At 72.1% G+C, this 114302-nt stretch carries 102 protein-coding genes (2 of these 102 cut by a window edge); 48 read left to right on the top strand and 54 right to left on the bottom strand.

The annotated features are described in order from the left end of the window. The 12 genes from ACWD0F_RS16690 to ACWD0F_RS16635 all read right to left on the bottom strand — a co-directional run. Positions 1–579 carry the 5' end (the start) of a DUF4915 domain-containing protein gene (locus tag ACWD0F_RS16690; protein ID WP_449876203.1) on the bottom strand. It extends 2514 nt beyond the left edge of the window, so only the first 579 of its 3093 coding nucleotides appear in the window; it begins with the start codon at positions 577–579; the stop codon falls past the left edge of the window. Further along, positions 576–2483 (bottom strand): class II aldolase/adducin family protein, encoded by a 1908-nt coding sequence (locus tag ACWD0F_RS16685; RefSeq protein ID WP_449876201.1) that lies wholly within the window; start codon positions 2481–2483, stop codon positions 576–578. Before ACWD0F_RS16685 ends, ACWD0F_RS16690 begins: the two co-directional genes overlap by 4 nt. Before the next feature lie 9 nt (positions 2484–2492). Next, positions 2493–3203, bottom strand: a complete 711-nt coding sequence (locus ACWD0F_RS16680; protein WP_449876199.1) for an HAD family hydrolase — start codon at positions 3201–3203, stop codon at positions 2493–2495. Between the two features lies 1 nt (position 3204). Continuing rightward, on the bottom strand, positions 3205–4395 hold the full coding sequence (locus tag ACWD0F_RS16675; protein ID WP_449876197.1) for a glycosyltransferase: 1191 nt from the start codon (positions 4393–4395) through the stop codon (positions 3205–3207). An 84-nt stretch (positions 4396–4479) separates the two neighbouring features. Beyond that, on the bottom strand, positions 4480–5184 hold the full coding sequence (locus tag ACWD0F_RS16670) for a transaldolase family protein (RefSeq protein WP_449876196.1): 705 nt from the start codon (positions 5182–5184) through the stop codon (positions 4480–4482). Then, positions 5184–7163, bottom strand: a complete 1980-nt coding sequence (locus ACWD0F_RS16665; protein WP_449876194.1) for a thiamine pyrophosphate-binding protein — start codon at positions 7161–7163, stop codon at positions 5184–5186. The genes ACWD0F_RS16670 and ACWD0F_RS16665 overlap by 1 nt, the downstream gene beginning before the upstream one ends. 219 nt (positions 7164–7382) lie before the next feature. Then, entirely contained in the window at positions 7383–8630 is a 1248-nt protein-coding gene (locus ACWD0F_RS16660) for an MFS transporter (protein ID WP_449876192.1), read from the bottom strand. A gap of 11 nt (positions 8631–8641) precedes the next feature. After that, on the bottom strand, positions 8642–10156 hold the full coding sequence (locus ACWD0F_RS16655; RefSeq protein ID WP_449876190.1) for a GMC family oxidoreductase: 1515 nt from the start codon (positions 10154–10156) through the stop codon (positions 8642–8644). Beyond that, positions 10156–11382, bottom strand: coding sequence for an aminotransferase class III-fold pyridoxal phosphate-dependent enzyme (locus tag ACWD0F_RS16650; protein ID WP_449876189.1), 1227 nt, complete (start codon positions 11380–11382; stop codon positions 10156–10158). The genes ACWD0F_RS16655 and ACWD0F_RS16650 overlap by 1 nt, the downstream gene beginning before the upstream one ends. Before the next feature lie 296 nt (positions 11383–11678). Continuing rightward, entirely contained in the window at positions 11679–12332 is a 654-nt protein-coding gene (locus ACWD0F_RS16645; RefSeq protein WP_449876187.1) for a response regulator, read from the bottom strand. Positions 12333–12477: 145 nt separating this feature from the next. Beyond that, entirely contained in the window at positions 12478–13062 is a 585-nt protein-coding gene (locus tag ACWD0F_RS16640; RefSeq protein WP_449876185.1) for a TetR/AcrR family transcriptional regulator, read from the bottom strand. A 103-nt stretch (positions 13063–13165) separates the two neighbouring features. Beyond that, positions 13166–16390, bottom strand: a complete 3225-nt coding sequence (locus ACWD0F_RS16635; RefSeq protein ID WP_449876183.1) for a type I polyketide synthase — start codon at positions 16388–16390, stop codon at positions 13166–13168. 134 nt (positions 16391–16524) lie between these two features. Here ACWD0F_RS16635 and ACWD0F_RS16630 point away from each other — a divergent pair, with 134 nt between their 5' ends. Together ACWD0F_RS16630 and ACWD0F_RS16625 are read left to right on the top strand one after the other, a co-directional pair. After that, positions 16525–16719, top strand: coding sequence for a hypothetical protein (locus ACWD0F_RS16630; RefSeq protein WP_449876181.1), 195 nt, complete (start codon positions 16525–16527; stop codon positions 16717–16719). A 124-nt stretch (positions 16720–16843) separates the two neighbouring features. Then, positions 16844–17344, top strand: a complete 501-nt coding sequence (locus tag ACWD0F_RS16625; protein WP_449876180.1) for a MarR family winged helix-turn-helix transcriptional regulator — start codon at positions 16844–16846, stop codon at positions 17342–17344. Between the two features lie 87 nt (positions 17345–17431). Here the strand turns inward: ACWD0F_RS16625 and ACWD0F_RS16620 are convergent, their stop codons facing one another. After that, positions 17432–19588 (bottom strand): fibronectin type III domain-containing protein, encoded by a 2157-nt coding sequence (locus tag ACWD0F_RS16620; RefSeq protein ID WP_449876179.1) that lies wholly within the window; start codon positions 19586–19588, stop codon positions 17432–17434. Positions 19589–19817: 229 nt separating this feature from the next. Further along, entirely contained in the window at positions 19818–20423 is a 606-nt protein-coding gene (locus ACWD0F_RS16615; protein ID WP_449876329.1) for a response regulator transcription factor, read from the bottom strand. 32 nt (positions 20424–20455) lie between these two features. On the opposite strand from ACWD0F_RS16615, the gene ACWD0F_RS16610 reads away from it, so the two are divergent. Further along, positions 20456–22315 carry a sensor histidine kinase gene (locus tag ACWD0F_RS16610; protein WP_449876177.1) on the top strand — a complete coding sequence of 620 codons (1860 nt, stop codon included), beginning with the start codon at positions 20456–20458 and terminating at the stop codon, positions 22313–22315. Here ACWD0F_RS16610 and ACWD0F_RS16605 read toward each other — a convergent pair. Together ACWD0F_RS16605 and ACWD0F_RS16600 are read right to left on the bottom strand one after the other, a co-directional pair. Beyond that, positions 22267–23352 (bottom strand): epoxide hydrolase family protein, encoded by a 1086-nt coding sequence (locus ACWD0F_RS16605; protein WP_449876175.1) that lies wholly within the window; start codon positions 23350–23352, stop codon positions 22267–22269. The two genes, ACWD0F_RS16610 and ACWD0F_RS16605, sit on opposite strands and share 49 nt — an antisense overlap. Positions 23353–23461: 109 nt before the next feature. After that, complete coding sequence (locus ACWD0F_RS16600) at positions 23462–23605, bottom strand: hypothetical protein (protein ID WP_449876174.1); 144 nt, start codon at positions 23603–23605, stop codon at positions 23462–23464. 158 nt (positions 23606–23763) lie between these two features. Between ACWD0F_RS16600 and ACWD0F_RS16595 the strand changes: the two genes are divergently transcribed. From ACWD0F_RS16595 to ACWD0F_RS16585, 3 genes are all read left to right on the top strand, one after another. Beyond that, the gene (locus ACWD0F_RS16595; RefSeq protein WP_449876172.1) at positions 23764–24618 is read left to right on the top strand and encodes an alpha/beta fold hydrolase; all 855 of its coding nucleotides are present in this window, start codon (positions 23764–23766) and stop codon (positions 24616–24618) included. Positions 24619–24718: 100 nt separating this feature from the next. Next, a complete protein-coding gene (locus tag ACWD0F_RS16590; RefSeq protein WP_449876170.1) occupies positions 24719–24997 on the top strand; it encodes a hypothetical protein in 279 nt (92 codons plus the stop codon). A 29-nt stretch (positions 24998–25026) separates the two neighbouring features. Further along, entirely contained in the window at positions 25027–25560 is a 534-nt protein-coding gene (locus ACWD0F_RS16585; protein WP_449876168.1) for a phosphotransferase family protein, read from the top strand. Between the two features lie 33 nt (positions 25561–25593). On the opposite strand, the gene ACWD0F_RS16580 is transcribed toward ACWD0F_RS16585, so the two are convergent. Further along, positions 25594–26400 carry a hypothetical protein gene (locus ACWD0F_RS16580; RefSeq protein WP_449876166.1) on the bottom strand — a complete coding sequence of 269 codons (807 nt, stop codon included), beginning with the start codon at positions 26398–26400 and terminating at the stop codon, positions 25594–25596. A gap of 105 nt (positions 26401–26505) precedes the next feature. On the opposite strand from ACWD0F_RS16580, the gene ACWD0F_RS16575 reads away from it, so the two are divergent. Further along, the gene (locus tag ACWD0F_RS16575) at positions 26506–27519 is read left to right on the top strand and encodes a zinc-binding dehydrogenase (protein WP_449876164.1); all 1014 of its coding nucleotides are present in this window, start codon (positions 26506–26508) and stop codon (positions 27517–27519) included. 62 nt (positions 27520–27581) lie between these two features. On the opposite strand, the gene ACWD0F_RS16570 is transcribed toward ACWD0F_RS16575, so the two are convergent. Beyond that, entirely contained in the window at positions 27582–28433 is an 852-nt protein-coding gene (locus ACWD0F_RS16570; protein ID WP_449876162.1) for a DUF72 domain-containing protein, read from the bottom strand. Positions 28434–28536: 103 nt separating this feature from the next. On the opposite strand from ACWD0F_RS16570, the gene ACWD0F_RS16565 reads away from it, so the two are divergent. After that, the gene (locus ACWD0F_RS16565; protein ID WP_449876160.1) at positions 28537–29664 is read left to right on the top strand and encodes an L-talarate/galactarate dehydratase; all 1128 of its coding nucleotides are present in this window, start codon (positions 28537–28539) and stop codon (positions 29662–29664) included. Between the two features lie 150 nt (positions 29665–29814). Next, positions 29815–30519 (top strand): FadR/GntR family transcriptional regulator, encoded by a 705-nt coding sequence (locus ACWD0F_RS16560; RefSeq protein ID WP_449876158.1) that lies wholly within the window; start codon positions 29815–29817, stop codon positions 30517–30519. Here ACWD0F_RS16560 and ACWD0F_RS16555 read toward each other — a convergent pair whose 3' ends face one another. From ACWD0F_RS16555 to ACWD0F_RS16535, 5 genes are read right to left on the bottom strand one after another with little or no spacing between them, the layout of a single operon-like run. Continuing rightward, positions 30520–31821 (bottom strand): enolase C-terminal domain-like protein, encoded by a 1302-nt coding sequence (locus tag ACWD0F_RS16555; RefSeq protein ID WP_449876156.1) that lies wholly within the window; start codon positions 31819–31821, stop codon positions 30520–30522. It abuts the gene before it with no gap. A 23-nt stretch (positions 31822–31844) separates the two neighbouring features. Next, positions 31845–32240: a universal stress protein gene (locus ACWD0F_RS16550; protein WP_449876154.1), complete on the bottom strand. Its 396-nt coding sequence runs from the start codon at positions 32238–32240 to the stop codon at positions 31845–31847. Further along, the gene (locus ACWD0F_RS16545; protein WP_449876152.1) at positions 32237–33739 is read right to left on the bottom strand and encodes a tripartite tricarboxylate transporter permease; all 1503 of its coding nucleotides are present in this window, start codon (positions 33737–33739) and stop codon (positions 32237–32239) included. The genes ACWD0F_RS16550 and ACWD0F_RS16545 overlap by 4 nt, the downstream gene beginning before the upstream one ends. Positions 33740–33748: 9 nt before the next feature. Next, positions 33749–34318 (bottom strand): tripartite tricarboxylate transporter TctB family protein, encoded by a 570-nt coding sequence (locus tag ACWD0F_RS16540; protein ID WP_449876150.1) that lies wholly within the window; start codon positions 34316–34318, stop codon positions 33749–33751. Positions 34319–34347: 29 nt separating this feature from the next. Then, positions 34348–35355 carry a Bug family tripartite tricarboxylate transporter substrate binding protein gene (locus ACWD0F_RS16535; protein WP_449876148.1) on the bottom strand — a complete coding sequence of 336 codons (1008 nt, stop codon included), beginning with the start codon at positions 35353–35355 and terminating at the stop codon, positions 34348–34350. A 170-nt stretch (positions 35356–35525) separates the two neighbouring features. Here ACWD0F_RS16535 and ACWD0F_RS16530 point away from each other — a divergent pair, with 170 nt between their 5' ends. The 3 genes from ACWD0F_RS16530 (at position 35526) to ACWD0F_RS16520 (ending at position 38826) form a co-directional block, all read left to right on the top strand. Continuing rightward, positions 35526–36461 carry a LysR substrate-binding domain-containing protein gene (locus ACWD0F_RS16530; RefSeq protein ID WP_449876146.1) on the top strand — a complete coding sequence of 312 codons (936 nt, stop codon included), beginning with the start codon at positions 35526–35528 and terminating at the stop codon, positions 36459–36461. A 123-nt stretch (positions 36462–36584) separates the two neighbouring features. After that, positions 36585–37499: a 5-dehydro-4-deoxyglucarate dehydratase gene (gene kdgD, locus ACWD0F_RS16525; protein WP_449876145.1), complete on the top strand. Its 915-nt coding sequence runs from the start codon at positions 36585–36587 to the stop codon at positions 37497–37499. 4 nt (positions 37500–37503) lie between these two features. Continuing rightward, on the top strand, positions 37504–38826 hold the full coding sequence (locus ACWD0F_RS16520; RefSeq protein ID WP_449876143.1) for an enolase C-terminal domain-like protein: 1323 nt from the start codon (positions 37504–37506) through the stop codon (positions 38824–38826). Positions 38827–38869: 43 nt separating this feature from the next. Here the strand turns inward: ACWD0F_RS16520 and ACWD0F_RS16515 are convergent, their stop codons facing one another. Continuing rightward, positions 38870–39841 carry a response regulator transcription factor gene (locus ACWD0F_RS16515; RefSeq protein ID WP_449876141.1) on the bottom strand — a complete coding sequence of 324 codons (972 nt, stop codon included), beginning with the start codon at positions 39839–39841 and terminating at the stop codon, positions 38870–38872. Between the two features lie 194 nt (positions 39842–40035). On the opposite strand from ACWD0F_RS16515, the gene thrS reads away from it, so the two are divergent. From thrS to ACWD0F_RS16495, 4 genes are all read left to right on the top strand, one after another. After that, entirely contained in the window at positions 40036–41211 is a 1176-nt protein-coding gene (gene thrS / locus ACWD0F_RS16510) for a threonine--tRNA ligase (RefSeq protein WP_449876139.1), read from the top strand. 84 nt (positions 41212–41295) lie between these two features. Beyond that, positions 41296–43320: a TRAP transporter permease gene (locus ACWD0F_RS16505; protein WP_449876138.1), complete on the top strand. Its 2025-nt coding sequence runs from the start codon at positions 41296–41298 to the stop codon at positions 43318–43320. Continuing rightward, positions 43317–44279 carry a TAXI family TRAP transporter solute-binding subunit gene (locus ACWD0F_RS16500; protein ID WP_449876136.1) on the top strand — a complete coding sequence of 321 codons (963 nt, stop codon included), beginning with the start codon at positions 43317–43319 and terminating at the stop codon, positions 44277–44279. Before ACWD0F_RS16505 ends, ACWD0F_RS16500 begins: the two co-directional genes overlap by 4 nt. A 14-nt stretch (positions 44280–44293) precedes the next feature. Beyond that, the gene (locus ACWD0F_RS16495) at positions 44294–44782 is read left to right on the top strand and encodes a DUF1850 domain-containing protein (RefSeq protein ID WP_449876134.1); all 489 of its coding nucleotides are present in this window, start codon (positions 44294–44296) and stop codon (positions 44780–44782) included. Here ACWD0F_RS16495 and ACWD0F_RS16490 read toward each other — a convergent pair. Next, a complete protein-coding gene (locus ACWD0F_RS16490) occupies positions 44749–45717 on the bottom strand; it encodes a magnesium transporter CorA family protein (RefSeq protein WP_449876132.1) in 969 nt (322 codons plus the stop codon). The genes ACWD0F_RS16495 and ACWD0F_RS16490 overlap by 34 nt on opposite strands. Next, positions 45717–46424, bottom strand: coding sequence for a DUF72 domain-containing protein (locus tag ACWD0F_RS16485; RefSeq protein ID WP_449876130.1), 708 nt, complete (start codon positions 46422–46424; stop codon positions 45717–45719). The genes ACWD0F_RS16490 and ACWD0F_RS16485 overlap by 1 nt, the downstream gene beginning before the upstream one ends. A gap of 65 nt (positions 46425–46489) precedes the next feature. Between ACWD0F_RS16485 and ACWD0F_RS16480 the strand changes: the two genes are divergently transcribed. Beyond that, positions 46490–47878, top strand: a complete 1389-nt coding sequence (locus ACWD0F_RS16480) for a YibE/F family protein (protein WP_449876128.1) — start codon at positions 46490–46492, stop codon at positions 47876–47878. Here the strand turns inward: ACWD0F_RS16480 and ACWD0F_RS16475 are convergent. Then, entirely contained in the window at positions 47872–48729 is an 858-nt protein-coding gene (locus ACWD0F_RS16475; protein WP_449876126.1) for an NAD(+)/NADH kinase, read from the bottom strand. The genes ACWD0F_RS16480 and ACWD0F_RS16475 overlap by 7 nt on opposite strands. A gap of 50 nt (positions 48730–48779) precedes the next feature. Next, positions 48780–49235, bottom strand: a complete 456-nt coding sequence (locus tag ACWD0F_RS16470) for an ATP-binding protein (protein ID WP_449876125.1) — start codon at positions 49233–49235, stop codon at positions 48780–48782. 235 nt (positions 49236–49470) lie between these two features. Here ACWD0F_RS16470 and ACWD0F_RS16465 point away from each other — a divergent pair, with 235 nt between their 5' ends. From ACWD0F_RS16465 to ACWD0F_RS16440, 6 genes are all read left to right on the top strand, one after another. Beyond that, entirely contained in the window at positions 49471–49938 is a 468-nt protein-coding gene (locus tag ACWD0F_RS16465) for an adenylyltransferase/cytidyltransferase family protein (protein WP_449876123.1), read from the top strand. 40 nt (positions 49939–49978) lie between these two features. Beyond that, complete coding sequence (locus tag ACWD0F_RS16460; RefSeq protein WP_449876122.1) at positions 49979–50566, top strand: hypothetical protein; 588 nt, start codon at positions 49979–49981, stop codon at positions 50564–50566. Positions 50567–50593: 27 nt separating this feature from the next. Next, positions 50594–51337 (top strand): DUF427 domain-containing protein, encoded by a 744-nt coding sequence (locus tag ACWD0F_RS16455; protein WP_449876121.1) that lies wholly within the window; start codon positions 50594–50596, stop codon positions 51335–51337. Between the two features lie 62 nt (positions 51338–51399). Next, positions 51400–51792: a GntR family transcriptional regulator gene (locus tag ACWD0F_RS16450; protein ID WP_449876119.1), complete on the top strand. Its 393-nt coding sequence runs from the start codon at positions 51400–51402 to the stop codon at positions 51790–51792. After that, on the top strand, positions 51789–52643 hold the full coding sequence (locus ACWD0F_RS16445) for an ABC transporter ATP-binding protein (protein ID WP_449876117.1): 855 nt from the start codon (positions 51789–51791) through the stop codon (positions 52641–52643). The genes ACWD0F_RS16450 and ACWD0F_RS16445 overlap by 4 nt, the downstream gene beginning before the upstream one ends. Beyond that, entirely contained in the window at positions 52640–53602 is a 963-nt protein-coding gene (locus ACWD0F_RS16440) for a hypothetical protein (RefSeq protein ID WP_449876115.1), read from the top strand. The genes ACWD0F_RS16445 and ACWD0F_RS16440 overlap by 4 nt, the downstream gene beginning before the upstream one ends. 107 nt (positions 53603–53709) lie before the next feature. On the opposite strand, the gene ACWD0F_RS16435 is transcribed toward ACWD0F_RS16440, so the two are convergent. Further along, complete coding sequence (locus tag ACWD0F_RS16435) at positions 53710–54300, bottom strand: TIGR03086 family metal-binding protein (protein WP_449876113.1); 591 nt, start codon at positions 54298–54300, stop codon at positions 53710–53712. Positions 54301–54371: 71 nt separating this feature from the next. Continuing rightward, positions 54372–55037 carry a TetR/AcrR family transcriptional regulator C-terminal domain-containing protein gene (locus tag ACWD0F_RS16430; protein WP_449876111.1) on the bottom strand — a complete coding sequence of 222 codons (666 nt, stop codon included), beginning with the start codon at positions 55035–55037 and terminating at the stop codon, positions 54372–54374. Between the two features lie 97 nt (positions 55038–55134). On the opposite strand from ACWD0F_RS16430, the gene ACWD0F_RS16425 reads away from it, so the two are divergent. Beyond that, positions 55135–56664 (top strand): FAD-dependent monooxygenase, encoded by a 1530-nt coding sequence (locus tag ACWD0F_RS16425; RefSeq protein ID WP_449876109.1) that lies wholly within the window; start codon positions 55135–55137, stop codon positions 56662–56664. A gap of 83 nt (positions 56665–56747) precedes the next feature. On the opposite strand, the gene ACWD0F_RS16420 is transcribed toward ACWD0F_RS16425, so the two are convergent. From ACWD0F_RS16420 to ACWD0F_RS16410, 3 genes are read right to left on the bottom strand one after another with little or no spacing between them, the layout of a single operon-like run. Continuing rightward, complete coding sequence (locus ACWD0F_RS16420; RefSeq protein ID WP_449876107.1) at positions 56748–58010, bottom strand: M20/M25/M40 family metallo-hydrolase; 1263 nt, start codon at positions 58008–58010, stop codon at positions 56748–56750. Next, on the bottom strand, positions 58007–59866 hold the full coding sequence (locus ACWD0F_RS16415; protein WP_449876105.1) for a prolyl oligopeptidase family serine peptidase: 1860 nt from the start codon (positions 59864–59866) through the stop codon (positions 58007–58009). Before ACWD0F_RS16415 ends, ACWD0F_RS16420 begins: the two co-directional genes overlap by 4 nt. 4 nt (positions 59867–59870) lie before the next feature. Beyond that, on the bottom strand, positions 59871–60926 hold the full coding sequence (locus tag ACWD0F_RS16410; protein ID WP_449876327.1) for a C39 family peptidase: 1056 nt from the start codon (positions 60924–60926) through the stop codon (positions 59871–59873). 83 nt (positions 60927–61009) lie between these two features. Between ACWD0F_RS16410 and ACWD0F_RS16405 the strand changes: the two genes are divergently transcribed. Together ACWD0F_RS16405 and ACWD0F_RS16400 are read left to right on the top strand one after the other, a co-directional pair. Next, on the top strand, positions 61010–62338 hold the full coding sequence (locus ACWD0F_RS16405; protein WP_449876104.1) for an SWIM zinc finger family protein: 1329 nt from the start codon (positions 61010–61012) through the stop codon (positions 62336–62338). Further along, positions 62335–65373 carry a DUF7824 domain-containing protein gene (locus ACWD0F_RS16400; RefSeq protein ID WP_449876102.1) on the top strand — a complete coding sequence of 1013 codons (3039 nt, stop codon included), beginning with the start codon at positions 62335–62337 and terminating at the stop codon, positions 65371–65373. Before ACWD0F_RS16405 ends, ACWD0F_RS16400 begins: the two co-directional genes overlap by 4 nt. 127 nt (positions 65374–65500) lie before the next feature. On the opposite strand, the gene ACWD0F_RS16395 is transcribed toward ACWD0F_RS16400, so the two are convergent. Continuing rightward, positions 65501–66610 carry a DUF5925 domain-containing protein gene (locus ACWD0F_RS16395; protein ID WP_449876100.1) on the bottom strand — a complete coding sequence of 370 codons (1110 nt, stop codon included), beginning with the start codon at positions 66608–66610 and terminating at the stop codon, positions 65501–65503. Between the two features lie 60 nt (positions 66611–66670). Continuing rightward, positions 66671–68218: a serine/threonine-protein kinase gene (locus ACWD0F_RS16390; RefSeq protein WP_449876098.1), complete on the bottom strand. Its 1548-nt coding sequence runs from the start codon at positions 68216–68218 to the stop codon at positions 66671–66673. Positions 68219–68311: 93 nt separating this feature from the next. Here ACWD0F_RS16390 and ACWD0F_RS16385 point away from each other — a divergent pair, with 93 nt between their 5' ends. The 5 genes from ACWD0F_RS16385 (at position 68312) to scpA (ending at position 75960) form a co-directional block, all read left to right on the top strand. After that, complete coding sequence (locus tag ACWD0F_RS16385; protein WP_449876096.1) at positions 68312–70177, top strand: CASTOR/POLLUX-related putative ion channel; 1866 nt, start codon at positions 68312–68314, stop codon at positions 70175–70177. 32 nt (positions 70178–70209) lie between these two features. Beyond that, positions 70210–71148 (top strand): S-methyl-5-thioribose-1-phosphate isomerase, encoded by a 939-nt coding sequence (gene mtnA, locus ACWD0F_RS16380; RefSeq protein ID WP_449876094.1) that lies wholly within the window; start codon positions 70210–70212, stop codon positions 71146–71148. Positions 71149–71231: 83 nt separating this feature from the next. After that, positions 71232–71999, top strand: a complete 768-nt coding sequence (locus ACWD0F_RS16375; protein WP_449876092.1) for a peptidoglycan recognition protein family protein — start codon at positions 71232–71234, stop codon at positions 71997–71999. Between the two features lie 59 nt (positions 72000–72058). Then, a complete protein-coding gene (locus ACWD0F_RS16370; protein WP_449876091.1) occupies positions 72059–73807 on the top strand; it encodes a methylmalonyl-CoA mutase family protein in 1749 nt (582 codons plus the stop codon). After that, positions 73804–75960, top strand: a complete 2157-nt coding sequence (scpA, locus tag ACWD0F_RS16365) for a methylmalonyl-CoA mutase (RefSeq protein ID WP_449876089.1) — start codon at positions 73804–73806, stop codon at positions 75958–75960. The genes ACWD0F_RS16370 and scpA overlap by 4 nt, the downstream gene beginning before the upstream one ends. Here the strand turns inward: scpA and ACWD0F_RS16360 are convergent. Continuing rightward, positions 75954–77894 (bottom strand): serine/threonine-protein kinase, encoded by a 1941-nt coding sequence (locus ACWD0F_RS16360; RefSeq protein WP_449876087.1) that lies wholly within the window; start codon positions 77892–77894, stop codon positions 75954–75956. The genes scpA and ACWD0F_RS16360 overlap by 7 nt on opposite strands. Before the next feature lie 89 nt (positions 77895–77983). Here ACWD0F_RS16360 and meaB point away from each other — a divergent pair, with 89 nt between their 5' ends. The 3 genes from meaB to ACWD0F_RS16345 all read left to right on the top strand — a co-directional run bounded on the left by meaB (position 77984) and on the right by ACWD0F_RS16345 (position 82344). Beyond that, positions 77984–78964, top strand: coding sequence for a methylmalonyl Co-A mutase-associated GTPase MeaB (meaB, locus tag ACWD0F_RS16355; RefSeq protein WP_449876085.1), 981 nt, complete (start codon positions 77984–77986; stop codon positions 78962–78964). A 204-nt stretch (positions 78965–79168) separates the two neighbouring features. Further along, positions 79169–81397 carry a CehA/McbA family metallohydrolase gene (locus ACWD0F_RS16350; RefSeq protein WP_449876084.1) on the top strand — a complete coding sequence of 743 codons (2229 nt, stop codon included), beginning with the start codon at positions 79169–79171 and terminating at the stop codon, positions 81395–81397. Positions 81398–81402: 5 nt separating this feature from the next. Then, entirely contained in the window at positions 81403–82344 is a 942-nt protein-coding gene (locus tag ACWD0F_RS16345; protein WP_449876082.1) for an acyltransferase domain-containing protein, read from the top strand. Positions 82345–82360: 16 nt separating this feature from the next. Here ACWD0F_RS16345 and ACWD0F_RS16340 read toward each other — a convergent pair whose 3' ends face one another. Then, complete coding sequence (locus tag ACWD0F_RS16340; RefSeq protein ID WP_449876080.1) at positions 82361–84112, bottom strand: AMP-dependent synthetase/ligase; 1752 nt, start codon at positions 84110–84112, stop codon at positions 82361–82363. 380 nt (positions 84113–84492) lie between these two features. Between ACWD0F_RS16340 and ACWD0F_RS16335 the strand changes: the two genes are divergently transcribed. Beyond that, positions 84493–86154 (top strand): ABC-F family ATP-binding cassette domain-containing protein, encoded by a 1662-nt coding sequence (locus tag ACWD0F_RS16335; RefSeq protein ID WP_449876078.1) that lies wholly within the window; start codon positions 84493–84495, stop codon positions 86152–86154. 37 nt (positions 86155–86191) lie between these two features. Continuing rightward, entirely contained in the window at positions 86192–87178 is a 987-nt protein-coding gene (locus ACWD0F_RS16330) for a hypothetical protein (RefSeq protein ID WP_449876076.1), read from the top strand. 62 nt (positions 87179–87240) lie between these two features. Here the strand turns inward: ACWD0F_RS16330 and ACWD0F_RS16325 are convergent, their stop codons facing one another. Further along, entirely contained in the window at positions 87241–87504 is a 264-nt protein-coding gene (locus ACWD0F_RS16325; protein ID WP_449876074.1) for a TFIIB-type zinc ribbon-containing protein, read from the bottom strand. Positions 87505–87562: 58 nt separating this feature from the next. Then, positions 87563–88444 (bottom strand): phosphotransferase family protein, encoded by an 882-nt coding sequence (locus ACWD0F_RS16320; RefSeq protein WP_449876072.1) that lies wholly within the window; start codon positions 88442–88444, stop codon positions 87563–87565. 311 nt (positions 88445–88755) lie between these two features. Between ACWD0F_RS16320 and ACWD0F_RS16315 the strand changes: the two genes are divergently transcribed. The 4 genes from ACWD0F_RS16315 (at position 88756) to ACWD0F_RS16300 (ending at position 92422) form a co-directional block, all read left to right on the top strand. Beyond that, positions 88756–89127, top strand: coding sequence for a peptidase inhibitor family I36 protein (locus ACWD0F_RS16315; protein ID WP_449876071.1), 372 nt, complete (start codon positions 88756–88758; stop codon positions 89125–89127). 360 nt (positions 89128–89487) lie between these two features. Next, the gene (locus ACWD0F_RS16310; protein ID WP_449876069.1) at positions 89488–90264 is read left to right on the top strand and encodes an alpha/beta fold hydrolase; all 777 of its coding nucleotides are present in this window, start codon (positions 89488–89490) and stop codon (positions 90262–90264) included. A gap of 37 nt (positions 90265–90301) precedes the next feature. After that, positions 90302–91186: a helix-turn-helix domain-containing protein gene (locus tag ACWD0F_RS16305; RefSeq protein WP_449876067.1), complete on the top strand. Its 885-nt coding sequence runs from the start codon at positions 90302–90304 to the stop codon at positions 91184–91186. Positions 91187–91525: 339 nt separating this feature from the next. Beyond that, positions 91526–92422, top strand: coding sequence for a TIGR03619 family F420-dependent LLM class oxidoreductase (locus ACWD0F_RS16300; RefSeq protein ID WP_449876066.1), 897 nt, complete (start codon positions 91526–91528; stop codon positions 92420–92422). Positions 92423–92512: 90 nt separating this feature from the next. Here the strand turns inward: ACWD0F_RS16300 and ACWD0F_RS16295 are convergent, their stop codons facing one another. Together ACWD0F_RS16295 and murQ are read right to left on the bottom strand one after the other, a co-directional pair. Continuing rightward, a complete protein-coding gene (locus ACWD0F_RS16295; protein WP_449876064.1) occupies positions 92513–93649 on the bottom strand; it encodes a serine hydrolase domain-containing protein in 1137 nt (378 codons plus the stop codon). A 14-nt stretch (positions 93650–93663) separates the two neighbouring features. Beyond that, entirely contained in the window at positions 93664–94563 is a 900-nt protein-coding gene (gene murQ / locus ACWD0F_RS16290) for an N-acetylmuramic acid 6-phosphate etherase (protein WP_449876063.1), read from the bottom strand. 57 nt (positions 94564–94620) lie between these two features. On the opposite strand from murQ, the gene ACWD0F_RS16285 reads away from it, so the two are divergent. Next, the gene (locus ACWD0F_RS16285; protein ID WP_449876061.1) at positions 94621–95733 is read left to right on the top strand and encodes an exo-beta-N-acetylmuramidase NamZ family protein; all 1113 of its coding nucleotides are present in this window, start codon (positions 94621–94623) and stop codon (positions 95731–95733) included. Positions 95734–95735: 2 nt separating this feature from the next. On the opposite strand, the gene ACWD0F_RS16280 is transcribed toward ACWD0F_RS16285, so the two are convergent. The 8 genes from ACWD0F_RS16280 to ACWD0F_RS16245 form a co-directional block, all read right to left on the bottom strand. Next, positions 95736–96590, bottom strand: coding sequence for a GNAT family N-acetyltransferase (locus ACWD0F_RS16280; RefSeq protein WP_449876060.1), 855 nt, complete (start codon positions 96588–96590; stop codon positions 95736–95738). Further along, positions 96590–97600 carry an ABC transporter ATP-binding protein gene (locus tag ACWD0F_RS16275; protein WP_449876058.1) on the bottom strand — a complete coding sequence of 337 codons (1011 nt, stop codon included), beginning with the start codon at positions 97598–97600 and terminating at the stop codon, positions 96590–96592. Before ACWD0F_RS16275 ends, ACWD0F_RS16280 begins: the two co-directional genes overlap by 1 nt. Continuing rightward, positions 97597–98583: an ABC transporter ATP-binding protein gene (locus ACWD0F_RS16270; RefSeq protein ID WP_449876057.1), complete on the bottom strand. Its 987-nt coding sequence runs from the start codon at positions 98581–98583 to the stop codon at positions 97597–97599. The genes ACWD0F_RS16275 and ACWD0F_RS16270 overlap by 4 nt, the downstream gene beginning before the upstream one ends. A 5-nt stretch (positions 98584–98588) precedes the next feature. Next, positions 98589–99494, bottom strand: coding sequence for an ABC transporter permease (locus ACWD0F_RS16265; protein ID WP_449876055.1), 906 nt, complete (start codon positions 99492–99494; stop codon positions 98589–98591). Further along, on the bottom strand, positions 99491–100498 hold the full coding sequence (locus ACWD0F_RS16260; protein WP_449876053.1) for an ABC transporter permease: 1008 nt from the start codon (positions 100496–100498) through the stop codon (positions 99491–99493). The genes ACWD0F_RS16265 and ACWD0F_RS16260 overlap by 4 nt, the downstream gene beginning before the upstream one ends. Before the next feature lie 3 nt (positions 100499–100501). After that, positions 100502–102334 carry an ABC transporter substrate-binding protein gene (locus ACWD0F_RS16255; RefSeq protein ID WP_449876052.1) on the bottom strand — a complete coding sequence of 611 codons (1833 nt, stop codon included), beginning with the start codon at positions 102332–102334 and terminating at the stop codon, positions 100502–100504. A 133-nt stretch (positions 102335–102467) separates the two neighbouring features. After that, the gene (locus ACWD0F_RS16250; protein WP_449876050.1) at positions 102468–103445 is read right to left on the bottom strand and encodes a zinc-dependent alcohol dehydrogenase family protein; all 978 of its coding nucleotides are present in this window, start codon (positions 103443–103445) and stop codon (positions 102468–102470) included. 2 nt (positions 103446–103447) lie between these two features. Continuing rightward, positions 103448–104635, bottom strand: a complete 1188-nt coding sequence (locus tag ACWD0F_RS16245; RefSeq protein ID WP_449876048.1) for a M20 metallopeptidase family protein — start codon at positions 104633–104635, stop codon at positions 103448–103450. A gap of 100 nt (positions 104636–104735) precedes the next feature. Here ACWD0F_RS16245 and ACWD0F_RS16240 point away from each other — a divergent pair, with 100 nt between their 5' ends. Together ACWD0F_RS16240 and ACWD0F_RS16235 are read left to right on the top strand one after the other, a co-directional pair. Further along, complete coding sequence (locus ACWD0F_RS16240) at positions 104736–105491, top strand: HAD-IIA family hydrolase (protein ID WP_449876325.1); 756 nt, start codon at positions 104736–104738, stop codon at positions 105489–105491. Between the two features lie 27 nt (positions 105492–105518). Further along, positions 105519–106142, top strand: coding sequence for a hypothetical protein (locus ACWD0F_RS16235; RefSeq protein ID WP_449876046.1), 624 nt, complete (start codon positions 105519–105521; stop codon positions 106140–106142). A gap of 7 nt (positions 106143–106149) precedes the next feature. Here the strand turns inward: ACWD0F_RS16235 and ACWD0F_RS16230 are convergent, their stop codons facing one another. From ACWD0F_RS16230 to arfB, 4 genes are all read right to left on the bottom strand, one after another. After that, complete coding sequence (locus ACWD0F_RS16230; RefSeq protein ID WP_449876044.1) at positions 106150–106683, bottom strand: NADPH-dependent FMN reductase; 534 nt, start codon at positions 106681–106683, stop codon at positions 106150–106152. Between the two features lie 165 nt (positions 106684–106848). Further along, positions 106849–107778, bottom strand: coding sequence for an acyl-ACP desaturase (locus tag ACWD0F_RS16225; RefSeq protein ID WP_449876042.1), 930 nt, complete (start codon positions 107776–107778; stop codon positions 106849–106851). A 120-nt stretch (positions 107779–107898) separates the two neighbouring features. Continuing rightward, the gene (locus ACWD0F_RS16220; protein WP_449876040.1) at positions 107899–108294 is read right to left on the bottom strand and encodes a hypothetical protein; all 396 of its coding nucleotides are present in this window, start codon (positions 108292–108294) and stop codon (positions 107899–107901) included. Positions 108295–108408: 114 nt separating this feature from the next. Next, positions 108409–108816, bottom strand: coding sequence for an alternative ribosome rescue aminoacyl-tRNA hydrolase ArfB (gene arfB / locus ACWD0F_RS16215; protein WP_449876038.1), 408 nt, complete (start codon positions 108814–108816; stop codon positions 108409–108411). A gap of 138 nt (positions 108817–108954) precedes the next feature. Between arfB and ACWD0F_RS16210 the strand changes: the two genes are divergently transcribed. Further along, on the top strand, positions 108955–109743 hold the full coding sequence (locus ACWD0F_RS16210) for a hypothetical protein (RefSeq protein ID WP_449876036.1): 789 nt from the start codon (positions 108955–108957) through the stop codon (positions 109741–109743). Positions 109744–109837: 94 nt separating this feature from the next. Here the strand turns inward: ACWD0F_RS16210 and ACWD0F_RS16205 are convergent, their stop codons facing one another. Next, positions 109838–110113 (bottom strand): helix-turn-helix domain-containing protein, encoded by a 276-nt coding sequence (locus ACWD0F_RS16205; protein ID WP_449876034.1) that lies wholly within the window; start codon positions 110111–110113, stop codon positions 109838–109840. 156 nt (positions 110114–110269) lie between these two features. Between ACWD0F_RS16205 and ACWD0F_RS16200 the strand changes: the two genes are divergently transcribed. The 4 genes in view from ACWD0F_RS16200 to ACWD0F_RS16185 are tightly spaced (at most 59 nt apart) and all read left to right on the top strand, a layout consistent with a single transcriptional unit that may run on beyond the window. Beyond that, a complete protein-coding gene (locus tag ACWD0F_RS16200; RefSeq protein WP_449876032.1) occupies positions 110270–111088 on the top strand; it encodes a hypothetical protein in 819 nt (272 codons plus the stop codon). Further along, the gene (locus ACWD0F_RS16195; RefSeq protein WP_449876030.1) at positions 111085–111684 is read left to right on the top strand and encodes an HAD family hydrolase; all 600 of its coding nucleotides are present in this window, start codon (positions 111085–111087) and stop codon (positions 111682–111684) included. The genes ACWD0F_RS16200 and ACWD0F_RS16195 overlap by 4 nt, the downstream gene beginning before the upstream one ends. A gap of 41 nt (positions 111685–111725) precedes the next feature. Then, positions 111726–113507, top strand: coding sequence for an HSP90 family protein (locus ACWD0F_RS16190; RefSeq protein ID WP_449876028.1), 1782 nt, complete (start codon positions 111726–111728; stop codon positions 113505–113507). Between the two features lie 59 nt (positions 113508–113566). Next, positions 113567–114302 carry the beginning of a hypothetical protein gene (locus ACWD0F_RS16185; protein ID WP_449876026.1) on the top strand. The gene runs 1178 nt beyond the window's last position, so only the first 736 of its 1914 coding nucleotides appear in the window; its start codon is at positions 113567–113569; its stop codon lies off the right edge, out of view.

Here is a 114302-nt window from a genome sequence, read left to right as displayed (position 1 = left end):
GTAGTGCGGGTTGTGCGGGGCGCGCAGGCCCTGCAGCACGGGCTCGCCCGTCGCCAGGTCGACCACCTGCCCCGTGGCCGGTTTGCCGCTCTCGTCCCAGCCGCGCCGGCGCAGGAACGGGCCGAAACCGCACACCAGGATCCGATCGCCGGCCACGGCCAGGCTGTTGAGGTGCCAGCTGTCCACCTCGCCGGGGGCCCGCCAGCGCCACACCACCTCGCCGTCGGGCGCCACCCGCTGCACCTCGTTCTGGGTGGTGGCCACCACCAGCACGTCGCCGTCCACCACGAGGATGTCGTGCGGGGTGGAGACGTCGTCGAGCCGGTGATAGCGCCGTACGCCGGTCGGGTCGTAGGCGACCAGCTCGGCCGGGCTGCCCTCGGCGCTCCACAGGCACCGGTACAGCAGGCCGCCGGCCGCGTACAGGCCGGTGCTCGACACGCGGTCGATCTCCTCGACCGCGCCGCCGATCGCGAACAGGCCGCCGCCGATCGTGTGGTGCGCGTCGAAGCAGGAGACCAGCAGGTGGTGGCCGTCGGGGAGCAGCCCCTCCAGGCCGGTCAGCTTTGTGGTGGTCATGGGTTCCCCCTCGTGGAAGTCGCGGTCAGCGTCGTGCTCCGCCATGACGTGCCGCCCGAGCCGGCGAGGAAGATCGCCGCCCTGGCCACGGCGTCGGCGTCCGCGGCCACGATGATGTGGCAGGAAGCGTCAGCGCTGTCCAGGCCGTGGCCGTGCCGCTGCTCGCCGGACGCCGGCTTGGCGCGGGTGAGCAAGAGCGTGCCGGGGCGGCCCTGCCGGGCGAAAACGGGCAGGGCGGCGCGCGCCAGGCCGGCGTCCGGGCTGTCGTCGATGACGGCGTCGACGCCGCCGTAGGTGAGCAGGGTCTCGTGAACGGCGCTTTCGGCGGTGCCGAGAATGACCGGCACGGCGCGGCGCTCGCCGTGCCGGCCGGTGATGGTGGCGGCAGTGGCCGTGGCCGCCTCGCGCCGCTCGGGCGGGGCGGCCAGGGCGACGTGCGCGCCCGCCGCGGCGAGGCGTTCGGCGACGGCGTCCGCGTGCGCGCCGGCCGCGGTGATCAGGAACACCGCGCCCGCCAGCGGCCCCTCTTCCGCCCGGAGTTGCGGTTTGAGGCGCATGAGCGGCCAGTACTCGTCGGCGGCGCCCTGGGCCTCGGTCAGCGTCCGGTAGCCGCCGGCCGCGTCGGCCGCCCTGACGACGGTCATGGTCTGGGCCAGGTGATCGGCGTACAACCGGGCCTTGGCGGCGTCCGGGCCGCAGGTCACCGTGCCGAGGCCGGGCAGCACGATCGCCCGCGGTGCGTTGCCACGCTTGCCCAGCGCGCGGGCGGGCTCGGGCATGTGCCGCTCGTAGTAGGCGTCGTACCGGTCGCGGTGGTCCTGGATGGCGGCGAGCACCTCGGCGGGGCCGGCCGGTACGCGGTCGAGGACCAGCGGCCGATACCCCACGGTGACCAGGTGGTCGGGACAGCTCGGCCCCGCCTGCGTCCACTGGGGGCCGCGCTCGGAGGACGCGAAGGACACGGCGTCGCCACTACGGTCCAGGTGCAGCACGACCGCACGGCCGCCGCCCGCCGGAGCATCGCCCGCCGGAGCGCCATCGGAAAGAGAACCGTCCGCCGGAGTGCCATCGGAAAGAGTGCCGTCTGACGGAGTGCCGTTCGAGGCGGTGCCGTACGACAGGGCGCCGCGGATCGCCGGGAGCAGCTCGGCGAGCAGGCCGTCGGCGGCCTCGGGCGGCAGCGGGCTCACGGCGGGACCACCGAGATCAGCCGGCCGCCAGATCGCCTTCCGCACCGCCCGCGTCGCCCGCTCGACCGCCTCCAGCGAGTTGCGATAACACTGCTCGCTGCTGTCCGACCAGGTGAACAGCCCGTGATTGGCCAGCAGCACGAAACGGCAACCCGGCCGGGCGGCGATCCGCCCGGCCAGCTCACGGGCCACGCCGGCGTCGAACTGCCGGTAGTCGAACCAGACGGCCTCCTCGCCGAACTCGTCCTCGGCCGCCTGCCGGCCGCCGGGGAAGGAGGTGAGCGCGATCACCGCGTCCGGATGGCAGTGGTCGACGTGGCGGGCCGGGATGAACGCGTGGGTCAGCGTCTCGATGCCCGGACGGCGCTGCTCGCCCGACAGGCCGCTGTCGATCAGGTGGCCGATCATCTCGGTCTCGGTCAGCGGGCCGGAGTCCCGCAGCGCGAGCAGGTCGTCCAGGCGGAGCGCCGGGAAGTCGTCCGGCGTGGTGGTGGCGCCGTCGCAGCCCCAGGCGCTCATGTACAACACGGAGGTGGTGCGGCCGCGGCGGTCCGCGGCGACGCCCTTGGCCGAGAAGTTGCCGCCGCCCTCCTTGGTCAGCGACGGGTCCGATCCGACCAGGCGGGAGCGGTAGAGGACCTCGTCCCTGCCGCTCAGGCGCCGGGCGGTGCCCGCGTCCCACCGATCCGTCGGCGGTGTGAACAGTTCGTCCATGTCCATCCCTCACTGGGCCTTGATCAGGCTGCTCTCACGCAGAGGTGAGAAGGGGAACTCGGTCCGCGCGGCCACCCGCAGCACGCGGGCACGGGCGTCGAACGCGCTGTGCAGGAAGTCCGGCACGACGGCCGCCGCGCCCGCCTCCCGCACCTGCGCGGCGCGCCGCGGCGAGGCCAGCGCCACGCAGACGGCGCCGGCGGTGACCGCGGACGTCACCCCGCTGACGGCGTCCTCGAAGACGAGGCAGCGGCCGATGCCGGCGTCCAGGCGCTCGGCGGCGAGCAGATACCCGGCCGGGTCCGGCTTGCCGCGCGCCACGTCGTCGGCGCAGATCACCACGTCGAAGGCGCCGCTCAGGCCGAGCTGGCCGAGCACCTCCACGGCCTTCCAGTCCTGCGCGCCCGTCACCAGGGCCAGCGGCACCCCCGCCCGCCCGAGCCCGTCGAGCAGGGGCAGCACACCGGGGACCGCGGCGTAGACGAGGCTCTCCTGGTTCTGCCGCAGCCGCTGGTAGACCTCGCCGTGCCGGCTCGCCGGGATCTCCGGGAACAACACGCGCAGCGTGTGGTCGGCGCGATGGCCGTACACGTGCCGCTCCAGATCCTCGGCGCTCAGCGGGTGGCGGTGATCGCCGGCCAGCCGCTGCCAGAACTCCGTCACCGACTGCTCGGTGTCGGCGATGACACCGTCCATGTCGAACAGCACGGCCTCGTACATGTCACGCTCCTTCGGCCGGGGCGAACCGGTCCAGTCGTCCGATGGGCTCCACGGGCTTCCAGCTCAGCGGCGGGATGTGGGCGTTGATCAGCTCGCCGTCGTCGCGCAGGACGGACGCCGGGGGATGGGTCAGGTGCAGGAGCCGGTCGTCGTAGCTGTCGAAGGGAGCGGCGATGTCGAAGCGGTAGACGAAGTCGTGATCCTCGCCGCCCCAGCCCTCGTACCGCTCGTCCATGCCCCCGATGCGCTCGAACGGCGCCCGGCGCACCCAGAGGCAGCAGCCGGGCGGACGCCGCAGGAGGAAGCCACGGAGGTGATCGGGATCGGCATCGGCCGCCCGCCGCTCGATCCGCTCCCGGATCGCCCACGACGTGGAGCTCTCATCGAGGCAGAACATGTCCCGGTACGTCAGATGGCCGGCCGTCCCCGGCCGCTGGAAGCGGGCCACGTTCCGGGTGACGAAATCCCGGTCGGCGAGGACGTCGGCGTCCAGGACGCAGATCAACTCGGCGGCGCCGGGGCTGTTCACGACGCCCGCGTTCACCGCCCAGGACTTGTTGAACAGTCCCGGGTTCCGGGCGAACAGATAGTGGTCGGCGAAGGGCTCGATGACCTCCCGCCAGCGGGGCTCGTCGTCCGACTCCACGACCACGACCTGGTACGCCTGGCGCGGGAACGACTGGTCTCGAAGAGCGAGCAGGCAGGCGAGCAGGTTGCGCAGCCGCGCCCCGCCGGTGTCGCGGTCCCTGAACGGGATGACGATGAGCGCCTCCGCCCGCGAGCCGTCCCGCAGCGCGCCGTCCGAGAGCCGGCCGGCCAGGTCCTCCACGTCCACGGGAGGCTCGTGGCGGGCATGGGCCCGGCCGAGGTGGTACCCGACCCGCGCGTTGCACTCCGCGGCCCAGGCCAGGTCGAACAGCGCGCGTGTCGAAGAGGGATCCAGCCGGAGCAGCGCCGACGTCAGCGCGACATGGGCGCCGCTGTCACCGGGGTCGTCGATGAGGCTCTGGCCCAGGGAGCGGATGGGCTCGTCGCCGTCTTGGACCGCTTTGACCACGGCCGTGGTCCACGGCTGCGCCAGCTCCCAATAGAGCAGGCCCGCGCGGCGCGCGCCCAGGTCGGACGCGATCACGAGGGAGTCGGCCACGGCGGTCGCCAGTACGGCGGGATGCGCGGGCGTCAGGACGGACATCGCAGTACTCCTTGTCGCGAGAATTCCCCGGGCCGGCCCGGCCGGGCTCCGCCTCTCGCGGGACCCGGCCCAGGGACGGCCTGGTCAGGCAGTGCTGAAGGCGGTGCCGGACGTGGTGCCGGAGGCGGTGCCGGACGTGGTGCCGGACGTGGTGCCGGACGTGGTGCTGTATTCCTGGGAGAAGTCGTGCTCGGCCTCAAGGCTCGCCGGGTGCCGAAGAAGCTCCCGCAGAACCTGGAGCGGCGCGGTCACCGCGTCGGCCCCGGAACGGAAGGCGTGCAGCACCTGCCCGATGTTCTTCACCGAGGCGGCCAGGACCCGGGTGGACCCGCGCCGCAGCTCGGCCAGCGACCGGATCAGCTCGGCGTCGGTGCGGATGTCCCGCGCCGCCCGGTCCAGATAGGGGATCACGGCCACGCAGCCGATCGATTCGGCGACGATCATCGTCTGCGGCGTCTGGGCGGCGGTCAGGGCCACGCGCGCACCCTGGCGCACCAGCACGCCGGCGAGCGCGGCTCCGCCGGGCGTGGCCGGCAGCTTCAGCACGATGCGCTCCTTGTCCAGGGACCACGCCTCCTCGGCCTCCGCACGGAGCGTGCCGAAGGCGCCGGTGGGCTGGTAGTAGATCTCGGGGAGGTCCACGGCGGCGAGCAGCTCGCCGACGTGCCGCAGCGGGTCGCCGGTCGCCCGGCGCAGCAGGGTGGGGTTGGTGGTGACGCCCCGGACGAATCCCAGCCCGGCGGCTTCCCGCACGTCGTCGAGTCCGGCGGAGTCGAGATAGAGGCTCATCACACCGAGACCGCCGTCCGCTGCTCGAAGCCCTGAGTGATCCAGATTCCGCGCCACACCTCCGGGTCCGCGGGCAGGACCAGCTCCACCAGGGCGGGACCGTCCACCTCGGCGGCTCGCGCGAGCACGTCGGGAAGCCGGGCCAGCGCCTGATCGACCGCGGCGGTCGGGCCGCCGATCGGGACCGCGATCCGCTGGGCCGGTATGCCGAGGGCCTCCGCCAGCTCGCAGTAGGCGAATCCGTCGACGTTCGCCAGGTAGGCGCGCTCCGTCGGGACCTCGTCGTAGGAGGCGGCCGCCTGCTTGGTGAGCGAGACCGACCTGCCGTTGTTGCACACCACGAAGAGCACCCGGGCCCGCTCCTGCACGGCCGCCACCAGTCCTTGGAGTGAGTTGGTGAACCCCTGGTCGCCCAGCGTGCACATCACCTGGACGTGGGGGTTGGCGACGGCCAGGCCGGTCGCGGTGGACAGGCCGCCGCCGACGAACCCGCCGTGCCCGCCGAAGACGCGCAGGCCCGGCGGCAGGTCGTCGTAGTGCTCCGACAACAACCCGCCGAACATCTGGCTGTCGTCCACCAGCACCGGGGCGTCCCAGCGGACGAGCACGCCGGCCAGCGCCCTGGCCACGCCCCGCCGGCCCGCCTCCACCCGGGCGTCGGCGGGTTCAGGGCTGGTACGGCCCGCCGCGTGCACCTCCTCGCGGGGGAACCACGGGCCCGGCCGGTCGTAGCCCGCCTGGTGCAGCCGATGGGCCAGCTCGGACAGGACACCCGCGGGATCTCCGGTGAGCAGGACGTCGTCGGCGTCGAGATAGTCGTTCTTGAGTACCTTCTCCGGGTCGGTGTTGACGGCCAGCTTCCTGCAGGAGGGCAGGGGGCCCACGGTCCTCTCGTAGAGGTTGCGATCCTCCACGGTCACCAGCAGGTCGCACGCCTCCAGCAGGTCGGCGTGCACCTGGCTGAACTGGTTGAGCCAGCCGGCGAAGTTCGCCACCTCGTAGGTCTGCAGCCGTTCGAACAGCATGGGGCCGCGCCGATACCGCAACTGCAGCACGGGCGCGCCGAGCAGGCCGCTGATGTCATCGAGGGCCTCGCGCACGCCGGGGTGCCGCAGCGCGTAGTCGTCGATGAGGAAGAGGGGTTTGTCGGCGTTGCGAAGTTCGCGCAGCGCGATGTCGAGCGTCGGCTCGCTGAGCGCGACGAGCGGGGGAGGGGCCGCCGCTTCCTCCATGAGGTCCTCGGCGGTGATCCACCGGTCCTCGGCCACGTCCTGGGGAATGCCGAAGATCGCCGGGCGGGTCGGCGGCTGCGCGGCCCGGATGAGGGCGTCCCGGAAGCGCGCGACGAACCGGCGGGCGGCCTCGCGTCGCTCGCCGGGGTCGCCGGGCACGGCCCGCGCCTGCCACACCCAGTCCGCGAACGCCGCCATCCCGCCCATCAGATCGTTCTCTCCGTGCGGGGGCAGGAACCGGGCGGACGTGGTCGACGGCAGGCCGACGACGAAGAGCGTTCCCGCCTCATTGCGCCGGGCGTCCGCCACGGCGCCGGCCGCGTTGGTCAGCCCACGGGCGCCGTGCAGGATGGCGACGCCTCTGTTGGGCTCCAGCAGCGAGGCGCCGGCCGCCATGAACGCCGACTCCTTGTCGCCGCGGCCGTTCACGACACGCACCCCGTGCGCCCGGTCGACCGCGTCGCACAGGGCCAGCTCGGAGGTTCCGGCGTAGACGAAGACGTTCGCCACCCCGGCCGCGGCCAGCAGGACCGCCACCGCCTCGGCGCCGGTCAGCCGGACCTCCCAGCCGAGCACTTCGTCGACGACGGCGCGCGGCACCGCCCGCAGCGTGGCGGCCTCGGTCACGCCCCGCCGCCTGAGCACCTGCTGCAGCAGCCACTCCGCACGATCGCGGCCCTCGATCAGGAACTCGCCGCAGCGCAGGGCGTCCGGCGTTCCGTCGGCGTGCCGGAAAGCCTCGATCAACGGGGCGGCGGTGTCGGGGCGCGTTCCGTTGAGTGAGCGCGCTATCGCATGTCCGAGCGATGGGGAGGACATTCGCATTCATCTCCTTCTGTGGCTTCGATCAGGTCGGTTGCCAGGCAAGGGAGTGCAGGGGTCACCGAAGGCGCGCACGTCGAGCTGAGCGCGCGTCAAGGTCGGTGCTGGTAGCTGAAAGATCAGGACGTGGTACGGGCGCAGCCGTCAGGAGGAGCGGGACCCCGCTTCGGCCGGGCGTTCCGCGGTCACCCGCCACCGGCGCTGCGCCGCGGCGCCGATCAGCGCCGCGGCGGCCACCGCCGCGGCGCCCGTTCCGAAGGCCGCGGCGGGGCCGGCCTGTTCGACGACCACGCCGGCGAACGCCATGCCGAGAGCCCCGCCCGAGGTCAGGGACGTGTGCAGCCAGCCTTGCGCCTCGCTCCGGCGGTCCTGCAGGGTGTTCTGGTCGACGAGCGCCTGCTGCACGATGAGGCTCGGCGAGATGCACAGACCGGTCACCACCAGCGCGGGAAGCAACAGCGGCAGCGGCCCGGCGCCCTGGATGAGCACCAGCATGACCACGGCCAGCCCGGTGGCGTAGGCGGCCAGGGTCCGGGGGAGGTGCCGGCGTTCCGGCCCGGTCCACTCCCGGCTCCCGTACCAGAGCCCGCCGAGCGTGCTGCCGATGGCCGCGCAGGCGAAGAACACGCCGAGCAGGACCTCGCTGTGGTAGACGCGCTCGGCGGTCGCCGTCATCGCCACGTCCATCTGCCCGAAACCGAGGGACATGCCGAGCGCCGTGAGCAGCGTGAGCCACACGCCCCGGACCGCCAGCGGCGAACGCCCGCGCGGGGTGGCCGCGCGCCGCTCGGCGCTCATCGGCTGCCAGGACCGTGCGGCGCCGGTCCGGCTGTAGGTCAGGCCGCCGGCCGCCATGAGCAGCGCCGTCACGATCAGGGGCACCGCCGCCGGGAGCGAGAGCAGGACGGTGAGCAGCAGCGGCCCCAGGACGAAGATGGTCTCGACCGCGACGGCGTCCATGGCGTACGCGGTGCGCCGCTGAGCCGTCTCCGGGACGATGACGCTCCAGACGACCCGGATGGCGGGTGAGATCGGCGGGAAGCTGACCCCGGCGCATGCGGTGAGGGCGAGCAGGAGCACGGTCGGCGCACCGGAGGTGGCCGCCAGCGTCGCGCCCACCAGGAACACCGCCGAGACCACGGACGTCGCCCCCATCACCAGCGGTTGCCCCACCCGGTCCATGAGCATGCCCCACATCGGCGCGGACGCCGCCGTGAACACGGCGAACACGCCCGTGACCAGGCCGGCGCTGGCGTAGGACCCGCTCACCTCCTCGATGAGCACCACGAGGCCGAGGGGTGTCATCGCCAGGGGGAGGCGCGCGACGAACGCGGAGATGAACGGTAACGCCACGCCGGAGCGGCGCAGCAGGGACAGGTAGGGCCCGAACATGTCGCCGCTCCCTAAGCCGACTCGCGGATCAGCGGCACGGACCGCTCCGCGATCATGATCACGGTGGCGTGGAGGTTCGCCCGCACGTTGTCGGGCAGGATCGAGGAGTCCACTACCCGCAATCCCGCCACGGTGTGCACCCGCCCGCGTTCGTCCACCACGCTCGTGCCGTCGCTGGAGACGCCCATCTTGCAGGTGCTCGACGGGTGGTAGCCGGTGACCGCGTGACGCAAGATCCAGCGGTTCAGCGCGTCGTCGGAGCCCAGGATCTCTTCGGCCGGGGCGGTGCGCTCGGACAGGAGCTTGTCGAAGGCCGGTTCGCGGGCCAGGGCCGCGCACATCCGGACGCCGTCCCGCTGCCGTTCGAGGTCGGACGGGCAGGAGAAGTAGCGGAAGTCGAGGACGGGCGCGTCGTGGGGATCACCCGATCTCAGCGTGAGCTCTCCCTCGCTGACGGCGAGGTTCACCGTCGGCCGCATCGCGAACGTGCGGTCGGCCCAGCGGGCGGCGGCGTAGACGACCATGTCGTTCGCCGGTGCCGAGCCCGAGGACGTGTAACGCATGATCGCCTGATGGGGGTGGTGCACGCCGTCGGGGTCGAAATCCGGGTGCAGGGGCCAGCGCAGTTCGGAGGTCATGTGGTCGCGCAGGTTCCCGCCCACACCGGGCAGGTCCGCGAGCACCGGCAGGCCCGCCGCACGCAGCCGCCCGGCGGGGCCGATGCCGGAGAGCATGAGCAGCTGCGGCGACCCGATGGCGCCCGCGCACAGGATGACCTCGTTCCCGCGCACCGTCCGCAGGTTTCCGCCCGTTTCGACGACCACGCCCGTGGCCCGTCCGCCGTCGAGGACGATCCGGTGCGCCAAGGCGTCAGCCATGATGGTCAGGTTCGGCCGCCCGCGCGCGGGATTGAGGTAGCCATTCAGTGTGCTGCACCGCAGCCCGTCCACGTCGTTCAGCGGCGTCGGCCCGACACCGGTGGTGCCGGGCCGGTTGTGATCGTCGCAGCCGGGATGCCCGAAGGCGCGGCAGGCCGCATAGAACGCGTTCTGGTCCGCCGTCCAGGTGGGCCGAGCGTAGCGGCGCACCCGGATCGGGCCGTCCGAGCCGTGGTAGGGGCCGTCGAAGTCCGCGTCGGTCTCCAGCTTGCGGAAGTACGGAAGCGTCTCCTCGAAGGTCCACGGGGACAGGTTCCACGCGTCCAGGTCGGCCGGCTCCGGACGCAGGAAGACCTGCCCGTTGATGGCGCTCGAACCGCCGACGACCTTGCCGCGCGGCATGTGGATCGTGGCCAGTTCCGTCACCTGAGCCTGGAAGTTCCAGTCGTGGGTGTCGTATCCCTGGATGCGGACCCCGCGGCCGTAGCTTCTGCGGAGCTCCCACGGCATACGGTCCTCGTCCGGATAGTCCGGCCCGGCCTCCAGCAGCAGCACCTCGCACGCCGGATCCTCGGTGAGCCGGGCGGCCAGCACCGTTCCCGCCGCTCCCGCGCCGACGATGACGTAGTCGTATGTCCTGCCGATCATCAGGAGGCCGTCTCGTCGAAGGCGCCCTCGAACGCCGACAGCGCCTGCGCCACCTCGGCCGGTCCGTACGCGGCGCTGGCCAGGACGTCGTCCATGGGGTGGTAGAGGACGCCCCGGTCGTACAGGGCGTGGCAGAACGTGTCCGGCTGGAGGGTCGGCGGCAGGTCGAGCCGGAAGAAGGTCGGGATGCCGCGGACCTTGACGCCGTAACGCCCGCCGATCTCCCCGAGCCCCTCGTACAGCTCGGCCGAGGCGCGGGCGAAGGTCTCGTAGCCGCCGTCGGCGAGCTGGTCGAGGCAGGCCAGTGCGGCGGCGATCGAGACGAACTCCGACGCGTAGGTGCTGAAGAGGCTGAAGGTGGCCTCCGAGGCGAGGAGCTCGGCGCCGGCCAGCGCGGCGATCGGGAAGCCGTTGCCCATGGCCTTGCTGAGCACGCGGAGGTCCGGCCGGAGGTCCCACAACACCGTCACGTTGGGGTAGGCGTAGCGGAAACCGGCCTTCACCTCGTCGAACACGACCAGGGCGCCGGCCTCGCGGGCCGCTTTCACGACGGCCCGCACGGTCTCCGGGCCGGGGGTGAGCGCGTTGGGGGTGATGATGATGCACGCGGCGGACCGGGCGGCCGAGCGCACGTCCTCCACCAGGGTCTGCGACTGCCAGTCGAGGTCCACCACGTCGATGCCGGTCCCGTCGCCCGCCGCCTCCCGCGCCGACGTGCGCTCCGTCGCCGACCTGCGCTCCGGCTTGAGGTAGCCGAGCGGGAGCAGCCAGCCGTGGTAGGTCGTGGTGAGGACCTTGCGCCTTCCTGTCGCCCGTACGCAGGTGGTGATGGCCGCGTGGACCGCCTCCGAGCCGGTCTTGAAGAAGGCGGCGTACTCGGCTTCCGGGCACAGCCCGACGACCCGGCTCGCCAGCCGCCGCTCCAGCGGGTGCCGCAGGCTCACGGTGGCCCCGCTGTCGAGCACGGAGCGGACGGCGCTGATCTGCGCTTCGTTCCCGTGCCCGAGAATGATCGTGCCGCTGCCGCCATAGAGGTCGAGCAGCGCCGTCCCGTCCTCGGTGAACACCCGTGGGCCCTTGGCGGATCTGAAGAACTTCGGCGTTCCCGCTGAGACCGGGAAGTTGTGCCAGACCTGGGCGCCCGGCGCCAACGGCCCTCTGGCGCCGGCGTCCGATGAGGACCGCGGATCGGTGACCGGGTCGCGCGTCAGAATGTCGTCGCGCATCGTCCCTCCCAAATAAATGTGCGGGGGTCGCATCTCGCAGAAGTGCTGCGCTGTTCTGTTCGGCGATCACCAGCCTATGCGCGGGCCTGTCCCGGATTCTTGGGAGCATTGTCCCTATCTGGTCCCAAGAGCGGCGCAAGAAATGATGACGGGCTTGTTGAGCGCGTCTTTCCATGGTGAAACAGCGAAAACCTGGCGCGCGGAAACGCACCCGGCCGCGCGGGTGGCAAGGGAGAGGCGTGGGGCGGCGTCGTCCCTGGCGGGTGGGACCGGCCGGACTCGGCAAGAGCGGCAGGTCAGGCAGTGTGCTCCAGGCCCAGGCCGGCGTTTCTGGCGCGAAGCGCGGCGGACGTCCGGTCAGTGACGTGCAATTTCGTGAAGATGCGCGTGATGTTATTACGCACGGTCTTCTCGGCGAGCACGAGCTGCCGCGAGATGGTGCGATTGTTGTAGCCGCGGGCGAGCAGTTCGAGGATTTGCGTCTCGCGGTCGGTGAGCTCCGGGAACGCCATCCGGCCGGGCAGCTCCTGAATGGCCGAGAAATAGGCGGGGAGCCGGTCCGCGACGCCCGGGCTGAATGCCGCTCCACCGTTGGCGACGAGGTGCACGCCGTGCAGGAGCTCCTCGCGCGAGACGGCCTTGTCGATGAAGCCCTTGGCGCCCGCGCGCAGCGCCCCGATGACGACGTCGTCATCGGCGGCGGCGGCGATCGCCAGCACACGGGGAGGGTGCGGGCTTTCGGTGATGCGGCGGATCGACCCGATGTCGTGGCCGCCGAGCTTGACGTCCATCAGGACCAGGTCCGGCCGGATGGCCGCGATCATCTGGATCGCGGTCTCACCGTCGCGGGCCTCGCCGACGACGTGGGCGGACCCGGCCTCCAGCGCCACGCGCAGGCCGTCGCGGAACGCCGGGTGACTGTCGACGAGGAAGACCCCGAGGCTCGTCATCTCACCCACCCCGGCTGTGCGGTCTGGCCAGGAGAGAAGGGGAACCGGCGGCGGCCCGCTCGCCGCCGCTCGCCCCGTACGACTCGCTCAGGTTCATGGCGTCAACCTGTCTGCGGAAATTATAGACTTGAGTCTAAACACATACTCAAGAATAAGTCCAGTCCGAGGTGCCGGCCTCTTTGGGCAGGATCCCGTCGAAGACCAGGCGCAGCGCGCCCGTCAGTGCGTCGGGCAGGGAGAAGGGCGGCTCTCCCTCTCCCACCCAGCGATACAGCGTGCCCAGGTACATGTCGCGCAGGAGGTGGCCGACCGCCACGGGGTCGACGTCGGAGCGCACCTCGCCGCGCGCCTTACCGTCGGTGAGTATCTGGGCGAAGATGAAGGCCGTATACGGCTCCTCGAGCACCGGAGCGCCCGTGCGCACCCAGGCCAGCAGCAGCTCGCTGGTGATGTGGCGCTCGCGCGTCGTCACCTCGCCGAGCTGGTTCATGCACCGCAGGAGCTGGCCGGGGACCTTCGTCTCGCGGGAGCTCTCCTGGATGAGCATCGCGCCCAGGCGGCGCCGGCGCGCGTCGCCCCAGTCCAGCAGGAACTCGTCCTTGCGCTTGAAGTAGTTGAACACGGTGGCGCGGGCGACGTCGGCCCGCTCGGCGATCTCGTCGAAGGAGGTCGCGGTGTAGCCCTTCTCGGCGAACAGGGAGATGGCGGCGTCGTAGACGCGGGTCCGCATGGCCTCCCTGTTGCGCTCCCGTCGGCTCACACTGTGTTGAGGCGTCATTGCTTCAATCCACCTCGGTAGAACTCAGTAAAATAATGGACTTGAGTCCACGATATCACGGATTGTGAGCAATCGTGTTGATGGTTTCGAGCACGTCGCCGAGCGGATGCTCGCCGAGCAACAGGCTCGTGGGGATGTCGACGCCTGTGTCGGCGCGCAGGCGGCCGGCCAGACGCGCCGCCATCAGCGAGTCGAGGCCCAAGGCGGGCAGGCACCTGCGCGGGTTCAGCCTGGCGGCCGGCAGGGACAGCTCGCGGGCGATCTGCTCGACGACCTGGCCGGCCAGGTCGTCACCCTGCCGCGGCGGCTGGGCCGGCGGGTTGTGCGCGGCCGGATCGGGCGGACGTTGCGGAACCGGCGCCTGGGCGGGCGGTCGTACCACGAACTGCAGGGCCAGGTTGCCCAGCTCGGCCACGACGACGCCTCCGGGGCCGAGCAGCCGCAGGTCGCCGACCAGCTCGACAGGCGCCGCCGTGGCCGCGCCGTCCGCTGCCCGCGGCGGGGCGAGACGCAGTGCGGCGGCACCGAGCGCGGAGAGTTCAAGCGCGGCGGCTCCGAGTCCGGCGGCTTCGAGCGCGGCAGGATCAGGTGCGGCGGCTTCGGGGGTGGTGGGTTCGGGGGTGGTGGGTTCGGGGGTGGCGAACCAGTAGCGCTCGCGCTGCCAGGGATAGGTGGGCAGGCGGGTCAGCCGCCCCCGGGGATACAGCCGCGCCCAGTCCACCGGCCCCCCGGCGACGTGAATCGACGCCAGCGACTCCAGCAACCGGGGCCAGGACGCACGGTCGCGGCGCAGCGAAGGCACCACCACCCCGGCGAGCCCGTCGTGCCGCAGGGACTCCCGGATCGCACCCGCGAGAAGGGGATGCGGGCTGATCTCCACGAACACCGTCGGCCGTTCCCCGGCGACCTGGGTCACCGCGGAGGAGAAGCGGACGGGTTCGCGCAGGTTGCGTACCCAGTAAGCGGCGTCGAAGCAGGAGCCGTCGGTGACGCCGTCGAGCACGGTGGACCAGATCGGAACGCCGGCCGCGACCGGGCGGACCTCGCGCAGAGCATCGGTCAGGTCGTCGGTGAGCTCGTCCACCTGAGGGCTGTGCGAGGCGAAGTCGACGGCGATCGTACGGTGGAACACGCCGCCGCGCTCGAACGCCCGCGCGATCTCGCCGAGCGCCGCCGGGTCGCCGGACAACACGGTGGAGGCGGGGCCGTTGACGGCGGCCACCGCGACGACGTCCTCGTAGCCGGCGATCGCGGCCCCGGCCGCCGCCTCCGGCACGCCGACCGACAACATCGCGCCGCGGCCGCTGATCCGCTGGGCCAGGGCGCTGCGCCGGCAGATGATCGCGGCGGCGTCGGCCAGATCCAGGCTGCCCGCCACGCAGGCGGCGGCGATCTCGCCCATGCTGTGGCCGATCACCAGGTCGGGCTCGACACCGAGCGAACGCCACAGTGACGCCAGGGCCACCTGGACGGCCCACAGGATGGGCTGGGTCTCGTGGGCGTGGCCCGACATCGGCGCCCCGCTCTCCAGCTTGTCCCACACCGACCAGCCGGTCTCCGCCATGACGGCCTCGGAGCACCGCTGCAGTGCCGCGCCGAACACCGGCGAGGTGGACAGCAGATCGCGGGCCATCCCGGTCCACTGCGCGCCCTGCCCGGGGAAGACGAAGACGACGCGGGCCCCTTGCGCCGGCACCTCGTCGCCGCCGACCACGTTCGCGTCTCCCGGCTCCGCGCTCACCTGATCGCGGGCGTAAGCGTGCAGGGCCGCCGCCAGGGAGTCGTGACCGGTGCCCGTCGCCACCAGGCGGTGCTCGTGGTGCGTGCGCCGGCGGGCCGCCGTGTAGCAGATGTCGCCCAGATCGAGGTCGTGCCCGCCGCCGCCGGGCGCCAGGAAGGCGGAGACGCCCGAGGCCGCAGCGCGCAGCGCCTCCGGCGAGCGGGCCGACAACGTGAGCAGGTGCGCGCCCACGTCGGGTGTGCGCGCCGGCGCCGGCTGCCCGGCGGAGACCTGCTCGCCGAGCACGACGTGCACGTTCGTGCCGGCGATCCCGAACGAGCTCACCCCCGCCACCAGAGGCCCGCCCCGGGTCAGCGGCCGCGGCGCCCGGGTCGGAAGTTCGAGGGCGGAGTCGTCCCAGGTGATGGACGGGTTGGGCTCGCGTATGTGCAGGGTCGGCGGCACGACCCGGTGATGCAGGCACAGGGCCGTCTTGATCAGCCCGGCTATCCCGGCGGCCGCCTCGGTGTGGCCGATGTTCGACTTGACCGATCCGACCAGGCAGGGCCGTGGCGGCGGACGTCCCGCGCCCAGCACGTTGCCGAGCGCCGTCAGTTCCACCTCGTCGCCGACCGGCGTCCCGGTGCCGTGCGCCTCGACGTAGTCGACCTCCACCGGATCCACCCCGGCGTCGTCCAGAGCCCGGCGGAGCATCTGCTCCTGGCCGATCCGGCTGGGCGTCATCAGCAGCCCGTTGCTGCGCCCGTCGTTGGTGATCGAGCTGCCGCGGATGACCGCGTACACCCGATCGCCGTCGGCCACCGCGTCGGTCAGCGGCTTGAGCACGACCACGCCGACTCCGTCGGAGCGGACGAACCCGTCGGCGCCGGCGTCACCGAACTTGCACCGCCCGTCGGGCGCCAGCATGCCGGCGCCGGAGAAGGCCTCCTCCTCGTACGGCAGCAGCGCCAGGTTGACGCCGCCGGCCAGGGCCATCGTGGACTCGCCCAGCCGGATGCTCTGGCAGGCGAGGTGCACGGCCGCCAGCGACGCCGAGCACGCCGTGTCCACCGAGACGCTGGGGCCGCGCAGGTCGAGATGGAACGACGCGCGCCCGGGCAGCGACGCCCGGAACTCGCTGCCGACCAGGCTGTAGATGTCGGGGCTGACACTGCGGCAGAGCAGCTCCCAATAGTTGGACGTCGCCTGTCCCACGAACACGCCGGTAGGGCTGCCCGCGAGCCGTTCCGGGACCACGCCGGCGTCTTCGACGGCCTCCCACGCGGTCTCCAGAAAGAGCCGGAGCTGGGGGTCGGACTGCTGCGCCTCGCGCGGCGCCATGTCGAAGAAGGCCGCGTCGAACTCGTCGATCGCGTCGAGGCAGCCGCCGTGCCCGCCGGCCAGATGCGGGCGCTGGGACGGGCCGGCGCTGATCACATCGCCGGCGTCCATCAATAATCTCCAGAATTGTTCAGGACCGTGGACTCGTGGGTAGCGGCAGGCGATACCGATGATCGCGATCTCGGCCGGCCTCCCCTGATCTCTATGGAGCGGCTTCATGGTTGGCCTCTCGGGAGACTTCGTGTCCTTGAGGCCAAAAATAAACTAGAATCCAACTTCTCACTAGGCCGGTTTTGCCAGTTATTCATGGGTTTTACGAATGTGGACTTAAGACTAAGAACATATTCGCGTACGTGCTGACCAGATCGCCGATCTCCGAAGAGGAGGGCGCCGCGATCATGGACCGGTACGCCTCCCGCCACCGGGCCGCGGCCCGCCGGCTCTGCGGGATCATTGGGATCGCCGTCGACGGGAGCGACGGGGACTACCGCGAGGTCGGCCGGCGCATCCCGTTCGTGCGCTTCATCCCGCGCACCACCGGCACCTGAGGTGCATCCCGTTCGGTAGCGGTTCGTCCCGCGCTCCGAAGTGCCGCACGGGGCCGGGGCGCCGTGCGGGACGGGCGGATTTCCGAGGTGAGCGCGGTGGCGGGGAGCGTGTACAACAGTGCCTATGCGACAAGGTGAGCCGGAACAGGTGGACGGCGCGGATCCGTCGGCCGTCATCTCCGCGGTTCTCACCGGCTCGCGCCTGCTCGTGGCCATCGCCGCGCGCTCGCTGAGCGCGGTGGAGGACCGGGTGACGCTGCCGCAGTTCCGGATGCTCGTGGTGCTGGCCGGGCACGGCGAGACCAAGCTCGTGACCATGGCCGAGCTGCTGAACGTCAACTCCTCCACGGCCATGCGGATGGCCGACCGGCTGAGCACGGCGGGGCTCATCATGCGCGAGGTCAATCCGCACAACCGGCGCGAGAGCCTGATGCGCCTGACCGGGGAGGGGAGGCGCATCGTCGATCAGGTCACCGCCCGGCGCCGTGAGGAGATCGCGGCCATCGTCTCGCGCATGTCCGTGGAGCGGTGCAGGTCGCTGATCGCGGCCATGAACGCCTTCAACGAGGCGGGCGGCGAGTCACCGGAGGGCTTCGCGTACCCGCTGGGCTGGCCGGACGCCTGAGCGCCCGCCCACGCCGGTCTCAAGTGGCCGGGCCGGGCGCCCGCCCACACCGGTGGCCGGAGTGGGCGGGCAGGGGAGCGCCGACGGTCAGGCGCAGGTGTAGCCGGACGGAAGCGCGGTGTCGCCGCTCGGCCGGGTCGCCTGGAACCCGACGCTGGTGGTGCCGGCTCCGGGGGCGAGGGCGCCGTTGTGGGCGACGTTCTTGACGGTCACGATCCGCCCGCTGACGGTGACGACGCTGTTCCACGAGCCGGTCAGCGTGTGCCCGGCCGGCAGCGTGAACGTGGCCGTCCATCCGGCGATCGCCGAGGCGCCGGTGTTGGTGATGGTCAGCGGCTGGATGACATACCCGGTGGCCCACTGGGTCTGCACGGTCGGTACGGCGGTGCAGACTCCGGTGGAGGAGCCGGGCTGGGTGGTGACCTCCGCGGTGTTCGAGACCGGCGAGATGTTGCCCGCGGCGTCGCGCGCCCTGACCTGGTAGCGGTAGGTGGTGCCCGGGGTCAGGCCCGTGTCGCCGAACGAGGCCGTGGCCGAGGTGCCGGCCTGGGTGAACGTGCCACCGCTCGCGCCGGGCGCACGCAGGATGTCGTAGCCGGCGACGCCGTTGTCGTCCGTCGAGGCCGTCCAGCTCAGGGTGACGCCCGTGGACGTCGTCCCCGAGGCCGTCAAGCCGGCCGGGGCCGTCGGCGGCGAGGTGTCGCCACCGCCGCCCGTCGTGGTGAACGTGACCACCGGTGAGTCGCCGGACAGGTTGCCCGCGCCGTCACGCGCTCGCACGTACACCTGGTACTGGGTGTTCGCGGTCAGCCCGGTCAGGGTGATCGAGGGGGTGGCGGACTGGCCGAGCTGCGGGTCGGTGGCGCCCTGCTCGCGGTGGACGGTGTAGCCGGCCAGGCCGGAGCCGCCCTGGTCGGTGGAGGCGGCCCAGGTCAGCGTGGCGCCCGTGGCGGTCACGCCGGACGCGGCCGGGGTGCCCGGCGTGCTCGGCGGGGTGGTGTCACCGGAGTCGCCGAGCACCGGAGTCTGCCAGTCTCTCCACTCGGACAGATTGCCCTGCGCCCGGGAGGAGATCCTGATCGCGCCGGGACTGCTGCCCGTCTTCAGCAGGAACTTCTGGATGTTCTGCTGCAGGGGGGTCCGCCATTCGGCCCTGTTGGCGCAGTGGCTGCCGTCCTGGACGTCGGACCAGTAGGTGATGTTGTCGCCCGCGCCGAGCGCCTTGTAGACCTCCGCCCCGCCCAGGGCCGCCACGCTCGCGGATCGGGGACCCAGGTTGGCGATGTGCGGATTGTCCATGATGAACAGGCCGCGCGGCGCGACCATGGCCACCATCTCGTGGGTGTCCACCGGGAGCCTGGCCGGGCTGCCGGTGAAGGAGCCGAACGCGTCACCCAGCCACGGTTGCTCGCCGTACGCGCTGCTCAGGCTCTGGGCGCCCTCCCCGGGAATGCCCCGGAAGATGGGCACGCCGGCGCTGCCGGACTCGATCGGCATGGTCAGAGCGATGCGCTGGTCGAACGCGCCCACCACGAAGGCGCCCTTGCCGAAGCGCGAGCATCCCGTGACACCGGTCGCGTCCGCTCGCAGGATGCCGCCGTTCGACTGCTCGATGACGTCGATGATCCGGCTCACGCCCCAGGCCCAGGCGAGGAGCAGCCCGGTGCTGCTGGAGGAGCCGTAGACGGTGTAGAACGCGCCTTGTTTGTTGGAGCGCGGCGTGCCCTCCCGGCCGACCACGTAGGGGTCGTAGGTGATGACGGCGGCGCCGGCCGCTCTGATGGCGGCCGTGTCGGCGCCGAATCCGCCCAGGACGACGACCGCGGGGAACGGTCCCGTCCCGCTCGGCAGCGAGACGCTCGCCGAGAAACTGGAGCTGCGCCCGTTGTGGCTCACGTTCACCGTGATGGTGCTGCTGGAGACCGTTCCCGTGACGCTCGCCGGCTTGGCGGGCTTCTCGCCGTAGACGAACCGCTCCGCCAGCCGCTTGATCTCCTCCCGCCGGCACCGCCAGTCGGATTTGGCGGCGATGCGGGTGCCGTCCAGCCTTCTGAACGGATCGGGCAGCCGGGAGTCGGTGGGCAGGGATCCCGCGTCGGGCAGGCCGGTCACCGTGCAGTCGGCGCCCTCGTTCTCGACTCCGGCGGCCGCGGCGGCCTCGGTGGGCGCCGCCGCCATCGCTCCGGCGACCAGGAGCGTCGTCGCCAGCGCGACGATCTTCCGGCGGGCCAAGCTGATGATCACCAGGGCTCTCCCTTCCGGGTGCGGTATTGGCGATCAGTCTGAGAACGCGCCCGAAATATGTCAACGCAAATCCCGAAATGTTTCGGTCCAAGGTAGAGGGCAGCGCCTCTGACATGCCGAAATATCGATGCTTGTCCGAAATGTTTCGGAAATTAGCTGAAACGAAGCGTAGGAACGCCGTCCTGGGCGTTGTTTGAGAAAATTTCGGCCGCGCGCGCCGGCGAGTGCCTCAGAGCCAGCCCGCCTCGGTGGCGATGCGGACCGCGTCCAGCCGCGTCCGGGCGTTCAGCTTGGTCACGGCGGAGGCGAGGTAGTTGCGCACCGTGCCGTAACTGAGGTGCAGGTCCCTGGCGATGTCCCGGGGCGTGGCGCCGGCGCCGGTCAGGCGCAGGACGTCGGCCTCCCGGTCGGTCAGCGGGCTGGCGGGCAGGTCGAGCGCGGCGAAGGCGAGTTGCTGGTCGACGACCCGGCCGCCGGCCGCGACCTCGCGGATGGCGTTCACCAGGTCCTGCGGCCTGGAGTCCTTGAGCATGAAGCCGGACACGTGCGCCTCGACCCCGCGCCGCAGGTTGCCCGGCCTGCCCAGCGCGGTGAGGATCAGCACGCGGCATTCCGGCAGCCGTTCGTGCAGATCGGCGGCGGCGGCCAGCCCGTCGAGCAGGGGCAGGTCGATGTCGAGCACGGCGACGTCCGGCCGGTGGGCCAGCGCCGCGGGGACGATCGCGTCGCCCGTGGCCACCTCGGCCACGACCTCCATGCCCTCCTCGTACCCGAGCAGGGCGACCAGCGCCTCGCGGAGTATCCGGACATCCTCCGCTATCAGCACACGAATCACAGTGCGCATCCTAGGCGTGATAAACAACCCAGGTGACGGTAGCGGAAGGAAGCGGACAACCGCAGCTCAGGCCATCGACCGGATGGGCGCTCGTGCTCGGCTACATCGCCATCATCATTCCGACGCGCTTCACGATCATCGTCGCCATGGCGAACGCCCGGGGACAGTCCGCGCCGCTCACCCTGGCCGTCTGCCTGGGCCTCGTCCTGGCCGTCGTCGCGCTCTTCGCCCTGGTCGCCAGGGGCGGGCGCCGCGCCGTTCCCGTCCTCGGGGCCGCGACCTTCGGCCCCTACCTGGCCTTCCCCATGTTGTGGGGACCCATCGCGGGGCCGCTGGCCGCCGCCATGCCGCTGAGCGTCGCCGGCCCGGCGGGCTGGTCGCTGTTCGGGGCGGTACTGCTGGCCGACACCTCGGTGGCGGCCGTGCTGCACGGCCCCGACCTCGCCACGATCGCCAGCTTCACCATGATCGACATGAACATGGGCCTCACGCTGTTCGCCCTGGTACGGCTGGCCGTGCTGCTCAGCGAGACCCAGGAGGCCAACCGGCAGCTCGCCGGGCTCGAAGCGGCGAACGAACGCCTGCGCGCGGCCGGCGACCTGCGCAGGGCCATCGGCGTCCGGCTCGCCGACATCCTGCGCGCCTCCCGCCAGGCGCCGCTCACCCCCGGCGTGCTCACCTACGTCGCGGAGACCTCGCGCGAGGCGGCCGCCGAGGCCAGAACGGTCGCCGCCACCCCACGCGAACCGCTGCCCGCCGGCCGGACCGACCTGCCGGACGAGTCGACGAGGCTCTCGCGGTGGGCCCTCACCGCGATGAGCGTCAACGTGTCCGCCATCGTGCTCAACAACGTCGCGGGCAGCCAGGCCACGACCGCGCGCCACTGGGCCGTCGCCGTCGTGGTCGCGGCCCTGGCCGTCGCGTTCCAGCTCTACCACGGCGTTCCCCGGGCCTCGGCTCCGCCGGCCTGGCGCTGGACGCTCCCGTCGCACCTCCTCATCGTCGGCGCCGCCGCCCTCTACGTGGGGGACGGCACCATGTCTCCGCTGGTGGGCATGGCCGCGGCCGACATCCTGCTGTGGCTGCCCGCGCGCTGGTCGGTGCCCGCCGTCGCGGCCATCGCCGTGGCCTGCGGATTCCTGCTACGGCTCTATCCGGAGGTGGGGGGCTACGAGCTCTACCAGGTCGTCTCGATGATCGGCCTGGCCATCGGCGTGTTCGCGTTCAACCGGTTCCCCGAGGCGGCCGGACGCCTGCGCGGCCTGCGCGCGCAGGCCGCCAGGAGCGCCGTGGTCACCGAGCGGCTCCGGGTGGCCAGGGACGTGCACGACCTGCTCGGCTTCACCCTGTCGGCCATCACGCTCAAGGCCGAGCTGGCCCTGCGCGCGATCGGCCACGACCCGGACAAGGCGGCGCTCCTGCTGGCGGAGGTCCGCCCGCTCGCGGTGCGGGGCCTCGCCGACGTGCGCTCGATCACCTCAGGCGGCCCCGCGCTGAGCCTGCCCGAGGAGATCGAGTCCGCCCGCTCGCTGCTCGGCTCCGCCGGCGTCGGCGTCCAGGTGCACGCCGGTGGCCCGGCGGAGTCCGCGGTGCTGGCCACCGTTCTGCGCGAAGCCGTCACGAACGTCGTCCGGCATTCGGCCGCACGGTTGTGCACGATCGCGGTGGAGACGGACGGCGACGAGGTACGGCTGCGCGTCGTCAACGACGGCCTGGCGCGAGCCGTCCCCGGGACCGGCAGCGGGCTCCCGAGCCTGGTGGACAGGGTCGGGGCCGCGGGCGGCACGCTCACCGCCGGAGACCGGGGCGACGGCACGTTCGCCCTGGTGGCGTCGGTGCCCCGCTACTCGCTCAGCAGGGCGGAGAAGAACCCGCGAACATCGTCCGCGTAGCGGGCGGGCGCCATGTGGGCCGCGTAGTGCCCGCCGGTGTCGTAGGTGTTCCACTGCACGATGTTCTTGTGGTCGCGCTCGGCGAAGCGCCGGATGGACTGGAAGTCGCCCTTGGCCGAGGCCAGCCCGATCGGCGTCGTGGTGGGCTCGGCCGGCTGCGGCGCGGCCTTGGCGTTCTCGTAGTAGAAGCGGATCGCGGAGCCCGCGGTGCCGGTGAGCCAGTAGAGCGCGACGTTGGTGAGCACGAAGTCGTCGTCGAGCTCAAGGTCGAGGAGTTGCGCGTGCCAGCCCAGCAAGCCGACGGGGGAGTCGGCGAGCGCGTGGGCGAGCGTCTGCGGCTGCTGCGAGTGCAGGACGTTGAAGGCGCCGGCCTCCTCCCAGAACCACTGCAGCACCCCCAGCGCGGCCTGCTCCTCCTCGGTCAGGTCCGCCATCTCGGCGGGGTCGCCGGAGGGGAAGGAGAAGATCTGCGTGACATGCACGCCCACGACGTTGGGCGTGGCCAGCCGGCCGATCTCCGGCGAGACCATCGAGCCGCCATCGTTGCCGACCGCGCCGTAGCGCTCGTATCCGAGGCGCGCCATCAGCTCCGCCCAGGCCCGGGCGGTCCGTACGGTGCCCCAGCCGCCCTCCGTGGTCGGCCCGGAGAAAGCGAACCCGGGCAGCGACGGGATGACGAGATGGAAGTCCTTCGACAGCGGCTCGATGACCTTGAGGAACTCCACGAACGAACCGGGCCAGCCGTGGGTCAGGATCAGCGGCAGCGCGTCGGGGTTGGCGGAACGCACGTGGAAGAAGTGGATCAGCTGCCCGTCGATGACGGTGGTGAACTGCGGGTAGGCGTTGATCTTGGATTCCCAGGCGCGCCAGTCGTAGCCGTCGCGCCAGTACTCGGCCAGCCGCCGCACCCGCGCGACGCTCACGCCGTAGGCGTCGGGGAACTCGTCGGTGAAACGGGCCAGGTCGAGCCGCGTCTGCAGGTCGTCCAGGTCAGCCTGGGGGATCTCTATGCGGAAGGGAGTGATGTCTGAACTCATGCCTCTATCCTGCGGAAATGCCGGCGCCGCCGGTAGTTCCTCGTGCACCGGCCGGGCATGCATAATGCACGGTCGGCACGGCGTGGGTGACCGCACGGCGGTGGGCCGCCTACCCGATGATGAACCCGGCGTCGGCGAGGGCGGCCATGATCAGGCCGACGCACAGCAGCGCTACCGGCCACACCCTCTGCGTGAGGGCGATGAGAACGCCCGCGAGAAGCGCGACGAGTGCCAGGATGAGGAGGACGTCCATGAGTCACTTCTGCCCATCGAAGCGATCTCTAGCTGTGCCGGCGACGAGATGTCGCTCATTCTCGCCAGATGACTCCGGCCGAAACTGCGCGCGGCGGCGATGAGTTCCGCCGGGCCGGCTGGTCTGCCTCTTCGCCATCATCGAGAAGGAGCGAGCACATGACCCACACCCTTGAGGTGCCCGGCGGCGTTCTCCGTTACGACGTACGCGAGGGCGGGACGAGCACCGAGCCGGCGCTGCTGATGATCGGATCGCCGATGGACGCCCGCGGCTTCGCCACGCTGGCCGACCGTTTCCCGGATCGCACGGTGGTGACCTACGACCCGCGCGGCGTCGGGCGGAGCGAGCGGACCGACGGCGTCGCCGAGTCGACGCCCGGCCTGCACGCCGACGACCTGCACCGGCTGATCGCCGCGCTCGGCGGCGGGCCGGTGGACATCTTCGCCACCAGCGGCGGAGCGGTCAACGGGCTGGTCCTGGCGGCCCGGCACCCGGAGCAGGTGCGCACGCTCGTGGCGCACGAGCCGCCCGTCGTCCAGGCCCTGCCGGACCGCGAGCGGGCGCTGGCCGCGGTGGTGGACATCAAGAGAACCTACGAGCGGGACGGGTTCGGCGCCGCGATGGTGAAGTTCATCGCGGTCACGAGCCTGCGGGGGGAGTTCCCCGCCGGCTTCGCCGAGCTGCCCGTGCCGAGCCCGGCCGAGTTCGGGATGCCGGTGGAGGACGACGGCTCCCGGGACGACGCGCTCGTCGGGCAGAACATGATCACCTGTACGCACTACGAGCACGACTTCGCGGCCCTGCGCGCGGCGTCGACCCGCATCGTCATCGCCGTCGGCGTCGAATCGGAGGGGCAGATCGCGTACCGCGGGGGTGTGGCGGTCGCCGAACGGCTCGGCATCGAGCCCGTCATCTTCCCCAGCCACCACGGCGGTTTCATGGACGGCGAGTTCGGCACGAAGGGCGACCCGGACGCCTTCGCCGTCGCACTTCATGAAGTCCTGGCCGGCTAGGTCCTGTACGGACTTCGCCGCTTCAGACGGGTCAGCGGCGGATGGCCCGTGCGGCGGAAAACACCTCGCCGACCCGCTCCGGATCGTCCAGCCTGGCACGATGCCCGATCTCCACCCCTCTTCGGCCGCCCTCGCCTGGGCCGCGCCGATACCCGGCACCAGCGCGACAGTGCGGGAGGTACAAGTGCTCACCGGCGGCACTCATACCAGCACGCATCTGATCCGGACGGCTGACCCGGACTGCGAGCTGGTCCTGAGACGGTACGCCGCCGCGGACGATGCGGCGTACCGCGAGGCACGCGTGCTGACCGCGCTCGACGGGTTGGGCGGCCTCGCGCCGCGTCTGCTCGACTCCGATCCGGCGGGCCTGCCGTTCTGATCTCGCGGCTGCCGGGGCGAGCAGACATCATGCCCGCCGATCCGCTCCCGTGGGCCGCGCGACTGGGGCGCACGCTCGCCCGTATCCACGCCGCACCTCTTACCGGGATGACGGGATTCCGCGACGTCATCGATGATATTCCCCGCATCGCGGGCCGGGCCGATGGTCCGGTGCGGAAACGATGGGCCGACCTTGCCGCCGAGCCGAGGATGTTCACACATTTCGACTACTGGTCGGGCAATGTCCTGTGGGCAGACGGTGAACTCACGGGGGTCGTCGACTGGTCGGGGGCCTCTCTGGCACCCCGCGGATTCGATGTCGGCTGGTGCCGCCTGGACCTGGTGTTGCTCCACGGTGCACACGTCGCCGACGCTTTCCTCCTTGCCTATGAGGACGCCGCCGGCACGCCCGTCCCACACCGGGAACTCTGGGATTTGTTCGCCGTCCAACGCTCCCGCGGCGAAGTGGAGACTTGGCTGCCCAACTATCACGATCTCGGCCGCACCGACCTCACTCGCCAAGACCTCAGTCACCGGCACGGTGCCTGGCTCGCTGCCATGTGATCAGGCTGCGATTGCGCGCAGTCCTGGCCCGCATCAAGATCCGCCTGCCTGATGGACGTGACGTGATGGCCATGCTCGTCGCGCCGTCGGCCAGAACGGGCCGGGCGGCGGTGTCCGGCGGACGAAGCGCCGCCTGAGGAGGAGGTAGAGGACCAGCGCCGGGTAGAAGATCAGCCGGGCCGGCTCGTCGAGCAGCTCGTCGAACGCGAGCCACTGCAGCAGCCCCCCGCTCAGCCCGGTGCCCCAGCCTCCGGTAAGGCGGATGGCCAGGGAGACGAGCATCGTCACGGCCAGGTAGTCCATCAGCAGGGTCAGCGCCCGCCGCCTGGACGGCGCGAGGATGACCGGTTCTCCGGCGTCCGGCCGGGAGGCGCCGGGCGGCTGCGTGGCGAGGATCACCAGCAGGGCGGCGATCAGCAGGGACGACTCCCAGGGCCCGAACGCGGTGGCCACCGTCTCGAACCACTCCAGGCTGAGCAGGCGCAGCGGCCCGCCGCACGGGGCGTCTCCGGCGTACCAGGGAGTGAGCGGCCGGACGAAGGCGATCAGGGTGAGCGCCGCGGCGGCCCGCCGCCCGGCCGCGGCCGAGTGCCGGTGGCCCAGCGCGGCGAGCACGATCAGAAGGGGAAGGCCCCACGTCGTCGCGAGTTCCGTCATCGTGCCGAGGTCGCCCCGCAGCGGCAGGAGCGGCGAGCGGTCCCATGAGCGGGAGTAGAGGCCGATGCAGCCGAAGACCTCCGAGGTCCACTCGCCCGCGGGCGGGGGACGCCACGTGTCCCAGGTGGGATAGGCCGCGGCGGCCAGGGCGGCCAGCCACACCAGCAGCGCTGATCGCGACAACGCGGAGCTCCTTTTTTGCGCGCAACCCTATCGGTGATCTTCGGAGGGCGCTGCCCGGCGGCTGTGTCAAGATCTCCGGGATGGCCAGGAGGAAAGAAGGTAGTGATGACGGAGATGCTCGCCGCCCGGCTGCACATCCCCACCCGCCAGGTGCGCATGCGGCACGTGCCGGTGCCGGAGCCGGGGCCCGGGCAGGTGCGCATCGAGGTGCGGGCCGCCGGGGTCTGCCTGTCCGACGTCCATCTGGCGGACGGCGGTCTCACCCCGTTGTGGCTCAAAGGGGACGAGGTCACGCTGGGACACGAGGTGGCGGGGGTCATCGACGCGCTGGGCGCGGGCGTCGACGCGTGGACGGCCGGGCAGCGGGTGCTGCTGCAGGCCGGTGAGGCCGATCTGCGGGGCAACGTGCTCACCAGGGGCGTCGACTACGACGGCGGTTACGCCGAGTACGCCCTGGCGTCCGCGCACACGGTCGTGCCGATCCCCGGCAGCCTGCCGTTCGAGCAGGCGTGCATCATCCCGGACGCCGTCAGCACGCCGTGGGCCGCGGTGACGGTGACGGGGGCGACGCGGCCGGGGGACGCGGTGGCCGTGTGGGGCGCCGGTGGGCTGGGCGCCCATGCGGTGCAGCTCCTGCGCCTGGTCGGGGCGGCTCCGGTGATCGCGATCGATCCGCTGGCCGCGGCGCGGGACCGGGCCTCGGCGCTCGGGGCCGACGCCGTGCTCGATCCCGCCGATCCCCGGCTCCGCGACACCGTCATGGACCTCACCGGCGGTGCGGGGCTCGACGTCGCCTTCGACTTCGCCGGGGTCGCGCCGGTCCGCGAGCAGGCGCTGCCGCTGCTCGGCAGGGGCGGCCGGCTGGTGGTCGTGGGGCTGGCCGACCAGCCGCTGACCGTGCGCAGCGACCTCGGCCTGGCCTACTTCGGGCAGTCCGTCCGCGGGCACTACGGATCTTCGCCGGAGCACGTTCAGCGGCTGGTGACGCTGGCGCAGCGCGGGCGGCTGGAGCTGAGCGGGTCCATCAGCGACGTGCTGCCGCTGTCCGACGCGCCGGCCGCGCTCGACCGGCTGGCCCGCAAGGAGGGCGACCCGGTCCGCCTCATCCTGCGCCCCTGAACCCGCACGGCGGCTCTCCCGCGACGACGCGAGGGGGCGCCGGAAACAAGCGCGCGGCGGTGTCAGAACAGGGTCAGCGGCTCGGCCGGCATCGGGTCGGGCAGCGGTTCGAGCTCCGGTACGCGGGCGCGGACCTCGTCGTAGAACCGGCGGGCCAGGACGGGCGCGTCGGCGTTGTCCGGCGTGTGGACGAAGACGGTCGGTGAGCGGCCCTCGCGGAGCCAGGCCGTGACGCTGTCGAGCCAGGGCCGCCAGCCCTCGACGGTGCGGTCCGTGGAGTCGCGGCCCAGGTAGCGGATGATCGGGCGGGCGGTGAGGGCGCGCGTGCGGCGGGCGACCCGGGGCTTCTTGGTCCACGCGTCGCGTTCGGCGTCACTGGTCGGCGGGCTCTGGAAGAGGGCGGTGGTGTCGAACGGGACCCACTCGGCGTCGAAGCCCGCCAGCGCCCGCTCAAGGAGGCGGGCGGCGCGCTCGTCGTCGAAGAACGCCCGGTGGCGGACCTCGACGGCGCAGGGCTGGGAGCGGGGCAGGCGGCGCAGGAAGGCCGCCAGGGTGCCGAGGTCGGCGGGGCCGAAGGAGGCGGGCAACTGCACCCAGAGGGCGTGCGTCCGCGGCCCGAGGGGCTCGATCGCGTCGAGGAAGGCGCGCAGCTCCTCGTCGGCGCCGGTGAGGCGGCGCTCATGGGTGATCGCCTTGGGCAGCTTGACGACGAAGCGGAAGTCCGGGGCGGTCTGCGCGGCCCACGACTCCACCGTGCTCCTGGCCGGGGTGGCGTAGAACGTCGTGTTGCCCTCCACCGCGTTGCACCAGGTCGCGTAGGCGCGCAGGCGCTCGGCAGGCGGGAGCGGATGCGGAAGGAGACGACCTTGCCAGGGCGTATGGGTCCACATCGCGCATCCCACATGAAGCCGCATGGGTTCGACGGTATCGCGTCCATCAACGCGTCGGAGAACTTGTCATATGAGTGATGTCTTCGTACGATGACTGACGACCTGCCGACCGACCTTTGGGACCGCCATGGCCGCCGACCGCATCCGCCACGTCTCGTTCTCCTCCGTCACGCTTCCGCTGGACGTCCCCATCAGCGACGCCAAGGTTCTCACCGGCCGGCAGAAGCCGATGACCGAGATCGCCTTCCTCTTCGCCGAGATCGCGACCGAGGACGGCCACCACGGCACCGGCTTCAGCTACTCCAAGAGAGCGGGCGGCCCCGCCCAGTACGCGCACGCCAAGGAGGTCGGGGAGAACCTGCTGGGGGAGGATCCCTCCGACATCGGCAAGGTCTACGAGAAGTTGTTGTGGGCGGGGGCGTCGGTGGGCCGGTCGGGGGTGGCCACGCAGGCGCTGGCCGCGGTCGATGTGGCGTTGTGGGACTTGAAGGCGAAGCGGGCGGGGTTGCCGCTGGCCAAGTTGCTGGGCGCGTACCGGGACTCGGTCCGGACGTACAACACCTCGGGCGGGTTTCTGCACGCGCCGATCGAGGAGGTCAAGGCGCGGGCGACGCAGTCGCTGGCGGACGGCATCGGCGGGATCAAGATCAAGGTGGGTCAGCCGGACACGAAGGAGGATCTGCGGCGGTTGCATGCGGTGCGGGAGCATCTGGGGGATGACGTGCCGTTGATGGTGGACGCCAATCAGCAGTGGGACCGGGCGGCGGCGTTGCGGTTCGGGCGGGCGGTGGAGGAGCTGAACCTGGTGTGGATCGAGGAGCCGCTGGACGCCTACGACGCCGAAGGCCACGCGCACCTGGCCGCAGCCCTCGACACCCCGATCGCCACCGGCGAGATGCTCTCCAGCGTCGCCGAGCACGTCCGCCTCATCGAGGCCCGCGCCGCCGACATCATCCAGCCGGACGCGCCGCGCGTCGGCGGCATCACCCCCTTCCTCCGGCTGGCCACCCTCGCCGACCACGCGGGCCTCCAGCTCGCGCCGCACTTCGCCATGGAGATCCACCTCCACCTGGCCGCCGCCTACCCGCGCGAGCCCTGGGTCGAGCACTTCGAATGGCTCAACCCGCTCTTCGAGGAGCGGCTGGAGACCCGTGACGGCCGCATGATCGTCCCCGACCGTCCCGGCCTCGGGTTCACGCTCAGCGAGCAGTGCCGCAAGTGGACCGTCGACAGCGTCGCGTTCGGGCGCGCATGACGCGCGTCGCCTCGGTGCGGCTCGGCCACTACGCCGTGCCGCTCGCGGCCCCGGTCAGCGACCGACCGGCCGGGACTCGGCCTCAGCCTGGCCGGGCGGGCCCGCGACTGGCGGCTCGACGAGGCGTCGTTCACCAGGAGGTTGTGACCCGTGCCTCTTGATCGCGACACCGGACGCGGGCTCGCCCACGAGCTCGTCGAGCGGCTGAAGGCGCGCATCCTCGCGGGCGAGATCGCGCCGGGACAGAAGCTGCCGACGGAGTCCTCGCTCGTCGAGGAGTTCGGCGTGAGCCGGACCGTGGTCCGCGAGGCCATCTCGCGGCTCCAGGCCGCCGGCCTCGTCGAGACCTTCCAGGGGCGCGGCTCGTTCGTGCTGGCGCTGCCCGCCGCCACGGCCTTCTCCGTGGAGGCGGCCCAGATCCGCACCCACCGCGACGTCCTCGACATGATCGACTTCCGGATCGGCGTCGAGTCGGAGTCGGCCGGCCTGGCCGCGCAGCGCCGTACCGACCTGCAGCTCAAGGCCATCGAGCGGGCCCTGGTCGACCTCACCCGCTCCGGCGAGCATCCCGGCAACGCGGTCGAGGCCGACTTCCGGTTCCATCTCAAGATCGCGCTCGCCTCGGGCAACCGCTTCTACTCCGACCTGCTCGCCTCGCTCGGCCCGATGATGATCATGCTGCCGCGCACGCGGCTGGCGCACGCGTACACCGTCTCCGACGCCACCCACCTGACCCGGGTGACGCTGGAGCACGAGAACGTCTACCGCGCCATCGCCGACCAGGACGCCGCCGCCGCGCGCGCGGCGATGCGGGTGCATCTGTCCAACTCGCGCGCCCGGCTGCAGGCCCCCTGACTACCAGCGCGCCGTGTTGGGCGTGAAGTCCGGCACGATGCTGCGCATGTACGCGGTGTCCTCGCGGCCGCGCTGCCCGCACCGGAGATACTGCTCGTGCAGCGCCCCCAGCGCGTCCTCGTCCAGCTCCACGCCGAGGCCGGGGCCGGTCGGCACGGCCACGCCGCCGTCGCGGAACTCCAGCACGCCCGGCTTGACGACCTCCTCGCTCTTCCACGGATAGTGCGTGTCGCAGGCGTAGGTGAGGTTCGGGGTCGCGGCGGCCAGATGGGTCATCGCGGCCAGGCTCACGCCGAGGTGGGAGTTGGAGTGCATCGACAGGCCCAGGCCGAACGTCTCGCAGATGCCCCCGAGCAGCGCCGAGCGGCGTAGCCCGCCCCACAGGTGGTGGTCGGACAGCACGACCTGGACGGCGTCGGCGGCGACGGCCGGCCTGAGATGGTCGAAGCAGATGACGCACATGTTCGTGGCCAGGGGCAGGTCGGTGTGCCGGGCGACCTCCGCCATGCCGTCGATGCCCGGCGTCGGGTCCTCCAGGTACTCCAGGACGCCGGCCAGCCGGTCCGCCACCTCGATCGAGGTCTTGACGGTCCAGGCGCAGTTGGGGTCGATGCGCAGGGCGTGGCCGGGGAAGGCCGCGGCCAGCGCCTCGACCGTCTCGACCTCGTGGCCGGGCTCGAAGACGCCGCCCTTGAGCTTGAGTGCGGTGAAGCCGTACTCGCCGACCATCCGCCGGGCCTGGGCGACCATCTGGTCCGGGGTGAGGCCCTCGCCCCAGACGTCCTCGTCCTGGCCGGGGTGGCCGGCCCACTTGTAGAACAGGTACGCCGAGAAGGGCACCCGGTCGCGTACGGCGCCGCCGAGCAGGTCGCTCACCGGCCGGCCGAGCACTCTGCCCTGCAGGTCGAGCAGCGCCACCTCGAACGGCGCCGCCGTGGTGTCGACGGCGCTGGAGACGTCGAGCATGCCGCCGAAGCTCGCGCCCGCGCCCCCGGTGGTCGCGCCGAGGGTCTCCACGACCACCCGGCGCAGGCCGTTGACGTCGAAGACGTCCGTGCCCGGCAGGGCGGCGGCCACGGCTTCGAGGCGGCCGAGGTGGGCCTGGTCGGCGTAGGTCTCGCCCAGCCCGACCAGCCCCGAGTCGGTGTGCACCTGGACGATCGCGCGCAGCACGAACGGCTGGTGCACGCCGACGACGTTGAGCAGGGGCGGGTCGCGGAAGGCGACGGGGGTGACGGTGACCCGGCTGACCCGGCCCGCCGCACGCGCCTCCGCAGAGCCGCCCTGGTCGCGCGCGCTCACAGGGCCGCCTTGGTCGCGCGTGCTCACAGGGCCGCCTTGACGGTGAGGACGGGCACGCTGGCCTCCATGAGGATGCGCTGTGCCTCGCTGCCGAGGATGAACTTGCCCACCAGCGAGCGGTGCCGCAGCCCGATGACGATCAGACCGGCGCCGGTCTCCTCGACCAGCTTCTCGAACGTCTCGGGCAGGTCGTCGTCGTGCAGCGGCTGGCGCAGCTCGGCGGGCACGCCGGCCGCGCAGGCCCGGTCGAGCAGCGCGGCGCCCGCGGCTTCGTCGATCTTGTGCTCGTCGACGGGGGCGCCCCGGCGCGGGGAGTTCACGATGACCACGCGCTCGCCGCGCAGCGTGCCCTCACGCAGGCCCGCGTCGACCGCGGCCTCGCCTTCGGGCGTGGGCAGATATCCGACGAGGATGGTCATGAGCTTCGCTCCTCAACTGAGGTTTTGCGGCGCAGGGCCTTACGGATCAGGGGCAGGACGGCGACGAGGACGACCAGCGCGAGCACCGTCCCGGAGATCGGCCGGGTGAAGAAGCCGGTCGGGTCGCCGCCGAAGATGAGCAGCGCCTGGCGCGAGGAGTTCTCGATCATCGAGCCGAGCACGAACGCGAGCACCAGCGGCCCCGGCTCGAACCCGAACTTCTTCATCAGGTAGCCGAGCACGCCGAAGACGATCACCAGGAAGACGTCGTAGACCCGGTTGCTCACCGTGTACGCGCCGAGCAGCGTGATGAGCACCGTGATCGGCGCCAGGATCGCGGGGCGCACCCGCAGGATCTTCACGAAGACGCCGACCATCGGGATGCTCATGATGAGCAGCAGGATGTTGCCGATGTACATCGAGTTGATGACGCCCCAGAAGACGTCGGGGTGCTCGGTGACGAGCTGCGGGCCCGGCTGGATGCCCTGGATGAGCAGGGCCCCGAACATCAGCGCCATCGTGGCGTTCGCCGGGATGCCGAGGGTCAGCAGCGGGATGAACGACGACGTCGCGGCGGCGTTGTTCGCGGTCTCGGGCGCGGCCACGCCCTCGATGGCGCCCTGGCCGAAGCGCTCGGGATTCTTGGCCCGCCGCTTCTCCAGCGCGTACGCCGCCAGCGAGGACAACACCGCGCCGCCGCCCGGCAGCACGCCCAGGACGAAGCCGATCAGCGAGCCGCGCCCGATCGCGCCACTGGCCTGGCCGAGGTCCTTGCGGGAAGGCCACACGTTGCCGACCTTGGCCGGCGCGTGCACCTTGTTGTGCCGCTCCTCCAGGTTGTAGAGGATCTCGCTGAGACCGAACAGGCCCATGGCGATCGGGATGAAGTCGATGCCCTCGGCCAGGTTCAGGCTGCTGAAGGTGAAGCGCTCGGCGCCGGTGAACGTGTCGCGGCCGACGGTCGCGATGAACAGGCCGACGCAGGCCGCGATGATCGCCTTGAGCTTGTTGCCGTTGCCCACCGAGGAGATCAGCAGCACGCCGAGGATGCCCAGCGCCGCGTACTCCGGCGGGCCGAAGTCGAGCGCGAAGCCGGCGACCACCGGGGCGACGAGCGTCAGGCCGATGATCGAGACGGTGCCGCCGACGAAGGAGCCGATGGCCGCGATGCCGAGGGCGGTGCCCGCCTTCCCCTGCCTGGCCAGGGCGAAGCCGTCGAAGACGGTCACCACGGAGGAGGCCTCGCCGGGGAGGCGGAGCAGGACGGAGGTGATGGTCCCGCCGTACTGGGCGCCGTAGAAGATGCCCGCCAGCATGATGATCGCCGAGACCGGCCCGATGCCGTACGTGATCGGCAGCAGGATGGCGATCGTCGCGCCGGGACCGAGCCCGGGCAGCACGCCGATGAGCATGCCGATGATGACGCCGACGAGGCAGTAGAGCAGGTTGGCCGGCTCGAGGACGACGCTGAAGCCGTTGAGGATCGGGGAGATGTCCATGTGGCTTTCTCAGATGAGGCGCGGAAGCGGGATCTGGAGCAGCAGGACGAAGAGTACGTAGAACGCCGCCACGGTGGCGATGCTGACCACGATGGAGGTGCGCCACGACTCCCCTCCCAGCCAGCGCAGCCAGACCAGCACGAGCAGCAGCGAGGGGACCTCGAAGCCGATCACCGGAAGCAGCACGGCGAGCAGCACGAGGGTCACCACTCCGGCCGCGGTGAGCAGGCTCGCCTTCGAGAACCGCTCGGTGTCCTCCAGCTTGCGGCCCGTGACGACGAGCACCGCCGACAGCACGACGATGACGACGCTGATGGCGAACGGCCACAGGCCGGGCCCCGGCTGGGTGAGGCGCCCGAGCCCGAGCGCCAGGGATCCGATCCCCCCGGCGACGCCGACGGCCAGCGCCACCAGGGCCGCCGCGACCTGCGAGATCGGGCCCGCGTGCGGCGGTCGTGTCTCGTCGAGCTCGGCTTCGACGACGTCCTGGGGGGACCCGACGGGGTCGGACCCGATGGGGTCGGACGCGGCAGGGCTGGACGCCGTGGGTTCGGCCCCGAGGGGTTCGGACTGGGACATGCTCACTCCTTGGTGGCGGGAGACGGAGGTCAACCGGCCAGGCTGATCCCGAACTTGTCGAGCTGGGCCTTGAAAGCGGTGGAGTCGGCCTGCAGAGCGGTGAGGACCTCCTGAGGCGCGATCTCCATCGGGGTGAGCGAGTTGTCCTCGTTGAACTTCTTGTACTCCGGCGTGGCGAAGGTCTTCTTGGCGGCGTCGAGCAGGCGGGCCTTGACCTTCTCCGGCGTGCCCTTGGGCGCGGTCAGGAAGCGGTACTGCGTCACCTGGACGTCGAAGCCCTGCTCCTTGGCCGTCGGCACGTCGGACAGGAACGGCACGCGCTCGGCGGAGAAGACCGCGAGCGGGACGAGCTTGCCGGCCTTGATGTTCTCGATCGCCTCGCCGATCTGCATGGTCGAGACGTCGACCTGGTTGCCGAGCAGCGCGGTCAGGTTGGGGGCGCCGCCGTCGAACGGCACGGCCGTCGCCTCGATCCCGGCCGTCTTGAAGGTCAGCGCGGAGGCGAGCTGGGCGCCCGTGCCGACGCCGGTGGTGCCGTAGCGGATCGTCTTGCCGGCCTTGTCCATGTCCTTGATGCTCTTGTAACCGGACGCGGTGTTGGTGGCCATGACGTAGTCGTCACGGGAGACGCCGCTGATGACGTCGAACGAGTCGATCTTCGTGGCCTCGGCGGGGGACACCGTCAGCGGGGTGATGGTGAAGAGCGAGGCGTTCTGCACGGCGATCTTGTAGCCGTCCGCGGGCGCGGACTGAAGCTCCTTGGCGTTGAGCGCGCCGTTCGCGCCGGGCTTGTTGAGGACCGGCGCGGAGACGCCGAGGTCCTTGCTCATGCCCTGGGCGAGCGCCCTGGTGATGAGGTCGGTCGAGCCGCCGGCGGAGGCGCCGACGCTGAACTCGATGTTCCCGGTCGGATATTCGCCGTCGCCACCACCGGAAGAGGTCGTCTTGACACCCCCGCACGCGGTGAGCGCGAGAGCGGCGCTGGCGCCGAGGACACCCGCGAGGATGCGGCGGGGGGCTGTCCGAGATGTCGGCATGGACTTCTCCTTCATGCGGCCGGGATGCCGCGTGGTCTGCTCCAGGAGCGGTCACTCAAGTTTGCGCGAATATTTCCGCAAAGTTTCCGCTCGTAGTCTCCGGAGACTAAGGACCAGCTTCGATGCCTGTCCAGGCTCAATTCGGTATCAGGTGATACTCTTTGCGCATCATGCTGACACTCGATCAGATCAGGGCCTTTGTGGCTGTAGCCGAGGAGCTGCACTTCGGCCGCGCGGCTGATCGGCTCCGCATGACGCAGCCCCCGCTGAGCCGCCACATCCAGAAACTGGAGCGCGCGGTCGGCGTGACCCTGCTGGAGCGTGACAACCGGCGCGTGGTCCTGACCGACGCGGGGCGCGCCTTCCTGGAGGACGCGCGGCACATGCTCACGCTGGTCGACACCGCGGGCGACCGGGCCCGCCGGATCGCGAACGGCGCCTCGGGCACGGTGCGGCTCGGCTTCACGGCGGTCTCGGCGATCAGCATGCTCGGCGCGCTCCTGCGCCGGCTGGCCGAGCGGCTGCCGGAGATCGACGTCATCCTGCACGAGCGGGTCACCGCCGGGCAGGTGGACGGCATCCTCCGCGGCGAGCTCGACCTGGGCCTCGCGCGCCCGCCCTTCGACATCGCCACGCTCGACTCGCGGGTCGTCTTCCGCGAGTCGTTGTGCGCGGTGGTCCCCGACGGCCATCCCCTCGCCGCCCTCGACCGGCCGCTCGCGCCGGACGACTTCGACGGCCTGCCGGTCATCAGCTACAACCCGATCCAGTCGCGCTACTTCCACGACCTCACCGTCCGGTTCCTGACCAACGCCCATCCCAGGATCGAGCAGCAGGTGCACCAGATCCTCACCGCGGTGCTCCTCGTGGCGGCCGGCCGGGGCGTGGCGCTGGCGCCGGCCAGCGCGCGCTCGCTCGGCGTCGAGGGCATCGTGTTCTGCGAGCTGACGCGCGGCGGCGGCGATCCGCTGGACGGCGGTGACGACGGCGCGGAAGAGCCGGTCGAGCTGCACGTCATCTGGGATCGCGGCTCGACCAACCCAGCGCTGTGGCGGGTGCTCGACCTGCTGCCCGGCATCGGCACCGAGATCAGCGCCGGGCCATGATGCTCAGGGGGTATCGCCGGATGCAGAATCGCACTTGGACAGGAATCACTCCACCTTCCTAACCTGACGGTCGTCAGACTCTTGAGGCGGCGCAGGCCGCGTGTGCAGCAAAGGACCGTCCCCATGTCCCATTTCACGCCACAGGAGCTCGCCGCCCAGCTCAAGAGCGGCCTGCTGTCGTTCCCCGTCACCCACTTCACCGAGGACCTGCGCTTCGACGAGGCGGGTTACCGCGACCACCTGGCCTGGCTGAGCGGTTACCCCGTGGCCGGCCTGTTCGCCGCCGGGGGCACCGGTGAGGGCTTCTCGCTGACGGCCGAGGAGATCGACCGGGTGGTCCGGGTGGCGGTCGACGAGGTGGACGGCAGGCTGCCGGTCGTGGCCCCCGCCACCGGCGGCACCGCGAACGCCGTCGCGCAGGCCAAGGCGGCCGAGGCGGCCGGCGCCGACGGCCTGCTGCTCATGCCCCCCTACCTCACGGAGGCCGGGCAGGACGGCCTGGTCGAGCACGTCTCGGCGGTCTGCCGCAGCACCGGGCTCGGCGTCATCGTCTACAGCCGCGCCAACGCGGTCCTGAACGACCGCTCCGTCGGGAAACTGGCCGAGCGGAACGCGACCCTCGTCGGGTTCAAGGACGGCGTCGGCAACATCGAGAGCCTGACCCGCATCTACGCCACCGTCGGCGACCGCCTGGCCTACATCGGCGGCCTGCCCACGGCCGAGACCTTCGCCCTGCCGCTGCTCCAGCTCGGCATGAGCACCTACTCCTCGGCGATCTTCAACTTCGTCCCGCAGTTCGCGCTCGACTTCTACGCCGACGTCCGGGCCCAGGACCGCGCGGCCGTCTACCGGCGCATCAGGGAGTTCGTGCTCCCGTACCTCGACATCCGGGACCGGCAGAAGGGGTACGCCGTCTCGATCGTCAAGGCGGGGCTGGCCGCCGTCGGACGGCCCGCCGGGCCCGTGCGGCCGCCGCTGCAGGACCTGACCGAAGGTGAGCTCGCCGAGCTGACCGCTCTCATCAACAAGATCAATTAGGATCATGTCTCCCACCATCGCAAGCGTCGAAGTCGTCCCGGTGGCCGGGTACGACAGCATGCTGCTCAACCTCAGCGGCGCGCACGGGCCGTTCTTCACCCGCAACGTCGTCATCACCACCGACTCCGACGGGCGCACCGGCCTCGGTGAGGTGCCCGGCGGCGAGGCCATCCGCGCGACCGTCGAGGAGGCCGGGGCGCTGCTGGCCGGGCAGCCCGTGGCCCGCTTCCGCAGCCTGCTGCGGGAGGTGGCGGCGCGCTTCGCCGACCGGGACGCCGGCGGGCGCGGCGCCCAGACCTTCGACCTGCGCACCACCGTGCACGCGGTCACCGGTCTGGAGTCCACCCTGCTCGACCTGCACGGCCAGCACCTCGGCGTGCCGGTGGCCGAGCTGCTCGGCGAGGGCCGGCAGCGCGACCGGGTGCCGATGCTGGGCTACCTGTTCTACGTCGGCGACCCCGGCAGGACCGACCTGCCCTACCGCGTCGACGACGCCGGCGACGACCGCTGGTCCCAGGTGCGCCGCGCGGAGGCGCTCACCCCCGACGCGGTGGTCGCGCTGGCCGAGGCCGCCCAGGAGCGCTACGGCTTCACCGACTTCAAGCTCAAGGGCGGCGTGCTGGCCGGCGAGGAGGAGATCGAAGCGGTCAAGGCGCTGGCCGCCCGGTTCCCCGGGGCCGGGATCACCCTCGACCCGAACGGCGGCTGGCTGCTCGACGACGCCGTCCGGCTGTGCCGGGGGCTCGACGGCGTCCTCGCCTACGCCGAGGACCCCTGCGGGGCCGAGGGCGTCTTCTCCGGGCGGGAGACGATGGCCGAGTTCCGGCGGGCCACCGGCCTGCGCACCGCCACCAACATGATCGCCACGAACTGGCGCGAGATGGCGCACGCCGTCCGCGCGCACGCCGTCGACATCCCGCTCGCCGACCCGCACTTCTGGACCATGGCGGGCTCGGTCCGCGTCGCCCAGCTCTGCCAGGACTTCGGCCTGACCTGGGGATCGCACTCCAACAACCACTTCGACATCTCGCTGGCGATGTTCACGCACGTGGGAGCCGCCGCGCCGGGCGAGATCACCGCGCTGGACACGCACTGGATCTGGCAGGACGGCCAGGCGCTGACGACCGAGCCCTTCCAGATCACCGGCGGCGCGATCGACGTGCCGGTCACGCCGGGCCTCGGCGTGACGCTCGACCGCGACGCGCTGGCCGCGGCGCACGAGCTCTACCTGCGGCACGGCCTCGGCGCCCGCGACGACGCCGTGGCCATGCGGTATCTGGTCAAGGACTGGGAGTTCAGCCCGAAGCGGCCCTGCCTCGTGCGCTGAGCCGCCTCAGCGGAAGCGGCCCTGCCTTGTGCGCTGAGCCGTCTCAGAGGTCGAGCCGGCACAGACCCTCGGCCAGGGCCTTGGTGGTGAGCCTGGTGCGGCTGTCGCAGCCGAGCTTGGCGAAGATGTGCTCCAGGTGGGTCGTCACGGTGCGGACGCTGAGCACGAGCGCGGCGGCGATCTGCGGGTTGGAGTCGCCGGCCGCGACCCTGGTGAGCACGTCGACCTCCCGGCCGGTGAGCTCGTACGGCAGCGGGCACGGGCGTTCGGCGGCGATGGCGCCCTGGAGCGCGCCCTGGAAGCCGACGCCCGCCCGCAGCAGGCGCACCTCGTGCCAGCGGCCGTCGCCGCCGGGCCACAGGCCGTGCCGGCTCAGCTCGCGCGAGTCGATGAACGCGCGGGCGAAGGAGGCCATCGCCGGGTCGTCCCACAACGTGGCCGACGTGTCGTGCCCGGGGACCGCGCGGCGGGTCCCCAGCCGGTCGAAGGCCACCGCGCGGAAGTCGGGCGGCAGCCCCACGGGGTCGATCACGCACCTGGTCAGGTCGGTGACGTGGGCGAGCATCGGGCTGACCGCCGCGACCAGCGCTCCGGTGAGCCGCGGGAAGGCGTCCCTGGAGGCCAGGTGCAGCAGCCCCGTGTAGCGGCCCTCGGCCAGGAACAGCGGCGCCGTCAGCCCGGCCCGCCAGCCGTAGGGGGCCAGGTGCCGCCGGAAGTAGCGCTCGGTGCCGGGCTCCGGCATGCTCACCGGCGCCCTGGTGGCCCGGGCCCGCCGGTACGCCTCCAGCCCGGCGTACTCCTCGGCCGCGTCGCGGTCGATGCGCCGGTGCCCGTCGGAGACCACGCTGTGGTGGCGCTGCGTGGCGGGATCGAAGGCGACGAACTCATAGGCGTCGAGCGGGACCACGCGGCGCAGCGCCGCCATCGCGCCGTGCGCGTCTCCGCCACCCGCCACCCGGTAGCCGACCTCGGCGAACGCCTGTAGCCGGCAGACGTCCACGGTGATCTCGGCCACCGCATCTTTATATCATTGCCAATCCTTGAAGCTTCGTTGAAAGTTCTTTTCACCAGGAAGGCGGCTGCTAGTGTCGTAGGCATGCAGCGCGCTTCCGTCACGACGACGCCGGACCCCGTTCCGGGGCGCTGATTCCTGCTTCCCGGGCGAACGCCCGGGAGCTGGTCGTTCGCCCTTTCCCGTAAAGGACGATCATGAACGACCATCGCAAGCTCGGCCGCGAGCTGGGCATCTTCGGCACCGACCCGCTGATCGGCGCGGGCCTGCCCTTCTGGCTGCCCGCCGGCGCGGCCGTGCGCAAGGCCATCGAGGACTACGTCCACGAGCTCGAACGCCGCAACGGCTACCAGCACGTCAACTCGCCCGTGCTGGGCAAACGCGAGCTCTACGAGCGCTCGGGGCACTGGGCGCACTACGCCGAGGACATGTTCCCGCCGATGAACGTGGGCGGCGAGGAGTTCGTGCTGCGCCCCAGCCTGTGCCCGCACCACGCGCTCATCTACCGCTCGCGCCGGCGCAGCCACCGCGAGCTGCCGCTGCGCGTCGCCGAGCTGGGCGGGATGTACCGCTCCGAGCTGTCCGGCGTGCTCGGCGGGCTGAGCAGGGTGCGCGCCATCCAGCTCAACGACGGGCACGTGTTCTGCCCGCCCGAGCAGGCCGCCGCCGAGGTGTCGGCCGCGCTCGACCTGATCGAGGCCGCGCACGCGCGGCTCGGCGTCGAGGTGGCGCGCTACCGGCTGTCGCTGCGTGGCGACGGCGGCAAGTTCGTCGACGACCCGCAGCTGTGGGCGCGCTCCGAGGCGGTCCTGCGCGAGGTGCTGGCCGAGCGCGGGCGCGACTACGACGAGGAACGCGGCGAGGGCGCGTTCTACGGGCCGAAGATCGACATCCAGATCGCCGACCCGGCCGGTCGCGAGGCCACCCTGTCGACCGTGCAGGTGGACCTCTACCAGCCGGAGCGCTTCGACCTGGACTACGCCGGCGGCCACCGCCCCGTCATGGTGCACCGCAGCGTCGTCGGCGGGCTGGAGCGGCTGGTCGCGCATCTCATCGAGGTGCACGGGGGCGCCTTCCCCACCTGGATGGCGCCCGTGCAGGCCGTGCTGCTGCCGCTGTCGGACGCCGAGGGGCCGGCCGCCGAGAGCCTGCTGCGGCGCTGCCTGGCCGCCGGGCTCCGCGCCGAGCTGGCTCCGGCCGACCGGGGGAGCCTGGGGGCGCGGATCAGGGCGCACCGGCTGGTGCCGTACCAGCTCGTGGTGGGGCCGCGTGAGGTGGCGAGCGGTCAGGTCTCGGTGCGGCTGCGTGACGGAAGCCAGGTGGGCGAGGTGCCCATCGAATATGTGGCGGCTGATTCGCGACCTTTGTTCTAATCGCGGAAACCAAAAAGGTAACAGAGGCTTCCCTCGTGGCGTAAAGGGCTCGTAAAGTCCCTGCAACGCCGTGTCGAGAGGACGATGTTGACCGAGCTGAGCGACCGCGAGTCCGAGCTGGTTTCCGCACACGAACAAGAACGTCCGGCGCGACAGCTCGGCGGAGCCCTGCGGCTCGGCGTCTGGATCGCCGGCGGGCTGCTGTCGGTCTATTCGCTGGTGGTGGTGTTCCGGCCGGTCGAGGCGCTCGAACATCGGATGACGTTCCTGGCCGTGGCGCTGCCGCTGGTGTTCCTGAGTTACCGCTCGGGGATGGCGGCGGCGGTGCGGCGGCTGCTGCTGCGGCGGCGCGGGCCCGGGGAGCGGTCCGAGTCTGAGGAGCGGTCCGAGCTCGGGGAGCGGTCCGAGCCGGCCACGCGGCGGGTGGAGTGGCCCACCGCGGGCGACTGGCTGCTGGCCGCCGCCGCGCTGGCCGTGCTGCTCTATCCGCTGCTCGACATCGACGCGTTCCGCGACCGGGGCTCGGGCGCCGCACTGACGGACCTCGACGTCGTGGCCGGGCTGGTGCTGACGGTGCTGCTCCTGGAGGCGGTACGGCGGACGGTCGGCTGGTCGCTGACCATCATTTGCGTGCTTTTCCTCATTTATGCCTATTACGGGGCATATCTGCCGATTAATTGGACGATCGGGCATCGGGGCTTCGACCTGGGGCAGATCGTGTCGCAGCTTTACACGGGCACCGAGGGCTTCTTCGGCGTGCCGATGCAGGTGGCCGCGAGTTACATCATCCTTTTCACGATTTATGGCGCGGTGCTGGATTTTTCGGGCGCGAGCCGGTTCTTCATCGACCTCAGCTTCGCCGCCTTCCGCAAGTCCCGGGCCGCCCCCGGGCGCACCGTCACCATGGCCGGCTTCCTGCTCGGCACCGTGTCGGGATCGGGCGTGGCCACCACGGTCAGCCTGGGCAGCGTCGCCTGGCCGGTGTTGCGGCGGGCCGGCTACCCCAAGGAGCCCGCGGGCGGCATCCTGGCGGCCGGCGGCATCGGCGCCATCCTGTCCCCGCCCACGCTGGGCGCGGCGGCGTTCATCATCGCCGAATACCTCAGGGTCAGCTACCTGGAGGTGCTCCTCTACGCGACGATCCCCACGATCCTGTACTACCTGGGCATCTTCCTGGCCATCGAGATCGACTCGCGCCGCTTCGGCACCCACGCCGTGCAGGTGGACGCGCCCAAGGCGGGCCGGCTGCTGCTGCGCTTCGGCTACCACTTCAGCTCGCTCATCCTCATCATCGTGCTCATGGCGCTGGACCGGTCGGCGTTCCAGTCCGTGGTGATCGCCACCGGCATCGCGTTCGTGTTGTCGTTCCTCGACCCGGCGCACCGCATGAGCCCCAGACGCGTCGGGCAGGCGCTGGCCAAGGGCACCCTCGACGTGCTGCCGGTGACCGCCGTGTGCGCGGCGGCGGGCATCATCGTCGGCGTCATCACGCAGACGGGGCTCGGGCTCAACCTCAGCGCGATCATCGTCGACTTCGCGGCCGGGAACCTGATCCTCACCACCGTCATGTCCGCGATCGCGGTCATGCTGCTGGGCCTGGCGGTGCCGGTCACCGCGAGCTTCATCATCGCCGCCGTGATCATCGGCCCGGCGCTCACCACGCTCGGGGTGACGCAGGCCGAGGCGTACATGTTCGTCTTCTACTACGCGGTCCTGTCGGAGGTGAGCCCGCCGACGGCGCTGTCCGCGGTCGCGGCGGCGGCCATCACCGGCGGCAACACGTACCGGACGATGATGATGACCTGGCGGTACACCCTGCCCGCCTTCCTGGTGCCGTTCGCGTTCGTGCTGACGCCGAACGGCCAGGCACTGCTCGGCCAAGGGCCGATCGGCACCGTCCTGCTGATGACCGCCGTCTCGGCGGTCGCCGTGGCCGCCCTGGCCATGGCCACGGGCGGGTTGAGCGGCCGGCCCGAGCGGGTGCTGGCGGCGGTGGCCGCGGTGCTGCTGCTGTTCCTCGAACCCGTTCCCATCGGCGCCGGTCTGGCCGTGCTGGCCGTGGCCGCCGCCGTGCACCTCGTCAGAAGCAGGAGAAGGGACCCAGCGTGAAGCGGATCTTTGTGATGGCGGCCGTGGCCGTGCTCGCCGTGCTCGCCGTGGCCGGCTGCGGCGGCGGGGGTGGCGCGGGCGGCGGCTCGGCCAACCGGCTGCTGATCGCCACGGGCGGGACGACGGGCGTCTACTACGTGTACGGCGGCGGCCTGGCCAAGCAGCTCTCGGGCTCCATCGCCAACACCCAGGCCACGGCCTCGGTCACCTCGGCCTCCGTCGAGAACATCAAGCTGCTGGCCTCCGGCAAGGCCGACATCGGCTTCTCCCAGGCCGACACCGCCGCCGACGCGGTCAACGGCAAGGACACCTTCTCCGCCAAGCAGCCGATCAAGGCCGTCGCCCGGATCTACGACAACTACACCCACGTCGTCGTCGCGCCCGGCGTCACCGCGACCAAGGTGGCCGACCTGAAGGGCAAGCGCGTCTCGCTCGGCCCGGCCAACTCCGGCACCCAGGTCGTGGCCAGGCGCATGCTGGAGGCGGCGGGACTCAACCCCGACACCGACATCACCAAGCAGCAGCTCTCGATCAACGAGTCGGTGCAGGCGGCCAAGGACGGCGTCATCGACGCGTTCTTCTGGGTCGGCGGCCTGCCCACGGCCGGCATCACCGACCTGGCCACGAGCAAGCCCGACATGAAGCTGCTCGACACCGCCGACGTGCTGGCCACGATGCAGTCCACCTACGGGCAGCAGTACGTCGGGCTCGACGTCGACATGTCGGCCTACAAGCTGGCGGGCACCGTCAAGACCGTCGGCATCGCCAACGTGCTGCTGGTGCCCGACTCGATGAGCGAGCAGCTCGCCTACGACATCACCAAGACCCTGTTCGAGAAGAAGGCCGAGTTGTCGGCCGTGCACCCGGAGGCCAAGAAGCTCGACGTCAAGCTGGGTCAGGAGGTGGCTCCGGTGCAACTGCACCCGGGCGCCACCCGCTACTACAAGGAGAAGGGCTGACCAGGCCGCTCCTGGTGCTCGCGGTGGTGGCGGCGCTCGGCGCCGGTGGCGGCGGCGCCGGGCGCCCCACCGTGAACGGCCTGCCCATCGCGGGCGGCTTCGTGCTCGGCTACGTGCACTCGATCTACCGGGCGCCCTCGGCGGAGGTGTTCAGCGTCGAGGGCCGCCGGTTCACCATGCGGGCGGTCGTCTCGTCCAACGACAGCGTGCTCGACTACTACGCGCTCGACGGCGCCCGGTCCCGCACGCCGGACGGCTCGTGGGTGCTGAGACTGGCCGTCCCCGTCACGTACGAGGAGTTGTCGTTGCTGACCACCTCCATCGGCCGCAGGACCCTGGTGGCGGGCGGCCGATGCCTGCCCCTCTTCCCGCCCTCGGGGGCGGCCGAGGTGCGGCTGGCGGTGGAGACGCGGCCGGGCGGCCGGAGCGAGCCCTGCGAGCCCCCGTTCGACGGGCCCGTGTTCGGCCGCTACAGCCAGTCCCTCTTCTTGAACACCACGTAGAGGCCCACGGACGTCACCGCGACCAGGGCGCTGGAGAACCAGACGCCCCACATCTGGCCGAAGCCGGGGTAGGGCACGTTCATGCCGTAGAAACCGGTGATCATCGTGGGGACTGCGATGATCGCGGCCCAGCCCGTGACCCGCTTCATGATCATGTTCAGCCGGAAGCCCTGCTGGGTGAGACGGGTCTCGCGGACGTTCGCGAGCATGTCGCGGATCGACTCCACCCATTCGGAGACGCGCAGCACGTGGTCGTAGACGTCCTCGTAATAAGGCGCCATCTCGGGGTCGGCGATGAAGTCCTGGTCGTGGTGGAGCAGGGTGGTCACCACCTCGCGCATGGGGAGCGCGATCTTGCGGAGGCGGGTGGTGTTCTTGCGCAGGACGTACATGAGGCGCTGCAACTCCTTGCCGTTGTGCACCTCGTCCTCGAACACCGACTCCTCCAGCTCCTCCGTCTGCCCGTCGATGTCCTGGACCAGGTCGAACTGGCTGTCGACCACGTAGTCGAGCACGCCGTGCAGCAGGAACGACACGCCGTGCGGGGCCAGGCGAGGGGCGGCGTCCCAGCGTTTGACGACCTCGCCGATGTCGAAGTGGTCGCTCTCGCGCACGGTGACCAGGGCGTTCTTGGTGACGAACATGTTGACCTCGACGGGGTCGAGCCGTCCGTCGTCGAAGTGCACGCCGTACACCGTGATGAACAGGTGGTTGTCGTAAATATCGACCTTCGGCCGTTGATGGTCGCTCAGCACGTCCTCGACCGCCAGCTCGTGCAGCCCCAGCTCCTCCCCGATCGCGGCGAGGTCGGCGGCCGACGGCGCGCACAGGTCGAACCAGACCGTGTTCTCCGCATCCACGACGTAGTCGGAGACCTCCTCGATCGGGAAGCCTTCCTTCTCCAGGACACCGTTGCGGTACAGACGTGTATGCACTAGAGGAGTCTGGCAAATCGTCTCGCGTTACGCACAGCCGCTCCGCCCTGATCGTTGTTGAAATAGACGTAGGCATCCTGCCAGCCCGCCTCGCGCACCCTGGCCGCCCACGTCCTCAGCGCGGTCTCGCCGTACGCGCTCCCGGCCGAGCCCTCGTGCAGGCGCACGTAACCCCAATCGGCGGTACGCCAGAACGGGCTCTGCGGCCTGCTGCGGCGATCCGCCCAGCACAGGGCCGCCCGGTGGGCGAGAAGGATCTCCCGCACCTCCTCCGTCCACCAGGACGCGTGCCGGGGCTCGACCGCCACCCGCACGTCCCGCGGAAAGCAGCCCAGGCACCTGTCGAGCCTGCCCGGGTCGGCCTTCAGCGTCGGCGGGAGCTGCAGCAGGATCGGGCCGAGCTTCTCCTTCAGCGCCGAGGCCGCGTCCATCAGGCGCCGCACGGGCTCCTCCGGATCGGCCAGCCGCTTGATGTGGGTCAGGAACCTGCTGGCCTTCACGGCCATCACGAACCCGCCGGGCGTGCGGTCGCGCCAACCGGCGAACGTCTCGGCCGAGGGCAGCCGGTAGAAGGCGTTGTTGCTCTCCACGGTCGGGAACGCCCGCGCGTACTCCTCCAGCCAGAGCCGCTGCGGCACGTCCTGCGGATACAGGACCCCGCGCCAGTCCTTGTACTGCCACCCCGAGGTGCCCACCAGCCATGCCATGCGGGACGACTACCCCGCCCGCCGCCGTGCAGTACTGTCGTCAGCCGAGGAGGACCAACACACCGATGGGCGCGAACCATGCGCACGGCCCTGCCCTGCCCGGCTCGCGGCGGACGATCATGGCGAGTCTGGCCGTGCTGGTGCCGCTGGCGATCGTCACACTGGCCGCTCTGCTGTGGCTCTGGCCGGACGGGCGGCAGGACCCCGGCGCTGCGCAGGCCGGTGTCGAGCGGCTCACCGCCACGGTCACCACCGTCACGCTCAAGCGCTGCCCGGCCGCCTCCGCGGGCGCGCCCCAGCCCGACCCGGCCACCTGCGGGAACGCCACCGTCCGGGTCCACGACGGGCCCGACTCGGGCAAGGACGCCGCGCTGCGCCTGCCCAGCGGCCCCGGGGCGCAACACTTCGCGGCCGGCGACGACGTCATCCTGCTGCGCGACTCCGAGGGCGCCTACCAGATCTCCGACCACGACCGGGCGACGCCGCTGTGGTTGTTCGGGGCGGCGTTCGCGCTGGCGGTGATCGCCTTCGGCCGCTGGCGCGGGGTCACGGCCCTGGTGGGGCTGGCGATCACGTTCGTGTTGCTGCTGACGTTCGTCATCCCGGGCATCCTGGCGGGCGAGCCGCCCATGCTGGTGGCCATCGTCGGGGCGGCGGCGATCATGCTGACGGTGCTCTACCTGACGCACGGCTTCTCGCTGCCCACGTCCATGGCCGTGCTCGGCACGCTGGCCAGCCTGACGCTCACCGGAGTGTTGTCGTACGGGGCGCTGGGGCTGGCCAGGCTCAACGGCATCACCGACGACAGCGCGCTGATGCTGGACATGAGCCTGCGGATCGACACCCAGGGGCTGCTGCTGGCCAGCATCATCATCGGCGCGCTGGGAGTGCTCGACGACGTCACGGTCACGCAGGCCGTCACGGTGGCCGAGCTCGCCCACGCCAACCCGTCGTACGGCTTCACCCGCCTCTACCGGGCGGCCGGGCGGATCGGGCGGGCGCACATCGCCTCGGTCATCAACACGATCATCCTGGCCTACGCGGGGGCGTCGCTGCCGCTGCTCCTGCTGTTCAGCATCGGGGAGCAGCCGCTGGGAGAGGTGCTGACGACGCCCGTCGTCGCGCAGGAGATCGTCCGCAGCATCGTCGGCACGCTGGGGCTCATCGCCGCCGTGCCCATCACCACCGCCCTGGCGGCGCTGGCCGCCTCCCGCCGGCCCGCCGAGCCCGCCCCCGCCGGCCCACACGGCCACCTCTCCGACCCGCACGGCCGCGTTTCCGAGCCGCACGACGACTTCTTCACCCGCCAGGATCACGAGTCCGACGACGGCTTCTTCACCCGGCCCACGCGCCAGGACGGGGTGCAGGGCGGGGTGCCGGGCGGAGGGCGATCGGCCCGGCATCGGCGCCGCACGGTCACCGGCGACCAGCCGTTCTCGGAGCGCGGTCAGTAGACCTCGGCGCTGCCGTCCACCCGCAGCTTGCGCCGGGCGCGTTCGTAGAACGTGGTGCCCAGCCGCACCACCTTCGCCGCCTCCGGCCAGGCGGTGACCGTCACGCTGTCTCCCGGGCACAGATGCCCGACCACGGCCCCGTCGACCTCCACCGCCAGCCGCCCGCTGGTGGGCAGCACCTCCAGCGTCACCTCCTCGTCGGCGGGCAGCACCAGCGCCCGGTTGAACGAGGAGTGCGCCGCCGCCGGCACCACGAGCACCGCCTCCACCCGGGGCGACACGATCGGCCCCCCGGCGGAGAAGCTGTAGGCGGTGGACCCCGTGGACGTCGCCACGATCACCGCGTCCGCCGCGAACCGCACGAAGTCGCTCCCCGCCGGGGTGACCGCCACGGCCGCCAATCCCTCGCCGGGGATCCGGACGAGCGCGATGTCGTTGAACGCGGTCACCCGCACGCCCCCGACCGTGCTCTCGATCGCCATCCGCGGCTCGATCGTGTAGCGGTGGCCGTCGATCGCGGACAGCGTGTCGGCCAGCTCGTCCACGTTGATCTCGGCCAGGAACCCGAGCCGCCCGAGATTCACCCCGAGAATCGGCGTCGGCCGCCCGGCGAGCAGCCGCATGGTCCGCAACATCGTCCCGTCACCGCCGAGCCCGACCACCAGGTCGGCCCGCTCCACGAGCGCGGCGGCGTCGACCGCCACGGCGGTGCAGTCGATCCGCCCGACCTCCTCGGGCAGCCCGAGCACGGTGACCCCCTTGCCGGCGGCCCAGCGCAGGATGGTGTCGATCGCCTTCTTGGAGTCGCGCCGCGGATGCAATACCAGCCCGACCGTCCCGATCATGCCCATGCGCACCAGCCTATGCGCCTGTTGAAGGCAGTCCTCGGGCGGCACGCGCGTCAGACGGCCAGGCCGGCCGGGACGCGGGCCTGGCGCAGCTCGAACCAGACCGTGGTCGCGCCGCCCTCGCGGACGAAGCCCCAGCGGTGGCTGAGCGCCTCGATCAGCGGCAGGCCCCGGCCACTGGTGGACTGCGCGCCCGTACGGCACACGAACGGCGCCCCGTCCGACCCCGAGTCCGCCACGGACACGCACACCGAGCGGTCCGAGCTCGTCACCGTCACCGTGAACATCCCGCCCGCCCCCGACCGGGTGTGCAGGATCGCGTTCGTGGCCAGCTCGCTGGTCAGCAGCACCACGTCGTCGTAGAGCGGATGGTCGCGGCCGAGCACGGCCGTCACGAGCCCGCGGGCCCTGGACACCTGGGAGGGGATCCCCGGCAGCCGGACCGCGAGATCGCGGGAGCCGGGCGGATCGCCACCTCCGTCGACGCGGTGAAAGTGCGACGGTGCCACGGCGACCTCCCCCAGAATCCGGGCCCCACGACCGGTCGGAAAAACCGGCGACGTCATGAGACGCGCCAGAGGGGGTCCGGAGATTATCGCGAAAAGGTAGGAATGGGCTTTCCCGTGGTCGCTTGCGTGAGTCCAGGCCGCGACCGAGTACGCTGCGATCGACGAGTCGTCTAGGCCCGTGGGGGAGCGAAGCCGTGCACAGCAGCCTACTCACCCGGCCGTCCGAGGAGGTCGCGTGAGCAGCCTGGAGGCCGTCTGGGTGCAGCCGTACGACCTGCCCGGGGCGGCGGTCGTGACCGGGGTCTTCGACATCCTGCACGTCGGCCACGTCCGCTATCTGGGCGAGGTGGCCGGGCGCGGGCTGCCGCTGGTCGTGGGCGTCGAGGACGATCCGCGCGTACGGGCGTGGAAGGGGCCGAGCCGGCCGTTCAACCCGTCGGGGGAGCGGGCCGAGGTGCTGGCCGCGCTGCGCTTCGTGACCGGTGTGTTCATCGTCACGGGGCCGCCGGACGCGCACGGGCCCGAGGACTACATCGACCTGCTCGCGCCGATGCGCCCGGCGGCGCTCGCGCACACGGCGGGCGATCCGCACGCCGGCGCCCGCGCCGCCGCCGCCGCCCTGCTGGGGGCCGAGTGCTGGGAGTTGTCGGCCATCCCCGACCGGTCCACGACCCGGATCGTGAACGCCGCGGGAAAGGGCTGACGGCCTGGCGGGGTGCCATGATCGCGTAGGCTTTCGAGACATGATGGCCGACCTGGTGGCGCGACGGGTGACCAATGTGCTGGCGCCGCAAGTGCTGGTCATCGTCATGCCGCCGGCCGTCGGCCTGCTCGCGCAGGGGTGGAGCGGTGCGGCGTGGGGGCTGGTGGCCTCGGCGTTCTGCGGCGGCGTCCCGGCGGCGGTGATCGCCGTCGGCGTGCGCTCGGGCCGGCTCGACTCCCACCACATCGTCGACCGCACCCGCCGCACGGGCCCGCTGCTCGCCGCCGTGGCCGCCGTGCTGGTGGCCCTCGCGCTGCTGGTCGTGATGGGCGCGCCGACACTGCTCGTGGCCACCGTGACCGCGATGCTCGTGGCGCTGGCCGTGACCGTGCCGATCACGCTGCGCTGGAAGATCTCCTTCCACGCCGCCGTCTCGGCCGGCACCGTCGTGGTGCTCGCGCACGTGCTCCCGTTCTGGCCGGCCGCGATCGTCGGCGCCGCCGTCGTGGCGCTGGTCTGCTGGGCCCGGGTGCGCCTCGCGCACCACACCTTGGCCCAGGTCGTCGCGGGTGCGGTGGCCGGCACCCTGACGACGTGGGCGACGCTGGTGGCCTTCGGCCTGGAATAGGCGCGGTCCCGCCGGGGTTCCGCGAACATGGATGCGACGAACCGCGGCCGGGTACGCGCCGAGCGCACGGCCAAGCGTGTGAGGACCTACCTCGGCGGCCGGGTGGTGGCCGACACCACCTCCGCCCTCCTGGTGTGGGAGGTGCCCTACTACCCCACCTACTACTTCCCGCTCGAAGACGTCGACGAGGCCGCGCTCAAGGCGACCGGAGCCGTCGAGCACTCGCCGAGCAGGGGCGACGCCGTGGTCTACACGGTCGCCTCCGGCACGAAGGAGGCCGACGGCGCGGCCCTGGCCTATCCGGAGTCGCCGCTGGAGCAGATCCGCGGCCACGTCCGCTTCGCGTGGGACGCGATGGACGCCTGGTTCGAGGAGGACGAGCAGGTCTACTTCCACCCGCGCGACCCGTACACCCGGGTGGACGTCCTGCCGAGCTCGCGGCACGTGCGGGTGGAGGTGGACGGCGTCACCGTCGCCGACTCCCGCAACGCCCGCATCCTCTTCGAGACCGGGCTGCCCGCCCGCTACTACCTGCCGAAGACGGACGTGCGCCTCGACCTGCTGGAGGCCACGGACACCGCCACCCACTGCCCCTACAAGGGGACGGCGGAATACTGGTCGGTGAACGGCAAGAAGGACCTGGCCTGGTCCTACCGGACGCCGCTGCCGGAGAGCGAGCGGGTGGCCGGGCTGATCGCGTTCTACAACGAGAAGCTCGACATCTACCTCGACGGTGAGCTGGAGGAGCGCCCGAAGAGCAAGTTCGGCTGAGTTGACAGGCGGCCCGCCGATATAACACCCTTTCACTATTCGAATAGTGAAAGGGTGTTTTCGTGATCGAGTTCCAGCTCGACCGGGGCTCCGGCGTGTCGACGTACCTGCAGCTCGTCCACCAGGTGAAGCAGGCGCTCAGGCTCGGCACGCTGCGGCCGGGTGACCAGCTCCCCACCGCCCGCGAGGTGGTCGAGAGCCTGGCCATCAACCCCAACACCGTGCTCAAGGCCTACCGCGAGCTGGAGCGCGCGGGGCTGGTCGAGGGGCGGCCGGGGCTGGGGACGTTCGTGCGGCAGGGCATCCGCGACGCGACGCTCGCCGATCACACCCGCCTGCGGCGCGGGCTGGAGTCGTGGGTGCGCGAGGCCAGGCAGGCGGGGCTCGACCAGGAGGATCTGCGGGCGCTGTTCGCCGTGGTGCTGGCCGACGCCGCGAAGGAGGGGGCCGCGTGAGGCCCGCGCTGGAGGCCACCGGGCTCGGCGTGCGCTACCGCCGCTCGTGGGCGTTACGCGACTGCTCGCTGGCCGTGCCGGCCGGCCGGGTGGCGGCGCTGGTCGGGCCGAACGGCGCGGGCAAGACCACCCTCATGCACGCCGCCGTCGGGCTGATCAGGCCCACGCGGGGACAGGTCGGCGGGCCCGGCGAGGTGGCGTTCGTGGCTCAGGACAAGCCGCTGTACGACGGGTTCACGGTCGGCGAGACGCTCACGTTCGGCCGCCGGACGAACACCCGCTGGGACGAGCGGTCCGCCCGCGACCGGCTCGGCGCGCTGGGGATCCCGCTCGATCGCAAGGCGGGCGGGTTGTCGGGCGGGCAGCGGGCGCAGGTGGCGCTCACGCTCGCGCTGGCCCGGCGCCCCGACCTGCTCGTGCTGGACGAGCCGCTGGCCAACCTGGACCCGCTGGCCCGGCACGACGTCATGCGCGCGATCATGGCCGAGGTGGCGGGGCGGGAGCTGACCGTGCTGCTGTCCTCGCACGTCGTCTCCGATCTGCGCGACACCTGCGACTGGCTCATCGTGCTGAACGGCGGCCGTCTCCAGGTCAGCGGCGACATCGACGAGCTGCTCGACGGGCACCACGTGCTGACCGGGCCCGCCGAGCTGGCCGACCGGCTGCCGGCCGGGACGGAGGTGGTGAGCGCGGGCCGAACGGGCCGGCAGGCCGGCCTGCTCGTCAGGGGCGCGCCGCCGCTCGATCCGCGCTGGCGGGCGCGGCGCGCGGGGCTGGAGGAGCTCGTCGTGGGCTATCTGCGCAGCCCCGGGTCGGCGGCGCTGCCCGGCCTGGCGGAGGTGGGCGCGTGATCTGGCTGACCTGGCGCCAGCACCGGGCGCAGATCCTTCTGACGGCCGCCTTCCTGGTGCTGCTGGGGGCGCTGCTGCTCGCGTCCGCGATCGAGGCCGGGGCCTACCTCGGCGAGCACGCCCCGCCCGGCTGCCCGGGGCCGGCGGTGGCCTGCGGCGACCTCGCGGTGGCGCTGGGACGGCGCTACGACGCGGTCTACTCCGTGTTCGGCTGGATGCCGCTGGTGGCGCCCGCGCTGATCGGCGCGTTCTGGGGAGCGCCGCTGCTCGGCCGCGAGTACGAACGCGGCACCCACCGGCTGGCCTGGACCCAGTCCGTGCCCGTGTGGCGCTGGCTGGCGGTCAAACTGTCCGTGCTGGGCGGGGCGGTCGTGGCGGGCGGGCTGCTGCTGTCGCTGATGGTGAGCCTGTGGCGGCCGGTGTTCCGCGACGGCATCGACTCCTCCTTCGGCAACATCGGCGTGTTCAACATGGTCGGGGTGGCGCCGGCGGCGTGGTGGCTCTACGCGTTCGCGCTCGGCGCGGCGGCCGGGACGGTGTTCCGGCGCACGCTGCCCGCCATGGCGGTGGTCGTGGCGGGGGTGGCGGCGACGATGTTCGTGCTGTTCGCCCTGAGCGACGGCTACGCCGAGCCCGCGCGGGCGGTGTTGTCGGGCACGGTGGTGCTGGACGACCCCGACGTCCGGCTGGTGCGCGCCGCCTGGGTGGAGCCCGCCGGGCGGGAGGTCGCCGATCCGGCCGGCAGCGGCTGCCCCCGGCGCGCGGACGCCGGGCAGAGCGACAGGAACGCGCGGGCGTGGCAGAGCTGCCTGTTCGGCAAGGGCTACACCTACGCGGTGTACTTCCATCCGCCGTCCCGGTTCTGGCGCTTCCAGTGGACCGAGGCGGGGATCCTGCTGGCCGCGTCGTCGATGCTCGGCGGCCTGGCCGTATGGCGCACACTGTGCCGGGCCGCCTGACGGGTCACCTGACGGGCCACCGCGGTGGGCCCACCGTGACGGCGCCGTGGTGGGCCTGGCGTCATGGGCCCGCCGTGGTGGGCGGCGGGCCCGCGGCGGCCGGCGCGTCAGCGCGTGGTTCCGCGCGGGTCGCGGCCGAGATAGCGCAGCAGTGTCGCCACGTCGTCGTCCCCGGTTTCGGCCGGGAGCGCCGCCGCGTACGCGCCCCAGGCGCGCAGCGGCTCGACGATCTCCTTGGCGACCTTCAGCAGGGGCCGGGCCAGCTCGGGCGTGAGCGGTGACGGCCCGCCGGTGGCCACGGCGATGTCCCAGGCGTGCACGGCCGCGTCGAGGGCGCACGCCGTCGAGCCGGACCACGGCGTCATCTTGTGCGGCGGCACCGGCGTCGCCACCTCGGCGGCGTCCGGGTCGACCGCGGCCCACGCCGCGGCCGAGCGCGCCAGCGCCTCCTCCAGAACCTGCGACGGGTTCGCCACCGGCCCGCCCGGAGGGTCGAACGGGTCGAACGACGGACCCGGCTCGCCGGTCAGCGCCGACGCGAAGCCGAGCTGGTCGCCGGCCGCGTGCCGGAAGACCTTGGCGACGCTCCAGCCCGAGCAGGACGTCGGCAGGTCCCAGCCGTCGGCGGGCACGCCGCTGACGGCCTGACGCAGCGCCTCGTGCGAGGCGTCCAGGGTGTCCCAACCAGTGCTGTTCATGTGTGATGCCCCTTTCGTGGTGACATCACTCTATCAGAACGGAATGATTTGTTCCACTATTGGTGAGCGCATCACCGGGGCCGGAGCTGGGCCGCCTCCGCGATCAGGCCCTCGATCAGCCGGTCCAGGGCCCACTCGAAGTCCGCCGCCGGGTCCACGCCCCGGTCCGTGCTCCGCAGCAGCCTGCTGAAGTGCGGCAACGCCGCCGGGTCCATGTCGCGGATGTACGCGCCGACGTTCTCCTGGCCCGCGTGCACCTTCGGATCGCCGGTGAAGCCGCCGGTCGTCATCAGCAGGCAGCCGAACACCAGCCCGTTGACCGCCCCCAGCGCCCGCCACGCGCCCACCTCGTCGAACCCCGCCCGGAACAGCGCCCCCACCAGGCCGTCCATCGCCCCCAGTGCGCGTACGGAGGTCGGGTTGGACTGGTCGGTGATCAGCGCGAGCGGCACCACGGGATGGCTGCTGAAGACCCGGTAGGTGCTCAGCGCCACCTGGCGGACCTTCTCCTGCCAGGGCAGCTCGGAGTCGGGCCGCTCGACCTGCCCGAAGACCCGCTCCGCGATGCCGTCGAGGATGTCCGCCTTGTTCGAGACGTGGTTGTAGAGCGACATCGCCTCGACGCCGAGCTTCTTGGCCAGCTTGCGCATGGAGAGCCCTTCCAGGCCCACCTCGCCGGCCAGCTCCAAGGCCGCGTCCAGGACCTTCTCCCTGTTCAGCGGCTCGCGCCGTGTCATCCGTTGCTCCTCTCGCCCTTTCCCGGTTGACAAAGCTTACGGTGTATGTGTTCTACTTACGGCGTAAGCATACACTGTAAGTAGAGGAGATCGGCGAATGACGGACGTGATCGTGGCCGGTGGCGGCCCCGTGGGGTTGCTGCTGGCGTGCGAGCTCAAGCTGGCGGGGGCCGACCCGCTGGTCCTGGAGGCGGCCACGCAGGCGGTCCCCAACCGCAGCCTCGGCCTGCGCTCGCTCAACGCGCGCACCGTGCGGTCGCTGGCCCTGCGCGGGCTGGACGAGCCGGTGGCCAAGGAGCAGTGGGCGATGCTCGACGAGCTGGGCGACCGGCGCGAGCCCGCCGGGGCCGACCTGGTGGCCATGATGGTGGAGCTGCTCGGCAAGGGCCTGATGAAGGGGCACTTCAGCGGGCTGCCGCTGCTGGAGATGGAGGGCGGCGCCGACTATCTCATGCTCAAGCAGCACCGGCTGGAGGCGGTGCTCGCCGAGCGGGCGGCCGAGCTGGGGGTGCGGGTCCTGCCGGGAAGCACGGTGGCGGACGTCGTCCAGGAACCGGGCGCCGTCGTCGCGACGCTCGCCGACGGGCGGGTCTTCCGGGGCTCCTACCTGGTGGGCTGCGACGGCGGGCGCAGCGTGGTGCGGAAGCGGACGGGGTTCGCCTTCGAGGGGACGGAGGCGACCATGACCGGGCGGACCGCCGTGGCCGAGCTCGCCGACCCGGGCGCGCTCACCTCGTCGCTGCGCGGCCCCGGCGGGCTGGTGAACCTTTCGCTGGTGCCGGGCGAGGTCGCGACCATCGAGTACGCCGGCGGGCCCGGCGATCGGGACGCGCCGATGACGGCCGTGGAGCTGCAGGAGAGCCTGCGGCGGGTGACCGGGCTCGACGTGGTGGTCGAGCGGCTGGAGACCGGGATCCGCTACAGCGACAACACCCGGCACGCGGCGGCGTACCGGATGGGGCGGGTGCTGCTGGCGGGGGACGCGGCGCACGTGCACTCGCCGATCGGCGGGCAGGGGCTCAACCTGGGGCTGCAGGACGCGCTCAACCTCGGGTGGAAGCTCGCCCTGGTGGCGCGGGGGCGCGCGCCCGAGAGCCTGCTCGACACCTACACCTCCGAGCGGCATCCGGTGGCGGCCAGGGTGCTGCGCAACACCCGCGCGCAGGTGGCGCTCATGCGGCCGGGGGCGCACGTGGACGCGTTGCGGGAGGTGCTGTCGGAGGTGATGGCGCTGCCGGACGCGGGGCGGCACTTCGGCGGGATGGTCGACGGGACGGACACCGACTACGCGCCGGGGTCGGCCGATCCGCGCGTGGGACGGTTCGCGCCGGCGCTGGAGGTGGTCGAGCCCGGCGGGGGAGCGGGCCCGGCCCGTGCGCTCGCCGAGGTGCTGCGGGACGGGCTCGGGGTGCTGGTCGAGCCCGCGGGCGGGCGGCCCGGTGACGCGCCCGGCGGCGCCGTGGCCGGTCACCGGGACCGGGTGCGGGTCGTCCGCGCCGCCGCCGCCTCCGACGGTGCGGCCGGTACGGAGCCGCTGCTCGTGCGGCCCGACGGCTACGTCGCCTGGACCGGCGGATGGGACGGGCTCGGCGCGGCGCTCACCACGTGGTTCGGCCCGCCCCAATGAGGTTCGCTCCGGTGAGGTTCGGTCTGGTGATGATCGGTCTGGTGCGGCCGGGCGTCAGGTGACGCCCGGCCGGTGTGGACCGGTCAGGTGAGCAGGCGGGTGAGGACGCGGGTGCCGAACTCCAGGCCCTCCACCGGCACCCGCTCGTCCTTCCCGTGGAACATGCCGAAGTAGTCGAGGTCGGGCCGGAGCATGAGCGGCGCGAACCCGTACCCCTTGATGCCGATCCGGGCGAACGACTTGGCGTCGGTGCCGCCGCTCATCACGTACGGGACCGGCCGCGCCAGCGGATCCTCGGCCACCAGCGACCCGGCCAGCTCGTCGAAGAACGGCGACGGGAACGGCGCGTCCGGCGCGTCCTCCAGGTTGACGAACTCCCGGGTGATCTTGGGCCCGAGCAGCGCGTCGATCGTCTCCAGGAACTCCTGCCGCTGGCCCGGCAGATAGCGACCGTCCACGTGCGCCTCGGCGGTGGAGGGCACCACGTTCACCTTGTAGCCGGCGTCCAGCATCGTCGGGTTGGCCGAGTTGCGGATCTGGCTCCTGAACAGGCCGCCGAGCGGGCCGAGCCGGGTCGCCTCGGCGTCCAGGCGGTCGAGGTCGATCGACTGGCCGGTGATCTCCGACAGGCTCTGGAGGAGGGCCGCGACCGGCGGCGTCAGGCGTACCGGCCAGGAATGGGCGGCCACCCGCGACAAGGCGTGCACGAGCGTCGCGACCGGGTTGTCCACGGGCGGGCGCGAGCCGTGGCCGGCCACGCCGTGCGCGGTGAGCTTCATCCACGCGGTGCCCCGCTCGCCGACGGCGATCGGATAGACCCGGTGCTCGCCCGAGGCCACGCTGAAGCCGCCCGACTCGCTGATCGCCTCGGTCACGCCGTCGAACAGCTCGCGGTGCTCGGTGACCGCGTGCCGCGAGCCGTAGTCGCCGGTCGCCTCCTCGTCCGCCAGGAACGCCAGCACCAGGTCACGCCTGGGCCGCACGCCGCGCGCGGCCAGGTCGAGCACCGTGGCGAGGGTCATCGCGCACGAGCCTTTCATGTCGACCGCGCCCCGGCCGTACACGCAGCCGTCCGTGATCTCCCCGGAGAACGGGTGCATCCGCCACTCGGCCGGGTCGGCGGGCACCACGTCGAGGTGGCCGTGGATCAGCAGCGCGTCGGAGGAGTCGCCGTCGATCCTGGCCACGACGGTGGTCCGCTTCGGCGCCGACTCGAACACCACCGGCGCCAGTCCCGCGTCCGCGAGCAGCGTGGCGACGTATTCGGCCGCCGGGCGCTCACCCGAGCCCGGGTTGGTGGTGTCGAACCTGATCAGATCCGAGCAGATCTCGGCAACGCTCTTCACGCTCTTCCTTTCAATGTGAGCGGCGGCACCCCGGGCGTCTCCATGCCGAAGAGCAACCCGTAGAAGGCCAGCTCGGCCTCCAGCACCGCGACGATGGTCTCTTCCCTGCGCCAGCCGTGCTGCTCGCCGGGGAAGGTGAGCAGGGCCCAGCTCTTGCCGTGCCTGTCCAGCTCGGCGGTGAACCGCTCGGCCTGGCCGACGTCCACGATCGCGTCCTCCAGCCCGTGCAGCATGAGGCACGGGCCCGAGGCGCGGCCGGCGTTCAGCAGCGGGGAGCGCTCGGTGTAGCGCTCGCGCGTCTCGGGCAGCGGGCCCACCAGGCCGTCCAGGTAGCGGGACTCGAAGTCGTGCGTCTCGGCCGCCCAGCTCTCCGGGTCGGTGATCGCGTAGTGCGCGACCCCGCCCGCGAACACGTCGCTGTGCACGAGCGCCGCCACCGTGGTCCAGCCGCCGGCGCTGCCGCCCCGGATGGCCAGCTTGGCGGCGTCCGCCCGGCCCAGCTCCACCAGGCCGCGCGCCACCTTGGCGCAGTCCTGCACGTCCACCACGCCCCACTGGTGGCGCAGCCGCTCGCGGTAGGCGCGGCCGTAGCCGGTCGAGCCGCCGTAGTTCACCACGGCGACGCCGATCCCCCTGCTGGTGAAGTAGGCGATCTCCAGGTCCAGCACGATGGGGAGGTTGCCGGTCGGGCCGCCGTGCACGAAGATCACGTACGGTTGCGGGCCCTGGCCGCCGGCCGGCGGGTAGAGGTGCGCGTGCACGCCCTCGACGGTCACCGTCTCGGGGGTGGGGAGCAGGGCGCGGTCAGGCAGCGGCTTGGGGGCCGACACCACCTCGTGGGCGCCGTCGCCGAGGTCGACCAGCCGCACCTCCATCGGCGTGTACGGCGTCGCCCCCACGGCCGCCGCCTTGCCGCCCGCCGCCGACACGCTCGACGCCCAGTGGGTGGCGGAGCCGCCCAGCTCCGTCAGGTCGCCGCTCTCCGGGTCCAGCACGCCGAGGCGGCGGTGGTCCGCGGTGCCGTAGACCACGGCCAGGCGGCCGTCCCCGGCCACCGCCAGGTACGACATGCCCGGCTTCCAGGCCGCGCCGCCGAACTCCAGCTCCATCGGGGTCAGGTTGCGGCCGGGGGAGCCGTCGAGGGGGATCAGGTGGATGTTCCACCAGCCGGTGGGGTCGGTGGCCGCGTACAGGGTGGCGTCGTCGCGCCACTCGGCCTGGGCGACCGACTCCTGCGGGCCGCCGGCGACCACCCGGTGCTCGCCCGCCGTGCCGTCGCCGGCCAGGGGGGCCACGCAGAGCTCGGTGCCGTCCCAGGGCATGTTCGGGTGGTCCCAGCCGATCCAGGCGACGTTTCGCCCGTCGGGCGAAATTCTGGGATTCATCAGGAAATGGTGGGCTTTGAGGATCACGGTGAGCGGGCCGCCGTCCAGAGGCACCGCCACCAGGTCGCGCACGTCGTGCGTCTCGCGCACCGCCCACACCTCGTCCCGGCCGGGAGGCAGGTAGAGGTCGGCGTACCGGGCGGGGCCCTCCGGGGTGATCGGCTCGGGCGTGCCGCCGGCGTCGAGGCGGTAAAGGCGCTGGTCGGCCCAGTTCGTGAAGACGAGGCCGCCGCCGGGCAGGGGGCGCCAGGAGCGGCCGCCGTACTCGATGACCCGGTTGCGCGCGTTCCAGCCCGGAGGCAGCGCGTCGACGCGGGAGCCGTCCGGCAGGCGGCGCACCACGCAGCGCCGGCCGCCCTCGTGCGGACGCGGCTCGTCCCACCAGGCCTCGACGCCGGCGGGCGTGGCCACCGCCTCCACCCACTGGGGGCCGCCGTCGGTACGGGCCACGTCGATCGGTCGAATGCTCATCAACTCACCAATTGCCGTCGGTACAAAGAGGAAGCGCATGTTCGGGCGGATGGAGCACGTACGCGATGCCGCCGCTGCCCGAGCTCCTGAGCCACACGTTCTCGAACGCGGCCCGCGGATAGACCCTGCGCACCTCGTCCTGGCCGGGCGCGGCAGGATCGTTCACGACGACGTCGCCCTCGGCCGTGAAACCGGTGACGACCAGGATGTGCCCGTTGGTGGAGAAACCGGAGCCGGGCAGCTCGTGCGCCTTGAACGACTGTGACGTGATCACCGGGATCCCGGCCCGTACGAACGACTCCAGCTCCACCGCCGAGCGCAGCCGCGTCACGAACCCGGCCAGCCCGAACCGTCCCGCGTACGCCACGTTGAACGGCCAGTTGCCCGTGCCCTGGTAGCTCTCGTCGTAGGCGCCCCTGGCCGCGTCGGCCACGATCGGCGCCGGATCGCCGTCGCCCGCCCAGGCCAGCTCGTCCGGGCCGGGGCCGCGCCCCCAGAACCCGAGGACCATGGCCACCGAGGCGGGGCTGCACCAGTTGGCCCCGCCGCCGTCCCACCGCGGATGGCGCCCGGCGTGCGCGTACTGCGAGTGCCGGGGCACCGCCAGCTCCACCGGCCCTTCCCGGCCGAAGACGCTCGGCGCCGCGGGCCGCCGCGGCAGCGCCGACGCCATCACGCCCAGTCCGGTCACGCGGGCGCCCGCGCCGTGCCGGGTGACCCGCACCTGGTACGCGACCACCGGCCGCCTGGCCACGAACGTGTCCACCGCCACGTCGCCATCCTCGTCCCCCTGGCCCGGAACCGACGTGCGCGGCTCGCCGTGCTCGGACCAGCGGCCCATGACGTACCACTTGGTGAGCCCGCCCGCGGCGGTCCTGGCCCGCAGCTCCACCTCGATCCAGGCGCCGGGCGGGGTGCGCGCGGTCCACGAGGGCACGAGCTGGGTGGCGGCGAAGCCGATCCGGCTCTCCTCGCCCGTCCAGACCGGCTCGGGGGTCACGGGCACGGCGAAGCGGGTGAAGACGACGCGCGCCAGATCGACGGTGAGCACCAGGCACATTGTGGTTTCGCACACCATGTCGCACATCGGATGGTTTACGTACCAGCCCGATTGTGTCGGTGATGATCTCTATCGTTCGGGGCATGACTCAAGCGGTACAGGCCTACTCCTACGCCGGTCCCTCCGTGCTGGCCGACGGCAGACTCGGGCTTTCGACCTCCGGTGGGACCGCGTTATCCGGCCCCCAGCCCCATCCCCGGTTCTTCAGCGGGCTGCTCACCCAGGCCGCCCCCGCCGCGGCCGGGCTGCTCGCCGTCGCCGACGTGGCGCTCACCCGCTACCACCAGCCCAGGCCCGGCTGGACCCGCGACCCGGTGGTCACCTGTGACGGCGGGCGGTTGCGGTTCGAGTCGTTCTCAGCCTGCGGCGGCGTCTACGCCCGGCTCGACGTGCAGGAGCTCGACGGCGACGTGCTCGACCGCGGCACCACCAACGTCGACGTCAACGGGCCGCTGCGCGAGGCGCTGGCCAGGGTGGGCGGCCGTGACCCGCTGCACCTGGGCGTCGGCCCCGACGAGCTGGCGGTCACCACGCTCGGCGGCGCCGTCGTGGAGAAGAAGGTGCCGCTGCCGACGCGGTGGCTGCGGGGGTTCGCGGAGGTGCAGGTGATCGCGGCGGGGTTCGACCTGCGGGCCGAGCTGACCGGCCCGCACGCCGTACGCTTCCTGCGCTCCCTCCCGCGCGCCGCCCGCGCCACCGTCTGGGCCGTCCCGGCGGGCCGCGACCTGCGCCTGGCCGCGGGCCCCGCACGCGGCGGCGTCTGCCTGTCGGGCGCCGGGCGGATCGCCACGCTGATGCCGCTGCTCCGCTTCGCCAAGGCCCTGCGCGTGTACGGCCCGGCCGACGGCTCCTCCACCGCCAGTGCCTGGGAGCTGGAGCTGCCCGGCATGCGTTACACGCTCGCCGTCTCCCCCGAGCCGTGGCGCGGCTTCTCCGGCGAGGGCGCCGTCCTGTCCGACCTGGCCACCGACGAGGCCGCCGGAGACGCCGACGTGGTCGGCATGCTGCTCAACTTCGAGCCGACGGTCGAGCTGGGGCTGCTCGCCGACCGCTCGGGCCTGCCCCTCGATCGGGTGCGCGCGGCGCTCACCCAGCTCGGCACGGCCGGGCGGGTGGGCTACGACCTGCACGAGGCGGCCCACTTCCATCGCGAGCTGCCCTACGACCGGGAGCAGGTGGCCGGGCTCAACCCCCGGCTGACGGCGGCGCGGGCACTGGCGGAGTCGGGAGCCGTGCGGCTGGACGGCGACTCCGCCGAGGTCACCACGGAGGGCGGGGTGCGGCGGGTGCGCGTCACCGAAGGGTCCTGCACGTGCCCGTGGTGGTTCGACCACCGGGGGGCGCGGGGCCCGTGCAAGCACGTGCTGGCGGCCCGCATCGCCGCCCGCCTCCCGGCCGAGGTGACCGCGTGACCCCGGGACTCACGACCCCGGCGCCCACCACCCCGGCGCCCACGACTCCGGCGCCCACCACTCTGGGGCACGCCGGTCCCGGGTCTGGGGCGTCCGGGGTGTGGGGAGCGGTGGTGGCGGCCATTGACACGGGGGACCCCGAGCGGGTGGCCGCGTGTGTGCTCGCCCTCGACGACCCTGCTCGTCGCGAGGTGGCCGCCGCGCTGCCCGCGTACATCGCCGTGGCGGAGAGACGCGCCGAGACCAGGCGGCAGGAGCGCGTGACCCGGCACGAACGCAAGAGCGAAGCCGCGTGGCAGGAGCACCTCCGCAAGACCACCGGCCGTATCGTCCACGACCACGAACGCCGGCGTTGGGACGCCCCCTGGAACTCGCCCTCGCCCCCTTCCCCCGACGAGGACTGGATCGGCCCCCTGCGGGTGGCGGGCGCGGCGACCATCGGCAGCGTCATGGCGGTGGTGAACTGGCTTCACCGCCGTGATTTCCAGAGCCGCTGGAACGAGGCGGCCGACACCCCGGCCGTCCTCGAACGGGTGCTCGCCACGCGCCCCGCCGCCTGGCAGGCCGACTTCGCCGTCCGCGCCGCTCTCAGGCTCCGCCCCAACGCCCGCAGGCGCCGCCGCCGGGACGACGACGCGGCGCTCGCCCTGGCCATGTTGCGCCGCACCGGCGCCACCCCGCCCGAACACGACCCCCTCCTCGTCGCCTGGGTGAGCCGCAGCCCTGGCACCTCCGCCGACCTGCGTGGCGACCCGCTGCTCGACCGGCTGCTGCCCAGGATGTTCGACGCCGAGGGCGTCGGCAGAACCCTGGCAGGGGAGCGCCCCGCGCCCGACACTGCTCCGGCAGGGGTGCGTGCCGTGCCGGGCACGTGGCTTGCCGCTCTCACCGAGCTGGAACGCGACGGCACCATCGGCAGGGACCTGCTGCTCGACGGTTGCCTGCGCCGGTTCCTGCGCGGCGGTCCCGCCGCAGACCTGCGCTTCTTCGTTCACCTGCATGAGCTGCTCGCGCCGGCGCCTGGTGAGGTGGCCGCGCGCGCCCGCGACTACCTGCGGCTGCTGCCCGCCGCACCCGGCCCCGTGGCGGAGCCGGCGTTGCGGCAGCTGCGCCGGCTCGGCACGCTCGACCCCGCCGAGCTGTCGCACGCGTTGCGGGCGCTGCTGCTCCGGCCGGAGCGGAAGCTGGTGACGGCCGGGCTCACGTGGTTCGACGAGGTGGCCCGCGATTCCGGCGGCGATCTCGACGAGCTGGCCCCCGCCCTCGGCCACGCCTTCACCTGCGAGTCGTCCGACGTGCAGGGCCGGGCCGTGCGGATGGCGGTCAAGCACGCCAAGCGGTTCACGGGCACGGGCGCGCAGGCCATCCGCGCCTCGATCGGCCTGCTGCCGGCGGAGCTGGGGGAGACGCTGTCGGCGGTGTTCGGCGGGGAGACGGCCGCAGGGACGGCCGGGGAGAGGGCAGGGGGGACGGCGGACCAGGACGGGTTCACGCCCGTGCCGCTGCCCCGACCGGAGCCGGCCGGGCCGTTTCCGGCGCCTGTCCGGAGCGTGGCGGAGCTGGGGGAGTGGCCGGACAGGGCCGGGTGGGTGGCCACCGAGTCGTGGCTGGCGGCGATCGTCCGGCTGCACGGCAGCGATCGGGAAGGGCTCGCGGCGAAGTTGTTCGGAGGACGGCCGCCCGGTCACCCGCCGGAACGCCCGTGGTCTCTACCGTGGACGTGGTGCCGGGAGATCGTCAGGCTGATCCTGACCCGCGCAGGCTCATCGGCCACGTCCCCAGGTGCCCCTCCCGCTCTCGTCGCCGCGTCCATGGCCACGACCTCTGCCCGTGCCGCCACTTCTGGCGCCGTGTCCGGTGCCGCGCCCTCTGCTCGTGTCTCTGCTCCCGGCGTGACCGCCGGTGGCTGGAAGGGCGGTGACGCCGGAGAGGGTCGGCTGCCCGGACCGTCCGGGGTTTCGGCGCCGCACCTGTTCCTGTTGCGGCGCTTCGCCGAGGTGCACGCGGCGATCGAGGCCGGGGTGGCGCTTCCGCCGTACCTGCTGGCCGAGCCCACCGGGCGGACCGGTCACGTGGACGCGGAGGAGCTGGTCGAGCGGCTGGCGGGCTATGAGCGTTCAGGCGTCGAGGCCATGCCCGCCGACCTGCAGCAGGCGCTTCTGCGGCTCCCGCGCGAGATCGCGCCCGAGGTGGTGGCGCGGGCCGCCGCGCTGACCTCGGAGGCGGGCCGGGCGGCCGCACGCTGGATGGACGGCGGGCGTCCTGATCCCGTCGCCGAGGTCGGCTGGATGGACGGCGGCGCGGAGGAATACCGTGACGACCGCGAACCGGCCCGGCTCGGAGGCGTCTGGCTGGTGCCGCGGCTCCATGTCGCGCCGACGGGTCTGCCGCTCATCGACGGCCTGTTCGCCCATCCCGGTCACGGCCGCTGGGAGGAGGGCCACGGTGGGTTCCTGCCGTGGTGGCCGTACGTGATGCCGTCCCACCGGGAGGTCGTCGCCCTCCACTTCCTGCCCCTCCTGCTCGACCAGCAGGCAGCCCCCAAGATGTGTCCCGCCCTGGCGGTCCCCCTGGCGCTGGCCGCCGGGCCCGCGGGCGAGGGCCTGGCGATCGTCCAGGCGTACGCCGCGGCGGACCAGAGCTGGTCGGACTCGCCCGAGGAGCGGGCGCGGACGGTGGTCGGACCGGCGGCCCGTGGCGATCTGGCCGCCGAGGAGGTCGGGCGGCAACTGGCGCTGCTGGTGCGCCGGGCGTCGGTACGGCCGGGGCCGGCGTTCGCGACCCTGGAGAACGCCGCGGCCCAAGGGGCGCACCGGGAGGTGTGGCGGATCATGACGGGCTTCCTGCCCGTCTTCCTGCCGGGGCCAGGGGAGCGGCCGCACAGCAGGCACGCGCAGGGGCTCGCCTTCGCCCTGCGCGCGGCGCGGTGGGCCGGGGCCAGGGGAGCGCTGCCGTGCGTGGCCGAGGTCGCCGCGCGCCGGGCGTCCAGCACCTTCGTACGGGAGGCGCGCAGGCTGCACTCCTACCTGTCGTGACGCGCCACGCTGTGCCGGCCTGCCGTGCCGTTGCGCTGCGCCGGCTTGCCGGGCCGTCTCGTTGCGCCGGCTTGACGTGCTGGCCCGTTGGGCTGAGCCGCGCTGTCGTGATGCGCGGCGTGGGAGGTCAGAGGTACAGGCCCGTGGACTCGTCGCCGGTGACGGGGGTGATCTCGCGGCCCGATCGCAGGGCGTACAGCTGCGCCAGTGTCGCCCCCGACGGCCCCACGCCCTGCGGCGAGCCCAGCCAGGTGACGGCCTCGTCCTTGCTCAGCGGCCCCACCTCGATCTGGGCCAGGCACCGGCCGGGACGCACGACGGCCGGGTGGAGGCGGGTCAGGTCCTCGTTCGTGGTGATCGCCACCAGGACGTCGCGGCCCTGTCCGAGCAGGCCGTCCGTCAGGTTGAGCAGCCGCGACAGACCCTGTCCCGCCTGCGCCTTGGCGCCCGCGCTGATCAGCTCGTCGCAGTCCTCCAGGACGAGCAGCCGCCAGCGCTGGGCGTCCTCGTCGGTGTCGTAGCCGACGGCCACCTCCATCAGGTAGCCCGGCTCGTTGAACAGGCGCTCCGGGTCGAGCACGCAGTCGACCTGGCACCACTCGCGCCACTGCTTGGCCAGCGAGCGCAGCAGCGTCGTCTTGCCGGTGCCGGGCTGGCCGTGCAGGAGGATGAGCCGGCCGTTGACGTCGGCCGGGGTGATCGCCATGAGCTTGCCGAGGGCCGGGCGCACCTTGGCGGAGTAGTTGGGGCTGATCTCGTCCCAGGGCTGCGCCGTGATCGGCTTCTCGGAGCGGGTGCCGCCGTGCGAGCCGCGCCACCAGAAGCCCATCTCGACGTGGTCGGCCTCCGGCATGGCCTCTTCCGCGCCGTCGATGCTCTCCGCGAGGACGGTCTTGGCCAGCTCCTCGTTCACCGCCGTGACGCTGACCGTGGCCGTGCGGTTGCGGTGGCGTATGACGCGCAGGGTCCAGCCGTCGCCGCTGATGAGCCGCGACTCCGACCCGTCCTCCACCCGCGCGGTACGCAGCACGCGCCCGCCTTCGGGAGCGAGCGGGGCCTCAGGGCGCACCCGCTCCAGATTGGCCAGCCGCGACCACGGCTGCGCCCCCGTCGCGAACGGCGACAACGCCAGCGCGTCGATGACGTCGATGGCGGAGTCGGCGTCGTCGATCCAGATGTTCATCGGGAGCTCGGCGGAGTCCGGGGTGGGGAACGGCACCTCCCTGATCACAGACATAATCGTAATGATCTATGCCAGGGCCGCGGATGTCGAAGGGTTTGACAGGAAAAGCAGGGGTCACTTCTTCTTCAGCGTCCCGGTCTCCGTGACGAGGCCGAAGCCGGGGACGTCACGCCAGGTATAGGTGAGGGCATCGCCCCGCAGCGCCAGCGTGATGGTGCCGGCGATGCAGCCGCCCTCGTTCGCGCCCAGGGAGAAGGTCAGGAGGGCGGGCTCCGCCTTGGTGAGGGTGATGGTGCCCGTGCACTTGGCCTCGGCGTTCTCCTCGGACCAGGCGGCCGTGGACTCGCCGGGCTTCAGCTTCACCGTGTTCTCGGCGCCGTCGTCCATGGGGTTCGTGCTCGTGGTGCGGCCCGACCAGTCGCCCTCGAACGCGGCCGGGATCTTCGGGCCCGCGCCGGCCGGTGTTTCGGTGCCGGTCTCAGTGGCGGGCAGGGTGCCGGTCTGGGTGCCGGTCTCGGCCGGTGACGAGCGGGCGGGGGTGGGAGGACCCGAGCGCGAGCCGGTGGCGGGCGGCGCGGCCGAGGCGGACCGGTCACCGGCTTTCATGGCCGGGGCGCGGTCGAGCGTCAGGACGACGACGGTGCCGGCCGCCAGGGCCACCGCCGCCGCGACGACGCCGACGAGCACGCCACGCGTTCGGGTGCGCCGCGTTCCGGCCGTGGGGGCGTCCGGGCGCCGCGGCCCGGTCGTCCCGCCGGCTCCCGGAAAATGGCCCTGCGGAGGAGCGGGAGCAGGCCCCTGCCGAGCCGGAGCGGGCCCCTGCGGAGCAGGAGCAGGCCCGGGCGGGCCGGGTAAGGGGGGCCGGGGCGCCGCGTTGGGGTCGACCAGGGACATCATGAGCTGCTGCGCGCTCGGCCTGCGGGCCGGATCCTTGAGCAGGCAGGACCCGATCAGCCCCCGCAGACGCGGCGGCAGCGGCGACAGGTCCGGCTCGGCGTGCAGCACCCGGTGCAGCACCGCCGGCACGGTGTCGGCCCCGAACGGGCTCGTGCCCGTGGCCGCGTACAGGATCGACGCGGCCCACGAGAACACGTCCGAGGCCGGCGACGCCGGCGAGCCGGCGATCTGCTCCGGCGCCAGGTAGGCCGGCGTGCCGATCAGCCCGGAGGTCAGCGTCGCCGCGCCCTCCGCCCTGGCGATGCCGAAGTCGACCACGCGGGGGCCGTCGGGGCCGAGCAGCACGTTGGCCGGCTTGAAGTCGCGGTGCACGATCCCGGCGGCGTGGATGGCGGTCAGCGCCGTGGCCGTGCCGACCGCCAGGCGTTCCAGGTCGCCGCCGCGCAGGGGGCCGCGCTCGCGTACGCGGTCGGCGAGCGAGGGGCCGTCGACGTACTCGCTCACCACGAAGGGGCGCGCCCCCTCGGTCGAGACGTCGAGCACGCGCGCCGTGCAGAAGGAGGCGATGCCCTCCAGCGCGTCCAGCTCCCGCGCCAGCCTGGCCCGCGTCTGCCGGTCACCCGCGCTGAGCAGCTTGATCGCGACGGCCTCGCCCGAGGCGGTGTGGGCCAGGTAGACCACACCCTGCCCGCCCTCGCCGAGGCGGCCGGACAGGCGCAACCCGCCCAGCGCCGCCGGGTCGTCCGGTGTGAGGGGGGTCACCATGGCGGCCACGTTACCGGTCCTCCTGCGCATCCGAAGATCACGGTACCGTGTGTCGCTGTGTCAAATGACTCCTTACGCGGAGGTATCCGGCAAGTGTCGAAGATCACGTTCCGTGAGCGGACGCGGTACTGGTTCGACAACACCATGTCCAGGGGCACGGCGTCGCTGATCGGCTGGCTGGCCGTGGCCTCCGCCGGGCTCATCGCCGTGGTCGCGGGCCTCACGCTGTGGCTGGCGCCCCAGGAGCCGGAGGGCGTGGGCCATGCCGGGGAGGTGCTCTGGATCGCCCTCATGCACGCGCTCACCCCGAGCAGGGTCGCCAGCGACAAGGGGTCGTTCGCGTACATGGCGGTGATGTTCGCCGGGTCGCTGGGGGGCCTGTTCATCGTCAGCATGCTCGTCGGCCTGCTGTCCAACGGGCTCAAGCAGCGCGTCGACCGCCTGCGCAGGGGACGCTCGCGGATCGTGGAGTCAGGCCACACGGTGGTGCTGGGCTGGTCGGACCAGATGTTCACGATCGTGGCGGAGCTGGTCAAGGCGCACGCCAGCCAGAAGGGCTCGGTCATCGCCGTCCTGGCGGAACGGGACAAGCTGGAGATGGAGGAGCAGATCCGCGAGGCCGTCGGCGACCTCGGCAGCACGCGGGTGGTCTGCCGCACCGGCCGGCCGACCGAGCCGCGCGACCTCGCGCTGATGAACCTGACCGCCGCCCGCTCCATCGTCGTCCTCTCGCCCGAGGGCGAGGACCCGGACGCGCACGTCATCAAGATCCTGCTGGCGCTGGCCAAGCGCGACGGCCTGCATCCGCCGGTGGTCGCGGGCCTCGCCTCCAGCCGCAACCTGGCCGCCGCCCGCCTGGCCGGCGGCGCCGGCGTGCACCTCGTCGACTCCGACGACACCGCATCCCGGCTCATCGTGCAGTCCTCCCGGCAGTCCGGCATGTCGGTGGTCTGCATGGACCTGCTGAACTTCGACGGCGGCGAGATCTATCTGCGCACCCCCAAGAAGCTCGTCGGCGTCACCTACGGGGAGGCGCTGCACGCCTACCAGACCGCCTCGGTGATCGGCCTGCGCCGGCCGTCCGGCGTCGTGCTGAACCCGCCCATGGACACCGTCGTCAACGCCGACGACCAGGTCATCGTCATCGCGCACGACGACTCCCACGTCCGCCTGGCCGCCGGCCGGCACTCCGTGGACGAGTCCGCCATCGTCACCGTGGCCCGCCCGCCCGCCGAACCCGCGCGCACACTGCTGCTCAACTGGAACGGCAGGGCCGAGCAGATCGTCCGCTACCTCGACGGCTACGTCGCCCCCGGCTCGGTCCTGGAGATCGCCGCCGACCACCCCAAGGCGGGCACCAACCTCACGGGGCTGCGCCACCTCACCGTGAACGTCAAGGACTGCGACACCACCGACAGGTTCGCCCTGGAGTCGCTCGGCGTCGGCCTCTTCCAGCACGTCATCGTGCTGTCCGACGACCGGTTCGACTTCCACCACGCCGACACGCGCACGCTCATGACGCTGCTCCAGCTCCGCGACATGCAGAGCGTGCTCGGCGAGCACTACTCGATCGTCAGCGAGATGCACGACGAGAACAACCGCGCCCTGGCCGAGGTCACCGAGGCCGACGACATCGTCATCAGCGACACCGTCATCGGCCTGCTCCTCGCCCAGCTCGCCGAGAACCAGCACCTCGCCGACGTGTTCGGCTACCTGTTCGACTCCCGCGGGTCGGAGATCTATCCGCGCCCCGCTGCCTCGTACGTCCGGACGGGGACGGAGGTGACGTTCGCCACGGTCGTGGAGGCCGCCCGCCGCAGGGGAGAGACCGCCATCGGCTATCGCGACGCCCAGGGGCGCAACGACCCGCCCCACTACGGCATCGTCCTGAACCCCGGCAAGGCGGACACCATCGTCCTCGGCGAGAAGGACTCGGTGATCGTGCTCGCCGAACGCTGAGCGACCCCGGGCGGTGGGTTACCGTGTGCCCCGTGAGGACCATTGACTGGGTCGACGGCGCCGTCGAGCTCATCGACCAGACCCGGCTGCCCGAGGTGTGCGTGACGCTGCGCGTCCACACCGTCGACGAGCTCGTCGACGCCATCCGGCGGCTGGCCGTGCGCGGCGCGCCCGCGCTCGGCGTGGCCGGGGCGCTCGGCGTCGTGCTGGCCGGCGGCGACCCCGCGCTGATCGCCCGGCTGCGCGCCGCCCGGCCCACCGCCGTCAACCTCGCCTGGGGCGTCGACCAGGCGCTGGCCCACCAGGATCAGGGCCGCGAGGCCGTGCTCGCCGCCGCGCTGCGCGTGCGCGACGACGACATCGCGGCCTGCGTCGCCATGGGCGAGCGCGGCGCCGACCTGCTCGAAGGCGACCGGCTGCGGATCATGACCGTGTGCAACACCGGCGGGCTCGCCGCCGTCGAACGCGGCACCGCCCTCGGCGTCGTCCAGACGCTGCACGAGCGCGGGCGGCTGGCCGAGGTGCTCGCCCTGGAGACCCGCCCCCTTCTGCAGGGTGCCCGGCTCACGGCCTGGGAGCTGGGCAGGATGGGCGCGCCGCACCGGCTCATCGTCGACTCCGCGGGGCCGTACCTGCTGGCCAGGGGCGAGGTGGACGCGGTGCTCATCGGCGCCGACCGCATCGCCGCCAACGGCGACACCGCCAACAAGATCGGCTCGTACGCGCTCGCGCTCGGCGCCGAACGCGCCGGCGTGCCGTTCCTGGTGGTCGCGCCCGAGTCCACGATCGACCAGCACACCCCGTCCGGCGAGCACATCGAGATCGAGGACAGGGGCGCGGAGGAGGTCGTGAGCCTCCGGGGCGTCCGCGTGGCGCCGGAGGGCACGCCGGCCCTGAACCCGGCCTTCGACGTGACGCCGCACGATCTGATCACCGCGATCGTGACGGACAAGCGGGTGATCAGGCCTTAGCGGCGAAATCTCCGATCTCCAGGACCTGTGCGCGTTCCCCGCGTTACGCTCAGTTGTCCCTATAGCGACCTCCGGAGCTCACCATGGCCATCGACCTGGTGTTACGGCGTGACTGGAATGCTCGCGCGCCGCGTGGCAACTACACACAGCTAGATTCCACCAAGGGGGTGAAAGTCCACTACACGGGCGGCCGGGTCGCCCCGGCCATCGTCGACGACCACGGTCAGTGCGTGACCCTGGTGCAGTCGGTGCAGAACCACCACATGAACGGCAACGGCTGGATCGACATCGGCTACTCCTATGTCGCCTGTCCCCATCGGCAGGTGTTCGAGGGACGCGGACTGCACCACCTGCCGGCCGCGAACGGCCCGGGCCTCAACGCCGGCCATTACGCGGTGCTCGGGCTCGTGGGCAACTCCGGCCTCGTGGAGCCGCCCGACGGCGTGCTGCACGCGATCCTTGACGCCATCGAGCACGCACGGCAGCGCGGGAACGCGGGGAAGGAGATCAAGGGACACCGTGACGGCTACGCCACCGACTGCCCCGGCGAGCCCCTCTACGCCTGGGTCCGGCGGGGCGCGCCCCGGCCCGGCACGACCCCGCCCCCGGAGCCGATCGTGCCGCCCTTCCCGGGACGGCTGCTGACCTACCCGCCGGTCATGCGCGGCGAGGACGTGCGCACGTGGCAGGAGCGGATGGTCAAGCTGAACTGGGACCTGGTCGTGGACGGCGCGTACGGCGAGCGGTCACGCGAGGTCTGCCGGAACTTCCAGCGGGAGCAGGGCATCGACGACGACGGGGTCGTGGGGCCGCGCACCTGGCGGCTGGCCTGGGAGGCGCCGGCTTCCTGACATGACCGGGGGACACCCGGGGTTACTGGCTCCGCCGCGTTCCGCCTACTATCCGAGGCATGGAACTGGCAGCGGGTTTCGCGCCCGCCACCCGGGACGGCTGGCGGGCGCTGGCGGTCGAGGTTCTGCGCAAGTCCGGGATCGAGGCGGGCTCGCCCGAGGAGGCGCTGTCCGCCTCGACCTACGACGGGGTGACGATCGCGCCCGTCTACGACCTGGACGATCTGCCGGGTGATCCGGGGTCGCCCGGGGCGGCGCCGTTCGTCCGCGGCTCCCGGGCCGTTCCCGGCTGGGACGTGCGGCAGCGGCACGCCGTGCCCGATCCCGAGGCGCTCACGGCCGATCTGGAGAACGGCGTCACCTCGCTCTGGCTGGTCGTCGGCGACGACGCCATCCCGGTGGCCGCGCTGGGCGAGGTGCTGAAGGACGTCTACCTCGACCTGGCCCCCGTCGTCCTGGAGGCCGGAGCGCTGACCGGGGAGGCCGCCGAGGCCCTGCTCGGGCTGGCCGCCGCCCGCGGGGTCGCGCCGCTCGGCAACCTGGGAGCCTCCGCCGCCACGCCGGAGGGCCTGGAGCTGGCGCGCCGCTGCGCCGCCGGGTTCCCGGGGCTGCGGGCCGTCACGGTGGACGCGACGCCCTACCACGACGCGGGCGGCAGCGACGCGGAGGAGCTGGGCTGCTCGGTCGCGCGCGGCGTCGCGGAGTTGCGCGCGCTCACCGGCGGCGGGCTCTCGGTGGAGCAAGCGCTGGGGCAGATCGAGTTCCGGTACGCCGCCACCGCCGACCAGTTCGCCACCATCGCCAAACTGCGGGCCGCCCGCCGGCTCTGGGCCAGGGTCGCCGAGGTGTGCGGCGCGGCCGCGTACGGCGGGCAGCGGCAGCACGCGGTGACCAGCGCGGCCATGATGACCGCCCGCGACCCGTGGGTGAACATGTTGCGCACCACCGTCGCCTGCTTCGCCGCCGGAGCCGGCGGGGCCGACGCCGTCACCGTGCGGCCGTTCGACGCCTGTCTCGGGCTGCCGGACGCCTTCTCCCGCCGGATCGCCCGCAACACGCAGTCGCTGCTGCTGGAGGAGTCGGGGGTCGGGCGGGTGATCGACCCCGCGGGCGGCTCCTGGTACGTCGAGCGCCGCACCGCCGACCTCGCCGAGCGGGCCTGGGCGTGGTTCCAGGCGATCGAGGCGGCCGGAGGTCTGCCGGCGGCGGCCGGGCTGGTGGCCGGGCGCGTCGCCGCCACCCGGGCGCGCCGCGACGACGACATCGCCCACCGGCGCTTCCCGATCACCGGCGTGAGCGAGTTCCCCAACCTGACGGAGAAGCCCCTCCGCCGGCCCGTCCCCGCGCCGGAGGCCCAGGGCGCCGCGGACGACGGGTTGCCGAGGGTGCGGTACGCGCAGGCGTTCGAGGAACTGCGTGACCTGGCCGACGCCCAGCCGGAGCGGCCCAAGGTGTTCCTGGCCACCATCGGCCCCGTCGCCGCCCACACCGCCCGCGCCGCGTTCGCGGCCAACCTGTTCCAGGCGGGCGGCCTGGCGACCGAGACCGCCGGCCCCGGCGCCGACCCCGAGCAGATCGCCACCGCCTTCGCCGTCAGCGGCACCGACGTCGCCTGCCTGTGCTCCAGCGACAAGCTGTACGCCCAGCACGCCGCCGACGTGGCCACCGCGCTGCGGCGGGCGGGGGCGAAGAAGGTGTGGCTGGCGGGGAAGGGTGAGTACAAAGGCGTGGACGCCACCCTCTACGCGGGCTGCGACGCCCTGAGCGTGCTCCGCGAGACCTTCGACGACCTGGAGGTGACCCGATGATCCCGGACTTCTCCGGCATCGCGCTCAACGCCGAGACGCCGCCGGATGAGCAGAGACCGTCTGAAGCGGGCGCGGCGGGTGAGGTGTGGGAGACGCCGGAAGGGATCGGGGTCAAGCCGCTCTACACCGCCGCCGACCTCGACGGGCTCGACTTCCTGCGCACCTACCCGGGCGTGCCCCCCTACCTGCGCGGCCCCTACCCCACCATGTACGTCAACCAGCCCTGGACCGTCCGCCAGTACGCGGGCTTCTCCACGGCCGAGGACTCCAACGCCTTCTACCGGCGCAACCTGGCCGCCGGGCAGAAGGGCCTGTCGGTGGCCTTCGACCTGGCCACGCACCGGGGCTACGACTCCGACCATCCGCGGGTCGCCGGCGACGTGGGCATGGCCGGGGTGGCGATCGACTCGATCTATGACATGCGGCAACTGTTCGACGGGATCCCGCTCGACCGGATGTCGGTGTCGATGACCATGAACGGCGCCGTGCTGCCCATTCTGGCGCTCTACATCGTGGCGGCCGAGGAACAGGGCGTCGCGCCGGAACAGCTCGCGGGGACCATTCAGAACGACATCCTCAAAGAATTCATGGTCCGCAACACCTACATTTATCCGCCAGGTCCTTCGATGCGGATCATCTCGGACATCTTCGCGTACACGAGCGACAAGATGCCGAAATTCAATTCGATCAGCATTTCCGGCTACCACATTCAGGAAGCCGGGGCGACCTGCGACCTCGAGCTGGCCTACACCCTCGCCGACGGCGTCGAATACCTGCGTGCCGGGGTCGCCGCCGGAATGGACGTCGACCGGTTCGCGCCGCGGCTGTCGTTCTTCTGGTGCATCGGCATGAACTTCTTCATGGAAGTCGCCAAGCTCCGCGCCGCCCGGCTGCTGTGGGCGAAACTCGTCTCCAGATTCCACGCGAAGAACGAGAAGTCGCTGAGTCTCCGTACGCACAGCCAGACCTCCGGCTGGTCCCTCACCGCTCAGGACGTCTTCAACAACGTCGCCCGCACCTGCGTCGAGGCGATGGCCGCCACCCAGGGCCACACCCAGTCGCTGCACACCAACGCCCTCGACGAGGCGCTGGCCCTGCCCACCGACTTCTCCGCCCGCATCGCCCGCAACACCCAGCTCCTGCTCCAGCAGGAGTCCGGCACCACCCAGGTGATCGACCCCTGGGGCGGCTCCTACTACGTCGAGCGCCTCACCCACGACCTCGCCGAACGTGCCTGGGCCCACATCCAGGAGGTCGAGGAGGCCGGCGGCATGGCCAAGGCCATCGAGGCGGGCCTGCCCAAGCTGCGCATCGAGGAGGCCGCGGCCCGCACCCAGGCCCGCATCGACTCCGGGCGGCAGCCCGTGATCGGCGTGAACAAGTACCGCGCGCAGAGCGACGAGGCCATCGAGGTGCTCAAGGTCGACAACAGCTCCGTACGCGCCCAGCAGCTCGCCAAGCTGGCCCGCCTGCGGGCCGAACGCGACGACGAGGCCGTCCGGCACGCGCTCGACGCGCTCACCAAGGCAGCCGACGACCCGGCGCCCGGTCTGGAGGGCAACCTGCTCAAGCTGGCCGTGGACGCCGCCCGCGCCAAGGCCACGGTGGGGGAGATCTCCGACGCGCTGGAGCAGGTGTTCGGCCGGCACGCCGAGCCGGTCCGTACGATATCCGGGGTGTACCGCGACGAATCGGGCCCGGCCGCGAACATCGAGCGCGTCCGCCGGGCGTGCGCCGCCTTCGAGCGGGCCGAGGGCCGCCGGCCGCGCATCCTGGTGGCCAAGATGGGCCAGGACGGCCACGACCGCGGCCAGAAGGTGATCGCCACGGCCTTCGCCGACCTGGGCTTCGACGTGGACGTCGGCCCGCTGTTCCAGACGCCCGAAGAGGTCGCCAGGCAGGCCGTCGAGGCCGACGTGCACATCGTGGGCGTGTCCTCGCTCGCCGCCGGTCACCTCACGCTGGTGCCCGCGCTGCGCGAGGCGCTGGCCGCCCTCGACGCCGCGGACATCATGATCGTGGTGGGCGGCGTCATCCCGCCGGACGACCACGACGCGCTGCGGGAGGCGGGCGCGGCCGCGATCTTCCCGCCCGGCACCGTGATCGCCGACGCCGCCCTGGGGCTGCTGGAGGAGCTCGGCAGACGTCAGTAGGCCGTGCTTCCGCACGTCGTGACCGAGACGGTGCGCTGGGCGGTGACGGGGGAGGTGATCCGCAGCGTGACGCGGTGGACGCCGCTCGTGCTCACGCCGCGCGGCGAGGTCAGGTAGCGCTGGCCGTTCTCGGAGATCGTCGTCGAGAAGCGGCCGGCGGCCACGCCGTCGACGACCCAGGTGTAGTCGAAGCTCAGCGGGGCGCCGGTCCGCCGCACCAGCGCCTGGAGCGTCGGCTCCGTCCAGCAGTCGCCGTTCCTGGTGCCGCCGGCCCGCACGTAGACGACCGTGAGCCGGCCGCCGCCGGCGGCCTCGGTCGCCGAGACCTGCGTCTCGCCGGGCGAGCCCTCCGTCTGGGGGGTGGGCCGTGCGGTACGCGTGCGCTTCGGGCGCGGTGTCGCGGCCGTGGAGGTGGCCGCCGGGGCGTCGGTCGTGACGGACATGTTCGAGGTCTTGGGAGTGGGGGTCGTGGGGGTGAGCCAGACGATGGCGGCGCCCAGGGCGAGCGCGCACACGCCGGAGACGGCGGCGACGAGCACGGTCTTCAGCCGCCTGCGCCGCGGCCTGGCGGGCGGTGGTGGTGGTGGCGGCGGGAGCCGCTCCTCGGCGGCGGTCGTGTCGGGGACCAGCAGCTCGACCAGCGCCGAGTGCTCGGCCAGCTCGGACCGCGCCGCCGGCTGCTCGACCGTGGGCGGGTCCATGGCGACCGGGGACGGCGGCAGGATCTCCTCCTGGCGCGCCAAGCGCTCGCCGGAGCCGGGGAACGGCGCGTGCGCGGCCGGTGTCGCGGCCGGGAAAGGCGCGTGTTCGGCCGGCGCCGGAGCCGCGAGAGGGGTGTGCTCGACCGGCTGCGGAGCCGGGAAAGGTGTGTGGCCGGTCGGCGCCGGAGCCGCGAGAGGGGCGTGGCCGGTCGGCGTCCGCGCCGGGTGCGGCGCCGGCGGCCGGGCGGCCGGGGCGGCCTGTCCCGGCCGGTCTCGCGGCATCCGCGACTTGCGCGTGGGCAGGGGCTGCCCGTGAACGGGTGCGGCCTGGTCGAGGGCCCGGCCCGGGGCCACATCGTGGTCGAGGGTCTGCTCGGACATCTCGTGCCACGCCTGTGCGGCCGGCTGGTGCGCGTCCGGAACCTCACCGCGGCCCGCGCCGCCGGGGCCCGAGTCGCCGCCGATCAGGCGCAGCAGCACGTCGCGCATCGCCGGCCGGGCGGCCGGATCCTTGGCCAGGCAGGAGGGCACGATCTCGCGCAGCGGCCGCCGCAGGTCGCCGATCTGCGGCTCCTCGTGCAGCATCCGGTGGATCACCGCCGGCAGCGAGTCGTCCCCGAACGGCGGCACCCCGGTCGCCGCGAACACGATCACCGACGCCCACGCGAACACGTCCGCCGGCGCCCCCGCCGCCTTCCCGGAGAGCTGCTCGGGCGCCATGTACGCGGGCGTCCCCACGATGTTGCTGGTCGCGCTCATGCCCGACCCGAACGCCCCGGCGATGCCGAAGTCCACGACCTGCGGCCCGTCGGGGCCGAGCAGGACGTTGGCCGGCTTGAAGTCCCCGTGCACGACGCCGGCCTGGTGGATGGAGTCGAGCGCGGTCGCGGTCGCCACCGCGAGCCGCTGCAGCTCCGCACCGCCGAGCCGGCCCGCACGCTGGAGCGGGGGCCCGTCCACGTACTCGGCCACGATGTACGGCCGGCCGCCGGTCGAGGCGTCGAGCACCCGCGCGAGGCAGAAGGGCTCGACCTTGCGCGCGGCGGCGATGTCCTGGGCGAGGCGCTCGCCTGCCGCCAGCCCTTCGCGCAGCACCTTGACGGCGACGGGGGTGCCGTTGCGAGCCTGGCCGAGGTAGACGACACCGTGGCCGCCCGCACCGAGCCGCCCTACCAGTCGGTAGGGTCCCACCGCTGCCGGGTCGCCCTCGCGCAGGGGTTCGACGTTGGGCATGAGGGGAGTGACTCCTGTGACGGCTGAGACAGAACTCCAGCACCCTACTGGCAAAAGTCAAGATCTGTCAGAAGTTATGATGATCAACTGTGTGGAAAGGGGCTAGCCGGGTGCACTCGCTGGAGGACTACGCCGCCGGCGTACGGGCCGGCTCCCGCACGTGGATCGCCCGCGCGATCACACTGGTCGAGTCGACCAGGCCCGACCACATCGCCCTCGCGCAGCGGCTGCTCGTCGAGCTGACCCCGCTCACCGGCCACGCGTGCCGGGTGGGGATCTCGGGCGTGCCGGGTGTGGGCAAGTCCACGTTCATCGACGCGCTCGGGACGATGCTCACCGGGGACGGGCACAAGGTCGCCGTGCTGGCCGTGGACCCCTCGTCGAGCAGGACGGGCGGCAGCATCCTGGGCGACAAGACCCGCATGTCGCGCCTGGCGGCCGACCCCGCCGCCTTCATCCGCCCGTCGCCCGCCGCCGGCACCCTCGGCGGCGTCACCAAGGCCACCAGGGAGGCCATGGTCGTGGTGGAGGCCGCCGGGTTCGACGTCGTGCTGGTCGAGACCGTCGGCGTCGGCCAGTCGGAGACCTCGGTGGCCGACATGGTGGACACGTTCCTGCTGCTCACCCTGGCCCGTACCGGCGACCAGCTCCAGGGCATCAAGAAGGGCGTGCTGGAGCTGGCCGACGTCATCGCGGTCAACAAGGCCGACGGGGAGTACGAGCTGCTCGCCAGGAAGGCGGCCAGGGAGCTGGCGGGCGCGCTGCGCATGCTCAGGTCCGACACGGCGCCGCCGCCCGTACTGACCTGCAGCGGACTCGGCGGTGAGGGCCTGGACGAGCTCTGGCGGCACGTCCTGGCCCATCGGGAGTCGCTCGACCTGGCCGGCAAGCGCCGGCGTCAGCAGGTGGGCTGGACGTGGACGCTGGTCCGCGACCGGCTGCTGACCGAGCTGCGCAACGACCCGGAGGTGTCCGCCGTCGCCGCGGAGGTGGAGCGGGAGGTGCTCGCCGGCGAGCTGACCCCGGCCCTCGCGGCGGACCGCCTCCTGTCGGTCTTCAGGAGGCCCTGAGACGGAGCGCCTCCTGCGCGTGGGCGATTTGACCCTGTATGTGGGCAGGTTGGAGCAGCATCGGCACCCTGGAGGTGGAGTACCTTCCCCCGGCGGGTGAAGTCTGCGCCCCCGCCGTGCCTCCGGCCCCCGGGTCGCCCGCGTGATCCATGTCACGATGACGCGCAACCGGAGTGGGGAGAGGCGCGAATGGGTGCGGAAGCGATGCTGCCTGAAAAGGTGGCCGAGGCGCTGGAGGAGTACGGCGAACTGCTCGACCGGCATGGCATCACCTGGGGCGAGCCCGAGATCCCCTATGTGAAGTTCTTCGCCCGGCGCAGGGTGCTGCCGCCCGCGCTGTTCGACCGGTTCTGGCGGCTCGTACTCAAGGCGGTCGCGGAGAGCCATCCGGGTCAGCCGATCGACCAGCTCGCCGCCCGGCTGGCCGAGCCGGACTATGACCGGGTGCTGCGCGACACCCTCGACGGGGAGGTGCCGGGACATCTGGTCGCCGTGCGGGTCCACCCCGGCGAGATCCTCCTCGAAGGGGCGCCGCGCACCGTCCTGCTGCCCTCGCGGGCGATCCCGCTCCAGGGCGGCCGGCGCGAGCGGACGCGGCCGTTCACGGTGCTGCGGGGCGGCGCCCAGGCAGCCGCAGCAGCGGATGAGACGGCGGTGGCGGCGGGGGCGGAGGCGGGGGCAGCGGCGGGGGCGGCGGGGCAGGCGGCGCCGCCGCTGCCGCTGCCCGGGCGCGGCGAGGAACGCGTCACCCTGCTCATCGACTCCACGCGCGATGAGCCCTGCCCGGTCAGCGTGGACGACGCCCAGCGGACGCTGGCCCCGCGTGGCGCGTGGCTGGTCGAGGCCGACCACGACAGCACGGTCGTCATCGACGGGACCCGGGTGCGTCTGGACACCCTCCTGCGGCCCACCCAGGCGGCCAGGTTGCGCCTGGTGGCGGGCATGCCCTGCCGGTGGAGCGTGCTGGCGGCCGACGGCGCCGGCTGGTTCCCGCCGGACACCCCCCACCGCTACGACTTCCACGAGCGCCCCTACTTCCACGGCGACGACATCGTCCTGGAGGTCCCCGCCGTGCCGCTGACGATCAGGGCCGCCAGAGGCATGGAGTACGGCGAGGCCGCCCTGGAGCTGACCCCTGAGCCCGGCGCGGAGCACCTGATCAGGCTGACCCCGGAACGCCTCTACGACGCGGCCGCGCGCGACTGGTACGGCGGCGACATGCACGTGCACCTCAACTGGGCGGGCGACCTGGTGGGACTGCCCGCCGACGCGGCCGCCGCCCAGCACGGCGAGGACCTGCACGTGCTGAACCTGCTGGCGGGCAACGTCTCGGGCCGGCGCGTCTACGACCGCGAGGCGTTCGAGCACTGGACGGACCAGGACCTGCCGTGGTCCGACGCCACGCACGTGGCCAGAATGGGCGTCGAGTACCGCAACGACCTGCTCGGCCACATCTACGCGTTCGCGCCCAGGGCCGCGCCCGGCCGCTATCACACCGGGTTCGACGGCGACGCGGACTGGCCGCCCAACGCCGACGGGCTGCGCGAGCTGCGCGGCCTCGGCGCGCTCGTCGGCTACAGCCACCCGTTCGGCACGCCGATCGCGGACGGCGACCCGCCGAAGGGCATCGTGTCGCCCGTGCCGCGCAACTGCGCCGCCCGCGAGCTGGTCGCCGACGCCGCGCTCGGGCTCGTGGACACCCTCGACGTGCTCACGCACGCCTCGATCCCGTCCACGGCGGCCGTCTACCGGCGGCTGATCGGCGCGGGCAACCGCCTCGCCGTCACCGCGGGAACGGACGCGATGATCTCCTTCACCCGCTCGGACAACCAGTCGAACCCGCCCGGCTGGGCCCGCGTCTACGCCCACGTCGAGGGGGAGCTGAGCGCCCGGTCGTTCGCGTCGGCCGTACGCGCCGGCCGGACGTTCGCCACCACCGGCCCCTGGCTGGAGCTGTCGGTGAACGGCGGCGGCCCCGGCCACGTCATCCACGCGCGCCGGGGCCAGCGGGTGAGCGTCACGGCCGCCGCGATCGGCCCCGAGGTCGCGGCGGTGCGCATCCGCACGGCCGAGGGCGTGCGGGCGGGAGCCGAGCGGATGCCCGGCGACGCCCGGCCGACCGGCGAGCGGCTGACCGTGACGGCCGACCTGCTGGTGGACGGGCCGACGTACGTGATCGCCGAGGTCCTGTGCGATCCGCACCCGCGCACCATGACCGCCACCGGGTACGCCCTCACCAGCCCCGTCTACGTGGACGTGGACGGCAGGCGGGTGGCCAGGAAGGAGGACGTGCGCTGGTGCCTGGAGTGGCTGGACCTGCTGGAGGACCTGATCAAGCAGCATGGCCGCCTGGCCACCCCGTACCAGTTCGGCGACCACGTCTCCCTGCTGGAACAGGCCAGGGCGGTCTACCGGGCCCGGCTCCTAAGCTGATCCCCATGAACGTCGAGACCCTGCTTCGCCCCCACCCCACCTGGCTCGCCCATCTCCAGTCCCTGAGCGGCCTCGACCTCGCCTTCCCCGACGACCTGTCGTCGGAGCTGCTGAGGCTCGCCGTGCCGCACGAGGACGTCAACGCCGTCATCGCCTCCCGGCCGGAGCCGGGCAGCGCGCTGTGGTGGCTGACAGAGCGGTGCGCGCAGTCGCTGGTGTCCACGATGGGCTCGCTCGACGAGCCGCCGGGGTTCCCGGAGCTCCCGGAGCTGGGGCCCTACTTCTACGTGCACGTCTTCCTCGCCACGCTGCCCCACACCCGCGCCTACCACCGCGCGCGGGGCATCCCGGAGGAGGTGTCCTGGGCGACGTTCACCGATCTGGGCCGCAACATGGCCGTGCACCGCAAGCGCCATGGCACGGGCGGCCTGCACGCGCCCTGGTGGTTCATGCTGCACGCCCGCGGCGTCCTCTACCAACTGGGCCGCCTCCAGTTCAACCGGAGCGCGCTGGGCCCGTCCACCGGCGCGGCGATCGAGGCCGCGGGCGGCCCGGCGGGGCCGGGCTCCCCGGCGCTCGAGGTGCACGTCCCCGACTTCCACGGCCCGCTGACCCCCGGCGCCTGCGCCGCCTCCCTGGAGCGGGCCAGGCGGTTCTTCCCGCTGCACTTCCCGCAGGAGGACCTGCGGGTCATGACCTGCGGGTCGTGGCTGCTGGACGAGCAGCTCGCCCGCTACCTGCCGGAGAGCTCCAACATCGTCGCCTTCCAGCGGCTCTTCCAGCCGCTCGGCAGGTTCGACGACGGCGACATGTTGTCGTTCGTGTTCGGCGCGGACGCCGGCGGCCCGGCCGGGTTGCCCCGCCGCACCCGGCTGCAGCGGGCCATCGCCGACCATCTCGCGTCCGGGGGCACCTGGTACGGCCGGATGGGCTGGCTGCGCTTCTGACCACCGGCCGTCGCGGTCAGGTGTAGAAAGCGTCGAGGGTGCCGCCGTGCCGCTCCTCCACGGCCTTGCGCTTGACCTTGAGGCTGGGCGTCAGCTCACCGGTCTCCACCGAGAAGTCCACGGCCAGGATCGCGAACTTCTTGACCGTCGAATAGCTCGCCTGGTCCGCGTTGACGTGCTCGATCGCCTTCTCGACCTCCGCGCGCATCCGCGGGTGCTCGCGCAGCTCGTCGGGGTCGGCGGGCAGCGACTGCGCCTCGGCCCACGGCTTGACCACGTCCATGTCGAGCGTGACCAGCGCCGTGACGTAGTTGCGCCGGTCGCCGTGGACGAACACGTGCGACACGTACGGGCAGGCCGCCTTGATCCGGCCCTCCAGGTAGGTCGGCGCGACGTACTTGCCGCCCGAGGTCTTGATCAGCTCCTTCTTGCGGTCGGTGATGGTCAGCCGCCCGGCCGAGTCCAGCTCGCCGATGTCGCCCGTGTGCAGCCAGCCGTCCGCCAGCGCCTCGGCCGTCTCCTGCGGCAGGCCGTGGTAGCCGCGCATGATGCCCCGCCCGCCGATCAGGATCTCGCCGTCCTCGGCGATGCGCACCTCGGTGCCCGGCAGCGGCGGCCCGACCGTCCCGAACTTCACCGAGGAGGGCAGGTTGAGGAAGCTGCCCGCCGACGACTCGGTCAGGCCGTACCCTTCGAGGATCGGCAGCCCGGCCGCGTCGAAGAACTCGGCGATGTCCCTGTTCAGCGGGGCGGCGCCGGAGATGAAGTAGCGGATCCGGCCGCCGAAGCGGGCGCGGAGCTTGCTGAAGACCAGGCGGTCGGCCAGGGCGTACTCGGCGCGGGTGGTGAGCGGGACGGCCTTGCCGAGCTGGCGGGCCCGGCTGACCCGCAGGCCGGTCTGCCGCGCCCAGGTGAAGATGCGCAGCTTGATGCCGCCCTCGCGCTGCTGGGTGGCGGCGACCGTGTTGTGGATCTTCTCGAAGATGCGCGGCGCGGCGGCCATGACGGTCGGCCGCAGCTCGCCGAGGTTGTCGGCGATCTTGTCGAGACGGCCGTCGATCGCGGTCGGCACGCCGATGTCGATCATCACGACCTCCAGCAGCTTGCCGAACGAGTGCGACAGCGGCAGCCACAGGAAGTGCAGGTCGGTCCCGGAGATGAGGCCGATCTCGCGGACGGACCCGGCGGCGAACAACCAGTTGTCGTGGGTCAGCTCCACGCCCTTGGGACGGCCGGTGGTGCCCGAGGTGTAGATGAGCGTGGCCAGGTCGTCCTGGGCGATGGCGTCCACCATCGCGTCGTAGTCGCCCTCGCCGCCGAGCGAGGCGAAGGTGACCACCCAGCCGTCGTCGCTCGGCGAGCCGTCGATCACGACCACGCGGGTGACGTCGGGCAGCTCCTTCTGGACGGACCTGATCTTGGCGACCTGGTCGTCGTCCTCGGCGATGACGATCGTGCTGCCGGAGTCGGTGATGACGAAGGCGGACTCGGCGGCCGTGTTGGACGGGTAGATCGTGGTCGTGGCCGCGCCGGTCGACAGCACGGCCAGGTCGGCCAGAATCCATTCGAGCCGTGTCGAGCAGAGGATGGACACGCGCGTGCCCGGCCCCGCGCCGAGCTCGGCCAGGCCCAGGGCCAGACCGCGGATCCGCTCGCCCACCTCCCTCCAGGACACCGAGGCCCAGCCGTCGTCGGCAGGCGTGCGGTACGCCTCCGCGTCCGGGGTCGCCGCGATCCGGTCGCGCAACAGGGAGGGAATGCTGGACATGCCTGACCTCCTGGAGGGTGTTGAGCCCGACTCTAGGACGGCGGCGCGGGGTGAGTCGATGTTCTGATCGTTATCGGTGGCTCGTGTGCGCGGGTTGCACCGGAGCCACCAGGCAGAACGAGCCCGGGCCGACGCGGCGGCTTGCTTGACGCCCTTTTTCTCGCCTATGCTTTCGAGTGTTGTATCGCCGAGCCATGGGGGCTGTTGACGTGAGGATCTGAGGTCGCGGGCACCGCGCCGTTCCGCCCTTTTCCGGGCCTGCGCGCACACCTGGACCTCGGCGACATCCTCGCCCTCCTCACGGACTCCGTTGGTGGCGTGCATTCGCGGTGATTCCCGCCAAGTCACGAATTTTCGACCTTTGTGACGGGAGCCGCCTTATGTCTATGTCCATTGTCATTGATCAGGTGTCCTTCGGCTGGCCCGACGGCACCGCGGTCCTCGACGGGCTCGACGCCGCCTTCCCCGCCGGCCGCACCGGGCTGATCGGGGTCAACGGGTCGGGCAAGTCCACCCTGCTCAAGCTCATGGCCGGGGAGCTCGTCCCGGGATCCGGATCGGTGTCCGTGTCCGGCGAGGTGGGTTACCTGCCGCAGAACGTGCCGCTCGACGCGGGTCGTACCGTGTCGGACCTGCTGGAGATCAGCACGACGCGGGCCGCGCTGCACGCCATCGAGGGCGGCGACGTGGCCGAGGAGCACTTCGCGGCCGTCGGCGACGACTGGGACGTCGAGGAGCGCGCGCGGGCCGAGCTCGACCGGCTCGGGCTCGCACACGTCGGGCTGGAGCGCACGGTCGGCACGCTGTCCGGCGGCGAGACCGTCATGGTGGCGCTCGCCGCCCAGCTGCTCAAACGGCCCGGCGTGCTGCTGCTCGACGAGCCCACCAACAACCTCGACCTGGACGCGCGGCAGCGGCTCTACGCCGCGGTCGCCGCCTGGCAGGGCGTGCTGGTGATCGTCAGCCACGACCGGGCGCTGCTCGGCCTGATGGACCAGATCGCCGAGCTGCGCGAGGGCGGGGTGCGCCTCTACGGAGGCGACCTGAGCGACTACGAGGAGCAGGTCGCCGCCGAGCAGGAGGCCGCCGCGCGCATGGTGCGCGTCGCGGAGGGCGACGTGCGCCGGCAGCGGCGCGAGCTGGTCGACACCAGGATCAGGATCGACCGGGCCCGGCGCACGGGCAGGAAGGCGTTCGAGAACAAGAAGGTGCCGAAGATCGTCGCCAACGGGCTCAAGGGCAAGGCCCAGGTGACCGCGGGCAAGCAGCGCGGCCTGCACCTGGAGAAGCTGGAGGAGGCGCGCGAGCGGCTGACCGAGGCCGAGCAGTCGGTGCGCGACGACGCGGAGATCCGCATCCTGCTGCCCGGCACCGAGGTACCGGCGGGCCGCGCGGTGCTGACCCTGCCGCTCGATCCGCCGCTCGATCCGCCGCTTGGTCCGCCGCTTGGTCCGCCGCTTGGTCCGCCGCTTGGTTCGCCGCTCGGTTCGCAGCCGGGCGCGACCGGCGCGCCGGGGCGCGTGCTCGACCGGCTGGTCGTGCGCGGCCCCGAGCGCATCGCGCTGCTCGGCCCGAACGGCTCGGGCAAGACCACGCTGCTCAGGCGGATCGTCGAGCACGGCGCCCACGTGCCCGTCCGGTACCTGCCGCAACGGCTCGACCTGCTGGACGACGCGCTGAGCGTGGTGGACAACGTCCGCGCGGTGGCCCCGTCCGCCTCGGTGAACGAGATCCGCGCCCGCCTGGCGCGCTTCCTGTTCAGAGGCGAACGGGCCGGCCAGGCGGCCGGCACGCTGTCGGGCGGCGAGCGCTTCCGCGCCACGCTCGCCGCGTTGTTGTCGGCGGAGCCGCCGCCGCAGCTCCTGCTGCTCGACGAGCCGACGAACAACCTGGACATGGCCAGCGTCCGCGAGCTCGCGCAGGCGCTGTCGGCCTATCGGGGGGCGCTCATCGTGGCCGGCCACGACCTGCCGTTCCTGGAGATGCTCGGGATCACCCGCACGCTGCGACAGGATCGGGATCAGGGCCTGGCCGAATCGTAATTGACGCGCGGGGATCAACCGGGCAATAGTGTGACAGGTGGCTGCACCCCGGTTGATCTCCTGCGTCCTGGCGGTGGCGACGCTCACGCTCGGCGGATGTTCCTCGGCGTTACCGTCGCCGACCGGCGGTGAGCCCCGGATCAGCGGCGTCGCCGGCGGCCAGGCCGCCCCGGCGGGCGGTGGCGGCACGGCCAGCGGCGAGCCGAGCCCGAGCGCGGCCGCGCTGACGCCCGAGGCGTACAAGGCCGAGCTCAGCAGCCGGCACAAGGCGATGGCCGCCGCGATCGACGCCGTGGCGGGCGCGCGCAGCGTCAAAACCCTCGACCAGCGGGTCGGGCGCGCCGAGGACACGCTGAGCGGCGCCGCGACCACCCTGTCCGCGCTCACCCCGCCCGACGCCGTCCGCGCCCAGCACGACGCCTACGTCGCCAGCCTGAACGACTTCGTCACCGACCTGGCCGCCACGGCCGGCAAGGTCGGCTCCAGGGACCTGTGCACCCCCTCCGCCGTGCTCATCGACCTCGACGACAAGCTCGACGCCCTCGACAAGGCGGGCGAGGCCCTGCAGAGCGCCGGCGACTACCCCGCCGACGTCGTGGACGTGAAGGCGGGCAGCAAGCAGAGCAGGCGGCTGAAGAACGGCTCCTTCATCCGCAAGAGCAGCCTGGGCGGCCGCAGCTCGCTGGAGATCGACAACGGCAGCTCCCTCGACGCCGTGGTCACCATCATGAAGGGCGGCAGCAAGTCCTTCAGCGTGTACGTGCGCAAGAAGGCCAAGTTCAAGATCCGCGGCGTCCGCGACGGCAGCTACAAGATCTACTTCACGCACGGCGTGGACTGGGAGGGCAAGAGCAAGTCGTTCACCCGCGAATGCAGCTTCGAGCGGTTCCAGAAGTCGGTGTCGTTCAAGACGACGTTCACCGCCACGCAGGTCCGCTGGCACGACTGGCGCGTCACGCTGCACGCCATCTCCGGCGGCAACGCCCGCACCGCGCCCGTGGACCCGGACGACTTCCCCGGCTGAGCCCGGGAACGCCAGAGGCCGCGCACCCCACCGGTGCGCGGCCCCCGGCGATCACACGATGATCAGGTAGAGAACAGCATGCCGACCCAGCTCCGCTGGTGCCGGTTGTGGCCGTAGTGGCCACCGTGGCCGCCGTGCGGCGCGCCCCAAGCGGGGCCCGGGGCGGGCGGCGGCGGGGGAGCCGTGTGATACTGCGTCTCCATCCGGGTCAGCGTCTCGAGCTCGCCGTAGTCCAGGAAGATCCCGCGGCAGTTGTCGCACTGCTCGATGTGGACGCCATTGCGCTCATAGGTCCGCATGTTCCCGCGGCACTTAGGGCACTGCATCTAAGTCGCTCTCCTTGGCTTCGAGGTTTCATGGTGAAACCTACCGCGCGCAACCTCGTCATGCTCGGACGATTCTGTTGCACGACTCGACCAACGAATGTTCGACCTCGTCCAGTTCCCGGCTCTCGCTCTCGGCGTTGACCACGGCCACGGCGGCGAGTTGCACGGTGAGCGCCCTGGCGGGCACGTCGAGCCGCTCCCACGGGTCGTGCCCCTGGCCGAGCGCGGGGCCGCCGGAGGCGAGATAGGCCCCCAGGAAGCGCTCCCAGACGGCGGGGTCGAGCAGGCCGGCGGCGTACCAGGCGGCCGGTCTGGCCAGGTCCCACGCCGGGTCGCCGACGCCGAAGTCGTCGACGTCGATGAGCCGCCAGCCGTCGCGGTGGACGAGCTGACCGAGATGCCAGTCGCCGTGCGTGAGCAGGCCGGGCAACGATCCGCGCCGCGGCCGGTCCGCGGGCTGCGCCGCCTCGGGCAGCTCCTTGAAGGCCCGCCGCACGAGTTGCTCGACCGGGCCGTCGCCGCTCATGCGGCTCACCGCGCGGGCGGCCCGCGCCGGCCCGCCGGCGGGCGGCAACTCCGGCAGCGGTGTCAGGGGAGTGGCGTGCAGCCTGGCCAGCAGCCTGGCCCCCTCCTCCCACGGGGCGGAGTCGGGGTTGTCCTGTGAGACCGGCCGGCCCGCCGGCCAGACCGTGACGGCGCGGCCGGCGACCGTCAGCACCTCCGGCTCCAGCGGGGCCAGCAGCACGCCGCTCATGGCGGCCGACGCGGCGGCCCGCAGCCGTGGGCGTAACGCCTCGGGGTCGTCACGCGCGGAATGCGCCTTCACCACGACCTCGCCCCTGCGTAACACCACGACGTCGGTACGCGTCGCGTGCAGGACGGGCTCGCCCGTGCCGCCATATGCGGCGGCCATCCCCGCCAGCTCCTCCTCTAGACCCACGCGCACAGACTATCCGGCTGGTGTGGGCTTGTACCTTGCTGTACGCACTCGCCGGACCCTGCGGAACCGCCCGCCCAACCTGCGGCAACGGGAGCCCGTCCGCGTTCGTCGCGGTCGCGGCGCAGGACGGCGGCGGAGCAGGCCCGGCCGGTGTCAGGTGCCTGCTCCATGGGAGGCGGGAGCGTGACGGCGCAGGCCGAACGCCTGCGACCAGGGAGTTTCGACCCTGGTCGAAGGTGGTGGACGGCCGGTGCCGCCCAGGTGACACTCACGTCCATCAGTAGCCGTCGAACAGGAAAGGGTGGACGAACATGCGCCGGCCCTGGTCAGCAGTCCTGAGCGTGCTCATCGTCGCAACCCCGTTTCTCATCAGCACGCCGCAGCAGGCGGCGGCATCGGCGTGGGAATGCGACCCCGGGTACTCGTGCTACTACACCGGCTCCAGCGGAACCGGCTCCAGGTGGGTGGCTCCCTATGCCGGCTGCTACTACCCCCTGGAGTCCTGGCTTCGAGACAACATCAGCTCCGTCACCAATCGCGGCCACAGCAGGGCCTTCGTCCACCTGTACAACTGGGTCGGCCACTGGGAGGAGATCGCCACCATCGCACCCGGCAATTCAGTGAGCTGGGGGTCCGGCGTGTACGCGAACAACAAGACCGACTTCATCTGCATCGATTCGTAGCCCACAGACGAGAGAGCGCGACCCGGGCCGCGTGCCCCGCCCCACCTGCCGGTGGGCACCCGCGTCGGGCGCCGCGACGCGCAGGGGCGGTTCGAGGGCGCCGGCACCATCGCGCTGATCGACGGCGGTCAGGTCGTTGACCGCTTGGTGCATCGCGACCATGAGCGCCGTCGCGCCCTCCGCCCGCGCGTCCATGGCAAGAGCCTACGATGTCGCGCGTCACAGGCAAGGTGGCCTACGTCGCGGGTGGTGGCGCGCCGTCGGTCGTCAACTTCGCGGGAACATTTGTCCAAGACCGATGGTCGACCGCCCGTGCATAGTCTCCGCATGAATAAGCACGACATTGAACACTCGCATGGGATGCACGTGGTCCATGACGGCCCGCGGCAGGCGCCGCCGTTGTTGCTCATCCACGGATCGGGGGCCTCGGGCGGCTTCTGGAGCCCGATGGTCCAGGCACTGGCCGGCCACCATCACGTCATCCGGGTCGACCTCCCGGGCTGCGGCCAGTCCCCGCCCGCGCCGTCGTACGACGTGTCCGCGCAGGCGGGCCAGGTGGCGGCGCTGCTGGACGACCTCGGCCTGCGTCACGTCGCCGCGGCCGGGCACTCCAGCGGCGGCTACGTCGCCACCGCGCTCGCCGAACAACGACCCGACCTCGTGGGTTCGCTCGCACTGATCAGTAGCGGCCCGAGTATGGATGCGCTCCTCCGGCAGCCGTTCATCCTTCGGGTCCTGTTGGCCCCGCCTGTGGGCCCGCTCCTGTGGCCGAGGCGTTCGGATGCGATGATCCGCAAAGGGATCAGCGCGACGGCCGCTCGCCCGGTGGACCTCCCGGACGACGTGGTCGCCGACGTACGGGGCATCACCTACCGCGTGATGAGGACGGTGCTGCGCCGGAACACCGAGTACATCGTCGAGCGGAGCGTGCCCGAGCGTCTCGCCGCGCTCGGGGTCCCCGTGCTGGTGATCTTCGGCGCTGCCGACCCCCGTTGGGAGCCGTCGTCGGCGCACCGGTACGACGCGGTGCCGAACGCGCGGGTCGAGCTGCTGCCCGGCGTCGGGCACCTACCCATGGTGGAAGCGCCCGAGGCGACCAGCGAGCTGCTGCTGGGCTTCACGGCACCGGGCCGCTGACAGCCCGTCCATGACCCCTGAGGCCTAGACTGGTCACGTGTTGCCGACCTGGACGCCACCTGACCGGGCGTGGGTGGATGTCGCGGTCCCGCGCTCGTCGGTTCGGCTGCCGGGGGTCAGCATGGCCGGGTTCCGCCATCGTGCCCCGGCCTTGGTGGACATCGCCATGGTCGCGTACCCGTCCGTCACCCTGCTCGTCGATCTGAGCGAGGGAGAAGGCGTCGTCTACGAGACCCATGGCCGGCACGAGCGCGGCAGTGTCGTCGTCGGGCTCCTCCCCGGCGATCTCCGGGCAGGCGGCTGGGGAGTCGGCGAGTGCCTCCAGATCCGGCTGGAGCCGGTCGTGGCGGCTGGGTTGTTCGGCGCATCGACCGAGCTCAGCGGGACGGTGGTAGCCCTTGAGGATGTCTGGGGCCGCGACGCCGGGCGAGCCGAGGACAGGCTGCGCGCCGCCGCGTCGTGGGACGAACGGTTCACGATCGCGGTGGACATCCTCGGCCGCAGGCTGGGCGCCCACCCACCGGTCGATCCGCAGGTCGCCCACGCCTGGCGGCGGACGCTCACCAGCCGGGGGCGGGTGCGGGTCGACGGCCTGGCGGACGAGGTCGGCTGGAGCCGCAAGCGCCTGTGGTCCCGCTTCCGGTCCCAGCTCGGCATCACACCCAAACGCGCCGCCCGGCTGGTGCGCTTCGACCACGCCGCCCACCTTCTCGCGGCGGGTCACGCCGCCGCCCGCGTCGCCACCGAGAGCGGCTACGTCGACCAGTCCCACCTGCACCGCGAGGTCACGACGTTCGCCGGGCTCACGCCCACGGCCCTGGCCGTCGCGCCGTGGCTCGCGATCGACGACGTCGCGTGGCCGGCTTCATCGCCGGCCCAGCGCCCTGCGAAGGGTGGCGAACGCATCCCCGGCCTCCGTTGAACAGCTTGCCCGCACGATGCGGCTGACCGCATTGGGTTAGTCCGTCCGATCCCCCCATGCAGGAGCGGTTACCCCTCCCCGCTAGGTGTGGCCGGGAGATTCTTGCTCAGTAGATGATCGGCCTCGTGCTGATGACTCGTCCGCCGTCGCAGTATGCCCACGACCAATCTGCTGTTTCGGCTCTCTGGGGCGCTGCCGGCCGACAACATGTTTCGGCTCAGACCGAAAGTCACAGGTCACCCGTTCACCGGCCCATTCAGGAGGGAGTCACCGTGCGCGTGGGCAGCACGCTCGCGGGGTCATTTCCGGGAGGATTTCGGGTCGGTCAGACTGGGGGGCATGAGAGTCGGTTTCGCAGTACCTCAGTCAGGGGCCTGGGCCACGCCCGAGAACATGCGCCGCGTCGCCACCCGCGCGGAGGAGCTCGGCTATCACGAGGTGTGGACGTTCCAGCGGCTGCTGTACCCGGTCGGGCATCCCATGGGCCCCACCTACCGCAGCGTGCACGACCCGCTGATCACGCTGGCCCACCTGTCGGCCGTGACGCGCCGCGTCCGGCTGGGCGTCGCGGTGATCAACGCGTACGCGCAGCCGGTGCCGCTGGCCAAGCAGCTCGCCACGCTGCAGACCCTCTCCGGCGGGCGCCTGACGGCGGGCCTGGGGCTGGGCTGGCTGCCGGAGGAGTTCGAGGCGACCGGCGTGCCGATGGAGCGGCGGGGGCGGCGCGGCGAGGAGTTCGTCGAGGTGCTGCGCAAGGCGTGGGCCGACGACGTGGTCGAGCATGAGGGGGAGTTCTACCGGATCCCGCCCGCGCACATGGACCCCAAGCCGGTGCCGGGTCCGCCGCAGATCCTGCTCGGCGGCACCGCCGAGGTCGCGCTGCGCCGCGCCGCGAAGCTGGCCGACGGATGGGTGAGCTCCAGCAGGGAGGACCTGTCGGCCATCGCCGGGCGGGTGGAGCTGATCAGGTCGGCGCTGGCGGAGGCCGGGCGGGACGTCTCGGCGTTCCGGTTCGTGTGCCGCGGTGTGACCAAGGTCAGGGACGGCGGGGACCGGCCGCTGACGGGCTCGTACGACAAGATCCGGCACGACGTGGACGAGCTGGCCGCGAGCGGCGTGACGGATGTCTTCCACGACCTCAACTTCGATCCGGAGATCGCCTCCGCCGACGCGAAGGAGGCCATGCGGCGGGCCGAGGAGGCCCTGGAGGCACTGGCCCCCGGCGCCTCTGGGTGACGGTCACGCGCGCCATCTCGGGGTGACGGTCACGCCGCGCTGTCCCGGGTGACGGCCGCGCGGGCCGGTCCTGCCGTCCCGGGGTGACGGTCAGCGCCGCTCGCCGGCCAGGCGCAGGGCCTCCGCGGCCACCGCGTGCCGCAGGGCGCGGACGCCGTCGCGGCCGCGCAGCGGATGCACGGCGTTGGTCAGCAGCACCACGGTCAGCCCGCGGGCCGGATCGATCACGAGCGAGGTGCCGGTGAACCCCGAGTGGCCGTACGAGCCGCCGAGCGGGCCCGCGATGGCCGGGTCGCCGAGCCGCACCCCGAGCCCGTGGCGGAAGGCGGCGCCCTCGGCGTCCTGGTCGCGCGTCATCTCCGCCACGCTCTCCGGTCGCAGCACGGCCCCGCCGCCCGTGCGCAGCGCCTCGCCGAAGGCCAGCAGGTCGCCGGCCGTGGCGAACAGCCCGGCGTGCCCGGCCACCCCGCCCAGCGAGTACGCCGTCTCGTCGTGCACCTCGCCCCGCACGCATCCCGGCCCGGCGCGCTCGGGTTTCCACTCGGTGGCCGCGATCCGGGCCGGGTCGCGCGGCCGGTAGCCCGTGTCCGCCAGGCCGAGCACACCGGTGACCCGGGAGCGCACCAGCGCGTCCAGGGGCGCGCCGCCGGCCAGCTCCGCCAGGCGGCCCGCCATGATCATGCCGACGTCGCTGTAGAGGTAGGGCCCGCCGAACGGGTGCGCGATCGGCGTGCCCAGCAGCGCGGCCATGCGCTCGGCCGGGCCCGCGCCCGGCAGTTCCAGGTCGATGCGGCGGGTCGGGGGCAACCCCGCGGTGTGGGTGAGCAGGCGGCGCGGCGTGATCCTCGGGTCAAGCCCGGGAAGCCGGCCGGCCACCGGCTCGTCCAGGCCGAGCCGGCCCTCCTCGGCCAGCGAGAGCAGCACCGCCGTGGTGAACAGCTTGCTGATCGAGGCCAGGTCGAAGATCGAGTCGAGGCCCGCAGGCGGGCGCTCCTCCGCCAGGGTCCTCTCCGCGTCGGCGTACCGGACGAGTTCGCCGGCCGCCGCCGCCGTGACGGAGCCGTCCACGGCGATCAGCGCGACCGCGGCCGAGCACACACGCGGCACGGCGTCCCCCACGAGCGCGCCGAGCTGGTCGGTCCCGTCCCCTACGGACGCGCCGAGCCGGTCGGTCCCGTCCCCCACGGACGCGCCGAGCCGGTCGGGCCGCGCGTCTGCCCCGGACATCCCCGTGATCCCCGTCAGCCGCTCAGCGCGTCGCTGAGGCGCTCTCCGTGCGACTCCAGCAGCGCCCGGGCCCCGTCCGCGTCGAGCCCGTGCTGGACCATCAGCACCGCGATCTTCGCCTGGCCGCCGGACGCGTCCAGCGCGGCCTCCGCCGTCTCGGCGTCGGTGCCGGTGATGTCGGTCACCATGCGCAGCGCCCGGCCGGCCAGCTTGTTGTTCATCGCGGACATCTCGATCATCTGGTTGCCGTAGGTGCGGCCGAGCTTGACCATGGAGATCGTCGAGATCATGTTGAGCACGAGCTTCTGGGCCGTGCCCGCTTTCAGCCGGGTCGACCCGGTCACCACCTCGGGCCCCACGACGACCTCGATCCCGTGCTCGGCGGCGGCCGACAGCGGCGCCCCCGCGTTGCACGACAGGGCCACCGTGAGCGCGCCGCGGCCGGCCGCCTCGGCCAGCGCGCCCAGCACGAAAGGGGCCCGCCCGCTGGCGGACACGCCCACCACCGAGTCGAGCGCCCCCACCTCCAGGCGCCGCATGGCGGCGGCCCCCGCCTCGGGGTCGTCCTCCGCTCCCTCGACCGACCGGGTCAGCGCGTCGAGCCCGCCGGCGATCACGCCCTGCACCAGCGAGGGGTCGGTGCCGAATGTGGGCGGGCACTCGCTGGCGTCGAGCACGGCCAGCCGTCCCGACGTGCCGGCGCCGACGTACAGCAGCCGGCCGCCCTCGGCCATCCGGGCGGAGATCGCGTCGATGGCGGCGGAGATCGCCGGGACGGCCACCTCGACGGCGGCGGGCACGGCGGCGTCGGCCTGGTTCATCAGTCGGGCGATCTGCTCCGTCGGCAGCCGGTCGATCTGGCTGTAGCGGGGATCGCTCTGCTCGGTGGACAGCTCGGGAAGCGGATCAATCATGACGCTAATTTCCACCCTATCCTTCACTCTTGTAAATATCTTTCAGACAATGGGTTCATGTCATACGTACGCACAGGAGCCGAACGGCTGGCCACGGACCCCGCGCTCGCGGGTGGTACCCGCCTCGGCCTGATCACGAACCCCACCGGAGTCCTGCCCGATCTCACCTCCACTCCCGACGCGCTGACCGCCGCCGGCGTGCCGCTGACGGCCCTGTTCGGACCCGAGCACGGCCTGCGCGGCACCGCCCAGGCGGGCTACAGCGAGCAGGACGCGGTGGACGCCAGAACGGGACTGCCGGTGTACGACACGCACAAGCTCTCCGGCGCCGGCCTCGACGCGGTGATCGCGGCGTCCGGCGTGGACACCCTGGTCTTCGACATCGCCGACGTGGGCGCCCGCTTCTACACCTACGTCTGGACCATGTACGACCTGCTGGCCTCGGCCGCCCGGCTGGGCCTGCGCTTCGTGGTGCTGGACCGGCCCAACCCCATCGGCGGGGCCGTGCAGGAGGGCCCGCCGCTCGATCCGGCGTTCGCCAGCTTCGTCGGCCGCTTCCCGCTGCCGCTGCGGCACGGCAGGACCGCGGGGGAGCTGGCCACCCTGTTCGGGTTCGACGTGGACCTGAGCGTGGTGGAGATGGAGGGCTGGCGGCGCGAGATGGCCTTCGCCGAGACCGGGCTGCCCTGGGTGATGCCGTCGGTCAACATGCCGACCGTGGAGACCGCGCTGGTCTATCCGGGCACCGGCCTGTTCGAGGGCACGAACTTCTCCGAGGGGCGCGGCACCACCCGGCCGTTCGAGCTCGTCGGGGCGCCGTACGTGGACGAGCGGTTCGCCCCGGCGCTGGCGGCGCTGGACCTGCCGGGCGTGCGGTTCAGGGAGACCTGGTTCACGCCGACGTTCCACAAGCACGCGGGCGTCTCCGTCCGCGGCGTCCAGCTCCACGTGCACGACCGCGAGGCGTTCCGGCCGGTCATGACCGGCCTGTCGATGGTGCACGTGGCCCGCACGCTCTACCCGGACGACCTGCGCTGGCAGGGCCCTGAGCTGTTCATGGACCACCTGTGGGGCTCCGACACGCTCACCCGGGCCCTGGAGGCCGGCGAGGATCCGCGTGAGCTCTGCCTGCCGCCGGGCAGACCGGAAGGACGACTCTTCTACGCGTGACATCACGCCAGATCGCGCCGGTAGAGCCAGAAGACGCGTTCCGCTCGCGCGCCCACGGCGCGCGAGTAGAACCGCAACGGCCCCACCCACCCGATCTGGGAGCGGTCCTGACCGGCCGCCCGCTGGTCGGTCAGGCACCTGCGCAGCAGCACCCGGCCGACGCCGAGCCCGCAGGCCTCCGGCGCGGTCCCCATGGGCCCGAACCAGGCCGGCCGCGCCCCCCAGGCGGCGAAGCCCAGGATCCGGCCGTCGCGCTCGGCGTAGTGCAGCCCGGACGCGCTCGCCGCCTCCCAGGCCCACCGCTCGTTCCAGTGCTCCTGGACGAAGGCGGTCACCCGCTCGCGGTCCGCGCCGGCCGCGCGCACGCGCACGCCCGCCTTCTCCAGCCGCAGGAGGTCCTCCTCGACCGACAGGTCCCCGCTCAGGTCGGCGGTCATGTTCCAGGCGAGGTGGTAACGCTCGTAGCCGAGGCTCTCGGCCAGGCAGGCGGCGGCGGTGTAGCGCACGTCGATGCCGGGCCAGGCGTAGCACGGCGGGTTGCCGGCGAAGCGCGCCTGCCGGGCCCCCTGCCCGCGCAGCCACTCCTCGGCCGCCGCGACCAGCGCCCGCCCGCGTCCCTGGCCGCGCGCCTCGGGACGCACGGCGAGCAGGTCCACGTGGCCGACGTCCGGGTCCTGCGACGACAGCGAGGCCATCACCACCCCGCCGTCGGTCGCCAGAGCCGTCCAGCGCCGGTCGGCGGGCGGCCGCGACAGGTGGCCGACCAGCGCGGCGGCCTCCCCGGTGTCCAGTGTCAGCGCGGCGGTGGCGACGTCCGCCGCCTCGGCCAGGTCGGCGGCGCGCACGGAGCGGGACATCAGACCTCGCTCATCGGGCGGGCGATGACGCTGCGCCTTTCCGGGTAGAAGCAGGCGTGCTCCTGCGGCACTCCCTCGGTGAGCCGCAGCAGCGGCAGCTCGCTCTCGCACCGCTCGCCCCTGAACGGGCAGCGGCGGGCGAACAGGCAGCCCTCGTCGGACCGGCTCTCGTCCAGCGACTCCAAGGGCGTCACCGGCTGCTCGCCGGGCAGCTCCAGGCCGTGCAGCACGGGGATGGCCGACAGCAGCGACTGCGTGTACGGATGCACGGGGTCGGCGATGACCGTGTCCACCGGGCCGCGTTCGACGACCTGGCCCCGGTAGATGACGTACAGCTCGCCGTCGGCGCCGATGTAGCGGGCCGTGGCCACGTCGTGCGTGATGAACAGCACGCTCACCCCGAGGCGCTCGCGCAAATCCTTCAGCAGCGCCAGGATGCCCAGCCGCAGGGACACGTCGATCATCGAGACGGCCTCGTCGGCCACCAGCATCTCCGGGTCGACGGTCAGCGCGCGGGCGATGACCACCCGCTGCCGCATGCCGCCGGAGAGCTGGTGCGGGTAGCGCGACAACACCGTGCCCGGATCCAGCCCGACCAGCGACAGCACCTCGGCCGCCCGCTCCTCGATCCACGCCTTGGACCGGCCGGTCTGCCCGGCCCGCAGGCTCAGCGGGGCGTGCAGCGCCTGGTGGATGGTCCTGGTGGGGTTCAGGGCGGAGTAGGGGTCCTGGTGGATGAGCTGGATCTTGCGGAAGTGCGGCTGGCGCTGCTTGATCTTCAGCGGCGACATGGGCACGTCGCCGATGACGATCTCACCCTCGTCGTACGTCTCCAGCCCCGCGATGATGCGCCCCAGCGTGGTCTTGCCGCAGCCGGACTCGCCGATGAACGAGGCCGCGCCGCCCTTCGGGATCGAGAAGTCCACGCCGCGCAGCGCCCGCACCTCCCGGGCGCCGAGCACCTTGCCGCGCTGCTTGAACGTCTTGACGACGCCGGTCCCGGTGATCATGCGTGCTCCTTCACGGTCACGGCGTGGCAGGCCACGAGCCGGGCGCCGTCGGCGACGGCATCGGGATCGACGGTGTCGCACACGTCCATGCGCAGCGGGCAGCGCTCCCTGAACACGCAGCCCTCTTTCGGCACGGTCACCAGCGTCGGCGGCCGGCCGGGCAGCGCCCTGGCCTCGTCGATGTCGCCCACGAGGCGGGGGATGGCCTTGATCAGGCCCTGGGTGTAGGGGTGCCGCGGCGCGCGCAGCACCTCCCTGGTCGGTCCCTGTTCGACCAGGCGCCCGCCGTACATGACCGCGAGCCGGTCGGCGACCTCGGCGACCACGCCGATGTCGTGCGTGATGACCAGCGTCGTGAGGCCGCGCTCGGCGTGCACCTCGCGGACGATCTTGAGGATGTTCGCCTGGGTGATCATGTCGAGCGCGGTCGTCGGCTCGTCCAGCACCACCAGATGGGCGTTGAGGACCAGCGCCAGCATGATGCCGACCCGCTGGCGCATGCCGCCGGACAGCTCGTGCTGGTGCGAGTCGAGCACCCGGGCGCCGTCGAGCCCCATCCGGCCGAGCAGTTCCTTGGCCTCGCGCACCAGGCCCCGGAGGTCCTCCACACCGTGCGAGCGGCCCAGGTCGAGCAGCTGCTTGCCGACCGGCTTGAGCGGGTTGAGGGAGTTCTGGGCGGCCTGGAAGACGTATCCGATGTGCCTGCCGCGCGCCTTGCGCAACGGCTCGCCCCGCAGGCCCACCACGTCGCCGAGCCCGTCGATCTCGACGCTGCCCGCCGCGATCCGGCCCGGCGGCTGGACGGCGTTGAGCAGCGACAGGGCGAGCGTCGACTTGCCCGAGCCGGACTCGCCGACGATGCCGGTGATCGAGCCGGGCTCCAGCGTCAGGTTGACGTCGCGGACGGCGGGGAGCTCGCCGGCGGGGGTCTTGTAGACGACCGTCAGGCCGCCGATGCGCACTCCCGGTGCTGTTTCGGCCAACGTACTTACTCCTCGCGCAGCCGGGGGTTGAAGATCTCGTCCATGGCGTCCACCACGAGCACGATGCCGAGTGTCAGCAGCAGGATCGCCAGCAGCGGCGCCAGCAGGTAGCCGAGCGCCGTCGGCGTGATCATGGCGCCCGCCTGGAACACGGCGAGATTGAGCATCACGCCCCAGTTGTCCGACTCGTACGGCAGCACGCCCAGGAAGAACAGGCCGACCTGCGAGTAGACGGCGCCGGTCACCGCGATGAGCATGTTCATCGCGATGTAGGGCGCCATGCTGGGCAGCAGTTCCTTGCCGATGATGTGCGTCGTGGACAGGCCGAGCCCGCGCGCCGCCTCGATGAAGCCCCGCTCGCGCAGGGACAACGTCTGCGAGCGCACGGCCCGCGCCACGCCGCCCCAGCCGAGCAGGCCGAGCACCAGGCCCATCTGCAGGGGGCTGCCGAACTGCCACACGGTCGCGAGGACCAGCAGCAGCGGCAGGCCGGGGATGGTGAGCTTCATGTCGGTGAGCCGCATGAGCACGGTGTCCCAGCGGCCCCGCTTGAACCCGGAGAACAGGCCGATCGCGGTGCCGACGACGACCGTGATGAGCGCGGTCACCGCGGCTGTGAGCAGGACGTAGCGCGAGCCCTTGATGACCAGCGCGAGCACGTCCTTGCCCTGCGGGTCGGTGCCGAACCAGTGCTCCCAGCTCGGCGGACGCGTGATGGCGTCGGCGTTGCCAGGCAGGTGCTCGGGAAGGATCATCGGCCCGACGACCGCCATGAGGACGAAGCCCGCGATGATCACCACCCCGGCCATCCGGCTGGGCTTGCGCTTCATCACCCGCCACACGCCCTGCCAGAAGTTGCGGCGCATGGTCGCGACGGCCGTGGCCGGCTCGGGAATGAGCGTGGCGCTCACGACGCCCCCTCTCCGCTGCGCACCCGCGGGTCGATCACCGTGTAGAACAGGTCGGCCACGATGTTGGCCAGGATGGTGCCGACGGTGATCAGCAGGAAGGCCCCGCTCATGAGCGCGTAGTCACGGTCCTGGACGCCGCCGATCAGCAGCCAGCCGAGCCCCGGATAGTTGAAGATCTTCTCGATGAAGACCGCGCCGCCGAGCAGCACGCCCAGGGAGAGGGCGAGCATGGTGAACAGCGGCAGGATCGCGTTGCGCGCGATGTAGCGGAAGACGATCGAGCGCTTCACGCCGCGCAGCTCGGCGGCCAGGATGAAGTCGTCGCCGAGCACGGTGACCACGCTCGACTTCATCGCCAGGATCCAGCCGCCGTAGGCCGACACCGCGTACGTCAGGATCGGCAGCACGGCGTGCTCGGCCAGCGAGCCGAGGTAGCCGGCGTTGAAGCCGGGCTCGAACAGGATGTCCACCGACCCGTCGGCGGGCAGGATCGGGATGAGCGTCGCGAAGATCACCACGAGCAGCATGGCCAGCACGTACTGCGGGATGCCGTGCAGCAGCGAGCCGGAGATGGCCAGGGCGTCGCCCAGCTTGCCGGTGCGCTTGATCGCCGCGTAGACGCCGAGGACGATCCCGACGAGGAAGCTGAGCAGCGTGCCGGCCAGCACCGGTAGAACGGTCCACTTGGCCGCGTCGGTCAGCACGTCGAGCACGGGGGTGCCCGGCCTGGTGACCGAGACGCCCAGGTCGAGGTGGAACAGCCCGGCCATGTAGTCGCGGTACTGCTCCCACAGGGTGCCGTCGGGCAGGAAGCCGTAGAGCACCTTCACGGCCTGTGAGGCCGCCTCCGGCGCCATGCCGCCTTCGATCAGCTTCTCGTACCGGGCGGCCATGGGGTCGCCCGGGATGTTGTTGACGATGAAGAAACTGATCGTCGCGACGACCAGGATCATGACGAACCCGCGGGCCAGGTGGCCCGCGAGTCGTCGTGCGATGAGCGTCATAGGCTACTGCTTCGCCTTGATGAGACCTTGCTGGATCCACACGCCGGAGGCGAGCACACCGGTGCCCATACGGAGAATCGAGTCGTCGTGCGGCCAGCCGGTGAAACGGCTGTTGTTGACGAACTGGGTGTTGACGTAGTCCCAGAGCTGGATGACCGGAAGGTCCTGGTTGGCGGCCTTGGCGAGCTGGGCCATGATCGGCTTGGCCGCCGTTTCGTCGGCCGAGTTGAGCTTGCCGGTCAGCTCACCGGGGTTGATCTTGGTGCCGTCGACCTCGATCTCCTCGGGGCCGCCCATCCAGTTGCCGCCCTTGCCGGCCGCGGCGTGCGTCACCTTGCCGGCGACGTTCGTCCAGCCGTTGGAGGCGCCGTAGAGACGCTGGAAGATGTCGTACGGCGCGGGGCCGAGCGCCATCAGCCAGAAGCCCGCGTCGTACTTGCCGGCCGCCAGCTCCTCCAGGTAGAGCGGGTAGTCGGCGGTCGTCACGACCTCGGCGTCGACGCCGGCCTTGACGAGCTGGGTCTTGATGTTCTCCTGCGCCGACAGCCAGTCGGAGAAGCCGGAGGGCGCGTGCATGGAGACCTTCCACGCCGAGCCGTCGGCCAGGGTCCACTTGCCGTCCTTCTTGGTCAGGCCGGCCTGCTTGAACTCCTCCTCGGCCTTGGCCAGGTCCAGCTTGTACGCCTCGAGCTGGGGCACCGTCTCCGGGATCCAGGCCTGGGCGGCCTTCTGGTGGATGCCGCTGGTCGTGACGGCGGCCGTGCCGCCCTCGGGCGAGGCGACCTTCGTGACCTCCTCGCGGTCGATCAGGTAGGCCAGGCCCCTGCGCACGTGCACGTTGTCGTACGGCTTCTTGGACTGGTTGAAGGCCATGCTCACGGCCACCGGCGAGTAGCCCTTGATGACCTCGGCGCCGGGCGCCGCCTTGATCCGGTTCATCACGTCAGTCGGGGCGGCGGTGAAGCCGGCGTGGTCGAGCTTGCCCGCGGTGAGGTAGTTCCAGATCTGCTCGTTGCCGGCGTAGTTGAGGAACTTCACCTGTGCGGGAGCGACGTTCGCGGCGTTGAAGAAGTACTTGTTCTTGACCAGCAGCGCCTCGGAGGGGTTGACCCGCTCCAGCACGAACGGGCCGGCGGAGACGTCCTTCGGCGGGGCGAAGGCGATCACCTTCTCGCCGAGCGCGGTGACCTCCTCGCGGGCCTTGTCAGCCTCGGCGCCCTCGCCGCGGGCGGCCTTGAGCTTGTCCCAGAAGTCCGCGGGAAGCACGCTGCTCCACACGTGGGACGGCAGGACGGTGGTGTCGAGCACGCCACGGGCGAACTTCGGACTGGGGTTGGCCATCTCCTGGGTGATCTTCACGGTCTGCGGGTCGACGACGGTGACCTCGGCCGCCGCGCCGGCCGCGCCGGGTGTGATCGAGAAGGCCGTGCTGCCCTGCGTGTAGGCGATGCCGATGGACATCTTGACGTCCTCGGCGGTGACCGGCTTGCCGTCGGACCACTTGGCGTTCGGCTGCAGCTTCAGCGTGATGGCCGAGTTGTCGGGGGCGATCTCCCAGCTCGCCGCGATGCCGGGGAGAGCCTGGTTGGGGTCGGTGAGATGGTTCTTGACCCAGCCCAGCTTCATGGAGCTGTAGCCGGGGAAGGAGTTGCCCTTGGGGTTGTACGGGTTGGCCGGGGCCGATGCTTCCAGGCCGGGCCTGTTCACGTCGATCGTGGTGAAGAGCCCTCCGCCACCACCGCCCGAGCCGCCGGACTTGTTGGTGGGACCACCGCTGCACGCTGCAGTCGCGGTGGCAAGGCCCAGCAACGCCACTACCGCTGCCAGTCGCTTCATTTGCCGCTCCGGGGGACGTCTCTAGGGATTGACCGGACATTACGATCGCGCCAGGCCAGCGTCAATAATCTCCAGCGGTTGTGAGGCTAATGTAACTTTCCTTCATGAGTGTACGAAGTGGCGCTTAGCTCCATCAAGTAAAGTTTTCCGCCATGATCAGCACGGCGGCCCCGCTGACCTGGTCGTTCGCCAGATCCGTCAGCGCCTGGCCGGCCTGCTCGAACGGGTAGGGCGTCGTCGTCACCCGCGGCGGATGCGCCAGCGCCAGCTCCAGGTAGGCGTGCCCGTCCGCTCTGGTGTTGGCGGTCACGCTGCGTAGCGTGCGCTCCTGGAACAGGTGCCGCTCGTAGTTCAGCGCGGGGACGTCGGTGAGGTGGATGCCCGCCACGGCCAGCGTCCCGCCCCGGTCGAGCGCCTCCAGCGCGGGCGGCACCAGGTCGCCGACCGGCGCGAAGAGGATGGCCGCGTCCAGCGGCTCGGGCGGCCGGTCGCCGGCCGAGGCCGCCCCCAGCTCCAGCGCCAGCCGCCGGGAGGAGGCGGACCGGGTGACGGCGTGCACGGTGGCGCCCCGCGCGATGGCCGCCTGCGCGGTCAGGTGGGCCGACGCGCCGAACCCGTAGATCCCCAGCCGCCCGCCCGGCGGCAGGTCGCACCGCTCCAGCGCCCGGAATCCGATGATCCCGGCGCACAGCAGCGGCGCCAGCCGCTCGGCGGGCACGTCGCCGGGCAGCGGGTAGACGTAGTCCGCCGGGGCGACGACATACTCGGCGAACCCGCCGTCGGCGTCCCACCCCGTGTAGGCGGAGGAGGGGCAGAGGTTCTCCAGCCCCCTGGCGCAGAAGCGGCACTTCCCGCAGGTGGAGCGGAGCCAGGCCACCCCCACCCGCGCGCCGGTGCCCTCCACCCGGCCCACCACCTGATGGCCGGGCGTGGTGCGCGGCCGCCGCGGCCGCAGGTCGCCCTCCGCCAGGTGCAGGTCGGTACGGCACACCCCGCACGCCTCCACCCGGACCAGCACCTCGCCGGGCCCCGGCACCGGCACCGCCCGCTCGACGAGCTCCAGCGGCCGGCCCGCCATCGGCCCCGGCTCGGCCACCACCCACGCCCGCATCGCTACGACAGCCTGGAATGGGCCAGCGAGGCGTAGAGCGCGGCCCCGTCCGGCAGCACCGCGTCGTCGAACACCGCCTCGGGCGAGTGGTTGTAGGGCGCCGTGGCCGGATCGCGGTCCGGCGGGCACGCCCCCAGGAAGATGAACGCCCCCGGCACCTCCTCCAGCACGTAGGAGAAGTCCTCCGACCCCATCACCGGCTGCGGCGTGACGATATACCGCCCGGGCCCGAACAGCTCGTCGGCCGTCCGGCCCGCGAACGCGGCCTCGGTGTCGTCGTTCACGGTCACCGGGTAGCCCATGCCGAAGGACGTCTCCGCCGCCAGCCCGTGCGCCGTCGCGATGCCCTGCACCACCTCCACCAGCCGCCGCTTGACCAGCGTGCGGTTCTCCTTGCTGAAGGTCCGCACGGTGGCCTCGAACCGCGCCTCGTCCGGGATCACGTTGTCCGCCGAACCGCCGTGGAAGCTGCCCACCGTCACCACCACCGGGTCGAACACGTCGAACGTCCTGGTCACCATCGTCTGCAGGGCCGCCACCATCTCGCACCCCGCCTGGATCGGGTCCAGCGCCCGGTGCGGGCTGGAGCCGTGCCCGCCGCGCCCCTTCACCGTCACGCAGAACACGTCGGCCGCCGCCATGATCGGCCCCGGCCGCGACGCGAACAGCCCGGGCGGCAACATCGCCGAGACCACGTGCATCCCGTACGCCGCCACCGGCCGCGACCCCGCCGCCTCCAGCACGCCCTCACCGATCATGTGCTTGGCGCCGTCATGCCCCTCCTCACCCGGCTGGAACATGAACACGATGTCGCCCGCCAACTCCTCCCGCCGCGCGCTCAGCAGCCGCGCCGCCCCCGCCAGCATCGTGGTGTGCAGGTCGTGCCCGCACGCGTGCATCTGCCCGGGAAGTTGCGACACGTACGGCAGGTCGTTCTTCTCGGTCACCGGCAGCGCGTCCATGTCACCCCGCAGCAACACGGCGGGCCCCGGCCTGCCGCCCCTCAGCACGGCGGTGACGGAGCTGAGCGAGGTGCCCGTGGTGATCTCCAGCGGCAGCCCGTCCAGCGCCGCCAGCACTTTCTCCTGGGTGCGCGGCAGGTGCAGGCCGAGCTCGGGAGTGGTGTGCAACGAGTGCCGGAGCTGAACGAGTTCGTCCCGCATGTCCTGCGCAGATTCAGTGAATGACATGAAGACATTGTTCACGTAGGGGGCGGGAAGTCGACAAGGGCGCGCTCGCTAGGATGGGGAGGTGACAGAGCGTAAGCGGATCGACTCCTGGTTGTCCGACATGGACGGCGTCCTCGTCCACGAGGGGCGGCCGATCCCCGGTGCGGACGAGTTCATCAAGCGGCTCCGCGAGTCGGGCAAGAAGTTCCGGGTCCTGACCAACAACTCCATCTACACCCAGCGCGACCTGTCGGTACGCCTGGCCGGCGCGGGCCTCGAGGTGCCCGCCGAGTCCATCTACACCTCCGCCCTGGCCACCGCGCAGTTCCTCGACGACCAGCGCCCGGGCGGCTCCGCGTACGTGATCGGCGAGGCGGGGCTCACCACGGCCCTGCACGCGGCCGGCTACATCCTCACCGACCTCGACCCCGACTACGTCGTCCTCGGCGAGACGCGCACCTACAGCTTCACCCAGATCACCCGCGCCATCCGCCTCATCGAGGCCGGCGCCCGCTTCATCGCCACCAACCCCGACCCCATCGGCCCCTCCACCGAGGGCTCCCTGCCCGCCTGCGGCGCCGTGGCCGCCCTCATCACCAAGGCCACCGGCGTGGCCCCCTACTTCGTCGGCAAGCCCAACCCGCGCATGATGCGCAGCGCGCTCAACGAGATCGAGGGCCACAGCGAGACCACGGCCATGATCGGCGACCGCATGGACACCGACATCGTCTCGGGCATGGAGGCGGGCCTGTTCACCATCCTCGTCCTGACCGGCGTCACCCAGCGCCACGAGATCGACCGCTTCCCCTACCGGCCGTCGCTGATCGTCGACTCGGTGGCCGACCTCATCGACCTGATCGAACCTGACACCCCCTGACACCCGCGCCTGGCAGGCTGACGCGACATGACCCGCCTTTATCTGGAGACCGGCCCGAAGAAGACGTTCGCCTGCTCGCTCGACTGGCCCGGCTGGTGCCGGGTCGCCAAGGGCGAGGAGGCGGCCGTCGGCCTGCTGATGGACTACGCGCCCCGCTACGCCGCGGTCGCCGCCCGCGCCGGGCTGGAGTTCGCGCCGGGCGAGCCGGTGGTGGTGGCGCGGGTGGCGGGCAGCGCCATGACGGACTTCGGGGCGCCGTACGCGGTGCCCGATCTGGACGGGGAGCCGGTGCCGGCGGCGGAGGCCGAGCGGGGGGTCGCCCTGCTGCGGGCCGCGTGGGCGTTGTTCGACGAGGTCGCGGCCGTCTCCCCGGAGGAGTTGCGCAAGGGGCCGCGGGGTGGCGGGCGCGACCTCACCAAGGTCATCGAGCACGTCGAGGACGCCGAGCGGGCCTTCGCCAGGAAGGCCGGGGTGCGGCACCGGCCGTACAAGTCCGTCGAGGATCGCGACACGATGCGGGCGGAGCTCGCGGAGGTGCTCGTCCGTCCCGGTGAGCCGCCCTGGAGCACCGGCTGGCCGCCCCGCTACGCGCTGCGGCGCGTCGTGTGGCACGTCGTGGACCACCTGTGGGAGATCGAGGACCGGCGCTGACCGGCCCTCACAACGAGAGCGCCGGCTCCATCACCTTGGCGGGGCAGAGCTGCGCGACCACCGCGCGCACCTGAGCGCGCAGGTCGGCGGCGGTCAGGTGGCCGTCCTCGTCGAAGTGCGGGCAACTGGGCGAGATCACCAGCTCGGCCCCCATCACCACGGCCCCGGCCGCCTGGAGCTGCTTGTACAGCTCGGCCTGGGCCCACATGGCGCCGCAGGCCCGCGCGCTGGCGCTCATCACCGCCACGTGCCGGCCCGCCAGCCCGTCGCGGGCCGACATCCAGTCCAGCGCGTACGTCAGCTCGGCCGGCAGCAGGCTGTGCTCGGGGGCGGTCAGCAGCACCGCGTCCCCGCTCGCCACCAGGCGGAGCAGGTCCCGCGCCGAGGCCGGAACGGGACCGGGAGCGTAGGGCGGAATGTCGCGCAGTCCAGGCCACATCTCGAAGCCGACGTCTTCCGGCAACTCGCCGCCCGCCGCTTCGAGCAACTTGTTGATGAAAGACCCCGCGTGGAGACTTGCGGCGATCCCGATGATTTTCACCCTCTGCTCCCAAGAGGCGCCAGTGTTACCTGGAAACTTGCCCGATGCCTCGGATGTCCAAGACCATCGCCAGGTCAAGAGGCGCACTGGCTTTGCCGCGTGGTGAGCGTCGCGCGCGGGCACCGCCACCCCGCGCGCTCAGTCCCGGCTCCGGCGGCGGCCGGGTCACCCGCGTTCGGCGATGCGCGCCCGGCGCGCTTCCCTTCGCTCCACGAACCTCGCCGCCGTCGTCTCGGTCTTGTCCAGGAACGCGGCCAGCTCCTCGCGCGCCGTCTCGCCCTCGGCGTTCAGCCCGGTCTTGTCGAACACCGCCCACTGCTTCAACACGGGCATGAGCACGTCGTCCAGGTGCAGCCGGAGGTCGTAGATGCCCTCATTCGCGATCATCATGGCCTTGCGGGTGAAGCCCTCGATGCTGGAGCCCGGCATCTGGAAGGTGGTGACCACGTCGGTGACCGCGCGCATGGTCTGGTTCGGGTCGAGCTCGAAGGCCGCCTTCAGCAGGTTGCGGTAGAAGAGCATGTGCAGGTTCTCGTCGGCGGCGATCCTGGCGAGCAGGCGCTCGCAGCCCTCTTCGCCGGAGGCCCTGCCGGTGTTGCGGTGCGCGATGCGGGTGGCCAGCTCCTGGAAGGACACGTACGCGAGCTGCTGGAGCATGGTGCCGTACTCGGTGATGTAGCCGCTCTCCATGTGCCGCATGCGCGCCCGCTCCAGCGCGACGGGGTCGACGGCGCGGGTGACGGTGAGGTAGTCGCGCAGGGCGGTGCCGTGCCGGTCCTCCTCGGCGGTCCACCGGTGCACCCAGGTGCCCCAGGCGCCGTCACGGCCGAACGTCGAGGCGATCTCGTGGTGGTAGCTGGGCAGGTTGTCCTCGGTGAGCAGGTTGACGATGAGCGAGACCCGGGCGACTTCGGGGATCTTCGAGTCGCCCTCCTGCCATGCCGCGCCCCCGTAGATGCCGTCGAAGTCGCGGCCTTCGCTCCACGGGATGTACTCGTGCGGGAACCACTCTTTGGCCATCTTCTCGTGACGGTTGAGCTCCACCGCCACGACGGGCTCGAGCGCGGTCAGCAGCTCCGTCTGAGTCATCGCCATAAAAGATCTTCTCCTTCAGGTTACGGTACCGTAGGTTAGGCTACCCGAAGGACATACCGGTCAAAAAAGGCGGCCTTATCTGACCTGGTGTCCGCAGTGTCCTGCTTGTCGGCGGCCGGCTCAGGCGCCCTCGGCCTTCAGTAACCGGTCGAGTTTGATGCCGAGGTCGAGCAGCTCGGACCGGAGCGACCGGATCTCCTCCGCCACCTCCGACCGGACGGCCGCGAGATCGTCGGCGGTCGCGGGCCGCTCGGCGACCGGTCTCGGGGAGGGGAGGCTCACCGCCCTGCGGACGGCCGCGACCTCGGTCTCCAGGGCTCCGAACTGCTCGATGACCTCGGTCCTGGCGTTCGCGAGCCCGGCGTTGAGCTCCGCGACCGCCGCTTCCACACGCTGGGTCCGCTCGCCGATCTCCCGCAGGAGCTCCCGATCCTCGCCCGGCCGCCCGGCGTGGGCGTGCGCCTCAAGGTCCTCGACACGGAGTTTCAGCTGGAGAATCTCCGCTTGCACGTCCACACAAGTCCGCCTTTGCACCGCTTGGAAGGATGGCCCGGCCACTCACGCCGGCGCCCGGACTCGAATTCTGTCATCACACCGTCGCGGTGCGTGAGCGATCGGGGAAAGAGCCGCTCAGGGGTTGCGGCGCATGCGCTTGACGTCCGAGCGCTGTTTCTTGGCGGCGATGCGGCGCTCGACGCTGCCCCGGCTCGGTTTGGTCGGGCGGCGGCGCTTCGGCGGCGGGGCGATGGCCTCGCGCAGCCGCTGCGCCAGGCGGTGCTCCGCGGCCTCCCGGTTACGGAGCTGGGAGCGGTATTCGGAGGCGGCGACCGTGATGGTGCCGCAGCCGAGCCGGTCGAGGGCCCGGGCCTTGAGCGCGGGCGGCAGCGCGGTGGTGGCGGTCACGTCGAAGGTCAGCTCCACGCGGCTGTCCGTCGTGTTGACGCCCTGCCCGCCGGGGCCTGAGGAGCGGGAGAAGCGCCATTCGAGCTCGGTGTCGGGAATGATCACCGAGTCGTTGACGACCAGCGGGCCGGGCATGCGTGGGGCTCCTGTTCCAAAACGTTCCTTACGTAAGTGTCACCGTATATGTGCCCTATATGCCGGGCACAACGGCATTTTCATTCCCTGCGGTCGCTGCGAACATGTAGGGACCAACCGCAGGAGGGGCGAGAATCCATGCTGCCTGTCTGGGCCGCGGACGCGGGCTTCACCGTGGTGCTGGCCATCGTCTCCGCCGCCGGGTTCCTGTTCCTGCGGTGTCAGGGGAAGGGGCGGCCCTTCGGGCCCAAGGCGCGGTGGCTGACGATCGCCATCGCCCTGATCACCGGAGCCCTGTCCGCGACGGTCGCGCTGGTGAGCGGGGCGGTGCTGAACGACAACCTGGCCACCGTGCTGGGCGCCGTCGCGCCGAGCGGGTTGTGGTTCAGCCAGATGCGGGCCAAGGAGAACGAGCGGCGCTCCGCCACGCGCGAGGCCGCCACGTTCTGGCTGGTGTCGCTGCTGGCCCGGCTCGACGAGGCGATGGCCGAGGACCAGCGGGTCTGGTGCGAGAAGCGGGTGGACGAGTCCTGGAGCGTCTACGAGCTCAGCCTGGCCGCCAACCGCTACCACGACCGGATCGCCGAGCGCCTCTCGCCCGAGGCGCGCAGGCGGGAGCGCGTGCGCGCCCGGCTGGAGGCGATCGAGCGGCGGCTGGACGTGGCGGCGCTGATCGAGGACGGCGCGTCCCGCTCCAAGGTCGTCACGGCGCTGAACGGGTCGCGGCACACGCGGCTGGCCAGGTATGAGCGGTATCTGAACGATCTGACCCGGCTGCTCGGCGTGCTCCAGCACGACGCGGAGAGCGAGGTGCTGCGCCTGCTGGCCGTGGCCTACCGGGCCGGCTACCGGTCGCTGCCGGCGTTCGTGCCGCGCACGGCCGTGGCGCGCGCGTCCGACGCCCCTTCGGTGCGGCGCGCCCGGTGAGCGTGTGCGCAGGCCCCTTCGGTGCGGCGCGCCCGGTGGGCGCATTCGCTCGCCAGGAACCTTCGGCGCGGTCTCCGGTGCTCGCGGCGGAGAATCAGGTGGCGGCGGTGAGCGCGCCGGGGGAGCCCTCGGCGTCGCCGAGCGTGAGCTCCAGCCGGGCGCCCAGCGCGTCGATGACGGAGCCGAGCGTGCGGAGCGTCAGGTTCTCGTCGCCGGACAGGATCTGGCTCACCCGCCCGGCCGAGACGCCCATCGACGCGGCCAGGTCCGTACGGGTGATCTTGTGCTCCCGCATGTACCACGTGATCTCGTCGACGACTTGCTGGGCGAGTCCGCCCACCTCGTCGCGTGCACTACGGCGAAGGGCCATCCCGGTCTCGCTCTCCAGAGCTTTCCGCTAAGTCTCTCCACTTTAGCTCTACCTAAATCTTTAGGCAAGCCTAAAGTTTGGTGGGCTCTCGACGGCCGGTTGCAAGCCGCGTATGTCACTATCTGCCCGCGGAGATCACAGAACTGAGGGGGTCAGGTGGCGGTCATCGTCGGTGTGCACGGGATCGGCAAGTACAACTACTACCTGGAGGCGGGAAACTCCGCGGCCGGCGCCGCGGCGGCCATGCGCCGCAAATGGGACCGCTACCTGCAGGCCGCGCTCGGCGAAGAGAGCGGGGCCTACTTCAGCGAGATCGCCTACTTCTCCCACCACCTGCACGACGGCAGGCCAGGCGGCGCGCCGCGCTCGCCCGCCGCCATGGAGGCCCCCGCGCAGCAGATTTTCGTCAACTGGGCCAGGCAGGCGGGCGTGGGGGAGCACGTCACGGGGATGCTCAAGTCCTTCACCGGCTGGCTGCTGGGCAAGCTGGACGCCAGGTCCGCGGCGTTCGCCAAGTTGTTCGCGCCGGAGGTGGCGGCGTACCTGACCGACGCGGTCCGGCGCGAGAAGTGCCGGCAGGCGGTGGCCGACGTCATCCGGGCGAACCAGCCCAAGGTGGTGATCGCCCACTCGCTCGGCAGCGTCGTCGCCTACGAGGCGCTGGCCTCCGACCCGAGCCTCCACGTCGATCTCCTGATCACCCTCGGCAGCCCGCTGGGCATGCGCAACGTCGTCTTCGAGCACCTCCTGCCGGCTCCCGTCAACGGCCGCGGCGAGCGTCCCAAGGGTGTCAAGCGCTGGGTGAACATCGCCGACAAGGACGACATCGCCGCCATCCCGGCCGCCCTGTGCGACAGCTTCACCGGTGTCGACGCCGAGGAACTGGTCAACCTCGACTGGATCGACTTCCACACGGTCGAGAAGTATCTGGGCTGCCCCGCGCTGGACCCGCATCTGCGACCATTCCTGGCATGACGTGGATAGTCTTCGACTACGGCGGTGTCCTGTCCCTGCCCCAGCCCGAGTCCGATGCCGACGCCATGGCGCTGGCGGTGGGGGCCGAGCCTGAGGCGTTCAAGCGCGGCTACTGGGAGCACCGCCTCGACTTCGACCGGGGCGCTCTGACCCCGCTCGCCTACTGGGCGGCGGTGGTCGGCAGGTCCGTGACCGCCACGGAGACGGCCCGCCTGGTCGCCATGGACATCGCGAGCTGGGCCCACCCCGACGAGGGCACGATCGCCGTACTCGACGACCTGCTGGCGGCCGGCGGCGACGTCGCGTTGCTGTCCAACGCGCCCGTCTGCATCGGCGACGGCCTGGACCAGTTGCCGTGGATCGCCGCGCTCGGCCGCCGCTTCTACAGCGGCAGGATGGGCCTGGTCAAGCCCGAGCGGGCGATCTACGACGAGGTGGCCCGCGGGCTCGGCGCCGACCCGTCGGACATCGTCTTCATCGACGACCGCCCCGAGAACGTCGAGGGCGCCGAACGCGCCGGGATGACCGGGGTGCGCTTCACCGATGCCGCCGCGCTGCGCCGTACACTGGCCGGCGTACGGGAGGCCGCCGGTTAATTCTCGGCGAAATGTCGGTTATGTGATCTAGGGTGTCGCGAGTGGACAACGCCTTTCAAGTCGACCTGCGCGGCGTGGTCGACCTGCTCAGCCGGCACCTGTACGCGAGCCCGCGGGTCTACGTCCGCGAGCTCCTGCAGAACGCGACCGACGCGATCACCGCCCGCCGGGCCGCGGACGCGCAGGCGCCCGCCCGGGTGACCGTGGACGTCGCCGACGGGCTGATCAGCGTCAGCGACACCGGCATCGGGCTGACCGAGGACGAGGTCCACGTGCTGCTCGCCACCATCGGCCGCTCCTCCAAGCGCGACGAGCTGGGCTTCTCGCGTCACGAGTTCCTCGGCCAGTTCGGCATCGGGCTGCTGTCCGGGTTCCTGGTCGCCGACGAGATCAGCGTCGAGACCAGGTCGGCGCGCGGCGGTCACACGGTCCTGTGGACCGGCGGGTCCGACGGCCGCTACCGCGTCGAGCGCGCCCCGGCCGAGCGGGACGAGCCAGGCACCACCGTCACGCTGCGGGCCCGCGCCGACGCCGCCGACTGGGTGAGCGCGCGCACGGTCGAGGAGCTGGCCACGCTGTACGGCGCGCTGCTGCCGTTCGAGGTGCGCGTGAACGGCGGCCGCACCACCCTCGACGCCCCGCCCTGGCTGGAGCGGCACGCCTCCCCGGCCGCCCGGCGCGGCGCTCTCCAGCGCTACGGCGCGGAGTCGTTCGGCTTCACCCCGCTGGACGTCGTCGACCTGAGCGTCCCCGAGGCGGGCCTCACCGGCGTGGCCTACATCCTGTCCGCCCCGGCCAACCCCGCCAGCCGCGGCGCCCACCGCGTCTACCTCAAGCGCATGCTGCTCACCGAGTCCGCCGACGACCTCCTGCCCGAGTGGGCGTTCTTCGCCCGCTGCGTGGTGGACGCCGCCGAGTTGCGCCCGACCGCCAGCCGCGAGGCGCTCTACGAGGACGACCTGCTGGAGCACACCCGCGACGAGCTCGGCCGCCAGGTACGCGCCTGGCTGGTCCGGCTCGCCGAGACCGACCCCGGCGGCCTGCGCGCCTTCCTCGCGCTGCACCACCTGGGCGTCAAGGCGCTGGCCCTGCACGACGACGACATGCTCAGGCTCGTCGACCAGTGGCTGGAGTACGAGACGAGCGCGGGCCCGATGACCCTGGCCCGGTTCCGGGCCACCTTCCCCGCCGGGCGCTACACCTCCAGCGTGGACGAGTTCCGCCAGCTCGCCGCGGTCTCCGGCGCGCAGGGCGTCGGCCTGGTCAACGGCGGCTACGTCTACGACGGCGAGATCCTGTCCGGCCTGTCGAGGATCGACCCGGACGTTCGCCTGGCGCGGCTCGACCCGGGGGAGCTGGCCACCCACCTCGGCCCTGCGGAGCCGGAGGCGGAGATGCGGGCGCGCCCGTTCCTCGCCGCCGCCGCCCGCGCGCTCGACCCGCTCGGCTGCGAGGTGGTGCTGCGCGACTTCGACCCGGCCTCGCTGCCCGCCCTCTACCTGACCAGCCGCGCCGCCCAGCACCACGCCGACCTGCGCGAGGCCCGCGACGCCGGCGACGAGTTGTGGGCGGGCGTCCTCGGCGCGCTGGAGCGCACGGTCGCCGCCGACCGGCCGCAACTGGTGCTCAACCACCGCAACCCGCTCGTCCGCCGCGTCCTCGGCCTGCCCGACCTGGAGCTGGCCGCCACCGCCGTGGAGTCCCTGTACGGGCTGGCGCTGCTGCACGGGCACCACCCGCTGCGCCCCGCCGACACCGCGGCGCTCAACCGCTCGTTCCTCGGCCTGCTCGACTGGGCCGTCCAGGGGAGCACACATGACTGACGTCCGGGCCGTCCGGGGGACGCACATGACCGACGACCGGGCCGTTCACGGGGGCACGCATGACTGACGACGTCCGGGCGCTGCTCGCCGAGGCCGAGGGCATGCCGTACGGCGAGGCCAGGAGCGTGCTGGTCGAGCGCGCGCTGCGCGAGGCCGAGGCACGGCGCGAGCACGTCATCGAGGCGCGGCTGGCCCTCACCACCTGCTACCAGTTCGGCGGCGAGCCGGTGAAGTCGTTCGCCACCTTCTCGCGCAGCCTGACCGACCACGACGCCGAGCCCGGCAGATGGGACGAGGAGCAGGCCCACCGGCTGCTCTGGCAGTTCAAGTGGATCATGGGCTCGGTCCGGCGGTTCCCCGAGATCCCGCTGCCCCGCGCGCTGGCGCTGCAGGAGGAGATGGAGCGGCGCTACCGGCAGGCGGGCGACCTGATGCACGCCGTGCACGCCGCGCGCTGCAACCTGGCTTGGCACCTCGGCGACGAGGCGGGCGTCGCCGAATGGTTCCACCGCTGGCGCACGACCCCGCGCGACCGGCTGTCCAACTGCCAGGCGTGCGACATCGGCTCGCAGGCGTTCATCCTGGCCGGGCTCGGCCGGGACGAGGAGGCGGTGGCCATCGCGGAGCCCGTCGTGTCCGGCCGGTTCACCTGCCGCTCCCAGCCGCAGAGCATCCTGTGCGTGCTGCTGCCCATCTACGTCAGGACCGGGCGCCTCGACGCCGCCGCCGAGGCGCACCGGCGGGCGTACCGGCTGGTCCAGGGCAAGGTCCCCTACCTCGACGACGTCGGCGACC

Source organism: Nonomuraea sp. NPDC002799, assembly GCF_053592075.1.
This window is presented reverse-complemented; position numbering and strand designations above follow the sequence as displayed.

Coding starts and splice junctions, on each gene's coding strand:
- ACWD0F_RS16685 (WP_449876201.1), bottom strand. CDS start 2,483: ATGGACGAACTGTTCACACCGCCGACGGATCGGTGGGACGCGGGCACC.
- ACWD0F_RS16680 (WP_449876199.1), bottom strand. CDS start 3,203: ATGTACGAGGCCGTGCTGTTCGACATGGACGGTGTCATCGCCGACACC.
- ACWD0F_RS16675 (WP_449876197.1), bottom strand. CDS start 4,395: ATGTCCGTCCTGACGCCCGCGCATCCCGCCGTACTGGCGACCGCCGTG.
- ACWD0F_RS16670 (WP_449876196.1), bottom strand. CDS start 5,184: ATGAGCCTCTATCTCGACTCCGCCGGACTCGACGACGTGCGGGAAGCC.
- ACWD0F_RS16660 (WP_449876192.1), bottom strand. CDS start 8,630: ATGTTCGGGCCCTACCTGTCCCTGCTGCGCCGCTCCGGCGTGGCGTTA.
- ACWD0F_RS16655 (WP_449876190.1), bottom strand. CDS start 10,156: ATGATCGGCAGGACATACGACTACGTCATCGTCGGCGCGGGAGCGGCG.
- ACWD0F_RS16650 (WP_449876189.1), bottom strand. CDS start 11,382: ATGCGCGACGACATTCTGACGCGCGACCCGGTCACCGATCCGCGGTCC.
- ACWD0F_RS16645 (WP_449876187.1), bottom strand. CDS start 12,332: ATGACGAGCCTCGGGGTCTTCCTCGTCGACAGTCACCCGGCGTTCCGC.
- ACWD0F_RS16640 (WP_449876185.1), bottom strand. CDS start 13,062: ATGCGGACCCGCGTCTACGACGCCGCCATCTCCCTGTTCGCCGAGAAG.
- ACWD0F_RS16635 (WP_449876183.1), bottom strand. CDS start 16,390: ATGAAGCCGCTCCATAGAGATCAGGGGAGGCCGGCCGAGATCGCGATC.
- ACWD0F_RS16625 (WP_449876180.1), top strand. CDS start 16,844: ATGCGACAAGGTGAGCCGGAACAGGTGGACGGCGCGGATCCGTCGGCC.
- ACWD0F_RS16605 (WP_449876175.1), bottom strand. CDS start 23,352: ATGAGTTCAGACATCACTCCCTTCCGCATAGAGATCCCCCAGGCTGAC.
- ACWD0F_RS16600 (WP_449876174.1), bottom strand. CDS start 23,605: ATGGACGTCCTCCTCATCCTGGCACTCGTCGCGCTTCTCGCGGGCGTT.
- ACWD0F_RS16595 (WP_449876172.1), top strand. CDS start 23,764: ATGACCCACACCCTTGAGGTGCCCGGCGGCGTTCTCCGTTACGACGTA.
- ACWD0F_RS16590 (WP_449876170.1), top strand. CDS start 24,719: ATGCCCGATCTCCACCCCTCTTCGGCCGCCCTCGCCTGGGCCGCGCCG.
- ACWD0F_RS16585 (WP_449876168.1), top strand. CDS start 25,027: ATGCCCGCCGATCCGCTCCCGTGGGCCGCGCGACTGGGGCGCACGCTC.
- ACWD0F_RS16575 (WP_449876164.1), top strand. CDS start 26,506: ATGACGGAGATGCTCGCCGCCCGGCTGCACATCCCCACCCGCCAGGTG.
- ACWD0F_RS16570 (WP_449876162.1), bottom strand. CDS start 28,433: ATGCGGCTTCATGTGGGATGCGCGATGTGGACCCATACGCCCTGGCAA.
- ACWD0F_RS16565 (WP_449876160.1), top strand. CDS start 28,537: ATGGCCGCCGACCGCATCCGCCACGTCTCGTTCTCCTCCGTCACGCTT.
- ACWD0F_RS16550 (WP_449876154.1), bottom strand. CDS start 32,240: ATGACCATCCTCGTCGGATATCTGCCCACGCCCGAAGGCGAGGCCGCG.
- ACWD0F_RS16545 (WP_449876152.1), bottom strand. CDS start 33,739: ATGGACATCTCCCCGATCCTCAACGGCTTCAGCGTCGTCCTCGAGCCG.
- ACWD0F_RS16540 (WP_449876150.1), bottom strand. CDS start 34,318: ATGTCCCAGTCCGAACCCCTCGGGGCCGAACCCACGGCGTCCAGCCCT.
- ACWD0F_RS16535 (WP_449876148.1), bottom strand. CDS start 35,355: ATGCCGACATCTCGGACAGCCCCCCGCCGCATCCTCGCGGGTGTCCTC.
- ACWD0F_RS16530 (WP_449876146.1), top strand. CDS start 35,526: ATGCTGACACTCGATCAGATCAGGGCCTTTGTGGCTGTAGCCGAGGAG.
- kdgD (WP_449876145.1), top strand. CDS start 36,585: ATGTCCCATTTCACGCCACAGGAGCTCGCCGCCCAGCTCAAGAGCGGC.
- ACWD0F_RS16520 (WP_449876143.1), top strand. CDS start 37,504: ATGTCTCCCACCATCGCAAGCGTCGAAGTCGTCCCGGTGGCCGGGTAC.
- thrS (WP_449876139.1), top strand. CDS start 40,036: ATGAACGACCATCGCAAGCTCGGCCGCGAGCTGGGCATCTTCGGCACC.
- ACWD0F_RS16505 (WP_449876138.1), top strand. CDS start 41,296: ATGTTGACCGAGCTGAGCGACCGCGAGTCCGAGCTGGTTTCCGCACAC.
- ACWD0F_RS16485 (WP_449876130.1), bottom strand. CDS start 46,424: ATGGCATGGCTGGTGGGCACCTCGGGGTGGCAGTACAAGGACTGGCGC.
- ACWD0F_RS16480 (WP_449876128.1), top strand. CDS start 46,490: ATGGGCGCGAACCATGCGCACGGCCCTGCCCTGCCCGGCTCGCGGCGG.
- ACWD0F_RS16475 (WP_449876126.1), bottom strand. CDS start 48,729: ATGGGCATGATCGGGACGGTCGGGCTGGTATTGCATCCGCGGCGCGAC.
- ACWD0F_RS16460 (WP_449876122.1), top strand. CDS start 49,979: ATGATGGCCGACCTGGTGGCGCGACGGGTGACCAATGTGCTGGCGCCG.
- ACWD0F_RS16455 (WP_449876121.1), top strand. CDS start 50,594: ATGGATGCGACGAACCGCGGCCGGGTACGCGCCGAGCGCACGGCCAAG.
- ACWD0F_RS16435 (WP_449876113.1), bottom strand. CDS start 54,300: ATGAACAGCACTGGTTGGGACACCCTGGACGCCTCGCACGAGGCGCTG.
- ACWD0F_RS16430 (WP_449876111.1), bottom strand. CDS start 55,037: ATGACACGGCGCGAGCCGCTGAACAGGGAGAAGGTCCTGGACGCGGCC.
- ACWD0F_RS16425 (WP_449876109.1), top strand. CDS start 55,135: ATGACGGACGTGATCGTGGCCGGTGGCGGCCCCGTGGGGTTGCTGCTG.
- ACWD0F_RS16415 (WP_449876105.1), bottom strand. CDS start 59,866: ATGAGCATTCGACCGATCGACGTGGCCCGTACCGACGGCGGCCCCCAG.
- ACWD0F_RS16410 (WP_449876327.1), bottom strand. CDS start 60,926: ATGTGCCTGGTGCTCACCGTCGATCTGGCGCGCGTCGTCTTCACCCGC.
- ACWD0F_RS16405 (WP_449876104.1), top strand. CDS start 61,010: ATGACTCAAGCGGTACAGGCCTACTCCTACGCCGGTCCCTCCGTGCTG.
- ACWD0F_RS16395 (WP_449876100.1), bottom strand. CDS start 66,610: ATGTCTGTGATCAGGGAGGTGCCGTTCCCCACCCCGGACTCCGCCGAG.
- ACWD0F_RS16390 (WP_449876098.1), bottom strand. CDS start 68,218: ATGGTGACCCCCCTCACACCGGACGACCCGGCGGCGCTGGGCGGGTTG.
- ACWD0F_RS16375 (WP_449876092.1), top strand. CDS start 71,232: ATGGCCATCGACCTGGTGTTACGGCGTGACTGGAATGCTCGCGCGCCG.
- ACWD0F_RS16370 (WP_449876091.1), top strand. CDS start 72,059: ATGGAACTGGCAGCGGGTTTCGCGCCCGCCACCCGGGACGGCTGGCGG.
- scpA (WP_449876089.1), top strand. CDS start 73,804: ATGATCCCGGACTTCTCCGGCATCGCGCTCAACGCCGAGACGCCGCCG.
- ACWD0F_RS16360 (WP_449876087.1), bottom strand. CDS start 77,894: ATGCCCAACGTCGAACCCCTGCGCGAGGGCGACCCGGCAGCGGTGGGA.
- ACWD0F_RS16350 (WP_449876084.1), top strand. CDS start 79,169: ATGCTGCCTGAAAAGGTGGCCGAGGCGCTGGAGGAGTACGGCGAACTG.
- ACWD0F_RS16345 (WP_449876082.1), top strand. CDS start 81,403: ATGAACGTCGAGACCCTGCTTCGCCCCCACCCCACCTGGCTCGCCCAT.
- ACWD0F_RS16340 (WP_449876080.1), bottom strand. CDS start 84,112: ATGTCCAGCATTCCCTCCCTGTTGCGCGACCGGATCGCGGCGACCCCG.
- ACWD0F_RS16335 (WP_449876078.1), top strand. CDS start 84,493: ATGTCTATGTCCATTGTCATTGATCAGGTGTCCTTCGGCTGGCCCGAC.
- ACWD0F_RS16325 (WP_449876074.1), bottom strand. CDS start 87,504: ATGCAGTGCCCTAAGTGCCGCGGGAACATGCGGACCTATGAGCGCAAT.
- ACWD0F_RS16315 (WP_449876071.1), top strand. CDS start 88,756: ATGCGCCGGCCCTGGTCAGCAGTCCTGAGCGTGCTCATCGTCGCAACC.
- ACWD0F_RS16310 (WP_449876069.1), top strand. CDS start 89,488: ATGCACGTGGTCCATGACGGCCCGCGGCAGGCGCCGCCGTTGTTGCTC.
- ACWD0F_RS16300 (WP_449876066.1), top strand. CDS start 91,526: ATGAGAGTCGGTTTCGCAGTACCTCAGTCAGGGGCCTGGGCCACGCCC.
- ACWD0F_RS16295 (WP_449876064.1), bottom strand. CDS start 93,649: ATGTCCGGGGCAGACGCGCGGCCCGACCGGCTCGGCGCGTCCGTGGGG.
- murQ (WP_449876063.1), bottom strand. CDS start 94,563: ATGATTGATCCGCTTCCCGAGCTGTCCACCGAGCAGAGCGATCCCCGC.
- ACWD0F_RS16285 (WP_449876061.1), top strand. CDS start 94,621: ATGTCATACGTACGCACAGGAGCCGAACGGCTGGCCACGGACCCCGCG.
- ACWD0F_RS16280 (WP_449876060.1), bottom strand. CDS start 96,590: ATGTCCCGCTCCGTGCGCGCCGCCGACCTGGCCGAGGCGGCGGACGTC.
- ACWD0F_RS16275 (WP_449876058.1), bottom strand. CDS start 97,600: ATGATCACCGGGACCGGCGTCGTCAAGACGTTCAAGCAGCGCGGCAAG.
- ACWD0F_RS16260 (WP_449876053.1), bottom strand. CDS start 100,498: ATGACGCTCATCGCACGACGACTCGCGGGCCACCTGGCCCGCGGGTTC.
- ACWD0F_RS16255 (WP_449876052.1), bottom strand. CDS start 102,334: ATGAAGCGACTGGCAGCGGTAGTGGCGTTGCTGGGCCTTGCCACCGCG.
- ACWD0F_RS16250 (WP_449876050.1), bottom strand. CDS start 103,445: ATGCGGGCGTGGGTGGTGGCCGAGCCGGGGCCGATGGCGGGCCGGCCG.
- ACWD0F_RS16245 (WP_449876048.1), bottom strand. CDS start 104,635: ATGTCATTCACTGAATCTGCGCAGGACATGCGGGACGAACTCGTTCAG.
- ACWD0F_RS16240 (WP_449876325.1), top strand. CDS start 104,736: ATGGACGGCGTCCTCGTCCACGAGGGGCGGCCGATCCCCGGTGCGGAC.
- ACWD0F_RS16235 (WP_449876046.1), top strand. CDS start 105,519: ATGACCCGCCTTTATCTGGAGACCGGCCCGAAGAAGACGTTCGCCTGC.
- ACWD0F_RS16225 (WP_449876042.1), bottom strand. CDS start 107,778: ATGGCGATGACTCAGACGGAGCTGCTGACCGCGCTCGAGCCCGTCGTG.
- arfB (WP_449876038.1), bottom strand. CDS start 108,816: ATGCCCGGCCCGCTGGTCGTCAACGACTCGGTGATCATTCCCGACACC.
- ACWD0F_RS16210 (WP_449876036.1), top strand. CDS start 108,955: ATGCTGCCTGTCTGGGCCGCGGACGCGGGCTTCACCGTGGTGCTGGCC.
- ACWD0F_RS16205 (WP_449876034.1), bottom strand. CDS start 110,113: ATGGCCCTTCGCCGTAGTGCACGCGACGAGGTGGGCGGACTCGCCCAG.
- ACWD0F_RS16195 (WP_449876030.1), top strand. CDS start 111,085: ATGACGTGGATAGTCTTCGACTACGGCGGTGTCCTGTCCCTGCCCCAG.